The following is a 115,343-nucleotide window of genomic DNA, read 5'->3' on the forward strand; positions in this document are numbered from 1 at the left end:
AATAAGTTTTTCTGATTTTTCCCATAAAAAAACCCCTCCATAGTAAACAGTATCAGCCTTTGCTTTTTCCTGTCTACTATAAGGGGATAATATCACTTTAGGTCAGCCTCTTTTTTATTAATAGCTTTCGCCTAAACGTTTAAAAATTGGTTTTTGGTACGTTTTTTTCTTGCGTGCTGCTGCTCCTTCGCTAATGCTTGTATATGCTTGCAATAAAGATTTAGCTTGGGAAAGTGGCATTTTTGTTACAGGGTTTCGATATTCCCCGTTTAACGTGCCGAGATGCGGAAGCTGTGCGAAGTCTTCTTTGGTAGGAGGAATATGGAAATAGTAGTTGCCAACAGAGACGAGCACATCGGACTGTTGTTTGCTATATTTTGGGTTTGGCGAGAAATGGAGGCCCACTTTTTTAGCCTTTCCTTCACTGATTAATTTTTCGATTGCCTTTTTCTTTAAAAGATAGAGAAAGGAAGGATTTAATGCCGTTTTTGCATGGCGGTTTACGGTAAAAATAGCCTTGGCGAGATTTTCGACTGAAGGTTCCAAATGATCCATATACAATCTCCTTTTCAAATAGCTTGTCTTATGACATATTATACACTTTAAAAATATTTGTTTGCAAAATTTCTTAATGTTATGGACGGATGAAAACTTCTGTTCCGTTTGGAACTATCGAAGCTAATTGTAGTACGTCTTTGTTGTACATTCGGATGCATCCTTTTGATACAGCTTTTCCTATGGAAGATGGATTATTTGTGCCATGAATACCATAATGAAGCTTTGATAAACTTAACCACATAGCACCAAACGGTCCTCCGGGATTCGGTTGGCGATTGACAATGATAAAATCGCCAACAGGTGTTGCAGTCACTATTTTTCCAATAGCAATCGGATACGTATGAATGATGCTTCCCTTCTTTTTTAATGTTAACTTTCGACGACCGACAGAAATATGGATTGTATATGGAATAGAGCCTTTTGCAGGAAGATGAGGAATAACGATGACCTGACCGGGAACGAGAGTGGAAGATATGGCTAAATGATTGGCATTTAACAAAGCTTGCGCGGAGGTACGATAATCCATCGCAATGGAAGAGATGGTTTCTCCTTGTTTTACAATATGTTTGTACATAGGGTCCCTCCTGTTTCCATATTTAGGAAGAATGAACAGTAGTTTAGTAAAGAGTATGATATAATAAAACAAAATTGACAATATTTTTTAAAAAAGCAAAGGATGAATAAAATGAAGGAGAAGTACGGTATTATCGACATCGGATCAAATACGATGAGATTAGTTATATATGAACGCAATAAAAGCGGGCGCTTGAAAGAAGTCGAAAACGTGAAGGCTGTAGCACGTCTTCGCAATTATTTAACAGAAGATGATGTCTTAACAGAAGAAGGCATTCGCATGCTGTTGGAGACGTTGTTAAGTTTTCAAGATATTACTCGCCATCACCAAGTTCAACATGTGAAATGTATTGCAACAGCAACGATTCGCCAGGCAAAAAACCGAAAAGATATCATAAAATTAGTAGAAGAAACAACGGATTTTCAGATTCGTGTTTTATCGGGCTATGAGGAGGCTTATTACGGCTTTCTTGCGGTAGTTAATTCAACTCCCATTACAGAAGGAATTACAATCGATATCGGTGGAGGAAGCACAGAGCTAACATATTATAAAGACCGTCAGCTTATTGAATATTACAGCTTTCCATTTGGAGCGTTATCGTTAAAACAAAAGTTCATCGCCGGCAATATTCCTACCCGAGAAGAATTAAGTCGACTTTCTTCCTATATAGCAGAACAATTTCAATCGTTGCCATGGCTGTACAATAAGAAAGTACCGATTATAGCTATTGGCGGGAGCGCACGAAATTTAGTGCAAATTCATCAATTATTAAAAAAATATCCTCTTGCTGGTCTCCATCAGTATGAAATGAGTTTCAATGATATTGTTGAAGTACGGAGATTGCTGACATCGTTGACGTTTGAACAAATTCAAAAGCTCGAAGGTTTGTCGAAAGACCGGGCTGATATCATTATTCCGGCCGTTGAAGTGTTTAAAATATTGTATCAAACAGTTAACGCTACCTCTTTTGTATTAAGCCGCAAAGGATTGCGCGACGGTATATTTTATGAAGAGTTTTTTGGCACCCCCATTTTCCCTAACGTTCTTGAAGAAAGTTTTTTTGAGCTAGCGGAAGACTATGATATTAATTTAGACAATGTACGTCATGTCAACAAATTGCTCATTCAGCTTGTAGAACAAATTCGCTACCTGGATTTATATTCGCTTACAAATGAAGATATACGTGATTTAAAGCGAGCAGCCTACGTGTTTTATTTAGGGCAATATATCGATGAAGAATCGAGCAGCCAACACACATTTTATATTTTAGCGAATCGTACGATTGACGGTTTGATGCATAAAGAACGGTTAAAACTTGCACTTATTGCTTCTTATAAAAATAAAACCGTTTTCAAACAATATATAGAGCCGTTTCAAAACTGGTTTACGCGCGATGAACAAAAAAAATTGCGGTTTCTTGGAGCGTTATTAAAATTTGCATACAGTTTGAATGAAACAAAACGGAATATTGTTCGTGCTGTTCATTTGGAAAAGAAAAATAACGCAGTCATTATGCATATTTTTTGTCATGGTAATTGGAAAGCTGAGGAATATCAGACAGAAAAGAATAAAAAGCATTTAGAGAAAGTATTAAAACGGACGATTGACTTGCGCTTTTATTCCACTGATTAAATGTTTGTTTACAAAATTTTTATTTAATCGACCGAAAAGAAGTATGGTAAATTTGTCCCTATTGCATTTTAGATAAAAAAGAGGGGGAAATGATGTCAATAATGGCAGAACAACAAGTTGAATTAAACAATCCACGCTATTATAACAACCGTGAATTAAGTTGGTTAGCGTTTAATGAACGTGTGCTTCAAGAAGCGTTTGACGAACGTAATCCATTGCTTGAACGATTGAAATTTCTAGCTATTTTCAGCTCTAATTTAGACGAATTTTTTATGGTTCGTGTTGCAGGTTTGAAAGATCAAGTAAAGGCGGGATTTAATAAGCCAGAAAATAAGGCGGGATTGACACCGAAACAACAGTTGTCGAAGATTTCGCTGAAGGTACACGAACTTGTCGAGTTACAATATCAAATTTATAATGACGTGTTAGTGCCAATGCTAAACAAGGAAAATATATATATGCTGTCAATGAATGAACTAACAGACGAGCAAAAACAATATTTGCGGAACTACTTCGTTGGCCAAGTGTTTCCAGTGCTGACTCCGATGGCGGTTGATGCATATCGTCCGTTTCCAATGCTGTCAAATAAAAGCTTAAACTTGGCCATTTTGCTTGAAGATCATCAACAAGATAACGAAATTCAAAAGAAACTAGCCATTGTCCAAGTTCCTTCTGTTTTGAACCGTTTTATTCCATTGCCTTCTGATGATGGACGCTTATGTTATGTTTTACTTGAGGATGTTATTACTACTCATATAGATGTGTTGTTCCAAGGGTACAAAGTTGTTTCAGTTACACAATTTCGCATTACAAGGAACGCAGATTTGACAATCCATGAAGAAGGTGCCCGTGATTTATTGAAAGAAATTGAAAAAGAATTAAAGAAACGAAAATGGGGAGCCGCTGTTCGCTTAGAAATGAGTAAAAATGACTATGATCAGTTTATTCTAAAATATTTGCTAGACGAGTTAGAAATCCATGAAAAAGACATTTATGAAATTGATGGGCCGCTTGATTTAACATTTTTATTCGATTTTTACGATGAATTATCTAAATTTAAAGAAAATTTAATATATGAAGCATTGATTCCTCAGCCGCCGAAAGATTTAGGTTCAGATGAGGATATTTTTGAAAAAGCGTCGGAGCAAGATATCCTCCTTCATCACCCATATGAATCGTTTGAACCGGTGATTGATTTTGTTTCTGATGCCGCAGATGATCCTGATGTATTAGCGATTAAACAAACTCTTTATCGTGTCAGCGGCGACTCACCGATTATTGAAGCGCTAAAGCGGGCAGCGGAAAATGGGAAGCAAGTCACAGTACTTGTGGAACTAAAGGCGCGTTTTGATGAAGAAAATAACGTCCAGTGGGCAAAAGAGCTAGAAAAATCGGGCTGCCACGTTATTTACGGCATTACCCATTTAAAAACTCATAGCAAAATTACACTTGTCGTAAGGAAGAAAAATGAAAAAATTGAAAGGTTTGTTCATTTAAGTACGGGTAATTATAATGATGCGACAGCGAAAGTGTATACAGACCTAGGACTTATTACGGCTAATAAAAAAATAGGTGAAGATGCGACAAACTTTTTTAATTATTTAAGCGGGTATATGGAAAAGCCGGATTTTCATCATTTATCTGTAGCCCCATTTGACATTCGACGTGATTTTATTAAGTTAATTGAAGATGAAATTCGCTTCCATAAACAACACGGAAATGGCAGAATTATCGCGAAAATGAACTCGCTAACAGATAAAGAGCTCATTATGAAGTTGTATGAAGCATCACAAGCGGGTGTAAAAATTGATTTAATCGTTCGCGGAATTTGTTGTCTGCGCCCGCGCATTCCGGGGGTAAGCGAAAATATACGAGTGCGCAGCATTGTCGGCCGATTTCTTGAGCATAGCCGGATTTATTATTTCCATCACAACGGAGAAGATAAAGTATTTTTATCATCAGCAGACATGATGACGCGGAATATGGAAAAGCGCGTGGAAATTTTATTCCCCATTTTGGCAGAACATTTGAAGAAGCGAATCATGAAAATATTATCGATTATGCTTTCAGACAACGTAAAAGCGCGGGAACAAGACGAGCATGGCAATTATCATTATGTGGAGCGTCGTGAGGGAGAAGAAGAAATCGACAGTCAATTAGTGTTATTCAGCATGGCCTATACGGTAAGTGAAGATGAGGAATAAGGAAGCCCAGAGTAAGTATGGGCTTTTTTCTCTTTAGAAAAAAGGGAGAGCATGATGAAATCAGCTTTGGAAAACCAGCCTTGCTGTTTTCTTTGGTGGAGCAGCAGGCTCGTTATGTTGTTATATTTTAGGAATATACTTTCCTTTATCTACTTTACTGGCAAATATAGCAGACTCATTTCTTCCTGGAATCGTTACAGCATACTCAACCCGAAACAAAATAAAAGATTGGATAAAAAAGGTGTCGGTACCGGTTTTTGCGGTGGGTTTACAACGATGTCAACGTTCAGCAAGGAAGCGTTTGAACTGTTGGCAGGAGGGAATTTGCTGAAAGGGATCTTTTATATAATACTATCATTAGTTGGTGGTATTCTTTTTTGCTCGTTTGGATTCTTAATCGGAACAAAGAGAAATAAAGGGTGAAACATAATGGAAATAATCGCTGTTTCTGGGGTATACTGTCGCTGTTTATGTGGTAGGTGGTGAGAGAAAATCCGTTTTAAATCATTGCCGTTAGCCACCTTACTGATTAACCGGTCAGGTTCATTGGCATTTGGAATGGTAGCAGGGGTATCTGCAAAATATGAAGTAGCAGTTTCTAAAGCATTAACGGTTAGTTTTTAGGAGCTTTCACCACTTTTTCAACGTTTAGTGTAGAAGTTGTTCAGCTATTAATAAGAAAACAGTACAGAACAGCCATCGCTTATATCATTCTTTCAATGTTTGGAAGTATTGTTTTGGCTTGCTTACTTGGTCATAAGAGGCTGACCCATAAGTGTCTGACCTCACGTACATTTCACAATATATCGTTATATTGTGTTGTGGGATCTGACACTTTGGTTTGGGTCAGCCTCTTTGATGTTTTAACGTAAAGACGGTTAATTCAGGGAGAGAGAAGAAGCGAAACGGCATTCTTGTTGTTCCTAGACCACGGTTTACATATAACGTTAAATCATTAATTTTATAGAAACCTTCGTAGTATTTTACTGCCAGCGGCGGAGTAACAAGCGGGCCTAGGAACGGAATTTGTATTTGCCCTCCATGGCTATGTCCTGAAAGCTGCAAATGAACTGGGAAAGAAGCAGTTATATTGGCACCATCTGGTTCGTGTAGCAAAGCAATCGTATATGTGTTTGGAGGGATATCTCTTGTCATGGCAGAGAAGTTCGGTTTTCCAAGCATCATATCATCAAGTCCGGCAATTGCAATTTTACTTTTATCTAAAAGCTCAATGATGACGTGTTCATTGATGAGCGTTTTAAAATTTGCCCTGTTCATAATGTCTAAATAAATCTCAGTGCCATATCCGCCATGGTCGTGATTTCCGTAAATGCTAAATTTTCCAAGACGTGCTTCAATTTTTTTGAGAATAGGAATAATTTGCTTCGTGTCCGGATATTTATTCGGTTCATCAATTAAATCTCCAGTGAAGACAACTAGATCAGGATTGAGTTCGTTGATTTTGTGAACAATGCGCTCCAATTGTTTTAAATCATAGAAGTGACCGAGATGAGTGTCGCTAAATTGGACAATTTTTACACCGTCAAAACTTTTTGGGATTAGCGGATGGGAAATGACATGGTTGGTTGTGACAAGCTGTTTCGGTTCGATAAATCGTGCATATAAATAGCCGATTGTTGTAGATACAAAGCCGCTAATCATAAACGAAAGACTTTTTTTTAAAAATTGTCTTCGTGTATATAGTTGTTTCATTTTTCTATCCCAATCAGGTACCATTTTATTATTCATGCATTCCACTCCGTACGACCTTTCGCAATAACTTTATTAATTATATATGGAAACAGACAAAGTGAAAAGCGGCAAAGGTATGAAAGAAATATTAGAAAATTTAGTTTATTTATAGTAAGATGAAAATGAATGAATAATCAGTCATTTTCAGGGGGAGAGCGATATGAACGAAAAGGTGATTATTATTACAGGTGGTTCAAGTGGAATGGGCAAATATATGGCGAAGCGATTTGTACAAGAAGGGGCTAATGTCGTTATTACCGGAAGAAGATTAGAGGCTTTAGAAGAAACAAAAAAAGAAATTGAATCACAGGCAGGGAAAGTGCTGCCGATTCAGATGGATGTACGTGACCCTGAACTTGTTGCAGAAATGGTTAGACGCACGGATGAAGAATTCGGACGAATTGATGCGCTTATTAACAATGCGGCAGGAAATTTTATTTGTCCAGCCGAAAAACTTTCGATTAACGGCTGGAATAGCGTCATTAATATTGTTTTAAATGGAACTTTTTATTGCAGCAGAGAAGTAGGAAACTACTGGATTAATAAGGGCCAGAAAGGATCGATTATCAATATGGTTGCGACATATGCATGGAACGCTGGAGCGGGTGTGATCCATTCGGCATGTGCCAAAGCTGGAGTATTGGCAATGACGAGAACGCTGGCTGTCGAGTGGGGAAGAAAGTACGGTTTCCGCGTTAACGCCATTGCACCAGGACCTATTGAACGGACAGGGGGAGCAGAACGGCTTTGGGAATCAGAAGAGGCTGCACAGCGAACGTTGAATAGCGTCCCGCTTGGCCGTTTAGGCACGCCGGAGGAAATTGCCGCACTTGCTTCATTTTTACTTTCCGAAGAAGCAGCATACATTAACGGTGAGTGTATTACCATAGACGGTGGACAGTGGTTGAATCAATATCCATTTTAAAAAAGAAGGCTGACCAAAAAGTGTCTGACCTTACGCGAAATCCATCATATATAGTGTTCTTATCCAATGTGATGTCCTATATATGGTGGTTGTAAGGTATGATACTTTGCTTTAGGGTCAGCCTCATTTTTTAGGTGATTCATGAATGAACCTTTATGAAGAGCGACAGTTAAAAATCATATTGCCGTTCTTGTTAGCTTGATATAGCTAAGAAAAGCAGCTCATCAAGTATGGAATGTGGTATAATAATATGAAAAACAGCGAGAGTGACAAAAGGAGGGAAGTGCATTGGATCCACTTGATATTATGACCCACTTGCACGATGTCATTCCGTATTACCAGGCGATATTTAGCGCGGATGAGCACTGTGTTATCGGTTATGAAGTGTTAGGGCGATTTCGAATCGGTAAAGATGTTGTCAGCCTTGGTCCGTTTTTTCAAGATGAGACGATTCCGGAAGAATTTCGAACGGAAGTGGATTATGTTGTCACATCAAAAGCGCTTGATTGCTTTTTAGCTTCGTCTGATCCGTCCACACTTATTTTTATTAACCGTGATGCGAATCTGCTAATGCTGGACCGTGGAGAATCTTTTTTACAAATGTTGCTACATTATCAAGCGAAAGGATTGTCGCTTGAACGAATTGTGCTAGAAATTACAGAACATCATTTTAAAGGAGACATCCATCAATTAAGTCATTTATTAACATATATGCGTACATATGGAGTGAAAATAGCGGTCGATAATATCGGAAAAGAGAGCAGCAATTTGGATCGTATCGGTTTGTTGTCACCCGATATTTTAAAAATTGACTTAGGGGAATTGCTCAAAACATCAGTCAATCATTCTTATCATGATGTGTTGTATTCGATTTCTTTATTAGCAAGAAAAATCGGCGCAACTTTATTGTATGAAGACATTGAAGCAGCTTTTCAGCTACAATATGCTTGGCGCAATGGAGGCCGTTATTATCAAGGGTATTATTTAGCTAGACCAGCTGCCCATTTATTGGAACGAGATTATTTAAAAGAACGATTGCGTGAGGAGTTTCATCAGTTTATTCTGTATGAGAAGAAAAAGCTGCAAACGCTATATAACATTTCCAAGCAATTTCAGCAACGGTTGACTGTTTTATTAAACAAATATAAAAAAGTAACTAATTTTAATGAATTAATCTGCTTTCTTGCTGAAGAGTTAAGTGACAGCTGCTTTCGAATTTACATTTGTGATGAAGATGGGTTTCAACAATCAGCGAACCTTTTTAAAAATAAGGAAAAATGGGAATTACAACCCCAATATTATATGAAAAATTGGAGTTGGCGTCCATATTTTTTAGAAAATATTTTCCGAATGCGTTCACGAAAAAGCGGTATCCTTTCTGACTTATACAGCGATATTGAAACAGGAGAAACGATTCGGACATTCTCCTATCCAATCGATGAAAAACATTATTTGTTTATTGACCTTACTTATGATTATTTATTTGAAAATGATGGCCACCTATGAATGAATAAATTCGCCTCTATGTGGGAAAGTAAGCGTGAGGTGAATTGATGATGATACAGTTTGCACTAGTCATGTCAGTTGTTGCTTTCTTAGTTGCTACGGTAGGATTCATTTACACGTACTCGATTGGAAGAAATCAAAAATTTCAAGGAGAGTATGATACAGAGATAAGCGAAAAAGTACAGGAGCATCCGTATTTGCGTAATCCTGTATTTTTGGCATGTATCATTGCCACCGGAGTAGCGATTGCTTCCATTATTTATTTTGCTCTGAATTATACATGGTAACGAGACTAAAATGTAGGGGCTGACCCATAAGCGTTTGACCTCACGTGCGTTCCACAATATTCATTTATCTATATATTGTGCTGTGAGCTGACACTTTGCTTTGGGTCAGCCTTTTTATTTGTGGCTACAGGCCTAAAATTTTTTCTAATGCCGGCAAATCGAATCCGGTCACAACTTCATCACCCACAACGATTGTAGGGGTGGAATATGAACGGTAAACATTGATTAAACGATTGCGTGCTGCTTTATCCTTCGAAACGTCGAACTCCTCGAAATCAATTTGATGATGCCGCAAAAATTCTTTCACCACTTTACATGGCGGACAGTCTGGTTGTGTATATACGGTAACTTTTTTTTCGTTCATTCGATTTCCTCCATCAATCAATGTAAATTTTATGATAAAAGTTTTTTAATCATCTCAAATTGTAAGTAAAATCGTATATAATGTCACGTGAAAAAAAGTGAAGGTGGGAAAATCATGAATGGGTGGCTTATTTTTATTACTGCGTTAAAACTTGGCTTGACCTCTTTTGGCGGGCCCGTTGCCCACTTAGGCTATTTTCATGAAGAATACGTGAAACGTCGAAAATGGCTGGATGAAAAAACATATGCTGATTTAGTGGCTCTTTGTCAGTTTTTGCCCGGTCCTGCTAGCAGCCAGGTTGGAATTGCTATCGGTACAATGCGCGGCGGGCTGGCTGGTGGAATATTAGCGTGGCTTGGTTTTACATTGCCGTCCGTCATGATATTAATCGCTTTTGCTTATTTTGTCGAAACATTTCATGTTCAGCGTGCAGGTTGGTTGACAGGTCTTAAATTAGTAGCGGTTCCCATTGTTGCCCAAGCAGTGTTTGAAATGGGGAGAAAGTTGACTCCGGATCGGTTAAGAATCACGATTGCTGCAGCAGTCGCTTCAATCAGTTTGCTATTTCCATCGCCGCAAATTCAGCTTGTGCTGTTAGTGTTAAGCGGTCTTATTGGTTTTTTCCTTTTGCAGCATAATGAAAGTAATTCGAGTTTTATTTTTCAAAGTCAAGTATCAAAACGAGTTGGTATTGCTTCAATAAGTCTTTTCTTTTTATTTTTGTTTTGCCTTCCGCTGCTAAGGCAATTTACAGAAATGAAGTGGATCGCCTTATTTGACAGTTTTTATCGCGGAGGTTCTCTTGTATTTGGCGGGGGCCATGTCGTTTTGCCGCTTCTTGAAAAGGAATTTGTGCCTATTTGGCTGACGCATGAGCAATTTTTAGCTGGATACGGAGCAGCACAAGCCGTGCCGGGGCCGTTGTTTACCTTTGCCAGTTATCTCGGAACGGTCATCGATGGTTGGCAAGGTGCGCTTTTGGCGACTGTAGCTATTTTCTTGCCGTCTTTTTTCCTTGTATTGGGCGTGCTTCCTTTTTGGAATATGTTGCGACAAAACAAGCAAATTCAATCCATCTTTAGCGGAGTTAATGCTGGAGTAGTCGGCATTCTTCTCGCTGCGCTATATGATCCGATTTGGACCACTTCTATCGTTTCGCCGCTTCATTTTACTATCGCTTTTGTTTGTTTTGTGCTGCTGATTTTTTGGAAGTGGCCGTCATGGTTTGTGGTTATCGTTTCTGCGTTGCTCGGCGGCATCTTTTTGTAAAAAATGAAATGGGAAGAATCCTTTTTTGAGAAGGGTGTATTCTAAATAAAAGAAGGTCCCTTTGCTAAAGAAAGGAGAGGTTCAATGTCGCAGTTGTTAGGAATTATTAAGCGATTAATGAGTATGCAGGAGCAACAAGTAAGCGGAAACGAACCACCGCAGCGACACTTCGAAGTAAATGGCGAAAAAAAGTGCAGTGTTACGTATCAGGGGAAGACTGACACATTTGTTCTCGAAGTGTATGAAAAAGGTGGTAAAACGAAATATTATCAATTTGATAATATTGATATGATTGCGATTGAAATTTTTGAACTATTACAAATGTGAGGCGAAATGAAGTGAATAAACCGGTAGTTATTTGTCCAAATTGTCATAAGCAAGCGGATCTAGAAAAGGTTTTGACCGCTCAGTCGAATCAAAATGTTATTTATACATGTCCAGCTTGTCAGTTTATGCTACGAAATATTCATACGAGCAAAGGATAAAGAGGTTGTCTTAACAAGAGTCGGTCCTCTCAATAGCAATATTTCGGAAAAAGAATCCCGAATATTGTCAGTGGTTGAGGGGACAGACCTTGATGAGACAACCTTCTATTTTTTATATATATCTTTGATTTTTTTGCATATGTATATAAGTAAGACACTCACGAACAATGAAGGAGTGGCAAAATGGATTTTAATACGTTTTTTAATACTATAGAAAGTAAAATGTCATTTGAAATCGTGATGGAGCGGTTAAAACAATTTATCGGAATAGCCCCAAAACATCATTACGTTTTATCCATTGGCACAGACTCACAGGTGCACAAAAATGAAACTCGTTTCGTCACTGCGATTCATTTGCATCGAGTCGGAAAAGGAGCATGGGGGTGCGTACACTCATACATCATTCCGCGTGCCATTCACAATGTTCGTGAAAAAATTTCATATGAGACGATGTTGAGTCAAGAAGTAGCTTACTTGTTTGTTTCTAAGCGACTAGGAGAGCTGATAGAATTATTAGTTCCTTATAAGCGCGATGGAGCCGATCTTACTTTTCAAATTCATCTTGATATTGGACAAAAAGGAACAACGAAGGAATTCATTCAGGAAATGACAGCAAAAATAGCTGCAATGGGAATTGAACCAATCATTAAACCAGAAGCGTATGCAGCATTTAGCTATGCCAATAGATACACAAAATAAATATGGATAGTATTTATTGTAAAATACATTTTAAAAAAAGGAAGGGAGAAATGGTGATGGGGAAAGCGTTGTTTGAACAGCTGTCGGTAGAAGAACAAGAATTACTGCTTCATCTTTTGTTCAATCAAGACTATGCTCTTGAGTTAGTTAGCTGCGAACTTTATGACATTGAAAATGGCCATAAGCAAGTGGAGGAAACACATTATAAAAAGCTGATAAAGTTATATGATCGGCTGAGAGAGACATCGATGTAAAAGGATGTCCGTAAAGTAAAATGTCAGACCCTACCATGGGATACACATGAGACTTATGGGCAGTCTTTTTAAATTTTATTAAAACGCTTTCTTCCTGATTGTAATACAATAATTATTAAGGAATGTTGTAAATGTGGTAAACTATAAAAGAGAAAAAGTTTTATAGAAAGATGTTCGGGAGAAAGGCGGAAGCAACATGATTAGTTTTGACAGCAAAGAATTTTTAGATAAAAAAGTTGCACAATTTCTCATCCCTTCTGACAAGGTAGCACATGTACAAATTGGTAATTACCTAGACCATGCTTTATTAGTGTTAACGAAGACAGGCTATTCAGCGATTCCGGTATTAGACTCATCGTACAAATTACATGGGCTCATCAGTATGACGATGATTATGGATGCTATTTTAGGCTTGGAAAGAATTGAATTTGAACGGTTAGAAAAAATGAGAGTGGAAGAAGTGATGAACAAGGATATTCCGAGGCTTTTGTTACATGACCATGTAACGAAAGGATTGGAACTCGTTGTCAATCACCCGTTTGTCTGCGTCGAAAATGAAGATGGTTACTTTGAAGGGATTTTTACAAGAAGAGAAGTATTGAAACGGCTGCATAAACAAGTAAGGCGTTTAAACCATTACGTTTAATGATAAGGGAGGCTGTCTTGAAGGCAACAGACTACTCAACGACAATATGGCGATAAATATTGTATAGTTTGAAGCAGTCTAGCCTATATGACAGCTTCTTTTAATTTGCAACCTTTATAACTAGTTGAATAATCAAAAGCATTGTTACAGCATTTAAAATCATTTGTAAGTGGCGCTTTTTTAATTTATTAGCTATACGAATAGAAGTTTGTGCCCCAATCAGCGATCCTGTTGCTAAAAAAACGGCAACTTTCCAATTAAAATGACCAGCAGATAAATAGGTGCAAAAGGCACCGCAGCAACTAAGAAATGTTTGAAATCTCGTAAAGGCAATAGCAGATAAATATTCAAATCCATTGCGCAAGTACGTATACATTAACAGTGCAGCCTGTCCTGGTCCAAACATTCCGTCATAGATCCCAATTCCATACAGTACAGGATATAGTTTTTTAGGAATCGTGACAGCGGTTTGACGGGTATTTTTCTGTTTTTTAAGTAGCTGCAAAGTTAACGCAAAACTTAATAAGCCGATCGCGATGAATGTCATAGTTTTTTCTGACAAAACTGAAGCGATGATTCCCCCGGTTATCCCACCGCCGAGGCTAATTGGAATCAGCCAGACCGCTTTTCGCCATTGAATTTTCTCTTGACGGAGCAAAACAAAAAAACTTGAAAAGGAGCTGAGCATATTTGAAAACTTCGCTGCTGCAATCGCTTGATGGATCGGAATTCCCGTTATGAGCATTGCGGGCATTCCAATTAATCCTCCCCCTCCTGCAAGCGTTCCGATGAAAGACGTAGCAAATCCGATAAAAATAAGCACTAAAAATTCCACTATTTTCTCCTCCTTTCTTCATTCGTTTTTAAAATCATTGTATGTGAGTTTATTTGATAATGAAATTTTAAAAAATTTAGCATATACTATAAGAAAAACTTATTAAAAGGTGAGATTGTGAACTTTTCTGAATATGAGATTCTCGTTGTTTTAGCAGAAGAGCTCAATATGCGAAAAGCCGCCGAACGTCTGTTTATATCGCAGCCAGCCTTATCACAGCGTTTACAAACGATTGAGCGAAATTGGAATGTAAAAATTTTTTTACGTTCTCAGCGTGGATTAATATTAACGCCGGCTGGTGAAAAAATTGTCTCTTTGTCAAAAGAAGTAGTAGCATCTACCAATCGAGTGAAAGATGAGCTGCAGCAGTCTGAAGGTAAGATAAACGGGACATTAAAGCTTGCGGCTGCTTCGATTATCGCTCAACATTGGCTTCCCAATGTGCTGAAAGATTTTACGGCAACGTATCCGAGCGTAAAAATTTCGCTTATTACTGGTTGGACAAGCGAAATGATGACGGCGATGTACGAAAGCGATGTACACGTTGCTATTGTTCGCGGCCGGCCGGAATGGAACGGAATGATCCGCCGCTTATTTACGGAACAATTGTTTTTAGTCGATAAGGAAATTCAACGATTAGATGATGTTTTTACAACGGAGCGACCGTTTATTCAATTTAAAAGCGATTCAACATATCATCAACAAATTCAACATTGGTGGTATGAACGATATCGTACTTTTCCACAGCGAACGATTGTTGTAGATCAAATTGAGACTTGTAAGCAGCTCGCATATGCTGGAATTGGTTATGCGATTTTGCCGGAGATTGCGATTAAAGAAATTGGCGATGATATGATAAAAATTCCGCTGACTGATCAAAAAGGACAACCGGTGACAAGGGATACATGGCTCATCGGTTCTGACTTGTCGTTTCAACTGCCACAAGTGCAAGCGTTTGTCGGTATCATTGATAAGCACATTGCCTGATTTTTTAGCTTGTCAACTTTATTGCAGTTTGCTAAAGTGAAAAAGAAGAAAGCAGAGGGAGGAAGTATATATGAAAATGATGGATGCAAATGAGATTATTTCATTTATTCAAAATAGTAAAAAAGCGACGCCGGTTAAAGTATACATAAAAGGAAATCTAGAAGGAATCGATTTTGGAGCAAGTGCAAAAACATTCATTACTGGCAATACCGGGGTTGTGTTTGGCGAATGGCAAGAAATTCAAGCTGCTCTTGAGGCAAATAAAGATAAAATTGAAGATTATGTTGTTGAAAATGACCGCCGTAATTCTGCTATTCCGTTGTTAGACTTGAAAGGAATTAAAGCTCGCATTGAGCCGGGCGCAATCATTCGTGATCAAGTCGAAATCGGCGACAATGCCGTTATCATGATGGGAGCTGTTATTAACATCGGAGCTGTTGTTGGAGAAGGTACAATGATTGATATGAATGCGGTGCTTGGCGGTCGTGCAACAGTTGGTAAAAACTGCCATATAGGAGCGGGAGCTGTATTAGCAGGTGTCATCGAACCACCTTCTGCAAAGCCTGTTATTGTAGAAGATGATGTTGTAATTGGTGCTAATGCTGTTATTTTAGAGGGAGTAACCGTTGGAAAAGGAGCGGTTGTTGCGGCAGGAGCCGTTGTTATTGAAGATGTTCCGCCATATACGGTAGTTGCCGGTGTGCCAGCGCGCGTCATTAAACAAATCGATGAAAAAACAAAGGCAAAAACAGAGATTAAGCAGGAACTTCGTCAATTATAAGAAAAGCGGAAGCGAGCGTGGATTTACTCCACGCTTTTTTACAAGGAGGAAAAGAATGTGGAGCAACTAAATCGTTTTGTGGAGATTCGCCGTGATTTACATAAAATTCCCGAGTTAGGTTTTCAAGAATTTAAAACACAGCAATATTTGCTGAATTATATTGGAACATTGCCACAGGAACGATTGGAAGTAAAAACATGGAAAACAGGAGTCTTTGTTAAAGTACGTGGGACAGAGCCGTCGAAGATGATTGGTTATCGAGCGGATATCGACGGGTTGCCTATTAGCGAAGAAACAGGTCTGCCTTTTGCTTCAGAGCATGAAGGAAAAATGCATGCCTGCGGCCATGACTTTCATATGAGCATTGCTCTTGGAGTGTTGACCCATTTTGCCCATCACCCAGTGAAAGATGACTTATTGTTCGTATTCCAGCCTGCAGAAGAAGGGCCGGGCGGGGCTTTGCCAATGTTAGAAAGCGAGATTATGCAACAATGGAAGCCGGATATGATCATCGCGCTTCATATCGCTCCCGAATATCCTGTTGGTACCATTGCCACAAAGGAAGGATTATTGTTCGCCAATACTTCCGAGTTATTTATCGACTTAAAGGGTAAAGGGGGGCATGCCGCATTTCCGCATTTAGCAAACGATATGGTTGTTGCTGCTTGTTCTCTTGTGACGCAGCTACAGTCAATCGTATCACGCAATGTCGATCCGCTTGACAGTGCTGTTATTACAATTGGAAAAATTTCTGGGGGTACAGTGCAAAATGTAATCGCTGAGCATGCTCGGCTTGAAGGAACCATTCGCACTTTATCTGCTGAGTCGATGAAAAAGGTAAAAGAACGAATTGAAGCGATTGTCAAAGGAATTGAAATCGGCTACCAATGTGAAGCGACAATTGATTACGGCTCTATGTATTACCAAGTGTATAATGCTGAACAGCTAACAAATGAATTTATGAGCTTTGTTAAGGAGCATACAAATGTCGAAGTTGTTCGTTGCAAAGAGGCGATGACGGGTGAAGACTTTGGATATATGCTTGCACAAATTCCAGGATTTATGTTTTGGTTAGGAGTTAATTCACCATACGGACTTCATCATTCTAAACTTTCCCCTGATGAAGGTGCGATTGAAACGGCGATTCGTTTGTTAGTTTCTTATCTTATTTGGAAAGCGAATGAATAATTTGCATATTTTCTCCTTACTTGAGACACATTACTTAAGTGAGGAGGTGGATGGACGATGGCGAAAATCGGTGTTGAACAATCATTAACAAACGTACAGGAAGCATTGAGAGAAAGAGGACACGAGGTCGTTCCGCTTCGTCAAGAAAGCGATGCAAAAGGATGCGATTGTTGCGTAGTCACGGGTCAAGACTCCAATGTAATGGGCATTCAAAATGCAGTGACTTCTAGTTCAGTCATTGAAGCGAGCGGTTTAACAGCTGAGGAAGTTTGTCAAAAAGTTGAGGAAAAACTGCGCTAAAACAACACAAATCAAAGAACGAGGCTGCCTCATTCTTGGCGGGAAGGCCTCGTTTTTTTAATAGAGCGATTATTAACTTTTGTTCAGCTGGTCCAATGCTTCTTTTAAGGATTTGCGCAGTTTGCGTTCTATTTCCCACTGAGCCATGTTTTCCGTTTTAGCAATAACGCGAATAACCACTTCTGATGTCCCCAAGTTTTGTACTCCTAAAACATTTGGTCCTTCAATAATTTTCGGTTCCTGTTGTGCAAGAAGATTACATTTATTTTGAAGTGTTTTAATGGCTTCATCAATATTTTGCTCATAAGGAATACTTATGTCGACAAGGGCGCGCATGTTTCCGCGCGAATGATTGCTTAATGTTGTAATCATGCGATTCGGAATATAGTGTAAAGTACCGTCAAAGCTGCGAATTTGTGTTGTCCGAAGACCGATTGCTTCAACGATGCCAGAAAAATTACCTGTGGTTACATAATCCCCAACATCAAGCTGTTTCTCAAGCAATAAAAAGAATCCTGTAACAACATCGCTGACAAGTCCTTGAGCACCAAATCCGACAGCTAAGCCAACAACACCGGCTCCTGCTAAAATCGCAGTTGCTTTAATGTTGAAAGTTTGTAATATCATTACCGCAAAAATAAACGCAAGTGTATAGGAGAAAATATTTGATATTAGAGACTGTAATGTTCGGCTTCTCCCATTAGATATATTCTGATGCTCTTTAATACGCTGGAATACACGATTAATCAATTTTATTCCAAGTTTTTTAATCGTTATGTAGGCAATGTAGATAGCGAGCAACTTTAGGATAATAGTGCCGAAATTTGTGAAAAGGGAAGACCAATCAAAATTCCACTCATTCTGATTCATATTTTTACGCCTCCTTTCTTTTGTTAGAACACGTATTAGTTTTTTACAAAATAACAAAAACATATGCACAAACCATTTGATCTACAGTAAAAATGCTAATTGTTTTGTGTTGGAACTAAAAAATGTTACACTGATTTTAGAGAATGGGTTTAAAGACAAGATGTCTAGGGAATATCTAAATTGAAGCAGTCAGGAAATAAAAAATTAATATTTATTTAAATTAATTATCATTTAATATTGACTAAAAATACTTTTGTCTATTATAATTCTAAATGAAATGATGTTATTTAATTGAGAAAATCATTGGTAGTTTTCTCAATTAAAAATATTTTATGGAGGGATTACATATGGCAGAACGTATGGTAGGTAAACAAGCTCCACGTTTTGAAATGAAAGCTGTTTTACCAAACGGTGAATTTGGTACAGTAAGCCTTGAAGAAAACATGAAGAAAGGCAAATGGACAGTACTTTTCTTCTATCCATTAGACTTCACATTCGTATGCCCAACAGAAATTACAGCGATTTCTGATCGTTACGACGAATTTGAAGATTTAGATGCAGAAGTAATCGGTGTATCAACTGACTCTGTATATTCTCATCAAGCATGGATTAAAACTCCACGCTCAGAAAATGGCCTTGGTGAAATCAAATACCCATTAGCAGCTGATACAAATCATGCTGTTTCTCGTGACTACGGCGTATTAATTGAAGAAGAAGGTATCGCTCTTCGTGGCTTGTTCATCATCGACCCAGAAGGTGAATTAAAATACGCAGTAGTTCACCATAACAACATCGGTCGTGACGTTGATGAAGTATTACGTGTTCTTCAAGCGTTACAAACTGGCGGTCTTTGCCCAGCAAACTGGAAACCAGGTCAAGCAACTCTTTAATGGATAAAAAACAAAAGGTCTAACGTAACGTTAGACCTTTTATCGTACATAATAACAAGGGAAGTTGCCTGCTTTTTTCAAGGATGAAGGAAGCGGGACGACGAGCTTGAACAATATGGAGGGAACGAAAGATGAAATTACGCGAGCCAATGCCGGAGTTAACAGGAGCGACTGTTTGGTTAAATGGAGAAGTGAAGAAAGAACAATTAATAGGGGACAAACCGACGCTTATTCATTTCTGGTCGGTTAGCTGCCATCTTTGTAAAGAAGCGATGCCTCAAGTAAATGAATTCCGTGACCGGTATAAGGATCAATTGAATGTTATCGCGATTCATATGCCGCGTTCAGAAAATGATTTAGATATCGAACAGGTAAAGAAAGTGGCAGAAGAGCATGGAATTACACAGCCAATTGCCGTTGATAATGAACATAAAATAACAGATGCATTTGAAAATCAATATGTTCCTGCTTACTATGTGTTTGATGCTGAAGGAAAACTTCGTCATTTCCAAGCGGGCGGAAGCGGCATGAAAATGTTAGAAAAACGCGTCAACCGCGTTCTTGAGGAAAATAAGAAAACAGAATAGAAATCATGAAAGAAAGCTGACTCATGGGTGTCTAACTTCATACGCAACCCATCATACATTGAGATCTTATATATTTTGGTTGCGAGATTGGACACTTTATTTGGGTCAGCTTTTTTTATGTTGTTTGTAACCATTGTTTATCTAAAAACGTCAATTATGGTAAAAATGTAAAATTAGGAGGAGGCACATGAAATGGGGGAAAATCCTGCTTGTCGGTCTGATTGTTTTCATGAGCATAGCTGGCTGTTCATCAAGCAAGAAGGAAGAATTCAGTCAGAAGGCAAAGTCTACGAAAGATACAGTCATCACAGAACCGCAAGAAATGGAGAGAGAAATAGATGAGCAAAATCCGGAACAAAAAGTGATCCAATCCGAAAATCGGATGGTTATTTATCATGCAGAAATTCGTATGGAAGTAAAGGAGTTTCAAAAAGTTCAGCAAACGATTGAGCAGCTTGTGCAAAATCAAGGAGGATACATCGTTCAAGAGAATGTTTATGAAAGTGAAGATAATCGTTTAGAGGGCACAGTGACGACACGTATACCTCAAGCGAAGTTCCAAACGTTTTTAAGGCAATTGGAAAAACTCGCGATGAAAGTTCATTCTCGTCATGTTACAGGTGAGGATGTAACAGAAGAATTTGTTGACTTAGAATCAAGGTTAAAATCGAAACAAGCGGTTGAAGAAAGACTTTATCAATTTTTGAAAGAGGCAAAAGATACAAAGGACTTGCTCGCCATTTCGAACGATTTAGCAAGAGTGCAGGAAGAAATTGAACAAATTAAGGGAAGAATGAAATATTTGCAAAATCAATCGGCTTTATCGACAGTTACGATTCACCTTTTTGAAAATAAAGTAATTGTTCCAGATTTAGAGAATAAGGATTTAAATACATGGGAAAGGACGAAAAAACAATTTATATCGAGCATAAATCTTTTGCTTTCATTGTTTTCAGGTCTTATTGTATTCATCATTGGTAATTTACCTATTTTCGTTGTATTCATGATTTTAATTGGTTTATTGATTTTCTTTGGAAAAAACATCGTAAAACAGAAAAAATAATATAAGTAAAAAAGCTGGAGATTGAAAAATCTCCAGCTTTTTTACATAAACATCTTTGTGATGTTTGTCACAAAAAATTCATGTTCCCCTTCTTCCAAAAGCTTATTATAGATTTACAATATTAATACAATTGATATAGTGAGAACTCGAGAGGAGTGATGATCGATGGAACTGGATAACGTTATGTTAGCGAGATTATTAACAACGACAACACTTGCTTTTCATATCATTTTTGCGACGATTGGTGTTGGTGTACCAGTAATGATTTCAATTGCTGAATATATTGGCATTAAGCGTAAAGATCCGCATTATTTATTGCTGGCACGGCGCTGGACACGAGGATTTGTCGTGACGGTTGCTGTCGGTGTCGTAACGGGAACGTGCATTGGTTTGCAGTTATCTCTTCTTTGGCCGAGTTTTATGAAGATTGCCGGACAAATTATTAGTTTGCCGCTCTTTTTGGAAACGTTCGCTTTCTTCTTTGAGGCCATTTTTTTAGGAATTTATTTATATACATGGGATCGATTTAAAAAGCCGCTTTATCATTGGTTATTGTCAATTCCTGTTATTATTGGTTCCAGCGCTTCCGCGTTTTTTATTACAACGGTAAACGCGTTTATGAATACACCGCAAGGGTTTCAATTAGAAAACGGAGTAATTACAGCGATTGATCCGATTCAGGCGATGTTTAATCCAGCAACTCCGTCAAAAGTGCTGCATGTGTTAACGTCAGCCTATCTTGCTTCCGCTTTGATTTTAGGAATGATTGCTGCATTCCAGCTGCTGCTGGGAAGAACAGGTGAATATTATAAAAAATCGCTTAAGCTGACAATGGTTTGTGGCTTTGTATTTGCATTTTTAACAGCAGTTGCTGGGGATATCTCTGCTAAATTTTTAGCGAAACATCAGCCGGAGAAATTAGCAGCGGGTGAATGGCATTTTGAAACGGAAAAAGGTGCTGATTTGTTACTATATGGAATTTTAGATGAAAATAATGAAGTAAAATACGCGATTCGTCTTCCAAACATGCTCAGTTTCTTATCGTTTAGTGATTTCAATGCTGAAGTAAAAGGTTTAAATGAATTTCCAGAAGATGAGCGGCCACCTGTTTGGATCCATTATATGTTTGATATTATGGTGACAATTGGAATTTATACTGTCGTTGTTCCTTTCTTATATCTGATTTTTGACAAGCTTAAAGCCTTTAACCCACATAGCAAATGGCTGCTGTGGTCGATTGTGCTTGGTGGACCACTTTCACTTATTGCCATCGAGGTAGGCTGGATTTTTGCGGAAGTAGGACGACAGCCTTGGATTTTGCGCGGATACATGAAGGTAGCGGAAGGTGCAACAACAGCAGATAACGTTGGGCTCATGTTCTTACTGTTCATCGCGCTTTATATTGTATTGGGAGTTGTATGTTCGATTGTACTTGTTAAAATGTTTAAAAATAAACCAGCAGAAGTAGAACTTGAGTATCGTTTCAATAAATGATAAGACAAAGGAAGGGGAATGAGAGGTGGAAATCCAATTAGTCGGTATTACGGTATTATGGCTATTCCTTTACGGATATTTAATTGTTGCCTCGATTGATTTCGGGGCAGGTTTTTTTGCTTATTATGGGAAATTGACTAAGCAAGATCATTTAATTAACCATTTGATTAGCCGCTATTTATCACCGGTTTGGGAAGTAACAAACGTCTTTTTCGTTTTCTTTTTTGTCGGTTTAGTCGGTTTTTTTCCTGATACGGCTTATTATTATGGAACGGCTTTGTTGATTCCTGGCAGCGTTGCACTTGTTTTATTGACGATTCGCGGCTCGTTTTATGCGTTTAGCAACTACGGTTCCAGAGAAAACAAATTGTATTTGTTTTTATATGGGGCGTCTGGTTTGTTAATTCCAGCTTCGTTATCAACGGTCTTGACCATTTCCGAAGGTGGGTTTATCGAAAAGCGTGGTGACGAAATTGTCTTTTTAGCCGATCGCTTACTTACAAGTCCGTACTCTTGGAGTGTTGTGTTTCTAGCCATTGTTAGTGTATTGTTTATTAGTGCGTCGTTTCTCACCTATTATGCGGATCGTGCAGATGATAAACCAGCGTTAGAAATTGTACGGAAATTCGCTTTGTTTTGGAGTTCGCCAACGATTATCGCTAGCTTACTTGTATTTATTGCCTTGCATGAGCATAATGTTGCTCATTTTGAAAAAATGCTTAATTACTGGTGGATGTTTGGTTTTTCGCTCATCTGCTTTTTAGTAGCATCTGGGTTGATATATTTTAGAAAGCGTTATGGAACTGCGTTTATCTTTGTAATGTTGCAATTTTTCTTTGCCTTTTTCGGTTATGGTGTTTCACATTTGCCTTATATTTTAGACCCCTATGTAACGATTTACTCAGCTTATACAAACGAAACGATGGGGATTACGTTAGTTGTCGCGTTCATTGCTGGCTTATGTTTGCTTATACCGTCACTTATTTTGTTGATGAAGCTGTTTTTATTTGATGCGGATTATGTAAAAGGTAAAAAATAAAGCTGCTTGGTTTTTCGGTTATGATAAAATGAACAGGATATAAAAAGATTTCTTAAAATGTTCAATGAGGGGATTAAGAATTTGCCGTCATTGGTCTTGGTCGCTTTGGTGGAAGTATTTGCTATACATTAAGTGAGCAAAGGATGGAAGTTCTGGCGATTGATATGGATGAGGAGCGCGTAAGTATTACATCACATGCGGTAGTAGGCGATTCGACAGATGAATCCGTATTAAAAAGTTTAGAAATTCGCAACTTTGACCATGTCATTGTTGCGATTGGTGATAACATTCAAGCAAGCATTTTGACGACGATTATTTTAAAAGAGCTCAGGGTCAAACATGTTAATGTAAAAGCAGATTATCACGAGAAAGATAAGATTAAAAAATTGGCGCTGACCAAGTCGTTCACCTAGAGAGGGATATGGGAGAACGTATTGCCCACAACATAGACTATTCAGAGTTGTCCGATGAGTACAGCATTGTCGAAATTGCGGCGAGCGTTTAGATGGGCATTCACTGCTTGAATTGGATATTCGCGCACGGTTATGGAATAAATATTGTTGCTAATGATATTATTTGTCTCACCACTAGCATCAGAAATGATCCGCAAAATTGTTATTGGGGCGGATAAAGATATTGACCGCTTTGAAGCAAAAGTAGTGAGCAACGAATAGATAACCATTTAACATAACACCCCCCATGGAATTCCATGGAGGGTGTTATTGTAATAAAAATTATCCAGCTCAGCGCCTTTTCATTCCTTATATCTCCATAATAATTGGCAAAATCATCGGTCTCCGTTTTGTTTTTTCATAGAGGAACGGTGCTAATGTATCAGTAATTTCGTTTTTAATTTCTGACCATTGATTTGTTTTACGTTCTAATACTTTCTCAAGATGTTTGGTAATGAGCGCTTGGGCGTCATTAATTAAATCCCCGGATTCGCGCATGTAAACAAATCCGCGCGAAATAATATCAGGACCTGCAGCAATTTTAAATTCTTTCATATTGATGCTGACGACAACAATGACAAGCCCTTCTTCAGAAAGGATACGACGATCGCGTAAGACAATGTTGCCGATGTCGCCAATGCCGCTTCCATCAATGTAAACGGAGCCTGACGGAATCTTACCGACGATGCCAGCCTCATCTTCACTCAAGCCTAGCACTTCGCCATTATCCATAATAAAGCAATTTTCTTCAGGTACACCGCAATCAACAGCAAGTTTCGCATGCATCCTCTGCATTCGGTATTCACCGTGAATTGGCATAAAATATTTCGGCTTCATCAAGCGAATCATAAGCTTTTGCTCTTCTTGTCCGCCGTGCCCGGAAGTATGAATATCGTTCAACGGACCATGAATAACGTCAGCTCCGGCGCGATAAAGCATATTGATTGTACGGTTGACACTTACGGTATTGCCTGGAATTGGTGAGGAGGAGAAAACGACTGTATCGCCAGGCATAATTTGAATTTGCCGGTGTGTGCCGCTAGCAATTCGCGACAGTGCGGCCATCGGTTCTCCTTGGCTTCCTGTGCATAAAATGGTTACACGGTTTGCCGGCAAGCGATTAATTTGTGCTGCATCAACAAACGTATCTTTTGGACATTTAATATAGCCGAGTTGTTGGCCAATTTCGATAGCTGCTTCCATGCTACGACCAAAGACAGCAATTTTCCGATTGTTTAAAACAGCAGCCTCTGTCACTTGCTGGAGGCGGTGGATGTTGGAAGCAAATGTCGCAAAAATAATCCTTCCTTGCACTTTGCGGAAAATATCATGAATGCTTTCACCGACGCGGCGTTCCGACATTGTAAAATGAGGAATTTCGCTGTTTGTGCTGTCAGATAGCAAGCAAAGCACGCCTTCTTTTCCTATTTCCGCCATTTTTGTTAAGTTTGCTGGTTCACCGACAGGAGTAAAGTCGAATTTAAAATCTCCCGTATGCACGATTTGTCCAGCTGGTGTTTTCACGACAATGCCATAGCTGTCAGGAATACTGTGGGTTGTTCGAAAAAACGTAACCGCTGTTTTTTGAAAACGGATCACATCGTCCTCTTTAATCTCAATCAGTTTTGTTTGGCTTAATAATCCGTGCTCTTCTAGTTTATTTCTAATAAGGCCTAAAGCAAGCTTTCCACCGTAAATTGGAACATTGACTTGGCGAAGCAAGTACGGAATGCCACCGATATGATCTTCGTGCCCATGAGTAATAAACAACCCTTTTATTTTTTCGGCGTTTTTTACTAAATAACTGTAGTCAGGGATGACATAATCAATTCCGAGCAATTCATCCTCTGGAAATTTAATGCCGGCATCGATAATGATGATTTCATCTTGGAATTGCACACCGTATGTATTTTTGCCGATTTCGCCCAAGCCGCCAAGGGCGAAGACGCCTACTTGATTTTCTTTAAGAAACTTCATATTCAAATCTCCAATACTTTAAAATCAGGATTTTGTTTTTCGTATTCTAAATGAGCACCTTCAAGCGGCTGAATATACTCGATATTAATTGTGCGGTCTTGCAGTTTTCGGCGTACTTCGCGCTCTGATTCTGCCTCAATATACAATGTTTTTGTTTTTTCTCTCACAGGCACTTCATCTGGATTTTCTTGATAGAACACTTTGAAAATCATAGTTATCTCTCTCCTTACTAACCGATTATTGCTTATAACTTTTTTTATTATATATAAAAAGTTAATGATTTTCATGTTTTTTCTATAAAAATAAAGCATAGAAAAGGTCTGTATCATCTTTGACGGAATTTGTTCTTTTCATTCATTGATGAACAATTGGACAAAGAAGAGGCTGTCTCAAAAGTAAAGGGTCAGCCCCCACAACCACAATATATCGCACATCATGTTTGGCCATTACACGATATATGGTGAATTTTGCGTGAGGTCAGACCCTTATGGGACAGCCTCTAAGCAATTGATTTTTTCCGAAGTAAATCTTTCCATTGTCGGAGCAGTTTCTTCTTGAGCTTTTTAAGCATCATCCATCACTCCTTACTTTATATTTTATCCATTTCTTAATGAAAGTAAATGTGTTCGTATTCTTGTCATTAGTATATGTGTTAGAAGTTTTGTTTTTCATGGATAAATGTGGAGTAAATAGAATGGTAAATTGTTTGACATTTCCATGTTCTTCCGTTAGCTTAATGTTATTAAACAGTGAATGGAAGGGGATTGGCGAAGTGGGGAAACTTTATGGAGCGCTTGTCGGCTTAAGCATCATTTGGGGAATGTCCTTTTTCTTTATTAAAATTCTTGTCGATGAGCTCGGAAATTGGGGAGTTAGTTTCTGGCGTTGTTTTTTTGGTGCTTTAATGCTTTTACTTGTAATGCTTGTAAAAAAGGAAGTTGTTCGGTGGCGTGAAGTACCATTTTGGCCTGTTTTCTTTGTTGGTTTGTTCAATAATGCGCTGCCTTGGGGATTGATTGCGTTAAGTGAAACACTTATTTCCAGCAGCATGGCCTCATTCATTAACGCTGCAACGCCGCTTTGGACAATGGTAATAGGATCGATTTGGTTTTCCGTAACATTAACTAAAAGGCAATGGGGTGGAGTATTTCTAGGTTTTGCGGGAATTTTTGTACTGGCAGATATAAAAATAGAAAATATTTTATCAGAAAATATTTTTGGTGTTATGATGATGATGGCAGCAACGATTTGTTATGGATTAGGCGCCCATTTATCTAAAAAATATTTACAACATTTAAGTGTCACTCATATCTCCTTTACTACATTAACAGTGGCTTCGGTCATTAGCTTTGTTTGTATGCAAATATTTAATCGTACTCCTATTCATATCATCCAATCAAGTGAGATCATTTTAGCGTTAATCGGACTGGGCGCATTTGGATCTGGAATTGCGTATTTATTGTATTATTATTTGGTGAAAGAAGGAAGTGCAGAATTTGCTTCGCTTGTTACGTATATCGTTCCTGTAAGTGCCACGTTTTGGGGAGCGTTACTGCTAAATGAAACGATTTCTACACATATGATTTTAGGCGTGCTTTTCATATTCGGGGGAGTTTATTTATCTTCATACAATCAAAGAGAGAAACAACATATAGGAGAGGTTAGAGAATTATGAAAAAGAAAATTGTATTTTTTGATATTGATGGAACGTTGTTAGATGAAAATAAAGAATTGCCTGATTCGACCGTTCAAGCGGTACAAGCTTTAAAAGATACCGGTGTTTATGTTGCTATCGCTACAGGGAGAGCGCCGTTTATGTTTGCTGATTTACGAAAGCGTTTAGGAATAGATTCTTACGTCAGTTTTAACGGTCAATATGTCGTATTTGAGGGAGAAGTTATTTATCAAAAACCGTTGAATCGGGAAAGACTTCACACTTTAAAAGAACATGCTCACGAAAATGGGCATCCGCTCATCTTTATGGATGCGGAGACAATGAGGGCAAGCATGGATAATCATCCATATATTCATGTAAGCATGGGGAGTTTGAAGTTTACTCATCCGGAGCTGGATCCGTTTTATTATGAGAACCGCGATATTTACCAGGCGCTTTTATTTTGTAAACCGGAAGAGGAACATTTATATATTCATGAATATAGTGAATTTCGTTTTGTGCGTTGGCATGCTGTATCAACGGACATTCTTCCATTTGGCGGTTCAAAAGCGGAAGGGATTAAGCGGATGATCGAAAGGCTTGGAATTAAAAAAGAGGATGTATACGCATTTGGGGACGGTCTCAATGATATTGAGATGCTTCGCTTTGTTGGGACAGGTGTAGCTATGGGGAATGCAAAAGAGGAAGTAAAAGAAGTGGCTGATTTTGTGACAAAGGATGTCGCTGAGGAAGGAATATTATACGGATTAAAGCAGCTACAATTAATTAAATAAGAGAAAAAGGAGCTGACCCATAAGTCTCTGACCTCACATGCATGTCACAATATATAGTCTATTTGTTATATTGCGTTGTGTGGTCTGACACTTTTCTCTAGGGTCAGCTTTTTTTTCGTTCATCGCTCGATAGGTATCGCATTATCAGGAACTTTAAATGGGTTTTCTTTATTAATATGATCATAAAACATAATTCCGTTTAGATGGTCGATTTCATGCTGGAATACGATAGCTGGTAAGCCCTTCAGACGAATTTTTATTTCTTCTCCTTCAAGAGTGGTACCTGTTACAGTAATTCTAGCGTAGCGGGGTACATACCCTGGCACATCGCGATCAACTGAAAGGCAACCTTCTCCGCTTGTTAAATAACATTGTTCGACGGAGTGACTGATAATTTTTGGATTGAAAAGAGCGTAACTGTATAACGTTCCCTTTTCATCTGTTACATGAACAGCGATCATTCGTTTTGACACATTAATTTGTGGAGCAGCTAAGCCAATGGCGGGACGCAGCCCATATTTTTCTGCTAATTCAGGGTTTTGGCTCATTTTTACATATTCAATTAGGCTGCGCAAAATTTCTTTATCTTCTTCTGAAGCAGGAAGAGGAACTTCTTCTGCCACTTTACGCAACGTCGGATGTCCTTCTTTAATAATATCTTTCATTGTAATCATTTCTTTCACTCCTTTTGCCCATAATGTATGATTTTAGTCTAACAAATTTTCGTTTTTGTCGTAAACTTGAACGACGGGATTTATTTTTGTATACTACTCAACAATCGACTTAAAGGTTTTTGAAATTAAAATATGAGCGAAATCTGCGGAAAAGAGATGAAAGGGGAGAGAATGGACGGTGCTACAACGAAAAGTTCGTTTATGGTTTATGTTTGTCATTGTGCTGTTTATCGCTGGTTGTAACATTCTTCCCTCAGAACATTCTTTATTATCAGCATTGGAAAAGCTGGCCAAATACGAGGAAGAATTTCATGAGCAACAAAAGCCTCTTGTCGAGTTAGAAAAGAAAGAAAAAGAAATTTATGATCGTATTATGTCGCTTGGCATGAAACAGTTCCGAGAAATTTTAAAGTTATCCGAACAAGCATTAGAGATTATTGAAAAAAGGGAAAAACGAATAAAAAAAGAATATGAGAGCATCCAGCTGGCACAAAAACAATTAGAAGAAGTAAAAAAAGAAATATCTTCGCTTTCTGATCAGCCAATTAAAGAAGATGCTTCTCATTTAGCTCAGCTGCTAGAGAAGCGATATATGACGTATGATGAATTGTACAACTATTATCAGCAAGCGTTGCAATTAGAAACCGATTTATATCGAATGTTTCAAAACAAGCAGTTAACTTTAGAACAATTAGAACAGCAAGTAGTAAAAATTAATTCCGCTTATGATGAGATTAAAAAAGCGAATGAACAGTTTAATCTCTATACGGTTCAGTATAATGAAGCAAAAAAAGCATTAATTAACAAATTAAAATAAGAGGCTGTCACATCATGACAGTCTTTTTTGTTTTATAAAAAAATTGGATGAGACAGTATTAGTACAGATTTATTTGTATAATATAACAGATTGTCGAGGATAAGTTATTTTTTTGAATTAAATGGGAATACATTAACCTAGATATATAGTAGTTTAAAGTAATTGACGATAAAAGGAATAAGGTGTAAACTTGAAATGGCGAGCAAGGGTTGTATTAATTTTTTTCTCCAAAAAATTAATACAGAATAAATCATTTCCGCTTCTTGCCAATGATCGTGTTGGCCATCAAGTCATTTAGGGCGACTATTGCAAATTTTGTCTGTGTATACACAATTTTGGGTAAATTAATGCTGTATGTGTTGTCTGCGATTTTATTTTTCATAAACAAAAGAAAGGTAGAGGTGAACGTGATGGGTGCAAAAACATCCCAATTCAATGTAAAGAAGCAGCTTGAAAAAATTGCTGAACAATTTCCAACGTTCCAAATCTTAAATGAGGAAGGCGAAGTTGTAAACGAAGCGGCAATGCCGAATTTAAGCGACGAGCAGCTAAAAGAGCTTATGCGTCGTATGGTGTACACTCGCGTACTAGACCAACGTTGTATTTCATTAAACCGTCAAGGTCGTCTCGGTTTCTATGCGCCAACAGCTGGACAAGAAGCAAGCCAAATCGGAAGCCAGTTTGCTCTTGAAAAAGAAGATTTTATTTTACCTGCTTACCGTGATATTCCACAAATGATTTGGCATGGACTTCCGCTTTATCAAGCGTTTTTATTCTCACGCGGTCATTTCCATGGCAACCAAATTCCTGAGGGTGTCAATTTGTTGCCGCCACAAATTATTATCGGCGCGCAAATCATTCAAGCAGCAGGTGTTGCGCTTGGTATTAAAAAACGTGGCGAAAAAGCGGTTGCGATTACATATACAGGTGACGGCGGAGCTTCTCAAGGGGATTTCTATGAAGGTATTAACTTTGCGGGAGCTTTCAATGTACCAGCGATTTTCGTTGTGCAAAACAACCGCTTTGCGATTTCTACACCGGTAGAAAAGCAATCTGCGGCAAAAACAATCGCGCAAAAAGCAGTAGCTGCTGGTATTCCAGGTATCCAAGTGGACGGTATGGACCCATTAGCAGTGTATGTGGCTGTGCGTGAAGCTCGTGAACGCGCTATTAATGGTGAAGGTCCGACATTAATCGAAACATTAACGTTCCGTTATGGTCCACACACAATGGCTGGTGACGACCCAACACGTTATCGTTCAAAAGAATTAGAAGACGAGTGGGAAAAGAAAGATCCGATTGTTCGTTTCCGCAAGTTCTTAGAAAAGAAAGGTTTATGGAGCGAAGAAGAAGAAACTCAAGTAATCGAACAAGCGAAAGAAGACATTAAACAGGCGATTAAGAAAGCAGACGAAACGCCAAAACAAAAAGTAACTGACTTAATGGACATCATGTACGAAAATATGCCGTTCAACTTAAAAGAGCAATATGAAATTTATAAAGAGAAGGAGTCGAAGTAAGCCATGGCGCAAATGACAATGATTCAAGCAATCACTGATGCATTGCGCATCGAGTTGAAAAATGATCCAAACGTTTTAGTGTTCGGAGAAGACGTTGGTCTTAATGGGGGAGTATTCCGTGCAACAGAAGGATTGCAAGCGGAATTTGGCGAAGATCGCGTATTTGATACTCCGCTAGCTGAATCAGGAATCGGTGGTCTTGCTGTTGGTTTAGCGGTAAAAGGTTTTCGTCCGGTCCCTGAAATTCAATTCTTTGGATTCGTATACGAAGTAATGGACTCTATTAACGGTCAAATGGCTCGTATGCGCTATCGTTCAGGCGGGCGCTTCAGCATGCCGATTACTGTTCGTTCTCCGTTCGGTGGCGGCGTTCATACGCCAGAGCTGCACGCAGATAGCTTAGAAGGATTAGTTGCACAACAACCGGGATTGAAAGTTGTCATTCCTTCTACACCTTATGATGCAAAAGGTTTATTAATTTCTGCGATTCGTGATAATGACCCTGTCATTTTCTTAGAGCATATGAAGCTTTACCGTTCTTTCCGCCAAGAAGTACCGGAAGGAGAATATACGATTCCAATCGGTAAGGCGGACATTAAGCGCGAAGGAAAAGATTTAACGATTATCGCGTATGGTGCAATGGTGCATGAATCATTAAAAGCGGCTACAGAACTTGAAAAAGAAGGAATTTCTGCAGAAGTCATTGACTTGCGTACAGTTCAGCCATTAGACATTGAAACAATCATTGCATCTGTTGAAAAAACAGGACGTGCAATCGTTGTTCAAGAAGCGCAAAAACAAGCTGGTATTGCTGCAAATGTTGTTGCAGAAATTAATGACCGTGCAATTTTAAGCCTTGAGGCTCCAGTGTTGCGTGTAGCTGCACCTGATACTGTATATCCATTCTCTCAAGCTGAGCCAGTTTGGTTACCAAACTTTAAAGATGTAATCGAAACTGCAAAGAAAGTAATGAGTTTCTAATTTTAGAGAAAACATAATAGCACTGATTAAGCATAAGGCTGACCTAAATGCGAAGTGTCAGACCTCACAACGCAATATATAGGATTATATGCACGCGAGGTCAGACACTTATGGGTCAGCCCCGAATTGAAAAAGACAATAGGAGGTCGACGAAAAGTGGCATTTGAGTTTAAATTGCCAGATATCGGTGAAGGTATTCATGAAGGTGAAATTGTTAAATGGTTCGTAAAACCTGGCGATGAAGTAAATGAAGATGATGTGCTTTGCGAAGTTCAAAACGATAAAGCAGTTGTAGAAATTCCATCTCCTGTAAAAGGAAAAGTGCTTGAAATTTTAGTGGATGAAGGAACAGTGGCAACAGTTGGCCAAACGTTAATTAAATTTGATGCTCCTGGATATGAAAATCTTAAATTTAAAGGTCAAGATCATGATGATGAACCAAAAGCAGAGGAAGTAAAAGAAGAAGCTCCAGCAGCGGCAGAAAAAGCGGCAGCTCAAACAGCTGAAGTAGATCCAAACCGCCGCGTCATTGCGATGCCTTCTGTTCGCAAATATGCGCGTGAAAAAGGCGTAGACATTCGTCTTGTACAAGGAACAGGAAAAAATGGCCGTGTGTTAAAGAGTGATATTGATGCATTCTTAGCCGGTGGTGCGACAGCTGCTGCACCAGTTCAAGAAGCTCCAGCTGCAGAGGAAAAAGCAGCTCCGAAAGCAGAAGCTAAGCCTGCTGCTCAACCAGTTGTACTTGAAGGGGAATTCCCAGAAACTCGCGAGAAAATGAGCGGCATCCGTCGCGCAATTGCAAAAGCGATGGTAAATTCCAAACATACGGCTCCACACGTTACATTAATGGACGAAGTCGACGTGACAAAGCTTGTTGCTCATCGCAAGAAATTCAAAGAAATCGCTGCGCAAAAAGGCATCAAGTTAACGTTCTTGCCTTACGTTGTAAAAGCTTTAACATCTGCGCTGCGTGAATTCCCAACATTGAATACATCTATCGATGATGCAACAGATGAAGTGATTTATAAACATTATTACAATATTGGTATTGCAGCTGATACAGACAAAGGTCTTCTTGTACCAGTTGTGAAACACGCAGATCGTAAGTCAATTTTTGCGCTTGCGAAAGAAATTAACGAGCTAGCTACAAAAGCTCGCGAAGGAAAACTCCTTCCAAATGAAATGAAAGGAGCATCTTGCACAATTACGAATATCGGTTCTGCTGGCGGCCAATGGTTCACTCCAGTAATTAACCATCCAGAAGTAGCAATTCTTGGTATTGGTCGCATTAGTGAGAAGCCAATCGTTCGCGATGGTGAAATTGTGATTGCTCCGGTATTAGCGTTGTCATTAAGCTTCGACCATCGTATGATTGATGGTGCAACAGCACAAAATGCATTAAATCATATTAAACGTTTACTAAACGACCCAGAATTATTATTAATGGAGGCGTAAAACAATGGTAGTCGGCGATTTCGCAATTGAAACTGAAACTCTTGTCGTTGGTGCAGGTCCTGGTGGTTATGTAGCAGCGATCCGCGCTGCACAATTAGGACAAAAAGTAACGATTGTCGAGAAAGCAAATCTCGGCGGTGTGTGCTTAAATGTTGGTTGTATCCCATCAAAAGCATTAATTTCTGCAGGCCATCGCTTTGAAGTTGCAAAACACTCAGAGGACATGGGAATTAAAGCAGAAAATGTGGCAGTTGATTTTTCAAAAGTACAAGAATGGAAAAACAGCGTTGTTAAAAAGTTGACAAGCGGCGTTGAAGGATTATTAAAAGGAAATAAGGTAGAAATTGTACGTGGTGAAGCATATTTTGTAGATGCGAATACAGTGCGTGTCATGACAGAAAATAGCGCACAAACATATAAGTTCCAAAATGCAATTATCGCAACAGGTTCACGTCCAATTGAACTTCCAGGATTTAAATTCTCTAAACGTGTGCTTGACTCTACTGGAGCATTGAGCTTGCAAGAAATTCCAAAATCAATGGTAGTCATCGGTGGTGGCTACATCGGTACAGAGCTTGGTACTGCATATGCAAACTTTGGTACAAAAGTAACGATTCTTGAAGGTGCTGACGAAATCCTTTCCGGCTTTGAAAAGCAAATGACCGCAGTTGTGAAGCGCCGCTTAAAGAAAAAAGGTGTTGAAGTATTTACAAATGCGCTCGCTAAAGGTGTTGAAGAACGTGAAGATGGCGTAACTGTTACATTTGAAGTGAAAGGCGAGACAAAAACGGTTGATGCTGACTATGTGCTTGTGACAGTCGGCCGTCGTCCAAATACAGAAGAGCTTGGTCTTGAACAATTAGGCATTAAAATGACTGAGCGCGGTCTTATTGAAATTGATAAACAGTGCAGAACAAGTGTACCTAACATTTACGCGATTGGTGATATTGTTGCTGGACCACCTTTAGCACATAAAGCGTCTTACGAAGGAAAAATTGCTGCAGAAGCGATTGCTGGCCATCCGTCAGAAATCGATTATCTAGCGATTCCTGCTGTTGTATTCTCTGACCCAGAATGTGCTTCTGTCGGCTATTTTGAAAAACAAGCAAAAGACGAAGGTATTGAAGTGACGACAGCAAAATTCCCATTTGCTGCAAACGGTCGTGCACTTGCGCTTAACGATGCAGATGGCTTTATGAAGCTTGTTGTGCGCAAAGATGATGGTGTTATCATTGGTGCGCAAATCGTAGGGCCAAATGCGTCTGATATGATTGCTGAGCTCGGGCTTGCGATTGAAGCAGGCATGACAGCTGAAGATATCGCTATGACGATTCATGCGCACCCAACATTAGGTGAAATTGCGATGGAAGCAGCGGAAGTGGCTCTTGGAAGTCCGATTCATATCATAAAATAATTTGAAAAAAGGGACTGACCTATCAGTGTCTGACCTCATGTGTATTCGCAATATATAGTTATGTTCTATATATTGTTTTGTGGGGGCTGACTTGAGGTCAGTCTCTTTTTTTATTGGATTTTAGAACGGATTATAAAATAATTGTCCAAGCACGTACATAATTTTATGATAAGAGAAAATATGGAGGTTTTTTGAATGAAGGAATATGTTGTATGTTTAACGCAATCGCTTATTTGGAGCGCTTTTTCACTTGTAGAATGGCTTTCGGCACGAGATCGCCCTTTTTTTAAAGGAATGCTTCTTTGTATATTTTTGTACATTGCCTTTCTATTCGCGCAAAAAATGGGATTACGCACAAAAAAAGCGTTATTTACCACGATTATGACACTTATCGTTTATTTTAGCTTCCAACAATTGTTTTGGAGTTTTATCCATTAAATGAAAAAACGATAGCGCTTGAGCAGCTATCGTTTATAATAATACATTACGCGTCCATTAAATAAATGCAGCTCTCCTTCTAGTTTTTTAGCGAGGAATTTGCAAAATTCATTCGCTTTTCCTTTGTCACCATGTGTTGCTCCTTGCGGCAAGGTGACTTGAATAAACGTTTGTTCTTCCGCTTCACCGGTATCTTCATTCAGAATTTGTTCTTGCCCGACACCGACAATAATTGTTCGATAACGGTCGCTTTTTCCTTTTAAGTAAAACCATTGTTCTTTTCCTTCATCTGTCTCCACAATCGTATAAGGAAATGCCGCCTCTGCGTAACTCCACCCTAATTGTTCCCCAGTTTTCTTGGTGATGTCTTGATAATATTGAAATAATTCTTTTACTTCTGATAATGTAATCGTTTTCTTTTTTGATGCAGAAACTAATTTGATATATGCATGTGTTGCCATCGTCAAACCACCTCTACTATTTCGACATCCCCTTTCATTCTACCATTTTATAGAAAGGAATCACAACTTGAAAAATTAAAAATATTTGTTATTGATGAAATAGAATCATTAAGTTATAATAAAATTCCAAATATTTAAAAAGGAGGGGTTCTATGAATTTATTTGAAAAATTGTATGACGAGCACGAAAAAGTAAAGGTTCGTTTTGTCGGCTTCACGACCAAAGATGTCCGTTATGACTTTGGTATCGTCTACACGAACATGTTCTTCGGTAAACCTCTTGTGATTTGCATGCAAACAGGCCGCTCTGCCCTCCTCGATCCAAAAGATATAGAAGACCACGAATCTCTGCAACGAATTTTCCGTATTGACACAATCGAACAAGCTGCCGATTTAGCGGAATTTTTCAAAGATACATTACCGTCATTTGCTCCATTAGAAGCAGCGCAATATGAATAAACGATAAGCGAAGCAGACTTTTCATGCTGCTTCGCTTATTTTATTTCCTTTTTTACATACACATATAAATAAAATGGCTATATAAAAAGTTAATGTGTTATACAATTTTACCATTGACATTCTAAATGTGATATATTATTATTTAATTAGTAAAACATTAAGCGTTTTCAAGACGTTTTAAGAAAAGGGGTATGAAGATGGGAACAATTGTGTGCCAAACATGTAATTCAACCATCGGTCATTTCGAAGATGAAAAAGTGACAACACTTTACGGTCAATGTAACGAATGTGACACTGACGAAACAGAAGAATAATAGAGTTACGGTCAAACAAATGGGGGAAAGGTTTTGTATATATAAACGCATGCGAACGGGATAGCATGCGTTTTTTCTTTAATTTAAAGTTTAATAGTAAAAGGTGCAGCACTGTCTAGCTGCACCTTAAGTGGTTAGCGAATGGGTTTATGCTCTTTTATCACTCGTAATGTTTTTAACGTATCATCTTCTGGCCCTTGAACAGGCAAACCGACTTCGAGGTTCTTTTTAATATAGTTTAAGTTTTCTTGCGTGATGATTTCTCCTGGAATAAAAATTGGAATTCCAGGTGGGTACACCATAATAAACTCCGCAATAATTCGTCCTGCCGATTCCTCAAATGGGACGACTTCCGTTTCCGAATAAAAAGCATCGCGCGGTGTTAACGCAAGAACAGGGATATCAGGAAGCAGCACTTTTGGTTTGACGCCTTCAGCAGCTTGATGGCTAAATTGTTCAGATAAATGGCGAAGCGCATTCACTAAAGCGTTCGTTTCTTTCTCTGTATCCCCAGGTGTAATGATACATAAAATGTTATAAAGGTCAGATAGTTCGACTTCGATATTGTAGTTTTCTCGCAACCATTTTTCAACATCATATCCGGTTAAACCAAGCTCTTTGACGGAAATGATTAATTTTGTTGGATCGTAATCGTACGTTGCTTTTGTTCCGAGAATTTCCTCGCCGACACAGTATAAATATTTGATTTCATTAATTTCTTTGCGGGTTTTTTCCGCTAATTGAATTGCTTTTTCTGCAAGCTCATGTCCTTCTGTCGCAAGGCGTTTGCGGGCAACATCTAATGAAGCAAGTAATAAATACGATGTTGAAGTTGTTGTTAGCATGCTTAAAATGGCTTGAACGCGTTTGGCTGATACTAAGCCTTCACGAACATTTAAAATAGAGCTTTGTGTCATGGAACCGCCTAATTTATGAACGCTTGTTGCTGCCATATCAGCGCCAGCCTGCATCGCAGAAAGCGGCAATTTTTCATGAAAATGAATGTGCACGCCATGTGCCTCATCGACTAACACAGGGACATTGTACGAATGAGCGATTTCTACTATTTTCTTTAAATCTCCGGCAATGCCAAAGTACGTTGGATTAATGACAAGAACACCTTTCGCATCAGGATGTTGTTTTAACGCTTTTTCAACGGTCTCTGGAGTAATGCCGTGGGAAATTCCAAGTTCTTTGTCAATTTCCGGATGGATAAAAATTGGTGTTGCTCCTGAAAACACAATAGCGGACATTACAGATTTATGAACGTTGCGCGGCACGATAATTTTATCACCAGGCCCCGCAACAGACATCACCATTGTCATAATCGCTCCGCTTGTTCCTTGCACAGAAAAGAATGTATAGTCAGCTCCAAATGCTTCAGCAGCTAAATCTTGGGCGCGTTTAATTATGCCTTTTGGTTGATGTAAGTCATCGAGTGGAGCAATATTAATTAAGTCAATGGCTAATGCATTTTCACCAATAAAATCTCGGAAATGTGGATCCATTCCTGCACCTTTTTTGTGCCCTGGGATATGAAACTGAATTGGATTTTTCTTTATGTGTTCTAATAACCCGGTAAACAATGGCGTTTCAAACTGTGACAATGTTTCCCCACACCTCTTTATAATCTTATAATCAACAATGGATATCTTTTTATATAAAACAAATGCTTTTATATAAAACAAATGCATTATAGCACTTATTTTTATGTTTGCAAAGAAATTTTTAAGGCGAATTTGTTAAAGGATATTGCATGAATAAGACGAAATATACAATTATATAAAGGAGGATGACAAATGAATTGGGAAACAAGAGTAACAAAATTGTTAGGAATTAAATATCCAATCATTCAAGGTGGACTTGCCTATTTAGCTTATGCTGATTTAGCGGCTGCGGTTTCCAATGCGGGGGGATTAGGACAAATTACAGCGATGTCATTGGAAACACCAGAACAATTGCGTGAAGAGATTAAGAAAGTGAGAGACAAAACGGATAAACCCTTTGGCGTGAACTTTGCCATTGGCCAGCATGGCAGACCGTTTGCCCATATGCTTGAAGTAGCCATCGAAGAAAACGTTCCCGTTATTTCGATGACAGGTGGAAATCCTGCTCCGATATTTGAGCAATTAAAAGGGGTAGAAGTAAAAAAATTGGTGCTTGTTGCTGCTGTCCGCCAGGCAGTAAAAGCAGAAGAGCTCGGTGCTGATGCTGTCATGGTTGTTGGACAGGAAGGCGGCGGGCATTTGGGAAAACATGATATCGGAACATTCGTGCTAATTCCTAAAGTTGTGGATTCTGTTTCTATTCCGGTTATTGCTTCAGGGGGAATTGGCGATGGACGAGGCTTAATGGCAGCATTTGCGCTTGGTGCGGAAGGGATTGAGATGGGGACTCGTTTTATCGCAACAAAGGAATGCGTACATGCGAACGAGGTGTACAAGGAAATGCTTGTAAAAGGTTCGGAAAGCGATACAGTTGTCATAAAAAGAAGTTTAGGAGCTCCAGCACGTGCTATGGCTAACGAATGGACAGAAAAAATATTAGAAATTGAAAAGAATGGAGGCTCTTATGAAGATTTAAAAGAGTATATAAGCGGAGAAGCAAATCGTCGCTTTATTTATGACGGGAAAACGAGCGAGGGCTTCGCATGGGCTGGTCAAGTAATGGGACTTATTCAGGATGTGCCAACGATTGCAGAACTTTTTGCGCGCATGATTCAGCAAGCGGAACAAATTCGCAAGCAATGGGCAATCTAAAAATAGCGTTTCACATAAATGAGGTGTTATCTTTGAACTATGCATACCCAATTTCATACGATTGGACGGCACAAGAAATTATTGATGTCGTGAAATTTTTCGAAACGATTGAAAAGGCTTATGAAAAAGGAATTGAGCGCGATCAACTCATCAATGCATACCGCCGCTTTAAAGAAATTGTACCGAGCAAGAGCGAGGAAAAGAAGCTGTGTGATGAATTTGAAAAAGTCAGCGGCTATTCCTCATATCTGACAGTCAAAAAAGCGAAAGAAGCAAAAAGCGGTGACTTTATTAAAATGTAAACACTCCTTTTGCATGTAAAAACAAGTGCGTTCTCCCCGTGCTTCAGGCGTTTGCTAAGCGGGGAGTTAATATTTAGTAAAGATAGACAATTGCACAATTTTGTTGCATAGCCCCCTTTCCTAACATAATATATATAAAAATGAAATATCAGAAAATTCTATCTTCTAGAAACGTGCTTTCGTGATTATGTAGAAAGGGGTGCTCCTTGTTATGAAAAAAGTAATCAACGGTCTTAAACGTATGGACGGTGAAAAACGGATTGCGGTACTGCGCTTGGAGTTAGATTATGAATTAGCTACTCTTTATGAGGCGATGATGGAAAATGATGAAGAAAAGAAAAAAGAATGCAAGCGTAAATTAGAAAAATTACGTCAAGAGATGATTCGTCTTGGAATTTAATGTGAAAAATTACAACGAACCTAGACGGGTTCGTTTTTTCTTCGTTCAACATCTGAAAGTTTTGAAAAAGTGATTTTTTCTTGATAAGAAAGAGAAATTGCACTAATCTAATTTATATTCCTACATATTATTTTTGTGATGAGTAGACGTTATTGAATGAGAAGGTTGCGATATGATGGTGGGAGGAAATTTATGATGAATGAAAAGTGGAAAAAAATCGACCAGTATGCGCAACAGTGGATAAAAGAAGCAGGGATACGAATTAAAGATACATTCCAGCAACAGTTAACGATTCAAACAAAGTCGAGTCGCACCGATTTAGTCACAAATGTTGACCGTGAGATTGAGCAGTTTTTTATTGAAAATATACGAAAGACATTTCCTCAACATCGTGTCCTCGGAGAAGAGGGATTTGGCGATTGCTTAACCGCGTTAGAAGGCGTTGTTTGGATTATTGATCCTATTGATGGTACGATGAATTTTATTCATCAACAACGAAATTTTGCGATTTCCGTTGGTATTTATGAAGATGGTGTCGGAATGCTTGGATATATTTATGATGTCGTCCATGATGAACTATATTATGCTCATAAAGGAACAGGAGCGTTTTTAAATGGTATTCCGCTTTCTCCGTTGGCAGCAACATCGATTTCCGAATCGATTGTTTCGCTCAACGCTACATGGGTCACCAAAAATAAGCGAATTGATGCGAATGTATTGGCCCCGTTAGTGAAAGATGTACGCGGGACACGTTCATACGGCTCAGCTGCTCTTGAAATGGCATATGTTGCTTCAGGACGTTTAGATGCATATATTACGATGAGATTATCGCCATGGGATTTTGCTGCGGGATTAGTGCTTGTTCATGAAGTAGGAGGCATTGTCACCAATTTGTATGGCGAGCCGTTAAATTTACTCGGAGAAAATTCTGTTCTTGTAGCAAAACCTGGGTTGCATGAAGAAATTTTAAATAAGTATGTTCGTAAGTAAATAGGCTGACCCATAAGTGTCTCACCTCACGTACATTGCACAACATATCATTCGTTGATCCAATGTGATGTTCTATATATGTTGTTGTGGGGTCTGACACTTTACTTTTGGGTCAGCTTCTACTATATTTCCCCTTTTTCACGCATCCGTTTTTTTGTCATAAAACCAGTCCCCATTGTTACTAGTAGGCCAATGGTAGAAAAAATGATGCCCAGAGGACTTCTTTCGGCAATAAAAATTCCAATTCCCATTATACAAGCAGTAGCCAGCACGGCAAAAAAGAGGAAAACTGGTTGAAATGAGTTCATGCTTATTAACTCCCTTCGCTTGTTCACAGTATCTTGCTTTATAGTGTACACGAAAACATTCCGCTTTTCTACTGTGTTTATGGTATAATAGGTAAGCTATTATAAACATGGGAGTGGACAAGTTTGAAAATACGGAATGACATTCGGAATATTGCGATTATCGCCCATGTTGACCATGGGAAAACAACGCTAGTCGATCAATTGCTGCGTCAAGCAGGGACATTTCGCGCCAATGAGCATGTAGAAGAGCGAGCAATGGACCGGAATGACTTAGAGCGTGAGCGCGGCATCACCATTTTAGCAAAAAATACGGCGATCAATTATAAAGGAACAAGAATTAATATTTTAGATACTCCGGGACATGCGGATTTTGGCGGTGAAGTCGAGCGTATTATGAGCATGGTTGACGGGGTACTGCTTGTTGTGGATGCATATGAAGGCTGTATGCCACAGACGCGCTTTGTATTAAAAAAAGCGCTTGAGCAAAACTTAACGCCAATTGTCGTTGTTAATAAAATTGACCGTGAGTTTGCCCGACCTGCAGAAGTCGTCGATGAAGTCATCGATCTGTTTATTGAATTAGATGCTTCAGAGGAACAGCTGGAATTCCCTGTTGTTTATGCTTCTGCGATTAATGGTACAGCGAGCTTAGACCCGGACAAGCAAGATGAAGATATGACTGCTTTATTTGAAGCCATTATTACACATATTCCTGCTCCTGTAGACAACAGTGAAGAGCCACTGCAATTCCAAGTGTCGCTTCTTGATTATAACGATTATGTCGGACGGATCGGGATTGGCCGTATATTCCGCGGCACGATGAAAGTCGGCCAGCAAGTTGCGCTAATGAAATTAGACGGCTCGGTAAAACAATTTCGCGTGACAAAAATGTTTGGCTTTTTCGGACTCAAGCGAATTGAGATTGAGGAAGCGAAAGCGGGAGATTTAGTGGCGGTCTCCGGCATGGAAGATATCAACGTCGGGGAAACCGTTTGTCCGATTGACCATCAGGAAGCGCTACCGGTATTGCGCATTGATGAACCAACGTTAAAAATGACGTTCCTCGTCAATAACAGCCCATTTGCCGGAAGGGAAGGAAAATATGTCACGGCTCGGAAAATTGAAGAGCGTTTACGCGCACAGTTAGAAACAGATGTTAGCTTACGAGTCGAAAACACGGATTCCCCTGATGCATGGATTGTTTCCGGGCGCGGGGAGCTACATTTATCGATTTTAATTGAAAATATGCGCCGGGAAGGCTTTGAATTGCAAGTATCGAAACCGGAAGTGATTTTAAAAGAAATCGATGGTGTCATTTGTGAGCCGATTGAACGCGTACAAATTGATGTTCCGGAAGAATATACTGGAGCGGTCATGGAATCAATTGGTGCCCGTAAAGGTGAGATGGTTGATATGATTAATAATGGAAACGGTCAAGTGCGTCTCATCTTTATGGTGCCGTCCCGTGGGCTTATTGGTTATCGGACAGAATTTATGTCGTTAACACGTGGTTATGGGATTTTGAACCATTCATTTGACAGCTATCAGCCACTGCAGTCTGGACAAATCGGCGGCCGCCGTCAAGGTGTGCTCATTTCTATGGAAACAGGTAAAGCGACTGCTTATGGGATTATGCAGGTAGAAGACCGAGGCACTATCTTTGTTGAGCCGGGAACGGAAGTATACGAAGGAATGATAGTTGGTGAACATACGCGAGAAAATGATTTGGTTGTGAATATTTGTAAAACAAAGCATATGACAAATATTCGTTCTTCAACAAAAGAACAAACTATCACAATGAAAAAGCCGCGCATTATGACGCTTGAGGAAGCGCTTGAATACTTAAATGACGATGAATATTGTGAAGTGACGCCGCAGTCAATTCGCCTGCGCAAAAAGATTTTAGATAAAAATGAACGTGAGAAAATAGCTAAGAAAAAGAAACTCGCCGAGCAAGCCAAGTAAAGGAGAGGAGAAGAATGGACATTGTTGAGCGACTCTCGTTTTTTGCTTCACTCTATCAAGTGAATACACATCCAGAACGGGGGATGTGGCTTCTCTATTTTACCGTACTCGTTCTCTCAATCATCGTTTATTGGCTCGGATTTGCGAAAAAATTACCGCTGTTGAAAAATGTCATCATATACACTTTACTTGCATTAGGGTGTACGATTTTAACGTTTTTTGCCGTTTTTTTGCCCGTTGCCGAAGGTCTTGTCATTGCGGCACTTGTGCTTATCATTTATAAAGTGCGTCTCCATCAGGCGAAGAAATAAGGCGGTGAGTCAATGAAATCGCTCCAAGATGCGTTATATAATTGGCTGACGATTAAAGTGGTAGCTGATGCGCGACCAGACGATCAAGCGGCGAGGGAAACAGAAAGTTTTTTTGCGGAAATTTTAAAAAATGATTTTCAAATAACCAACCTTCATATCACAAAAGATAAAGCAATGTATCTCATTACGTTTGAAAAGGACGATCAACAAAAAACAGCGCGATTCCCTGTGGAATTAATTGAGGTCATGTTAGAACAAATCAACAGTGAACCAGAAAAGTATGCCAACTATCCGACATAAAAAACCGAGTTTTATCAACTCGGTTTTTTTTTGAACAAAGTAAGAACTCCAGCATATAGAATATGGCCAAAAATCAACCAAAAAACGGTATATCCATCAGTAATAGAAGAGATTTCTTTAACAGGTTTTCTGAGAAGTCCCTCTCCTCTCAACCAAGGGGAGGAGGGAGAAGTTCATTGTCGATAAATGGTCCAATTCACTTAAAAAGTAACCCTTAGGCAATGCCGCAAGTAGGACTGATAGTATTACCACTCATCCTCAGAAGTTGTTGAACGGTAAAATCGGAATTTCCCTGTGGCCAGGCGTGCTTTTGTTTTTTCAGCTATCCGCTCATGGCATTCTGAGCACATATATGTATGAATAGGGCGGTTACGCAAGCGTTTTGCCAACAGTGATTCATCGTCAATAACGTCGATTTTATCGCAAAGAACACATTTTACTTTCATGATGCACCTCTTTTTATAGAGAAAGATTAACGTTTATGAACATAGTATACCATGATTTTTATACTTTTCTGAAGAAATGTCAGTTTTTAGTTTTAAGTTCATGGAAAAATAAGTATGATAAAAATAAATATATTATTTTGGAGGGATTTATATGGCAAATCAAGTAGAGCCAAAATTAATCGAACCATTATTCCATGCTCTGCAAAAAGAGCGTTTTGTGACAATTGCTACCATCGACCATGAAACAGGTGGACCAAATGTGAGTGCGATTTCATGGATTTATGCTCCTGATGAAGGACGAATTTATTTTGCGGTAGACAATCGCTCACGCATTGTGCAAAATATCAAAAATAATCCGCTTGTTGTCGTTAATTTAATTGCGAATGAATCTACATATTCTATTAGTGGAAAAGCACATGTGAAGGTTGAAAAAATGGAAGAAGTTCCTTTAAAATTAGCGCTTGTAGAAATTGAAATTAATGAAGTGCGCGATGTCATGTTTTACGGCTCCAAAATTTCTGTAGAACCAAAATACGAGAAAACGTATGATGCACAGGCGGCAGCGAAGTTGGACAATCAAGTGATGACAGCTCTTCGCAATGCGTAACACAATACATAAAAGGGGCTGACCCATAAGTGTCAGATCACATACACAATCCTGCGATCTGATACTTTGTTTTAGGGTCAGCCTCTCTTTTATTTATTTAAGTAGTCATTTGATTGCTTTTCCTGACGATTATTTAATCGTTCTTTTTCATTTGAATTTAATTGTGAATTGTTTTGTTCTGTTGGTTCGGGATTTGTTGTTTTTAATAAGTCGCTAGGTACTTCAGGCATTACTCGCCCGACAATAGCAGCTAATTCATCCATAAATCCTTGTACTGGTCGTCCGTTGTTAACCTCGCGGGCGATTTCTCTTAGTCTGACATTTAAATCAGGATCAGCAATAATAATGGCATTGGCACCGTAAGGATCTTTTTGTAAGCTTTCTGCGACAGAGTATTTAATTGTGCCTACCCGGGATTGATCAACTTTTGAATTGACGTCGATCCCGACGATGGCATATTTGCCGACAACAACGGCGGTTGCATCATTTACATTAGGTACGCTGCTAGCAATTTTTACAAGACGTTTAGCAATGTCCTGACCGGATTTATTGACAACTTTTTCATCTGTTGTGTTTTTTACATGAACAACAGAGTTATTGTTTGAGCTATTGTTTTTTTCATTTAAATTACAACCTGCAAAAGTAATGAAGATAGCCGCGACGATTATTAGGTTAGAAAATACTCTCATCATTTACACCTCTAGACAGCGATATTTTTAACTTTATTTTGTGAACATTCTTCTATCTTTATGCATCCACTCATATATATAAGCAACAGTCCCGGCTGTTAAACATGTATATCAAAACTTTAAGGGACAGGGGGAACGAAAATTTGGGTAAAAAAATATATGTGTTAGACACAAATGTGTTGCTGCAAGACCCTTATGCGATTTTCTCATTTGAAGACAATGAGGTGGTCATTCCAGCGGTTGTGTTAGAGGAGGTAGATTCAAAAAAGCGTTATATGGACGAAATCGGACGAAATGCTCGACAAGTATCGAAATTAATTGACCAATTGCGTGAGAACGGGAAATTACATGAAAAAATTCCGTTAGATAATGGAGGGGTATTACGGATTGAACTCAATCATCGCTCGTTTCAACAACTTCAAGAAATTTTTGTGGAAAAAACGAACGATAACCGCATTTTAGCTGTGGCAAAAAATTTATCGCTTGAAGAACAAACAAAAGAAAACGGAAGAGCGGTTATTTTAGTGAGCAAAGATGCTCTTGTACGCGTAAAAGCAGATGCGATAGGCTTGCAGGCTGAAGATTTTTTAAGCGACCGTGTTGTTGAAGTTGATCATATTTATACTGGCTTTTTGGATTTGTACATAAACATTGAAAATCTTAATCGATTTTATGAAAAAGGGGAGCTTGTTCTTGCCGAAATAACGAATCACCCTTTTTATCCGAATCAATTTATTATTATGAAAGATGCGCTTGGCGGCTCCGCATCAGCAATCGGTATCGTTGATCACACTGGCAAAAAGGTCAAACGTTTATCGTTCAACTATGAGCATGTATGGGGAATTCATCCGCGAAATGCCCAACAGACGATGGCTTTTGAGCTGTTAATGCGGGAGGATATCTCACTTGTTACGTTAATTGGAAAAGCGGGTACGGGAAAAACTCTCCTAGCTTTAGCAGCAGGCCTGATGCAAACGGAAGATTTACAAAGGTATAAAAAGTTGCTTGTTGCAAGACCGATTGTTCCTGTAGGCAAAGACATTGGATTTTTGCCTGGAGAAAAGCAAGAAAAATTGCGGCCTTGGATGCAGCCGATATTCGATAATTTAGAGTATTTGTTTAATACGAAAAAACCGGGGGAATTAGATGCGATTTTAGCAGGAATGGGTTCCATTGAAGTGGAGGCGCTTACATATATTCGCGGACGAAGTTTACCGGAACAATTTATTATTATTGATGAAGCGCAAAATTTAACCAAACATGAAGTAAAAACGATATTAACGCGTGTCGGTGAAAAAAGTAAAATTGTATTAATGGGAGACCCTGAACAAATTGACCATCCGTACTTAGATGAATATAATAACGGTTTGACTTATGTAGTAGAGAAATTCAAAGAACAAAAGGTGGCAGGACATATTCGATTAATAAAAGGGGAGCGATCGGGGTTAGCACAGCTTGCAGCCGATTTGTTATAATACTAAAATAAAGTGGCAGCTCCCTTTTGGTCGTATTTCACTTTAAAGGGAGTCTGCCTTCTTTTTTTTAGACGATTATTTTAAGAAACAATAAACTTACGAATATGGGTAATAGGTTCATGCTGATTGGAACCATCCCCAAAATAAAAATGGACAGGCCCATCTTCTTTCAATGGTTTTCCGTTTTTCGAAAATCCTAATACTGCTTCATAAGCTAGTTCTAACGGAATTTGAATTTCTTTATGCTCCGTCACAATGGTTAATGTTGTTGCATCAGCAAGTGGTTCTGCATTTCGTAAAAAAGGTTCTAAGCGCATTCCGAATGTCCCGTTAATCACTTTTTCTTTTTCATATGTTTTTTCGGTTTTTAAAGTCGGTGGAAAAACCGCTCCCTCTTGAATTTCGCGATCCCAATATGCAGAAATTTTTTTTATTTCCTCTTCTTCGTTTTGCTTTTCTTGTTTTGCCTCTGAAAAATATGTTAGCAAGTCCACTTTGCGATCATCAAAAATCCATACACCAGGATCAAGGGTAATTGAGAATCTCACTTTTCCTGTGATTGGAATAATGTTTTCCACATTAATAACCTCCCCCATTCCACACTATCTTTAGTATAGTGGTAAATTATTCATTTGTCATGTGATACATCTATGAGCCACAACTCTTTCAACTTGAAATTTTGCTTGTTTCACGTTAACATTTAAAGAAGGATTGTGTGTGTAATCGCACGGGGAACGGAGGGATAGATGTGACGTCAAATACGGCGATTAATTATCGTGAAAGAGCGTACGCACTTCTAAAAGCAGATGCTGATAAAATTGTAAAACTCATTCAAGTACAAATGGATAATTTAACAATGCCCCAATGTCCTCTTTATGAAGAAGTGCTGGATACCCAAATGTTTGGATTATCGCGCGAAATTGATTTTGCTATTCGTCTAGGTCTTGTAGATGAAAAAGATGGCAAAGCGATTCTTGACCAGTTAGAGCGAGAATTGTCAAATCTTCATGAAGCGACTGTAAAAAAGCGGGGATAATAATATAAACAGCAACTCAAATGGTTGTTAGTCAGCCGTTTGAGTTTTTGTGTTTTTGCAGGAAAACTAAAGTATTATTCGAATTATTATAGTAAAATTAAATAAGAATTATTACTAACTAAGGAAGAGGGAAGATGGATAAGCAGTTATTAAAAAAAATCGCAAAGTCCTATGACTACCCTTTAATAATCGCTATATTTATGCTTTGTATTTTCGGGCTTATTATGATATATAGCTCCAGCATGATTTCGGCGGTTGTTCGATTTGGATTGGAGAGCGATTATTTTTATCAAAAACAAAAATTATGGCTTATAATTGGAACTTTTGTTTTTTTCTGTATGATGGTTATACCTTATAAAGTGTTTGCGCAAAAAAAATGGGTATTGGCCATTTTTTTTGGAATGCCTGTCATTTTATTTGCCGTTTTTATTGCCGGGCATACGGCGAATAACGCAACAAGTTGGTTTAAGTTTGGTTCCTTTAATGTGCAGCCAGCTGAATTTGTTAAATTAGGATTAATTAATTATTTAGCAGCTGTGTTTGCGAACAAACAAAAATCGCTTTCCAAACCTGATAAGAGGCATATATTTCCGATTTATTACACTTTATTTATATGTGCGCTCATTGCTATTCAGCCAGACTTTGGAACCGCCATGATTATTTTACTCATTTGTTTCAGTATGATTGTTTCATCGGGAATCCGCTTGAAGCTTTTATTTAAGCAAATTTTATTTTTAAGTATGATTGTCGCTATATTTTCACCGTTTTGGCTTCCTGTTTTAGGAGATGAAATTTTTTCAAAAGAGAGAATGTCGCGTATTGATGGATTTCTTGATCCGTTTAAATATGCTGATGATGCAGGATTTCATTTAGTTAACTCTTATTTAGCCATTGGCTCAGGCGGCTTAAAAGGGCGTGGATTAGGAGAAAGTATTCAAAAATATGGTTACTTGCCAGAAGCACATACTGATTTTATTATGTCGATTATTGCTGAAGAATTAGGGATATTTGGTGTGGCCTTTGTCATTATATTGCTCGCCTTTATCGTTTTGCGTGGTTTAACGATTGCTAGAAAGTGCCAAGATGCGTTTGGGAGTTTGCTTGCAATTGGTGTTTCTGCGATGATTGGCATTCAAACGTGCATTAATCTTGGCGGAATTATAGGGCTTATCCCAATTACAGGGGTACCACTACCTTTAGTCAGTTACGGCGGCTCTTCACTTCTTCTTCTCTTGGCATCTCTTGGGATGCTTGTCAATATATCAATGTTTGTCAAATATGAAGCGAATTATAAGGGGAAAGCCGAGACAACGAATATTGTGAAAAATTCACAAAAAAGAGGTCTGACTTTTTAACAATGTATTTACAAAATCGTTAAATCATTATAGTTTTTTATTATGATAAAGGGGGAGAGGAATAGGATGAGAAAAAATCGTCGAATTAACAAAGTACTTGTAGCAAACCGTGGAGAAATTGCCATTCGTGTGTTTCGTGCCTGCGTTGAGCTTGGCATTCGTACAGTAGCGATTTATTCAAAGGAAGATGCAGGTTCCTATCATCGTTATAAAGCAGACGAAGCATACTTAGTTGGCGAAGGGAAAAAACCGATTGATGCTTACTTAGATATTGAAGGAATTATTGAAATCGCCAAAAGCCATGATGTTGATGCCATTCATCCAGGGTACGGATTCCTTTCTGAAAATATTCAATTCGCTAAACGATGCGAAGAAGAAGGAATCATTTTTATCGGCCCAAAACAAGAGCATCTGGATATGTTTGGTGACAAAGTAAAGGCTCGTCATCAAGCGCAATTGGCAGGGATTCCAGTTATTCCTGGAAGCGATGGTCCTGTAAATAGCTTGGAAGAAGTAGTCCGCTTTGGCGAAACGTATGGTTATCCATTTATTATTAAAGCAGCATTAGGCGGCGGTGGAAGAGGCATGCGCATCGTTCGTTCAAAAGCGGAAGTAAAAGAAGCATATGAGCGAGCGAAATCGGAAGCAAAAGCAGCGTTCGGCAGCGATGAAGTATATGTAGAAAAACTAATTGAAAATCCTAAACATATTGAAGTACAAATTCTCGGTGACTATGAAGGAAACATTGTTCATTTATATGAACGCGATTGTTCTGTACAACGCCGCCATCAAAAAGTAGTCGAAATCGCGCCGAGCGTGTCATTATCTGATAAGCTTCGTCATGAAATTTGCGAAGCGGCTGTTAAACTAATGAAAAATGTAAATTATGTTAATGCGGGTACGGTTGAGTTTTTAGTATCTGGCGATGAGTTTTACTTTATTGAAGTGAATCCTCGCGTTCAAGTAGAACACACCATTACCGAAATGGTTACGGGGATTGATATTGTTCAGTCACAAATTTTAATTGCGGAAGGTCATTCGCTTCACAGCGATGTTGTGGGCATTCCAAAACAGGAAGATATTCATGTTCACGGATATGCGATTCAATCACGTGTAACAACAGAGGATCCGTTAAACAACTTTATGCCGGATACAGGGAAAATTATGGCATATCGCTCTGGAGGCGGATTTGGCGTCCGTTTAGATGCGGGAAATGGGTTCCAAGGAGCGGTTATTACACCATATTATGACTCATTGCTTGTGAAATTATCCACATGGGCATTGACATTTGAGCAAGCGGCAAGAAAAATGTTGCGCAATTTGCGGGAATTTCGAATTCGTGGAATTAAAACAAACATTCCATTTTTAGAGAACGTTGTGCAACATCCAAAATTTTTAACAGGAGAGTACGACACTTCGTTTATTGATTCAACGCCTGAACTATTTATTTTCCCGAAAATAAAAGACCGCGGTACAAAGATGTTAACGTACATCGGTACGGTAACAGTCAATGGTTTTCCGGGAATCGGAAAGAAAAAGAAGCCGGTATTTGAAAAGCCGCGCATTCCAAAAGTAAAGCATTCTGAGCCAATTCCAAACGGAACGAAACAAATTCTTAAAGAACGTGGAGCAGAAGGTCTTGTTCAATGGGTAAAAGAACAGAAGAAAGTATTATTAACGGACACAACGTTCCGCGATGGACATCAATCACTTTTAGCAACGCGCGTACGTACGACCGATTTAGTACACATTGCTGAACCGACAGCAAGGTTATTGCCGGACTTGTTCTCGCTTGAAATGTGGGGCGGAGCGACATTTGATGTTGCCTATCGTTTTTTAAAAGAAGATCCGTGGGATCGCTTACTTAAGCTTCGTGAACGAATTCCAAACTTGCTATTTCAAATGTTATTGAGAGCGTCTAATGCAGTTGGATACAAGAACTATCCGGACAATGTCATTCGCGAGTTTGTCGAGAAGTCAGCACATGCCGGCATCGATGTATTTCGTATTTTTGATAGCTTAAACTGGGTAAAAGGCATGACTGTTGCCATTGATGCGGTACGACAGACAGGAAAAATTGCCGAAGCGGCAATTTGTTATACAGGTGATATTTTAGATCCGACGCGCACGAAGTATAATTTAGATTATTATAAAAGCCTTGCGAAAGAATTAGAGCAAGCAGGTGCACATATTTTAGGAATCAAAGATATGGCTGGTCTTTTAAAACCACAGGCAGCGTATGTATTAATTTCTGCGTTGAAAGAGACGATTGATATTCCGATTCATCTTCATACGCATGATACAAGTGGTAACGGTATCTACACTTATGCAAAAGCGATTGAAGCCGGAGTCGATATTGTCGATGTTGCCGTAAGCTCGATGGCCGGACTAACGTCACAACCAAGTGCCAATACGCTCTATTATGCGCTTGAAGGAACAGAGCGGATGCCAAATGTTGATATCAATGCATTGGAACAGCTTTCTCGTTATTGGGAAGATGTTCGCAAATACTATCAAGAGTTTGAAAGCGGTATGAATGCACCGCATACGGAAGTATATATGCATGAAATGCCAGGCGGACAATACAGCAATCTTCAGCAGCAAGCAAAGGCGGTTGGCTTGGGCGATCGTTGGGATGAAGTAAAAGAGATGTATCGCCGTGTCAATGACATGTTCGGTGATATTGTAAAAGTCACTCCTTCATCGAAAGTTGTTGGCGATATGGCGTTATATATGGTGCAAAATAACTTGACTGAGCAAGATATTTATGAACGCGGTGAAACACTTGACTTCCCAGATTCGGTTGTCGAGTTGTTCGAAGGTTATTTAGGACAGCCGCATGGTGGTTTCCCGAAAGAATTACAGCGCATTATTTTAAAAGGACGCGAACCAATTACAGTGCGACCAGGCGAACTATTAGAACCAGTCGATTTTGAGAAAATTAAGCAAGAATTGTTCCATATGCTCGATCGACAAGTGACGGACTTTGATGCGCTTGCGTATGCTTTGTATCCAAAAGTGTTCATTGACTATACAAAAACAGTCGAACAATTTGGTGACATATCTGTGCTAGATACACCGACATTTTTGTATGGAATGCGTCTTGGTGAAGAAATTGAAATAGAGATTGAAAAAGGAAAGACGCTAATCGTAAAGCTTGTTTCAATTGGGCAACCACAAGCCGATGGAACGCGTGTCGTCTACTTTGAATTGAACGGACAACCGCGCGAAGTGATGATTAAAGATGAGAGCATTAAAACAACAGTTGCTTCGCGTATCAAAGCCGATAAGAACAATCCGAATCATATTGCGGCAACAATGCCGGGAACCGTTGTAAAAGTGTTAGTTGAAAAGGGGGAAAAAGTGAGCAAGGGAGACCATCTCATGATTACGGAAGCGATGAAAATGGAAACAACGGTGCAAGCACCATTCAGCGGCATTGTAAAAGATATTTATGTGAAAAATGGAGATGCCATCCAAACGGGCGATTTACTCATAGAATTAACAAAATAATAAGGAGGCTGACCCAAAAGCAAAGTGTACGACCTTATAATATATAGGGCCTAACATTGAATAAATGAACGATATATTGTGAGATGCACATGAGGTCAGACACTTATGGGTCAGCTCTTCTTCTTTTTGTGGAACAAATGGTATGAGTACATGAAAGTTTTTCTTCATTTTTTAACATTTTTTGTTTTTACTTGCATTCTTTTTTGAAGGAATAGACTTTGATTGTATAAATATATAGAAATGAATTTTTAGCGGGAGCCTGTGGAATCAGGCTGAGAGTACGACTAATCCGTCGTTGACCGTTTGAACCTGTTGGGTAATGCCAGCGTAGGGAAAGTGATAAGGGATTAATAGGCACTTTGCTTACGCGCAAAGTGCTTTTTTCATTATTTTTAAGAAAAAAGATACAGAGAAAATGGAGCTTGTTTCGTTCTTTGTCGATGGTGGCCTGATTATGTGTTAAATTCTCCAAAAATTCCAATGAGGGAAAGGACGAAATTTTATTATGAAGATGCGAGAGATTGTAAAAACGTTAGAAAAAGTGCGCCAAGTTAATCCACTCGTCCATAATATTACAAATGTCGTTGTGACAAATTTTACTGCTAACGGTCTTTTAGCGTTAGGCGCTTCCCCAGTAATGGCGTATGCAAAAGAAGAAGTTGCTGATATGGCAAGAATAGCAGGAGCGCTTGTGCTGAATATTGGCACGCTAAATGAAACAGAAATCGAAGCGATGCTCATTGCAGGAAAATCGGCAAATGAGAACAGAGTACCGGTGATTTTTGATCCGGTTGGTGCAGGTGCCACCGCTTATCGAACGGAAACAGCGAGAAAAATTGTTAAAGAAGTGAAAATTTCAATTGTAAGAGGAAATGCCGCTGAACTCGCCAATGTAATAGGAGAAAGCTGGGACATTAAAGGCGTCGATGCAGGAGAAGGAAGCGGAGATGTTGTTGCCTTAGCGAAAAAAGTGGCACAACAATTAGGAACGATTGTTGCGATTACTGGTAAAGAGGACGTCGTTACCGATGGTGACACGACATACGTTATCCATAACGGTCATCCGATTTTAACAAAAGTAACGGGGACAGGCTGCTTACTAACTTCGGTTATTGGAGCGTTTGCAGCGGTTGAGAAAGACTTGCTTTTAGCGGCCGTCTCTGCGCTTGTCAGTTACGGAGTGGCAGCTGAAGTAGCAGCAAGTAAAAAAGGTGAAGAAGGACCAGGAAGTTTTCAAATCGAGTTTTTAAACGAGCTCGCCAAAGTAGGCGCTGTAGAAATTAGCCAATATGGCTCCATTGAAAAAAGATGAGTTTGCAAGGGGGGAATCACAATGAAGAAAGTGTACAAAGCGTTAACAATTGCAGGTTCTGATAGTGGTGGCGGTGCCGGCATTCAAGCTGATTTAAAAACGTTTCAAGAGTTAAAAGTTTTTGGTATGTCCGCATTAACTGCGGTTACTGCGCAAAATACACTTGGGGTACAAGGTGTATATCCATTATCGGTAGAGGCTGTTAAACAGCAAATTGAATCGATTGGAACTGATTTAGGAACCGATGCTGTTAAAACTGGGATGCTCTTTAGCAGTGAAATCATTCAAGCGGTGGCTGAAAAGATTAAACAATTTGGGTGGAAAAATATTGTTGTCGATCCTGTCATGATTGCCAAAGGTGGGGCTCCACTTTTACAAGATGAAGCAGTAAGTGCTTTAAAAAACGATTTGCTTCCGCTAGCAACCGTCATTACGCCTAATATTCCCGAGGCGGAAGTGTTAACGGAAATATCAATTCGCACATTAAAAGACCGCCAAAAAGCAGCCAAACGTTTACATGAACTAGGTGTAAAATATGTCGTTATTAAAGGCGGTCATGATGAAGGAGAAAGTGAAGCTGTTGATCTATTATATGATGGAGAGGAATTTTCTTATTTTAAAAGCAAAAGACTGGAGACGAAAAATACACACGGAACAGGTTGTACATTTGCTGCAGCGATTACAGCTGAACTGGCAAAGGGAAGCAATGTAAAAGAAGCTGTACAAACAGCGAAAGATTTTATTCAAGCAGCGATTGAAAACGAATTAGGAATAGGACACGGTCATGGCCCGACCAATCATTGGGCTTATCGCGAGAAAAAACGATAAGATGCTCAAAAGTGTTTACGAAAATGGAGGATGAATCGTTGGTGAGAATTTCGAATGAGAAAATGAGAGAATTATTAAGGGTTTATTTTATTATGGGAAGTAATAACTGTAAAAAGGACCCCTTGGAAGTCATAAGAGAAGCACTTGAGGGCGGAATTACGTTGTTTCAATTTCGCGAAAAAGGTAAAGGCGCTTTAACCGGAGAGAAAAAGCATGTGTTTGCGAAAGAAATTCAAAGTATCTGTAAAAAATATAACGTTCCTTTTATCGTAAACGATGATGTTGACTTAGCTATTGCGCTCGATGCCGATGGTGTGCATATCGGACAAGAAGACGAGTCAGCCGATCGTGTTCGTGAAAAAATTGGCGACAAAATCCTTGGAGTTTCTGTTCATAATCTTGAGGAAGCGCGTAAAGCAATTGCGCAAGGGGCGGATTATATCGGAGTAGGTCCCGTTTTTCCTACAAAAACAAAAGAAGACGCAAAAGAAGTGCAAGGAACTTCCCTTATCTTGTCTCTTAGACAGAACGGAATTCAAATCCCGATGGTTGGTATTGGTGGCATTAACGCAGAAAATGCAAGCGAGGTAGTAAAAGCGGGAGCCGATGGTGTTTCTGTTATAACGGCGATTAGTTTGGCAGAATCTCCTTTTGAAAGCACTAAGCAATTAGTAATGACTGTTAATGAATGTTTGTAATTCATTGTGAAGGGATTGTATGTATTTAAATAGTTGTTAGGATAAGGGGAAAGGCAGGAAATTGATTTGTTATAAAAATAAAAAACGAGGGTTCATCCCTCGTTTTTTATTTTACTATGATGGAGGTCATTCGTTTCGCCTGATTAGGTAAATGTGATAACCTTTGTTCATTATGTTTGCTTCGAGCAGCTAATAAAACTAAATAACTGAGTATGCCGAATAAACAAGAAATGAAAAAGGCATGAGCTAAGGCAATATATAAATTTAGTTTCGTGAATACAATAAGTGCTCCGGTGATGACTTGTGCAGATACAAGGAAAAGAGCAATAAGCCAGCCCCAATAGATAACACGCTGATTTCGATAAGATTTTAGTGCTTGAATTGCAGCAAGTAAAATCCAAACAAAGATTAATCCAGCTGCAAAGCGATGTCCCATTTGTATCCACTCATGAAGTTGGATAGGAAAAGGACGATTTTCTGAACAAAGCGGCCAACTTGGGCAAGCTAAACTTGCTAGTTTATGGCGGACAAGTGCCCCAGTGTATACAACGATATAACTATATATGATAACCCCATAAATATGAAATTTCATTTTCTTGTCGATTACTACTGAATCTGCGTCGAATTTTTTATCTACTTCAAAAATAAGTAGCGTAAGTAGAAAAACGGAAGCAAATGAAATCAGAGATATGCCAAAATGTAAGGCAAGAACAAAGTCAGATTGTCCCCAAACGACGGCAGCCGCTCCGATCAAACCTTGCAAAATAAGAAATATAAACGAAATAAGCGCAAGAAATTTTGTTTCGCGAACATGTCCAATTGCACGCCATGCCCAAATGGATAATCCTAATACCATTAAGCCAGCAAGTCCAGAAACGACACGGTGACTTAGTTCAATTAGCAACTCAGGAGTGATATTTGAAGGAATTAGTTCACCGTGGCATAATGGCCAGGAGCGACCACATCCCATCCCCGAACCTGTTTTTGTTACTAAAGCTCCACCAATGAGGACAAACAACATTGCGATCGTCGTTAAAACAGCAAACCATTTTAATGCACGTTGCAAAATCTTCACCTTCTCAATTAAGAAATATCTATGTGACAATAATGTTTTAAAAAGATAAAATAGGCGTAACAATCCATTTATTATCTTAACGTAAACAAAGAAAGAGAGCAAAATAAAATCGGCAAACATCATCATTTTACAATATAGAAAGTGTAAAAAACAAACAAATATTATAGCGAAAAAGGTTGAATATTGTTATTGAGTTTGCTAGAAATATAAATGAATACTATAAAAATCCAGTTTTTTAGCTAACATTGTATGTAGAAGTGCAGCCATTCACAATTTTGACACAAATAATCCAAAAAAAATTCACAATTCGTCAATGAAATGTGATTTAATATAATAGAGATGGAGCGTTTATCTTTTTATTATCCCAGCAATATTTTCCAATTAAAATTTTTAATATAGCGAAGTGATGGAAACGCCTTCAATGGAATGGTTAGAGGGTCTTTTTGATTTGGGACTAAGGAGGAATTAATGATGGCAGATACGAGGGCATTAAATGAAGGCGATGCAAATGCTATGCAAGGTCCTCAAGAGTATACACATTCAACAGTTTGGCAAGACTTGTTAGCTGTTGTGAAAATTGGTATTGTGAATTCGAATTTAATTACTACATTTACTGGTTTATGGTTGGCATTACATTTTATGGGAGAAGGGTTCCTTGACAACCTTCATATCGTCTTTTTTACTCTTTTTGGTTCAGCATTCATTATTGCGGGTTCATGTAGCCTAAATAATTACATTGACCGCGATATAGATCATCTGATGGAGCGGACAAAATCAAGACCTACTGTCACAGGCAGAATGGAACCTAAACGGGTGCTTTGGTTAGGAATTTTCTTGGTGATCATTGGTACCTTAAGTTTATTAATGACAACCGTAACCGCGGCGATCATTGGGCTTATTGGAGTATTTACCTACGTATTTTTGTATACAATGTGGTCAAAGCGGAATAATACATTGAATACGGTCATTGGCAGCATCTCTGGTGCTGTGCCTCCAGTCATTGGCTGGACAGCGGTCGATTCAAGTTTTCATATCGTGCCGCTTGTATTATTTTTATTAATGTTTATATGGCAGCCACCGCACTTTTTGGCGCTTGCGATGAAGCGTACAGAAGAATATCGTGCGGCGGGTATTCCGATGTTACCGGTTGTTCATGGTTTTGGCATTACAAAACGCCAAATGGTTGTTTGGGTAGCATGCTTACTTCCACTTCCGTTTTATCTTTTTTCATTAGGCATTCCGTTCCTTGTCATCGCGACGTTGTTAAACATCGGCTGGTTGGCATTGGGACTTGCTGGATTTAAAATGAAAGATGATTTAAAATGGGCGAAGTGGATGTTTGTATATTCATTGAATTATTTAACCATTTTATTCGTAGCAATGGTGATCGTTACGATTGATTAAAGGGTTGTTTACAATTCTTTCTCATTAATATAGAAAGAATTTATATATTTATCTAAAATTGAAAGAGGGGTTTGATTAGGCTATGAAGAAATGGCTACTCAATTGGCGCTTGTTTTCTCTTTTTAGTGTGATGGCGCTTGTATTAGCTGGTTGTGGCGAGCCGTTTTTATCAACGCTTCAACCGGCCGGCGAAGTAGCAGATATGCAGTATTCACTTATGCTGCTTAGCACAGCCATTATGATTCTTGTTATTATTGTTGTAACAATTATCTTCGTATACGTTGTCGTTCGTTTCCGCCAACGTAAAGGCGAAGAAAACAAAATTCCAAAGCAAGTGGAAGGAAACCACAAGCTTGAAATTATTTGGACTGTCATTCCAATTATTCTTTTAATTATTTTGGCGGTTCCAACTGTTAAGGCAACATTTGATCTTGCTGATGTAAAACCGATGAACAAAGAAAATCGCGACAAAGAGAAGACACTTGTCGTTAATGTTCGCGCTAACCTTTATTGGTGGGAATTTGAATATCCTGATTATGGTGTAATTACAAGCCAAGATTTAGTTGTTCCAACTGATGAGCGTGTGTATTTTAACTTAAAAGCATCAGATGTAAAACACTCATTCTGGATTCCTGCAGTCGGCGGGAAAATGGATACAAACATAGAAGATAGCAAAAACCAATTTTGGTTAGAATTTGACCAAAAAGACGCTGAAAAAGCCGGCGGCATTTTCTATGGTAAATGTGCAGAGCTTTGCGGTCCTTCTCATGCATTGATGGACTTCAAAGTTAAAGCCGTTCCTAGAGACGAATTCAACCAATGGATTGAAAAAATGAAAAACGCGAAACCAGTTGTAACTGATCCAGTTGCAAAAGAAGGAGAAGCAATCTTCAATAAGAGCTGTATCGGTTGCCACGCGGTTACTCCAGTTGACAAACGACCAGAGCAAGCACGTACAGCACCAAACTTAGGAAACTTTGGCGATCGTGAGCGCATCGCAGGAATTTTAGAACATAACGAAGAAAACTTGAAAAAATGGCTAAAAGACCCAGAAAGTGTGAAACCTGGAAATAAAATGACAGGTACATATGGTCAATTAACAGATGAGCAAATTGATGCTTTAGCAAAATATTTAATGAGTCTAAAGGTTGAGTAATAAGGGGATTCATGTAAAAAGGGAGGTTACATTGTGAGTACAGTAGCTCGTAAAAAGAGCCTAATATGGGACTACCTTACAACGGTTGACCATAAGAAAATCGCCATCCTTTACTTAATTGCTGGTGGCCTTTTCTTCCTGATGGGCGGCGTTGAGGCGCTATTTATTCGTATTCAGCTTGCCGTACCAAACAACGACTTTGTTAGTGCAGGTCTTTACAACGAAATTTTAACGATGCATGGTACAACAATGATTTTCCTAGCAGCGATGCCGCTTCTATTTGCATTGATGAACGCTGTTGTGCCAATCCAAATCGGCGCACGTGACGTAGCGTTTCCGTTCTTAAACGCTTTAGGTTTCTGGCTATTCTTTTTCGGGGGACTTTTCCTAAACTGTTCATGGTTCTTAGGCGGGGCTCCTGATGCAGGTTGGACATCTTATGCGTCTTTATCATTAGAGTCACCAGGACATGGTATTGATTTCTATGTGTTAGGATTGCAGATTTCCGGTTTAGGTACATTAATCGGTGGTATTAACTTCCTAGTAACAATCGTTAATATGCGCGCTCCAGGTATGACATACATGCGCATGCCATTGTTTACTTGGACAACATTTGTTGCTTCAGCATTAATCTTATTTGCGTTTCCGCCGTTAACGGTTGGATTAATCTTCATGATGATGGACCGCTTATTTGGTGGTAACTTCTTCGATCCAGCATTAGGCGGTAACACAATTATTTGGGAGCATTTATTCTGGATTTTCGGTCATCCTGAAGTATATATTCTTGTATTGCCGGCATTCGGTATTTTCTCTGAAATTATCTCGACTTTCTCTAAAAAACGCTTATTCGGATACTCTTCAATGGTATTCGCAGTTGTATTAATCGGCTTTTTAGGATTCATGGTGTGGGCTCACCACATGTTTACAGTTGGTATGGGACCAATTGCGAACGCAATTTTTGCGGTTGCGACAATGGCGATTGCTGTTCCGACAGGTATTAAAATCTTTAACTGGTTATTTACATTGTGGGGCGGAAACATCCGCTTTACAACACCAATGTTATATGCGATTGGGTTTATTCCATCTTTCGTTATGGGTGGAGTAACAGGGGTTATGAACGCTACAGCAGCAGCAGACTATCAATATCATGACAGCTATTTCGTCGTTGCTCACTTCCACTACGTTATCGTTGGTGGGGTAGTACTTGCTTTATTAGCAGGCACACATTATTGGTGGCCAAAAATGTTTGGTAAGATGTTAAGCGAAAAACTTGGAAAAGTTACATTCTGGTTATTCTTTATCGGTTTCCATTTAACATTCTTTATCCAACACTTCCTTGGCCTAATGGGCATGCCGCGTCGCGTATTTACATTCTTACCAGGTCAAGGTTGGGAAACTGGAAACTTAATCAGTTCTATCGGTGCGTTCTTTATGGCTGCCGGTACGATTGTTCTTTTAGTTAATATTGTTATTACAACGTTTAAAGGCAAGAAAGCTGAAGCAGATGCTTGGGGAGACGGACGTACACTTGAATGGGCGGTTTCTTCTCCAGCACCTGAGTATAACTTTGCGCAAACTCCGCTTGTTCGTGGTTTAGATGCGCTTTGGGTTGAGAAAATGGAAGGTAAAAAAGGCTTGACTCCAGCAGAACCGCTTGGAGATATCCATATGCCAAATCCTTCATTCTTACCGTTTGTAATTTCGCTCGGATTATTCATTTCAGCTTTCGGATTCATGTACCATAAAGATTATTCTTGGGGGTTAATGGTTGGGATCGTTGGTCTATTAATTACGTTTGGAGCCATGTTCTTGCGCTCTGTGATCGATGACCATGGTTACCACATTCATAAAGAGGAAATTATGGAAGCGGAGAAAAAGGGGGCTAAGGCATAATGCATGTTGAAGAAAAATTAACGGCGGAAACATTCCCAGCATCACCTGAAAAAGCCACCCTTGAAGGGAAAAATAAATTTTTAGGATTTTGGTTTTTCTTAGGGGGAGAGACTGTTCTTTTCGCCTCCCTCTTTGCCACATTTTTATCTTTAAGGGATAGAACAGCTGGCGGTCCAAGTTCTGACGAATTATTTAAAATGTCTATTGTATTCATCGCTACGATGCTGTTATTAACGAGCAGCTTAACGAGCGTGTATGCAATGTACCATATGAAAAATTTCGACTTTAAGAAAATGCAGCTTTGGTTAGGTATTACTGTTTTATTAGGTGCAGCATTTTTAGGCTTAGAAATTTATGAGTTTAATGAGTATGTACATGAAGGTCTTAAATACTCAACAAGTGCATTTGCTTCATCCTTTTATACGTTAGTTGGCACACACGGTGCACACGTGGCATTTGGCTTGTTATGGATTTTAACGCTAATGATTCGCAACGCTAAGAGAGGTCTTGATTTATACAACGCACCAAAGTTTTATGTAGCTAGTCTTTACTGGCACTTTATCGACGTTGTATGGGTATTCATTTTCACAGTTGTATACTTAATGGGAATGGTGGGGTGATTGTATGGAAAATCATACAAATTCAGGCAACCCAAATGTTGATTTAGCATATCGCCGTAAGAAAAACGCGGAAGATATGAAACATCAAGTCATTTCATTCGCGTTAATGATTTTCTTAACGCTTATTGCGTTTTTCGCAGTCGGCTATGACAAATTTTCACCTTGGTTTTCTGTTCCATTTATTGTACTTCTTGCTATTGTGCAAGTGGGATTCCAATTATATTATTTCATGCATATGAGCCATAGAGGTCATGAATTACCAGCGTTGTTCCTTTATAGCGGCGTATTTGTTGCTTTTCTAACCATTTGGGCGTTTATGACTGTTATTTGGTGGTAATAAATAAAGGAAGGAAATCAGTTTTAGCTGATTTCCTTTTCTTTTTCACAAAAGTTTAACAATGTACAAACGTTACAATTGTAGTATAATGAACATGGAAAGAATCGAGGTGAAAATGATGGCATCATTAAATATGTTTGGTTTTGTTGCGCTATGGAGTCCATTTTTCTTCCTGTCATTATTAGTCATTACATGGCTGTATTTTATGATGGTTGGTCCGTGGAGATCTCGCTTTACAAACGAAGGACCGCCAACAAGAAAACAAAAATCATTATTTGTAACAGGTATGATATTGCTTTATATTTGTAAAGGTTCACCAATCGACTTGCTTGGTCATCTTGTATTTACTGCTCATATGGTACAAATGGCAATTCTTAACTTGGTTATTCCGCAGTTACTCATTTTAGGGATTCCTAATTGGATGTTTGAACGTATGCTTCGTATAAAAGTAGTAAAGAGAACAGTCACGTTTTTTACAAAACCGCTTGTCTCACTTATTTTATTTAACGGACTTTTCTCTTTTTATCACGTTCCGTTCATTTTCGATATTGTTAAAACAAATGTATTTTTACACGCTGCTGTTACAACAATTATTTTTGTTGCGGCGCTCATGATGTGGTGGCCTTTAGTGAATAAATTATCTGATTGGCAGACGCTTACGGGAATTAAAAAGGTTGGATATATTTTCGCAGATGGGATCTTGATCACACCAGCTTGTGCGTTAATTATTTTTGCGGGTACTCCATTGTACGCAACATATTATGACCCGCAAGCATGGATGAAATCACTTGAACTTTGTGTACCTGCTGGAACATTAGCTTCTCTTGATTTAGCAGGTCCACAGATGTTTATGTCAATGTCCATTCTCCATGACCAGCAATTGGGTGGAGTGCTTATGAAAATTATCCAGGAAATTGTATATGGTACAATGCTTTTCTTCATTTTTATCGAATGGTATAAAAAAGAACGAGAAAAAGAAAACATGGACACAACTATATCTCCACAACCTTCTGAATAGTAATAAAGAATTTGCTATCTTGCAGCGGGATAAGCATTTGCTTGTCTCGCTTTCGTGTTTTAAAGGGGATTTAAAACCGCTTGTTTATTGAAAAATCAGTATAACTCTACTAAAATAAAACTTGAAAAAAGAGAATTTAGATATAGGTGAAGAGAGGACACGAGAAATGGAGCATTCATTACCGATTTTACCTACTATTAGCACTAGTTTCATTGTTTTGAGTGCAATATTTGTGGCAATTGGATGGTATTTGATTCGTCAGCGAAATATTGAAGCTCATAAAAAAGTGATGATTTGGGCGGCTGTATTTGCGTTGTTGTTCTTCCTAATTTATTTATCGAGAACGGTCTTTATCGGTAATACTAGCTTTGGTGGACCGGATAACATGAAGATTTATTATACCATCTTTTTAGTTTTCCATATTGTTTTGGCAACCGTCGGTGCTATTTTTGGAATCGTTACTCTTTTATCGGGTTTTAAAAATAATCTTGTTAAACATAAAAAGCTAGGTCCGATGACAAGTGTAATATGGTTTTTTACCGCAACGACTGGGGTTGCTGTTTATTTGCTTCTTTATGTATTTTACCGTGGTGGAGAAACAACGTCTGTTATTAAAGCTATTTTAGGCTTTTAGCAAAAACAGTCAGGCCTTCCCCTTAGGTGAGGTCTGGCTTTTTTGTTGCGAGAATAAATGTTAAAGTCATATGCTGTGACATTGGCAGCGAAATATTTTGACATATTTTTCATCGAGCTCATATGATAATGTATAATAAATATTATAGGAATGTGACAGTGGATGAATGTTCTTATTTTTATTGTGAAGGGGAGCGATGAAAGTGGCAGTGCGCTTAAAAAAACGTTCGGATGTGGCTTCCTTGACATTAATTACGATTACAATGATGTGTTTACACGAACATGAGGAAATCGTTCTTCCTGATACATCGATTGATATTCTTTTTGAAAGAAACGAGTGTTGCACTATTTTTTTAAAAATGACGATGAAATATGGTGCAGATATTCTTAATGTTTGTGAGAGGTTGCAAAAACACATTAAAGAAGAAATTGAAACGATGACGAATTTTACAGTTGATCACGTAAATATAACTGTTCAAAATGTGGTGTATAGAAAAAACGCATAGGGAGCGCCTATGCGTTTTTTATTTCAAACATTTTGGCTTCGAGAGCTGACCGAGGCGCTTTCATTTTTCTATATTACCCTTGGAGTTTCGCTAAGCCTTCTTTTACTTGTGATAAAATGGTTTGACATTGGTTTACTAATGAAGATGGGAAGTTTTCCCCTTCCCCGTATTCAACTCCATGTGGATAATAATGTTTGCCAAGTAAAGGAGTAATCAGTTTAATTAATGCATAACGAGCACCAACATCTCCTTCGATGGCATATCCTTGAACGCGTAAATAATATACATCATTTTTAATTTCGAATTTGCGGTCATATGTTACTCGATCATAATCCCATTGGCTTGCGCGCACAAATCCTAGACTTTCCATCAAATCGTCTAGATGGGACAATTCTACTGTTAGATTTTCGATTCCCGTATTTTCAAATCTCATTATGTAATTTCCCTCCTAATAAGAACTTCAAAGCAACTAACCATGCTCCAGATAAATAGAAAGTAAAAAGAAATATCCCTTCATTAATAATAGTATGAAAGCGGTCAACTTTCAATCTATAGTTACGGAAATGAGAGGAAACAAAAAATTTTATTTGTTCGTGAGTTTTTTTATGAATTTGGTCAAACTAAAGTGCGAAAGGAGGAAAGCAATATGAAAAAGATTGTTATTTCGATTTTGCTTAGTGTGGTTGTTCTTGTCTCAGGAATGCCGCATATGGCGCACGGTCAAGGGACAACTACGTATACGGTTCAGCCTGGGGATACACTATGGAAAATTGCTGTTCGCTATCAAGTAGGATTATCGGAAATTATTGAGGCAAACCCTCAGTTTCCTAACCCTCATTTAATTTATCCGGGGCAAAAGGTTAATATCCCTATCCTCGATAATGTGAAGAGTATTGAAAATGAAGTGGTGCGCTTAACGAACCAACAGCGCGCGAAATATGGCTTGCCAGCATTACAAATTGATTGGCAATTAGCACGAGTAGCGCGCTATAAATCAGTTGATATGAGGGATAAGAACTACTTTTCACACAATTCCCCGACATACGGCTCACCATTTACGATGATGAAAAACTTTGGAATAAGTTACCGGACAGCAGCGGAGAATATAGCAGCTGGACAGCGGACGCCACAGGAAGTAGTAAACGCATGGATGAATAGCCCAGGACATCGCGCCAATATTTTAAAGAGAGACGTAACGCATATTGGTGTTGGGTACGCGAGAGGCGGTTCTTATGGGCATTATTGGACACAAATGTTTATTGGCAAATAAACAGTAGGGAGGATTTATTGTGCAAACAGTACGCGATGTGATGACAACGAATGTTGAATACTGTACACCGCTTGACAATGTTTATGAAGTCGCTGTAAAAATGCGTGACTTAGATGTAGGAGCGATTCCAATTGTGGAAAATGGTCGATTAATCGGATTAATTACCGACCGAGATTTGGTTGTGCGTGGAATTGCAGAGAAACGTTCAGGATCCAATCAAGTAACGAATGTGATGAGTGAAAATTTAGTAACTGTTTCTCCAGATACTTCCGTTCAAGAAGCGGTACAGCTGATGGCGAAACATCAAATTCGCCGGCTACCTGTTGTGGAAAATGGAAAGTTGATAGGTATGGTTTCATTAGGAGATTTAGCGACAAATCAATATTCCGATCAAAATGCCGGACATGCTTTGAGCGAAATATCTGAACAACATCATACTTATTAGAGGTTGGTCACATAAGGGTCTGACTCCATCGAACCACATTGTTAATAAATATGGTGGTTGAGGAAGTTGGCCCTTTGCTTTTGAGCCGACTTCTTTTTTTACTCCTGAATCGATTGGGTTTAAGCTTTGAAATTGACGAGTTTTCTTTCGTTTGAAGTATTTTTGTTCGATAGATAAGGATATAATGACAGTAGCAACGATTATGAAAGAGGGTGGTTTTCACACGATGAAATGGTTTCTCATCGTATTATTGCTATCGGTCGGCTTTTTTTATTTTTTTCCTGAAGATTCATCACACCCTGAACAAAAACAGGAACATGTAAAAGATGATCATTTGTTAAAAGAAGTATCAGCATCACAAGGAATTGTATCACTGATCGGAAAAAGTGCAGAAGAAATAAAAAAACAATTTGGTGAGCCGATGCGTATTGATTATTCTGCCTATGATTATAAGTGGTGGGTTTATAATTACCAGCCACAAACGTATTTTCAAATAGGAATATTGAAAAATCGTGTTGTTACAGCATATGTTTGTGGGGAGAAGGTAAATGTAAGACCATTTCAAATTAATCAGCCAGTCAAAGATGTTTTTGAAAAATTCCCTATTTATTCAAGTATTCCTGTTTCTCTTGAGAGCGGTACATATCGTTTTGAATTGTCGGAAGAAGATTTAACATTTCAGCCGCTTGTCAAATTAGGGGATGTATACGCACAAATTTATGTTGATCAGTTTACCGGGAGGGTATCAAGCGTTCGTTTTATGGATGCGGAAACATTAATAAAAATGCACCCTTATGAATTAGTTTATCGCGGTGAACTGTTAGCGCCAAAGCCTTTATCAGTTGAAGAACAAAAAAAAGTAGAACTAGCAAATGCCAAACAAATATTAGATATCACAAATGTGATTAGACAGCGTCATGATGTTGGAATGGTACGCTGGGATGAAAAAACGTCCAAGGTTGCTTATAAGCATAGTAAAGATATGAAAGAGAACCGATTTTTTTCTCATGAATCTCCGATGCATGGAGATTTAAAGGAAAGATTAGTATCATCAAGGGTGAACTTTCAAATCGCTGGCGAAAATATCGCTGCGCAATATGTCGACGGTATTGCTGCGGTTGAAGGATGGTTAAATAGTCAAAGCCATCGGGAAACATTATTAAACAAACAATTTACACATCTTGGTGTAGGGGTGTTTGACAAATATTATACACAAAATTTTATTAAACCTCAGTAGAATGGTTCGTTAAAAACTTCTCGAAAAAAAATATTCCATTTCTCCACTGGCCATAACAAATGATCGTGTCCCTTTTCAGAAAAATTGGTTTTTCCACCATAGTTGTCGCCGGAAGTTGAGTTCTGGCGATGATTTTTTTATCACTGACATGTAGTATAACATCAATCACATGAATGAAGTAATGATGATAATATCGCTCTTTTCTTTCTTGAACGTCAATAATGATGCCTTTTACCCATGCTTCTTCTTTGACGTTTCTAATTCTTGTCCACTTTTCATAGTATTTTCTTCGTTCTTTTTTGGTTAAATAGTAAAAGTATGCAAATAGTATAGGAATGACAATCGCTGTAATCACGTACATCCCTCCTCTATATACATTTTATCAAAAATATTCATGAAAATGGGTGCACATTTCCATGAAGCAAAGGATAGTATATGATAGGTATTTGTATTAATGAAATAGAAATAGAGGGGGTAGGTACGATGGGAAAAAATCTACATCCTTCAGTTGAACAGTTTAAACAATTTGTTAAAAGACATCCAAAAATGATTAAAGAAGTGCGCAACGGAAATAAAACGTGGAAGGAATTTTATGAGGATTGGTATTTATTTGGAGAAGAAGACGAGATTTGGGAAAAGTACAAAGGAGCGAAAGAGGAGGAAACAAGTACAAGTAATGGTTTTATGTCTAAAATTGTGTCATCGCTAAAAAATATGGATGTCAATAATCTAGAGAAGCATATCGCCAGTTTTCAGGAAGCTATTTCTGCCATTCAAAGTGTTATTGGACAGTTTCAAGGTGGAAACCAAAATCATTCGCATACAAGCGCACAAAATCATCACCCTTTTTCGTTTCGAAAAGATTAGGAGCATAAGCAATGAGGAAAGAAGTACGACAGTATGTTCAAGCGAAACCGCTCTTGCAAAGATTCATTCGTGAACAGCCGCGCTGGTATCGTCAGTTAGCGCGTCAACCGGGTGATCTGCAATCATTTGAACTCGCTGCTCTTCATTATTATCAACAAACCATTCCACACAAAGTAGAGAAAATTACAAGCTCATTAGAAATGGCTTCATTGATGCTTCATATGTTTCAATCAATGCGGCAAAGCGATTAAGTTTGTATTATTTTTTTGCAAAATAGCAAAGACTAATTCGTAAAGGAGTGATGTCTTTGCTAATTCGCTTGATAATGACGTTTATCATTTTGATTGTATTTACTGGATGTAATAATGACAAACCAGAGCCTGAAACAAAGGTTCACATAGAGCCTGTAATGAGCAGGGATGAAGCAATGCCCGTTCTTTTACAAACGGATGAAAGAACGATGAATGTAAAACATCAAGTAAGAGGAACGGATGTATTTATCGAATGTATTGTTACAAATTTTAGTTTTAAAAGCGGCAAGCGAAAAAAAGTCGATGGTGAAGGACATGTTAATTTATATGTGAACGGGCAAAAAGTAGATGAAGTGTCCACAGCAGCGTTCATTCTTAAAGGTCTTCCGAAGGGGAAACATGTCATTCGTCTTGAACTTGTTCATAACGATTCAAGTAAATATGGATTGCACCATGAATTTGAAGTAAACATTTCCTAAAGTATAGAGGTTGTCTAATAAGTGTCTGACCTTACGTCAGTCGTACTTACAAAACGTAATGTACGATAGATGATGGTTGCGAGGTCTGACATTTTGATTTTGAGACAACCTCTTTCTTTGTTTCCATTTTTCATGATATGATTAAAATATGGAGGTGTTATACACTCGTGATGATTGCAACATTGGAACGTCTTGAATTAATTCATCAAGCTGAGGAATTGGCAAGAATGATTTTACAATCAGAATTAGCGGAAGAATATCGCCGTTGTTATTATAGATTAAAACAGGATAAGGAAGCTCAAGAAATGATTCAGCGCTTTATAAGACTAAAAGAAAAATACGAAGAAGTGCAACGGTTTGGTAAATACCATCCTGACTATCATGAGGTTATGAAAGAAGTTCGCGAAGTCAAAAGAAAACTTGATTTACATGAAAACGTCGCTTCTTTTAAAAAAGCGGAAAATGCTCTTCAATCATTGCTAGATGAAATTAGTGTATTAATCGGAAAAGCTGTTTCCGAACAAATTAAAGTGCCGACAGGCAATCCTTATTTTGATTCGATTGCAGGTTGCTCAGGCGGTTGTGGTACAGGGGGAAGATGCGGCTGCCGTGTATAACGCGAAAGCTTCCCCTTTTATTGTAATCACATTAACGAACACTTTTTTAAGCAATAGCAATCATCGCGTAAAAATAGATGGAATTCTGCTTTTTGGAAAACAATAGTGGTTTAAATGTCATGAGCGTTGATGCTCCATTATTAATAACTATTTTCTCGGTGATTCACGCTTTTCTGCCGTGATACCCGAATGAGAACGCCGGCGGACAAATTCATTTGTCCGCAAAGCGTTCTCAGTTTGGGTTAGGCATGCGTCCGCATGCCCAGTCAGCTAAGCGTTTTGCTTAGCTGACTTCGGCAGAAAAGCTACTTAAATAAAACTTGTTTTATCTGGATTTTATTGGTAAATAAACACGCCTGGTTTAAATGTTGAAAAGGGGATTTTGTTATGTTTCCGAAGCGTCAGGGAATCATCGTTTGGTTATATTCATTAAAATATAGTAAACATTTACGGAAATTCGGGAATATTCATTACGTTTCAAAACGACTTAAATATGTTGTCTTATATTGTAATATGGAAGAAGTTGAGTATGTCATGAAAAAAATCGCTGCTTTACCATTTGTGAAGCAAGTCGAGCCTTCATATCGACCGTACTTAAAAGTCGAGTTTGAATCAAAGGCTGATAAGGAGAAAGAAAAAGAATATAATTAAACGTATTCTACATAGAAAATGGCTGACTCGGGAGCATGAGCCCCTTTCAAAGAAGGGTCTCTTCTTGAGTCAGCCATTTCTTTTTTAAGAAGAGGTTATTGAAGTGGTGGAATAAAGCGATTCATGCGCATAATGCCAATTAAATGTTGATAATATAAATCCAATTCGGCAAAAAATGTGGAAGGTTTTACTTCCAAATGAATGATTTCTTGATTTAACTCTTTTGCAAGCTCTGCAAATAATTCAAAGCGTTTGTTCGGTTTATAGTGAGGATGTGGAATGCCTTCACGGCAAATATATAATGGTTGGAAGTCTCCTGGGTCTGTAGGGTGTAAAACAACAACTAAAGATGTCACAGGCTGACCCTTCTTTATTGTATGAAAAGCAAATAGTCCAGACAGACGATGGCGGTTTGCTTTTGCTAATTCAATCAATTCATAAATATCAGAATAACCTTCCCCCAGCTCGATAAAACGTTGAATCATATTTATCTTCCTTTCTCTGCAATGATAATTGTTTTTCTATTTCAATACTTTAACATTCTCTTGATAAAATGAAAATCTCGACAAAAAATGTTCGACAATTGATACAAGCGATATGCAACGTATGTCTGAATCTTAATAGTAAAAGTCTCATTAATGGGTACATCATGTTGAGGGTGGAGTTTTTAACTAACGGATTCACTTACGAAAGAGAAAAATTAAAAAATCATTATCATTTTAAGAACAATTCGCATATGAATTGTTTTTTGATTTTTATTGATATAGTAACATTCTTATTGTTTTGGTGGAAAAATCGCAACTAAATTAGCATGTGAATTAGAAGAATGACAATCATAATTGTCACTGAAAAGATTAATATGCTAAAATTGCTGCTAATTTATACGCTAAGTTGGTATTTTAATGAGACTTATTCAAACATAGAAGGGGAAATGTATGATGGAATTTGATGAAAAAACAGTAAGCATATATTTTGATACAGAAAATAATAATCTGTATTTTATACCATTTGGACCACATGAAAAATTTGGTGTCATGCAGATAGACATTGTGAATGAACTCACTTATCCTTATTCCGATGAGGAGATTGAAGAGGTAGCCTTCAAAACATTAAACCAATGTCACACCCTCCTTCCAAGCGAGGATAAGCGTACACCATTAGAGAAACATTTAAAAATCAGAGGATTAGTAAAAGCAACGAAGAATAAAAAATCTGTTTCATTAGATTGGGAAAAAGAAAAAGGTTATATAGTTACTCCATTCAAAAAAGTCGGGAGGGGTGGATATTTAGCATTAAAATCTGAAAACTGGATTTATCTTGGTCACGAATCACAGACTGGTCAATTAGCAAAAGCGATTAAGAAGGCAATCGAGTTATCGCAACTTTGATAGTTGATTCAGATAAGAAAATTAAAGAACGCTTGAGTTGCCCAAGCGTTTTATTGTGCTAATTATGTTGAATTTTTGGTGTTAATTCAAGGGAGAAAGTAAGTGCTATTTTAATTGCTTTTTCTTATTTTCCCTCCTTGAAGTGAACCGAACCCATTAGTTTTTAACCGTTCTATTACTTTTAGGAGTGAGCGGTGGTAATCGATAATAAGCTCTATATTAGCAGAAAAATGATACAAGAATGGTTTTATATTGAAGTGCGAGAAGGAGATGATGTCATTTTAATGAATGAGCAATGACACTAGGCCTTGTAACATAAAAAAGCCCTGCAGTTTTGCTGCAGGGTCCTTCTATACTTCTAGGTTCTCGCGCATCGATAGAACCTAAAGGCAGAAGGAAAAAGGGAGAGGAGAAACCGGAGGAAGAACTTATGGGGAAACGTAAGTCTTCTCCGTGGTTGGCAACAACATCTTAACCGATGTTGCCATTACTCATTATGACCAATGAAAAAATTTGTATACATTTTACATTTGAATTTTTCTAATGAAGTTGCTTCTTGACTGAAAGAGTGGAGTCCTGATTAAGTTTATGATAGGATAGAATGGGCAAAAGTCTATTGATGTGGTGAGTAGTGTATGAGAGTAATATCAGGAAAATGTAAAGGTCGTCAGCTGCAAGCCGTTCCTGGCATGACGACAAGACCGACGACAGATAAAGTGAAAGAAGCTATGTTTAATATGGTTGGTCCTTATTTTCATGGTGGGATTGGTTTAGATTTGTTTGCGGGCAGCGGTGGTCTTGGAATTGAAGCATTAAGCCGAGGATTGGACAAAGTCATCTTTGTTGATCGAGATGGAAAAGCAATTCAAACGATTCGTCAAAACATACAGTCATGCGGTTTATCTAATCAGGCGGAAATATATCGTAACGATGCGAATCGAGCACTGAAAGCAATTATAAAACGTGGTATAAGTTTTACACTTATTTTTCTCGATCCCCCATATAAGAACAAAGAGTTGGAAGCGCTTATTTCAATGATTGATGAGCATGGGCTGTTAGAAAAAGAAGGGTATATCGTAGCGGAACATGCTGAAACAGTGGAGCTGCCGCAACATATTGGAAGTTTAGTGAAATTAAAGCATGAAACCTACGGCATTACAGGCGTATCGATTTACGGCTATATTGTGGAAGAGAAAGGAGACTAAATGAATGGCGAGCATTGCAGTATGTCCGGGAAGCTTTGATCCAGTTACATATGGGCATTTAGATATTATAAGGCGCGGCGCGAGAGTGTTTGACAAAGTGTATGTTTGTGTGTTGAATAACTCGTCAAAAAAGCCACTGTTTTCAGTAGAGGAAAGGATACAGCTCCTTCATGAAGTAACAAAATCGCTCCCGAACGTTGTTGTCGATTCTTTTCAAGGCCTTCTTGTTGATTATGCCCGCAGTAAAAATGCTAATGCGATTTTACGCGGTTTGCGTGCTGTATCTGATTTTGAATATGAAATGCAAATTACATCTATGAATAGAGTGTTAGACGAAAATATTGAAACATTTTTTATGATGACCAACAATCAATATGCGTTTCTAAGTTCAAGTATTGTTAAGGAAGTAGCCAAATATAATGGCAATATTTCCGAACTTGTTCCACCTGTTGTTGAAGAAGCGTTACGCAAGAAATTTGCCAACCAATAAATAGAAAAGGGCTGACCCATAAGTGTCTGGCCCCACGTATATTTCACAATATATCGTTCATTGATCCAATGCGATGTCCTATATATTGTGTTGTGGGGTCTGACACTTTTCTTTTTGGGCGGCCTTTTATCATATATGTAAGAAAACCTTATGGCGTCATTTCTTTTCGCAAATCTAATGCAAGCAACAGCACATAGAAAGCGAGTGAAAGCAGCGTAATCATTGGTCCATATTCAATGAGAAACTGCCAATAATTTGAGAGCCACTCAGGGGAATGTTTTGTTAAAAAGACCGGAATGATATTTGAATGTTCTTGGTGTGATTGAAAGTCTTCATAAAACGGTTTCCAAAATACATATGTAAAAACGGCTGCGAAAATACCGTGAAAAATTCGTGCGATGAAAAATGGCTGAAACCGAATATCTGTTTCGGCGAGAATACTTGCGACTTGCGCTTGAACGGAAAAGCCGCTGAATGCGAGAATAAAGCTTGTGATGATTGTTTTTTGTAACAGGTTTGCACTATCGGTCTGACTTGTCATCTGGCTGCCTAGAGTAATTTCAAACAATCCGGAAATAAAAGGGATGCTAAGCTCTTTCGGCAAAGCGAATATGCTTAATATATATTGAAAAATATTAGAGATTTGATCTGTTATGTGAATCATGTAAAGAAGTTTATTTAACACAGAGAAAAGAATGATGAAGCCACCAATCATTAACAGTGTCTGAATGGAGGAGCGTACTGCGTCACCTAGCATTTTTCCGATAGCTTGTTCATTTCTTAGTCTTGTTTGATGCAGGACACGGAACGCTTTTCGTATAGACACTTTTTGCTTATAATCATAATGTGTAGATGATGGATTTGTTTTGCCATGAAAACGCATGAGCAGACCAACACAAATATTTCCGATATAGTGCGATAATGCAAGCACAACGCCTATTTGCGGATTGTGAAAAAAGCCGACAGAAACCGCTCCGAAAATAAATAGCGGGTTAGAAGAATTTGTAAATGAGACGAGCCGTTCCGCCTCAATGGCGGAAATTTGTTTTTCTTGGCGGAGCCTGGCGGTTAATTTCGCTCCAGCAGGATACCCTGAGGCCATTCCCATTGCCCAGACAAAGCCGCCTACTCCCGGAACTTTAAATAATGGGCGCATAAGTGGTTCAAGTAATACACCAATTAAATTGACGACACCGAAATGAATGAGCAGTTCAGAAACAATAAAAAAGGGTAATAGAGAAGGGAAAACTACTTTCCACCACATATTTAACCCGCTGATGGACGCTTCAAAAGATTGTTTCGGATAGCAAATAAGCGAGACAGCAAATAATGTAACAGATAAAGCTAGAAAAATCGTTTTTATTTTTTCTTTCATAAAAGGATTGCCTCCCGTAAAGAATCGTTTATTAATGATTGCTTTTTAATGCAGGCAAAAATGACGTTGTCCCACTTCATATAGTTTAATATACGAGTATAGACAGTTATTTTAGACCATAAGATTAAAAAGGATTTTTTCGAGACGAATCTCCCTAAATAGTGAGAAAATAGTTAAGGAGGAAAACAATGCGGCCGAAAATTGGGTTGGCGTTAGGATCTGGGGGAGCGAGAGGCTTTGCGCATTTAGGAGTCATTAAAGTGCTCGAAGAAGAAAATATTCCGATTGACTTAATCGCAGGAAGCAGCATGGGAGCGTTAGTGGCTTCGCTGTATGCAAGCGGCTTGGGAATTGAGCGTTTATATAAACTTGCGAAAGCGTTTAAGAGAAATGATTATATTGACTTAACAGTGCCGAAAATGGGGCTTATTTCAGGAAGACGTATAAAAGAGTTTGTTCGCTTATTGACAAAAGGAAAGCGAATTGAAGATTTACATATTCCGATTGGTATCGTTGCAACAGACTTGCAAAAGTGTGAAAAAGTCGTGTTTCGAACAGGATTGATTGCGGATGCTGTAAGGGCTAGCATTTCTATTCCGGGAATTTTTGTACCAGAACAGATTGATGGCCGTTTACTTGTAGATGGTGGGGTTATTGACCGTATTCCTGTTTCTGTTGCAAGGGAGATGGGAGCGGATATTGTGATTGCTGTCGATGTTTCTCATGTAAAAGTGAATGAAGAAATTTCTTCGATTTTCGATGTTATTTTACAAAGTATTGATATTTTACAAGATGAGCTCGTACGTCATCGAGAGGTTGCTTCGGATGTGATGATTCGACCTCGTGTCGAGCAGTTTAGTTCACGAGCATTTACGCATATAGAAGAAATTATCACTATCGGGGAGGAAGAGACACGAAAACAATTAACAAAAATTCATGAAGCGATCGAGAAATGGAAGGAGTCATAACATAAATGAAAAAAAGAATATACTTAGTCGCATTTTCTATAGGTGCCATTATGGCCGTGTTACTTACATTTATAAAATTGCCTTATTATGTCACTATGCCGGGAACGGCGCAAAAACTAGATCCACTTGTTCATGTGAAAGGTGGAGATCAAGATGATGGAGATTTTATGTTAACAACGATAAGAATGGGAAGGGCGAATGTCATCTCTTATGCTTTAGCAAAAGTTCGTAAATATTATGATCTTTATCCAGTAGAGGCGATTAAACAACAAGGAGAAAGTGACGAAGAATACACGTTGCGGCAGCTGCACATGATGGAAAATTCGAAACAAACAGCGATTGCCGTTGCTTACGAAAAGGCCGGAAAACCAATTACATATAAATTTCTTGGTGTTTATGTAATCCGAGTTCTTCCTGATATGCCGGCAAGTCAATATTTACGACCAGGAGATCGAATTGTTGCAGTCGATGAGAAAAAGCTTCAATCTGCGGAGCAATTTATTGAGTATGTCGGTCAAAAAGCGAAAGGAGAAACGGTGAAGATTACATTTGAGAGAAAAGGGAAAAAGAAAACCGTTCAACTTGCTCTTAAACCATTTCCTGAAAATCCGAAGCGGGTCGGTATCGGTATTTCCCTTGTTACCGACAGCGAAATTGTGACTAACCCTTCTGTTGAAATCAAATCGGAAGAAATTGGTGGACCTTCAGCAGGGCTTATGTTTTCTTTAGAAATTTATGATCAGCTCGTTGAAGAAGATATTACAAAAGGATATACCATTGCAGGAACAGGGACAATTAATGAAAAAGGGGAAGTCGGACCAATCGGTGGCATTTCACAAAAAATTATTGCTGCAGACAAAGCGGGAGCCGATATCTTTTTTGCTCCGAATGAAAAAGGAGCTGAAGATTCAAATTACCAAGAGGCTTTAAAAACGGCAAAAGATATCGGCACAAAGATGAAAATCGTTCCGATCGATACATTTGATGATGCTCTTCGCTATTTGCAAACATTAAAATAAGGGGTGACCAAAAAGCGAAGTGTCAGATTCCGCAACACCATATATCGGACACATCAGTGGATAAATGAACGATATATATTGTGAAATGTACGTGAGGGCAGACACGGATGGGTCAGCCCCACGTTCCGATTGGAGGAGTGGTGTATTCTTCTTTACATGCCTTTGTACGTAAAGGCTCTGGGAGTACGGATATATAGGCAAAAGCCGCTTTCTTTTCTTGTTTGTAAATGGGATAGTCTTCAAGAAGCGAAACTTTTGAAATGATCGGAAGTGATAGTTGCTTTTTTACTGCCTTCAAATAGGATCGACCTGTTTCGCTCATGCCAAGCAGCCTAATATAGGTTGCTTTTTTATTAGATTCTTTTTGCTGTTTCGTAAAATTAGTTAAAATGTGTGTACATGTACGCTGTAATCTTGTCCAAGTGTAGCGTTTCGTTTTCACCATATCGATTAGTTCCACAAAGTTTTTTGCTTCTATGGCAGCATTTTTAAAACGATACTCCAATCCTTCGTCCATATCAGCGATTTCTCTCATTTCGTTTATATCCATTGTAAGAATGCGATATTTTAATAGCGAAAAATAGTCGTTCCATTGATGAAATAAACGATAAGTAGAATAGTACTCATATAACATATTTTTCGTCGATTCTGGAATGTAAGGAGCGATTTTTTCAAGATGTTCAATGGAATAATTAAGTGCGTTTCGCAAGCTTGTTGCACTGGCAATGGACTGATCGGAAATGGTCTGATCATGATAGCCGGCGGCAATTCGTTTAATCGTATGCGGGGTTATTTGCTTATGCTCTTCCATAATGGATTTTACATAATAAAAACCGAGAATATTGTTTGGTTTCGTTAAATCGAGATTTTCAATTTGCAGTTGTTGGAAAGCAAGAGCACTAGCTTTTGGATAGCTGACTCCTGTCTGTAACGCTTTTTTCAAATATGTATTATATTTGTCTTCTTGTTTTGCTAAAGCTTTTACCGCTTCAGTGAAATGATGAATGTCACCGCTTTCACTGCCGAAGCAAATACAATCACAATGCAAAGCAGCAAGCAAGGAAACTGCTCCGGCTGCAAATTCTTTGGCAGCTTGCACGGCGAACATATAAGGTAATTCAACGATAATATCTACTCCAGCAGCTAGAGCCATGCGGGTTCGTGCCCATTTTGAGACGATGGCTGGCTCGCCGCGCTGTAAAAAGTTTCCGCTCATCACAGCGATAACGCAATCTGCACCAGTTTGCCGTTTCGTTTCATGTAAATGATATAAATGACCGTTGTGAAACGGATTATATTCAACGACAATCCCAACCGCTTTCATGCCATTTCCGTCCTTCCTCATATTAAATTTGGAGTTTTGTCAAAAACGTGATAAATTGTATATAAGCTGACTACAATTATAGTGTAAAGAAAAAATATTGACAAACGAGAAAACGAAACGTATAATTTTCTTTGTTGCCTTGAGGTGATTTTAGTGAAATGGACCATTCATAAGCTTCATCAGTTACAAAATAAAGGATTAACAATTGATGAAACCATTGATGTTTCTGATTTAAAACAAGTTGACAAGTCAATTCGCGATATTTCCCCTGTACATATTCAAGGGCGCGCTGACTTGAGTTCAACAAAGTTTACGTTTCACTTGACCATTAAAGGGACAATGGTATTGCCTTGTTCCCGAACGTTAGTTGACGTCTCTTATCCATTTGAAATTGATACAATCGAGACGTTTTTATTAAATGATTATGATTATACAACTGATGAAGATATGCATGTTGTTCAAGGAGAGACGGTTGATTTATTGCCGATTGTGAAAGAATTGATACTCCTTGAAATTCCGCTGCAAATTTTTTCAGAAGAAGAAAATGTTGAAGAAGCTGCGCCGCAGTCGGGAAAAGATTGGGAAGTGATTACTGAAGAACAGTTGAAAAATAAAATTGATCCTCGGCTAGCAGGCTTAGCGAAGTTTTTTGAAAAGAAAGAGGAAGAGTGAGCGAAGAACCGGCATTATCCGGCCTTCACATATTTGTAAATCCTTTTAAGGAGGTGGGAATAATGGCTGTACCTTTTAGAAGAACATCTAAAACAAAGAAAAGAATGCGTCGTACGCATTTCAAATTACAAGTACCTGGTATGGTAGAATGCCCAAATTGCGGTGAAATGAAACTTGCTCACCGTGTATGCAAAGCTTGCGGAACTTACAAAGGAAAAGAAGTTGTTAACAAATAATTGTTAACAGATGAAGTTACAAGGGGCTGACCTCAAAGTGTCTGATCTCACGAGGAATCCATCATATATAGTGTTCTCATCTAATGCTATGTACTATATATGATGGTTGTGGGTCTGATACTTTGTTTTAGGGTCAGCCTCTTGTTTTTTGAGAAAATACGGTTTTGCTTTCGATGAAAAGTGGCAGGAAAATAGGAGATTCTCGTTAAATTATTAAAAAGTGAAAGAGAGGAGGGGAAGATGTGGCGGATGTTTTGTTAGAACAAGATAAGGACGGCATCGTTTGGTTTACGATTAATCGACAAGAGAAGAGAAATGCCATTAACTATGAAGTGATGGATTATTTACAAGAAACGATTCAAATGGTTGAACAGAACGATGATGTGAAAGTGTTGGTTATTACCGGAGCGGGAGAGAAAGCATTTTGTTCGGGCGGAGATTTAAGTAGCTTTCATCGTTTGCAGACGAAAGAAGAAGCGTATTCGATGCTTGGAAAAATGGGGAATATTCTCTATTCGCTTTTAACCGTTTCAAAGCCGACGGTTGCGTTGATTAATGGAACGGTAATTGGCGGCGGATGCGAGTTGGCAACCGCTTGTGATTTCCGCTATGCAAAAAGAAGCAGCAAAGTTGGATTTATTCAAGGAAAGTTGGCGATTACAACAGGCTGGGGCGGAAGTACGATGTTATTTGAAAAAATTTCTTATGATCATGCGCTTCGTATGTTGTTGGAGGCAGAACCGACTAGTGCGGAGAAAATGTATGAATACGGTTGGATTCATTCTCTTTTGCCAGAAGAAGGGTTGAGAGAAGAATGTAAAAAGCTTCTTTCGCCATATTTATCTAAATCTGTACAAGTTTTGCGGGCATATAAAACAGCAGCGGTTGCGAAATGGAAGAATGAAGCATTTCGCGCGAGATTTTTTGCTGAAATTGAACGGTGTTCCATATTATGGGAATCCCCTGAGCATGATGAAGCAGTGCGTGCATTTTTAAATAAATAGTCTATCTTTCCTATTAGTCGCATACATATAGTGAAAAAAGCGACTAGGAGGATGAAAGATGACAAGTTTACGCCAAGATGCATGGACACAAGATGAAGATTTATTGTTAGCCGAAGTAGTATTACGTTATATTCGTGAAGGTGGGACACAGCTTCAAGCGTTTGAAGACGTCGGGAGGCGTCTCTCTCGAACGGCAGCAGCTTGTGGTTTTCGGTGGAATTCGTATGTAAGAAAGCAGTATAAAGATGCCATTGAACTAGCGAAAAAACAGCGGAAAGAAAAGAAAAAAGAAGCAGCTGTTCATATGGAGCGAAAGGACACAGCAACAGCGGAGATAGCAGCAGCGAAAGAGCTTACTTTGGACGAAGTGATTGTTTTCTTGCAACGATATCGCCAATCGGTAAATGATTTTCAACATGCGATTGATGAAAATCGTGCTTTAAAAAAAGATATGGAACAATTGCAACAAACAATAACAAGATTGCAAGTAGAAAAAGAGTGGCTGGAAAAAGAGTTAAAGATGGTTCAAGAAGATTATAAAGCATTGATTGGTATTATGGAACGCGCGAGAAAAATGGTAGTTTTTGAAGAAGATGAGCAAGCGAAAAAGGTAAAATTTCAAATGGAACGAAACGGGAATCTTGAGAAAATTGAAAAATAAGAAGCTTCATAGGCTGTCTCAAAAAGCCCCCTCTACTACAATCTCTATGGCAAAGGAATGAAAATGCCGATAGTTTGAGGGAATCACGGTTTTATGGGACAGCCTCATTTTTGTTAGGTTTGTTAGTTAACGTAAACCGTTTTGATTTGTTACAATAATTATAAAAAGTTGATGGATAGAAAGAGAGGAAAAAGTAGACGTGAAAGTGGGGATTGTTGGCGGCGGGGCAGTTGGTTTGTTAATGGCTGCCTATTTACATCGTATGTATGATATAACGCTATATACGAGAAGACAATCGCAAGCGGCTTTACTAAATAAAAATGGTTTGCGATTAATGAAGGATCGTAAGGAAGAAACGTTTTTCATTAAGGCGAAACATATCGAACAAAGTGAGATGAATGACGATGTCGTGTTCGTTACTGTCAAGCAATATGATTTGCCTAAATTAGCTTCATCGGTGAATAGGCTGCAAAACGTTCCGACTATAATATTTTTGCAAAACGGAATGGGGCATTTGCAGCTTTTAAGCCAATTCAATAATCGAAATATTGTGCTTGGGGTTGTAGAGCATGGAGCGTTAAAACATGACGACCGCACAGTCGAACATACAGGGGAAGGAAAAATCAGTCTTGCTGTCTGGAAAGGAGAAATGGGGGGAGCTCAGCGCTTTATTGAGCAATCCTCGTCCCATTTCCCATTTTTGTTTAAGAAAGATTGGTATGAAATGTTGGCGATGAAGCTGGCTATCAATGCAGTCGTAAATCCTTTGACAGCGTTATTGCGTGTAAAAAATGGACAATTACTCGAAGTAAACGAGTATCGAATCATGATGCAATTGCTGTTCAGTGAACTAAAAGATGTATTATCGCTTTCCGATGAGCAGCAAGCATGGGAAAACATTGTTCATGTATGTGAGAAAACAGCGAACAATCGTTCTTCGATGTTAAAGGATATAGAACAAGGTCGTCAAACGGAAATTGATGCTATTTTAGGATACATAATCCAGAGAGGAAAGAGCATGAATATCCAGACCCCTTTATGTGAGTTTTTGTTGTATGCGATTAAGGGAATGGAACGAAGGGGGATTTCACATGAGTGATTTCGTTTCTGTACTTTTTGCGACATTTGTTACGGTGCCGATTGCGGCTTTTATACTTGTCTATATGCTTGGAAGAAAAGTTTTGAAACGAAAAAAGAAATCATTTCACTTAGCTGTGAACGTTTCAACCATCTTTTTTATTTTGAGTGTGCATTTTTTGATTATGACGATTTGGGGTACCTCATATTTATGGATGATTATAATCTTTTTGCTTTTGCTAAAAGTATTATTTATGATAGGTTATTGGTGGAAAAAACAAGATGTGCATATCACTCCTGTGTTTCGTTTGTTTTGGCGTTTTAATTTCTTATTATTTTCTTTTGCCTACTTTAGCTTGCTTATTTACGGGTTCGTTATGCGTACGATCGAAAATTTGTAATGCCATATTTTTTTATATTGCGAGAAGAAATGGTATACTCTTGGCAGAAAAAATAAATGAAAGAGAGAAAGGAAGTTTTTATCAATGGAGATGATGGAAATCTCTTTACCGTCCGTAACACCGTTAGCAACGGATTATATAGAAGGTTTATTTCCTATAAAAGAGGGATTTGATTACGATATTTATGCTGATCATGTGTTCAAAATGCGTCTAAATGACTTGAAAGAAAGAATATACCCACGGCAAAAGCTTGTTGAACATTTGCTGCACTACCATCAAAGATTTACAGTAAGTAAGAAGACGTTAGACAATATACATAAACTTCTTAACCCAGCAAGTGTAGTAGTCATTGGTGGACAGCAGGCAGGACTTTTGACTGGTCCGCTTTATACGATTCATAAAATTATCTCGATTTTGACGCTTGCTAAACAGCAGGAAAAAGCATTAAAAGTGCCAGTTGTGCCAGTATTTTGGATTGCTGGTGAAGATCATGATGTTGCCGAAGTGAACCACGTATATGTAGTAGAAAATGAAAAAATAAAGAAGAAAACATACCCCTATACATTTTCGGAAAAACAAATGGTAGCTGATTTACCGATTGATCGACAACGATGTTTTGAATGGGTAAAAGAAATTGTTCAAACATATGGAGAAACTGACGTAACCAATCAACTGCTTTCGTTTATTGAAGAAAGTTTAGAAGAAGCGGAAACATTTGTTGATTTTTTTGCGTCGCTCATTTTGCGTTTGTTTGCCGCGGAAGGATTGGTAGTGATTAATGCGGCAGATTCAGAATTAAGAGCAATTGAGCGTGATTTTTTTGTGCAATTATTGAATCGTCATCGTGAAATTACGAAGCATGTATTAGCGCAACAAGAAGAGTTAAATAAAATGGGATACAAAAAAATGCTTGATGTTCAGGAGCAGTCTGTTCATTTGTTTTATCATCATGATGGGGAGCGGCTTTTATTAGAGTATGATGATCAAGTTCAGCGGTTTCACAGCAAAAAAAGAGAAGTTTCTTTCACATATGAAGAGCTCGTTTCGCTTGTTGGAACAAAACCGCAATTCTTTAGTAATAATGTTGTGACAAGGCCGTTAATGCAAGAATATTTGTTCCCGACATTAGCTTTTATTGCCGGACCTGGAGAAATTGCTTATTGGGCTGAATTAAAGCAAGCGTTTTCTTTGTTTGAATTTAAAATGCCGCCAGTTGTACCTCGTCTTAACATAACGATTGTTGAACGTTCCATTCATACGGATATCGAAGAAGTAGGGTTAACCGTCTCTGCTGTTTTACAAGGAGCAACTGAACAAGCAAAGGAAATTTGGCTTCGTAATCAGTTCAAATATCCGCTTGAGGAACTTTTTGCAAATGCAAAAGCAAACATAGAAGAAATTCATCGGCCATTAAGAGAAATCGGTATGGAGATTGATCGCGGATTAGCAGATTTGTTGACGAAAAATGCCAATTTCATTCAAGCACAAATAGATTTTCTTCACCAAACATTGCATCGCCGCTTAGAGCAAAAATATGAAACGGAACTTCGAAAGTTTGCGCGTATTGAGATGGCTTTAATGCCGAATGGTGCACCGCAGGAGCGGATTTGGAATATCTTTTATTACATGAACAAGTATGGATTGGATTTTGTAGACCGCTTATTGCTCCTTGATTATAAGTGGAATGGTATGCATAAAATTGTTTATATTTAACCATTTTTCAAAGAAAACGTCGAAGAAAAAAGTCCTGCTTAACGCAGGATTTTTTTTTATCGTTAAGAATTAGTACATAAGTAATTAGCATGGTAATAAAAGGTATGGTAAGTTAATATAGAAGGACAAAATTTTACATGCCGCGACAATTTCGAACAGACAAAGACGATTTTTTACAAGAAACACCTAAAAATATGAGTAGTTTTGCGATATAATGTAAGAGTTATCATCATTTTTAATGATGATTTATTACAATAAGAAAAATAAAGGTGGTGAGACTGTGTTTGAGCATACAACAGTCTTATTGAAGGAAACGGTCGATGGTTTGCAAGTAAAGCCGAATGGTATATATGTAGACTGTACGCTCGGTGGCGCAGGTCATAGTGAATATTTATTGTCAAAGCTATCAGGAGAAGGGAAATTGTTTGCTTTTGACCAAGATGAAACGGCCATTAAACATGCGAAAGAAAAGCTTAGAAAATACGAGAAACAAGTAACGATTATTAAAAGTAACTTTCGCTTTTTAACAGATAAACTAGCGGAACATGGGATTCGCCAAGTCGATGGTATTTTATTTGATTTAGGTGTCTCGTCTCCGCAGCTGGATACACCGGAGCGTGGGTTTAGTTATCATCATGATGCGCCACTTGATATGCGCATGGACCGTGAACAAACATTAACAGCGTATGATGTCGTAAATCATTGGTCTTATGAAGAATTGGTGAAAATTTTCTTTCATTATGGGGAAGAAAAATTCTCGAAACAAGTGGCACGAAAAATTGAAGCGGTGCGTCAGCAAAAGCCGATCGAAACGACTGGCGAGTTAGTGGAACTGATTAAATCGGCAATACCAGCGCCTGCACGAAGAAGCGGCGGGCATCCGGCAAAAAGAATTTTCCAAGCGATTCGCATTGCTGTTAACGATGAGTTAAAGGTGTTTGAAGAAGCGATTCAACAGGCGATTGATTTATTAAAGCCGGGCGGAAGAATTAGTGTGATCACATTCCACTCTTTAGAAGACCGTATTTGCAAAGTAGCGTTTAAAGAAGCGAGTGAAGGACCGAAACTTCCACCGGGGCTGCCTATCATTCCAGAGCAATATAGGCCGAAATTAAAAATTATTACAAAAAAACCAATTGTTCCATCAGAAGAGGAACTTGCTATGAACAATCGGGCTCGTTCAGCAAAACTTCGTATCGCTGAAAAATTGTAATTAGAGGAGGGAAAGAGTTTGAATCATGCAGCTGTTAAAATAAAAACTCAAGAAGTACAAAAACGAGAGCGTCACGCTCGTCCAAACGCGCGGCCGAAACGCAAGCGTCAATTTCGCACTACATTAGGGGAAAAAGTACTTTTGTTCGTGTTTGCTCTGTTTGTCGTTTACTGTGGCATTCGAATGATTTCCAATCACGTTGCGATTTATGAAGTAAACAAACAAATTCAACAGCTAGAGGCAACGATACAAGAACAGAAAAAATATAATAATGATTTATCTGTTCAAGTACAAGAGCTAAGTACATATGAACGTATATTAGAAAAAGCAAAAGAGCTCGGCCTTTCATTAAACGAAAATAATGTAAAAGTAGTACAGGACTGATGGGCAATGACACAGAATAAAAAACATATGAATATAAATAAAGGAGCAGCTGGTTTATTTATTTTGTTTAGTCTGCTCTTTTTTATATTGTTGGCCCGGTTTGTCTATTTGCAGGCAACGGGAGTAGCGGACGGCCAAGTGCTGGCTGTTGAGGCGGAAAAGCGGTATAAACAGCAGCGAGTCCTTGAGGCAAAACGCGGTACGATTTTTGATCGAAATGGTGAAGTCATTGCTGAAGATACACCATCGTATACCGTTGTGGCTGTTCTTGATAAAACGTTAACAATCGATCCTAAAAAACCACGGCATGTCGTTGATCCTGAAATGACGGCCAAAAAACTCGCTCCGTTATTGAAAATGAAAGTGAGCGAGGTGGAGAGGATCTTAAAAAAAGATGCGAAACAAGTAGAGTTTGGTCCAAAGGGACGAAATATTAGTCAACAATTAAAAATGAAAATTGAAGCGTTGCATCTTCCGGGTATCGGATTCATTCGTGATACAAAGCGGTTTTATCCGAATGGGACATTTGCTTCTCATGTGATTGGTTATGCCCAAAAAAGCGATGAGGAAGACGGACACACTGTTGGAGCCATGGGACTCGAAAAAAGCTTAAATGATTACTTGAAAGAAAAAGATGGGTACGTGACCTTTAAGGGTGATCCTCAAGGCTTAAAGCTTCCGGACACAAAAGAATCAGTCGTTCCGCCTGATAACGGAAACAATGTGTATTTAACGATTGATCAAAAAATCCAAACGTTTCTTGAGGATGCTATGAACCAAGTGGAAAAACAATACAAGCCGAAAAAAATCATCGCTATTGTGGCTAATCCAAAGACGGGAGAAATTTTGGCGATGGGTTCAAGACCAAGCTTTGACCCAAACAAGCGAAACATTCACTATTATGTGAATGATGCGATTTCCTATCCATACGAACCAGGGTCAACGATGAAAATTTTTACGCTAGCTGCGGCTATTAATGAAGGGGTTTATAATGGCAATGAGCTATATAAGTCAGGAGCTTATAAAATCGGTCCAAATATTATTCGCGATCATAATAAAGTCGGATGGGGTATCATTTCTTTTAATGAAGGGGTCCAGCGCTCTTCTAACGTTGCTTTTTCGATTTTAGTAAGAGAAAAATTAGGAGAAGATCGCCTTCTGCAATATTTACATCGTTTCCATTTTAATCAGCCGACAGGAATTGATCTTCCGGATGAAACAATTGGTAATATTGTTTACCGATATCCGATTGAAAAATTAACGACTGGATTTGGACAAGGAACATCGGTTACTCCGATTCAGCAAATCCAGGCGGCTACCGCCATTGCAAATGGCGGCAAAATGATGAAGCCTTATATCGTTGATCGTATTGTCGATCCTGACACGGGAAAAGTGGTTAAGCGGAACGAGCCTAAAGTTGTCGGACAGCCAATTACAAAAGAAACAGCGGAAAAAGTACTGGATATTCTAGAAACGGTTGTTACTTCGGAAAACGGAACAGGGCGACCATACCAAATTGAAGGGTATCGTGTTGCCGGAAAAACGGGGACGGCGCAAATTCCTTCACCAAATGGTGGATATTTAACTGGCTACAATAATTATATTTTCTCTTTTCTAGGTATGGCACCTAGAGAAAATCCGCGTCTGCTTATGTATGTTGCAGTGCAACAACCAGAGATTTCCTATACAGAAACGGGAGCAGCGCCTGTCTCAATGATTTTTAACAGTGTCATGAAAAGCAGTTTACAATATTTAAATATTCAACCTTCTCTTGAAACGAAAAAAAAGCTAAAAAGTAACAAAGGAATCGTTCTTGATCAATATGTAGGTTTGACGGTTGACGAAGCAACTAAGCGGTTGAAAGAAAAAGGATTGACACCTGTTTTTATAGGCAAAGGACAACGAATTGAAGCGCAAATGCCATTCGTTGGCGAAGAAGTGATTGCACGCGAGAGGATTATTTTACAAACAGATGAACAAGCAACCATGCCTGATGTTACTGGATGGTCACTGCGCGATATTATGAAATTAGCGCAACTATTACAGCTTCAGCCGAGCCTGAAAGGACATGGTTATGCAGTCACACAAAATATCCCGCCAGGTGCAAACGTAAAACCAGGAGATTATTTGATTGTTGAACTAGCCAATCCACAACAGGTTGAGAAAAGGATCGCTGAAATCGCGCAACAAAAAGAGGAAAATAAAAAGCAAACAGATGAGAACAAGCCGCTTGATTAGCAATTGACGTTCTATCATAATCGGTACAAGCATATAGTGGAACGAGCCTATTCTATAAAGGAGGTTCTGCTATATGCGCGTTTCACACGTCACCGTTCGAAAACGCCTAATGATTGTGTTATTGATTGGATTTCTTATTTTTACCATTATTGATATTCGACTTGGATATGTACAATTTGTACTTGGAAAGATGCTAACGGAAGAAGCGAAAAACTCGTGGAGCCGAAATATTCCGTTTGAACCAGAGCGAGGAGAAATTTTGGATCGAAATAATATTCCGCTTGCTACGAATATGAGCGCTCCGACCGTGTATGTTGTACCGCGGCAAATTGAAAATCCTACGGAAGTAGCAGAGAAGCTGGCAAAAGTATTGAATATGCCGGTCGAAAAAGCATACAAGCATGTAACCAAACGAACTTTAATAGAACGGATTCATCCTGAAGGGCGAAAAATTTCCCATGAAAAAGCAACAGAAATTCGCGCGCTTGGTCTAAAAGGAGTTTATATTGCCGAAGATTCTAAGAGATATTACCCATTTGGCAGTTATTTATCTCACGTATTAGGTTTTACTGGCATTGATAATCAAGGATTGACAGGGCTGGAACTTTATTATGATAAAGAACTGAGTGGGAAAAAAGGTTCCGTGCAATTTTATTCTGATGCTAAAGGTAAGAGAATGCCGAATATGGCTGATAATTATACACCGCCGACGGACGGCTTGAACTTACGATTAACGATTGATACGCGCGTACAAACCATCGTCGAGCGGGAGTTGGACATTGCTGTAGCGAAATATAACCCTGATGGCATTATAGCTATCGCTATGAATCCAAACAATGGCGAAATATTAGCGATGGCAAGCCGCCCGGATTTTGACCCGGCAAACTATCGCAATGTCCCACCGGAGATTTTTAACCGTAATTTACCCGTTTGGAGCACATATGAGCCTGGTTCTACCTTTAAGATTATTACTCTGGCTGCTGCGTTAGAGGAGAAAAAAGTAGATTTATTAAGAGACCATTTTTATGACCCTGGATATGCCAAAGTAGCAGGAGCTACTCTTCGCTGCTGGAAAAGAGGAGGGCATGGTCATCAAAGCTTTCTTGAAGTTGTTCAAAATTCATGCAACCCAGGCTTTGTCGAATTAGGCGAGCGATTAGGAAAAGAAACGCTGTTTAAATATATTAGAGATTTCGGTTTTGGGGAGAAAACGGGCATTGATTTACAAGGGGAAGGAAAAGGAATTTTGTTTGATATGAATCGTGTTGGCCCTGTGGAACAGGCAACGACTGCATTTGGTCAAGGAGTTTCTGTTACGCCGATTCAGCAAGTTGCTGCCGTTTCTGCAGCGATTAACGGCGGAATTTTGTATACGCCATATATTGCAAAAGAGTGGGTCGATCCTGTTACAGGTGAGGTCGTAAGCCGCAACACGCCAAAAGTGAAGCGCCGTGTTATTTCCGAGGAAACGTCCAAGCAAGTAAGATATGCGCTTGAGAGTGTGGTTGCCCAAGGAACAGGAAAAGGGGCATTTGTTGAAGGATACCGTGTTGGAGGAAAGACAGGAACAGCGCAAAAAGCACAAAATGGACGGTATTTAGAAAATAATCATATTGTATCATTCATCGGCTTTGCACCGGCGGATAATCCACAACTTGTTGTTTATGTTGCGGTCGATAATCCAAAAGGAACAGTGCAATTTGGTGGAGTAGTTTCTGCTCCAATAGTAGGAAAAATTATGGGGGATAGTCTTCACGCTTTAGGAGTGGAACCACGTAAAAAGCAACTTGAGAAAGAAAGAGCGTGGAATGATCCGAAAGTTGTAACAGTTCCGAATTTAATTGGCCTAACAAAAAAAGACTTGCAACAGCAGCTTTTTAACTTAAAATTAGATGTTAGTGGAGAAGGAGAAACGGTTATTGAACAAGCTCCGCAAGCAGGTGTAAAGGTAAAAGAAGGAGCGACGATTCGCGTCTATTTAGGAGCGAAGAATGCTGATTTATCGGAAAGATAAGCCTAGAGGAAAATAACCCTCATGGCTTCTTTTTCTGTTATGATATAATGGTTAAACCGTTAAATTAAAGAAGCAAAGCGAGAGGAATGAGTGCGATGAAATTACAATCGTTGCTTTCTTATTTACATGATTTTACAACATATGTTGGCGAGAATCCGACAATTACATCGATCGAGATGGATTCGCGTGAAGTAAAACGAGGCTCTTTATTTATTTGTATTAAAGGGTTTACAGTTGATGGGCACGATTTTGCACAACAAGCTGTCGAAAATGGGGCGGTAGCAATTATTGCTGAACGAGAAATTGAGGTAGATGTGCCAGTCATCATCGTCAAAGATAGCAAAAGAGCAATGGCTGTTCTTGCAGATATTTTTTACGGTCAGCCGACACATAAATTACATTTAATTGGTGTGACGGGCACAAATGGAAAAACAACAACGACTCATATGATTGAGCATATTTTTCGCCGCGCTAACAAGAAGACGGGACTGATCGGGACTATCAATATTAAAATTGGCGATCAAACGTATGATGTGAAAAATACGACACCGGAATCTCTTGTCCTGCAAAAAACATTTAAGCAAATGGTAGATGAAAATGTCGATGTTGCGGTAATGGAAGTATCATCGCATGCATTGCATATGGGAAGAGTGCGTGGGTGTGATTATGATGTTGCTGTTTTCACTAATTTGACGCAGGACCATTTAGATTATCACGGAACAATGGATGAATATCGCTGGGCTAAAGGGCTGTTATTTGCACAATTAGGCAACCGTTTCGACCATCACAAACCAAAGTTTGCTGTTCTTAATCAAGATGACCCAGCTTCGAACGAATATAAAAGAAGTACAGCTGCGACAGTAATTACATATGGAATTGATCAAGAAAGCGATATTATGGCGAAAAATATCGAAATTACAACAAGTGGTACAACGTTTGATCTTGTGACACCACTAGATACGGTTCGCGTAAAGACGAAACTAATTGGCAAATTTAGCATCTATAATATCCTTGCAGCAACGGCAGCTTGTTTAGTGTCAAATGTTCCACTCGCTACTATCGTTGAGGCAATTGAAGAAATGAAGGGCGTAGCAGGACGGTTTGAAGTAGTTGATAATGGTCAAGATTTTACCGTCATTGTTGACTATGCTCACACTCCTGATAGTTTAGAAAATGTGTTAAAAACGATTAAGCAATTTGCTAAACGAAAAGTGTATGTTGTTGTTGGCTGTGGTGGTGATCGCGATCGTACAAAGCGGCCAATTATGGCACGCATCGCTGCTGACTATGCAGATGTACCGATTTTTACTTCTGATAATCCGCGTTCTGAAGATCCGGTCGCTATCTTGAAAGATATGGAGGAAGGCGTGAAAGGAAAGCAATATATTTCCATCGTTGACAGAAAAGAAGCGATTCGTTATGCCGTTTTCCACGCACAAGAAGGGGATGTCATTTTAATTGCCGGAAAAGGACACGAAACGTATCAAATTATTGGAAACGAAGTGTTGGAATTTGATGACCGGCTTGTGGCGCGTCAAGCCATTAAGGAGCGAAATGAATCATGTTGACGTATCGCTTCTTAAAAAAGTTGTTTCCAGTAACGCGTGGAATTGAGGATGACACTATTCAATTCCACCATCTATTCGTTCACCCGTTGCAAGCAGCAGCCAAAGGGTTGTTTGTGCCGCTGCGATATGAACAGAAAGAGCTGCAGCAGGCGATTGAAAATGGAGCAATTGCTGCACTTTGGAAAAAGGACGTGCCGCTACCGGCTTATGTTCCAAATCATTTTCCTATTTTTTTCGTTTCTTCCCCGCTTCAAGCATTAATAGAAATTGTCGAAACATATTTGCAATCTAACGAAATGGAGAATGAAAAGATGACCCGATTTTATTTAAATATGGAAGGGGCTCATATTGAAGAAAATCGTTCATATGATATAGCTGTAATAGACGTATTGAAACAGCTTGAACAACGGTTACAAGAAGAAGGGAGGGGACAGTCGTGCTAGAGCAAGTAATTGTTTTCACCATTGCAATGGCTTTCTTAATTACTGTATTGTTATCACCGATATTTATTCCCTTCTTAAGAAGATTAAAGTTTGGGCAAAGCATTCGTGAAGAAGGTCCAAAGTCACATCAAAAGAAATCAGGCACCCCAACAATGGGCGGGATTGTGATTTTGTTGTCGATTATTGCTACAACAATCATAATGATAAATAAATTTGCTGAGCCTACGGTGCAAACTTATTTATTGCTGTTTGTAACGATTGGATACGGTCTGCTCGGATTTTTAGACGATTTTATTAAAGTTGTCATGAAACGAAATCTTGGCTTAACTAGTAAGCAAAAATTATTTGGCCAATTAATCATTGCCTTTATTTTTTATTTTGTTTATCAGCAAAATGATTTTTCGACTGAACTCCGCATACCAGGAGTTGACTTTACTTTTGATTTAGGATGGTGCTATATATTATTAATGATTTTTATGCTTGTTGGTGGTTCGAATGCTGTCAATTTAACTGACGGTCTCGATGGGCTGCTAGCAGGTACGGCAGCGATTGCATTCGGAGCATATGCTGTCTTGGCTTGGAATCAATCTCAGTATGACGTTGCCATTTTTAGTGTTGCTGTAGTTGGTGCTGTCCTTGGATTTCTAGTATTTAATGCACATCCGGCTAAGGTGTTTATGGGGGATACTGGATCACTTGCTTTAGGCGGAGCCATCGCAACGGTTGCTATTTTGACGAAATTAGAAATTTTGCTTGTGATTATTGGCGGTGTGTTTGTCATTGAAACATTATCTGTGATTATCCAAGTAATTTCATTTAAAACGACTGGAAAACGAGTGTTCAAAATGAGTCCATTGCACCATCATTACGAACTAGTTGGATGGTCTGAGTGGCGCGTTGTCGTTACATTTTGGGCAGTCGGCTTACTATTTGCAATGCTTGGAATTTATATCGAGGTGTGGATTTAATTGAAAAAGGTGACTATGTATCAAAATAAAAATGTCTTAATACTTGGTTTAGCAAAGAGCGGGTTTGCTGCTGCGAAGTTGTTGCATGAGTTAGGAGCAAAAGTAACGGTCAATGATCAGAAGCCGTTTGAGGAAAATGAGGCAGCACAAAGTTTAGAAAGAATGGGGATACGCGTCATTTGCGGCAGCCATCCGCTTGAACTTTTGGACGAACCGTTCGACTTAATAGTGAAAAATCCAGGAATTCCATATTATAATCCGCTTGTTGCAAAAGCGATGGAGAAAGGTATACCGATCATAACGGAAGTGGAGTTAGCGTATCAAATTTCTGAAGCTCCGCTTATCGGCATTACAGGTTCAAACGGAAAAACAACGACGACAACATTAATTTATGAGATGTTAAAGGAAGGCGGCAAACAGCCGTTAATTGCCGGAAATATCGGCACGGTAGCCTGTGAGGTCGCAAAGGAAGCTTCAAGCGAAAATTGGATTGTGACAGAGCTATCTTCCTTTCAATTGATGGGAATTATTGATTTTCAACCAAAAATTTCTGTATTGCTAAATATATTTAATGCGCATTTAGACTATCATGGAACAAAAGAAGAGTACGCTAAAGCCAAAGGAAATCTCTTTAAAAATCAAACCAATGATGATTTCGCTGTAGTGAATGCGGATGATGAAACGGTCATGAAGCTTGTCCAATCATCGGATGCACAAAAGGTATTTTTTTCAACCACGCAACGTTTACAAAGCGGTGCTTGGATTGAAAATGGCATAATCTATTTCAACGGCGAAAAAATCATTGAAACGAAAGATATTGCATTGCCGGGCAAGCACAATTTAGAAAACATTTTAGCAGCGATTTCTGCTGCCAAATTAACAGGCGTAGACAATGAAGCAATTGTTCGAGTATTAAAAACATTTACAGGCGTAAAACATCGACTGCAATTCGTCATAGAAGTAAACGGACGTAAATTTTACAATGATTCTAAAGCAACTAATATACTTGCAACACAAAAAGCTTTATCGGCGTTTGAAAATGACTCCATTATTCTACTCGCTGGCGGTCTAGACCGTGGAAATGAGTTTGACGAGCTAATTCCATATTTAAAAAATGTAAAAGCAATGATTCTATTTGGACAAACAGCCCGCAAACTGGAACGTGTAGCAAAAGAGGCTGGAATAGAAATCATCGAACATGTCGATAATGTGGAAAAAGCCGTGCCAATTGCCTATGAATTGTCACAGCCAGGGGATATCATTCTTTTATCACCGGCTTGTGCAAGCTGGGATCAATATAAAACTTTTGAGCAAAGAGGAGACATTTTTATCGGTGCGGTGCATAAGTTGAAGTAAGGGGACATCCCTCCATCAGGTGTGTTGATTAACCAATAAAATCCAGATGAAACGGGTTTATTTAAGTAGCTTTTCTGCCGAAGTCAGCTAAGCGAAACGCTAGCTGACCGGGCATGCGTCCGCATACCTAGCCCGAACGGAGAACGCTTTGCGGACAAATGGATTTGTCCGCCGGCGTTCTCGTTCGGGTATCATGGCCGAAAAGCGTGACTCACCGAGAAAGTAGTTACAATAATGGATAATCAACACTCATGATCCCTCCCCTGTTACAGTTTAATAAAGATGAGGTGTTCCGCATTGCCTGGAAAAAAGTCTACGCCTGACATTCTGCTTATTATCATTACGTTTTTCTTGCTTGCGATTGGCCTAATCATGGTGTACAGCGCAAGTGCGGTTTGGGCTGAATATAAGTTCCATGACTCTTTCTTTTTTGCGAAAAGACAGCTTTTGTTTGCTCTAGTCGGTATTATCGCGATGTTTTTTATTATGAATGTTGATTATTGGACATGGCGAACATGGGCGAAAGTGCTTTTAATCGTTTGCTTCGTATTGCTCGTTCTTGTTCTTATTCCAGGAGTTGGAATGGTGCGTAATGGATCGCGTAGCTGGATTGGCGTTGGAGCGTTTTCGATTCAGCCATCAGAGTTTATGAAATTAGCGATGATTGCCTTTTTGGCAAAGTTTCTATCTGAGCATCAAAAGAAAATTACCTCTTTTAAACAAGGATTACTGCCGGCTTTGATGCTCGTATTTGCTGCCTTTGGTATGATTATGCTGCAGCCGGATTTAGGAACGGGAACAGTTATGGTTGGCACGTGTATTGCGATGATTTTTGTGGCAGGTGCCCGCATTAGCCATTTTGTCGGTTTAGGCTTGTTAGGTTTGATGGGGTTTGCCGCCCTTGTTCTTTCCGCGCCTTATCGGATTAAGAGGATTACATCGTTTTTAAATCCATGGGAAGATCCGTTAGGAAGCGGATTTCAAATGATTCAATCACTGTATGCCATCGGACCGGGGGGGCTGTTTGGCTTAGGGCTTGGCCAAAGCAGACAAAAATTTTTCTATTTGCCCGAGCCGCAAACGGACTTTATTTTTGCTATTTTAGCAGAAGAGTTAGGTTTTATCGGCGGTTCACTCGTATTGCTTCTGTTTAGTCTTCTTCTTTGGCGTGGGGTACGAATCGCTCTCGGTGCCCCTGATTTATACGGCAGCTTTCTTGCTATTGGTATTATTTCGATGATTGCGATTCAAGTTATGATTAATATTGGAGTTGTTACTGGTTTGATGCCTGTAACAGGTATTACGTTGCCATTTCTTAGTTATGGCGGCTCATCGTTAACATTGATGTTAATGGCGATTGGGGTGCTATTAAACATTAGCCGCCATTCAAGATATTAATAGCCCAATAAAAAGTAGTGTACGAAGGGGCTGACTCACAAGTGTCTGACCTTACGCATATTACACAATCATATAGTTTATTTATCCGACACTGTATCCTATATATTGTGTTGTGGGGTCTGACACTTTTCTTTAGGGTCAGACCCTTATCGTGTTGTTTTATAAATGATATTTGATATGATTCAATGACATACGATTTATATAAAAAGTCGAATTAAAGAGTTCCTTAATAGTATTCAAAGAGGAAAGGGGAAGTTGTTATGGATGCGATTGTAAGAGAATTAATGGATGCAAATGTAGGAAAAGTTAAAAGAAATGAACCGTTAGCGAATTATACAACGATAAAAATTGGCGGTCCGGCTGATGTACTGGTTGAACCAAATGATGTGGAAAGCTTAAAAAAAACAATGGAGATTATTCGGAAACATGGAGTAAAGTGGCGTGCAATTGGTCGAGGTTCTAATTTGCTTGTTTCCGATCTAGGAATTGAGGGAGTTGTCATTAAGCTTGGTGATGGATTTGCCAATCTCTCGATTAATGGAACAGAGGTTACAGTTGGCGGTGGATATTCTCTTATCAAACTCGCAACAGTCATCAGTAAACAAGGATTATCAGGTTTAGAATTTGCCGGAGGGATTCCAGGATCAGTCGGCGGTGCAGTTTATATGAATGCAGGAGCGCATGGATCCGATATGTCCAAAATCGTGAAAAAAGCACAAATTTTATTTGAAGATGGTTCGATTGAATGGCTCTCAAACGAAGAAATGGAGTTTTCATATCGGACATCCGTTTTACAGCGTAAACGTCCGGGAATTTGCATCGCAGCTGTATTGCAATTAAAAGAGGGAAAACGTGAGGAAATTGTTGCTGAAATGCAAAAAAATAAAGATTATCGCCGTGAGACACAACCATGGAATTACCCGTGTGCTGGCAGTATCTTTCGTAATCCGCTTCCAAATTACGCAGGAAAGTTAATTGAAACAGCTGGGTTAAAAGGCTATTCAATCGGTGGAGCAAAAATTTCTGAACAACACGCTAATTTTATCGTTAATACAGGAAATGCAAAAGCAGAAGATGTTCTTAACTTAATCCAACATGTAAAAAACATTATTCATGAATCGTATGGCATTCATTTAGAAACGGAAGTAGAAATAATCGGTCGAACGTAATATAAATGTAATCTTATTTTTTCAAATATTGTGGTATAATATAAGTTGTGGGTTGTTCACACTAGGTGAACAAGTTTTACTAACGGCATTCATTCATGCCGTTTGTTTTTATTGTTTAATAGATGAAAAGGTATGTAGAGGTGAGCGGTTACGTATCCCTCTAAATGGGGTGAACGGAATTTGAAAAAAAACAAAGTCGTCGTTCTTGAAGAGCGGGTACCGCAATTAAAACAACAGCGCAGACAAAAAGCAAATCGTAGATTAGTTGGATATATTGTGCTCTTTTTTATGCTTATTTTATGTATCATTTATTTTCAATCACCATTAAGCAATATTCAATCTATTGAAGTAAAAGGAAATAAGCATATTTCTGACAAAGAAATCATTGAATTAAGCGGTCTTACGAATCGGACGAGCTTTTGGAAAGTAAAGGATGAAATTATTGAAAAAAAAATGAGTTCACACCCTGAAATTGCAAGTGCTCAATTACAAAAACATTTTCCTAACAAGATAATATTGTTAATCAAAGAGCGAAAAAGAGTAGCCTATATTTCTGATAAACAAAAATTTCTCCCCGTTTTAGAAAATGGTGTAGTTTTAACTGATGTACAAGGTGTTGTGCCCAACGATGCTCCGATATTAGTCAACTGGAAAGAGGGAGAAGACATTCAAGAAATGGTGGCGCAATTAACGGAGCTCCCTTCACATGTGTTGAATGCTATTTCCGAAATTCATCATACGCCAACGAAACATGACCATTATCATCTTACTGTATTTATGAACGATGGATATGAAGTAAGCGCAACTGTGCGAAATTTTGCGAAAAAAATGTCTTTATACCCATCGATTGTAAGTCAGTTAGATCGTAATGTGAAGGGAGTTATTCATCTGGAAGTAAGCAACTACTTTAAAGCTTATCCGGCTGATAACGAGAAGAAAGAAGGGGATGACAATGAAGAAGATACAAGGTAATCATGTCATCCTTTCCCTTGTATGTTTAGTGTTGGGTTTTATGATTTCTTTTTCTTATCAATATGCGAAGGAAGAAACGAAGGAAAGAAAGCTAACCGACCGGCAATGGCAGAAAGAGTATGAGTATCGCAATAAGATTATTGAGCAGCAGGAAAAAAATCGAAAATTACATAAAGAACTTGTCAAAAAACAGCAGAAAGTGCAGGAAATAGAAAAAGAGCTGGCAAATGAGGAGCAAATTTATTATAACTTAGTCGAAGATGCAGAAAAATTACGCATGTATCTTGGGAAAGTCCAAGTTCAAGGGCAAGGAGTGGAAGTCACGTTATCGGACGCCTCTTATATTCCTTCTGAAGCCAATGCTACGGACTATATTGTACATGAAGAGCATGTTTTCAGTGTCATTAATGAACTATTAATTTCCGGAGCATCAGCCGTTGCTGTGAATGGTCAGCGCCTATCGCATCGTTCGTACATTGTTTGCAACGGTCCAACTATTGAAATTGATGGAAATCAACATCCGGCTCCTTTTGTTATTTCAGCGATTGGCGATCCGGATGTTCTCATTCCAGCATTAAATATTGCAGGCGGGGTAAAGGATCAGCTTGTTAACGATAATATCATTGTGAAAATTGCTAGGAAAGATGAAATGATATTAGAACCAATTATTAATGTAAACAATGGCTGATAATGGCAACGGCTTTGATGAAAGTTTGGTGATGTTTATTGGAACGTAAGAAAAAGATACATTTTACTGTCATTACAACGATTATTGGATTTATGCTTGCAGTGCAGTTTCAAACAACGAACCATCCTGTTGTCCGGGATACGAGAGATATGTGGGAGCTTCGGGAAGATTTAAAAAAAGAGCAAGAATTGCAACGCCAGCTTCTAGAAGAAATTCGCACTTATGAGACAACTCTTGAAAGCTATCAGCAAAAGCGTGCTGAAAGCAAGGAAAACGCGTTGCGGGAAACAGTAGAGGAGTTAAGAAAGGAAGCAGGGCTTACAGAAGTTCGCGGACAGGGGGTCATCATCACTCTTCAGCCGTTTTATGCTGAAAACTATGTAGGTCCTGTTATACAGACGGTTTCGCCATACTTGCTTAAAAGATTAATGAATGAACTAAATATGTACGGTGCTGAAGAAGTTGCGATTGCTGACCAACGCATCATTAATACGACAGTGATACGCGATGTAAACGGGATAACAAAAGTTGATAACTATAAAATCAATTCTTTTCCAATACAAATAAAGGTGATTGCAGAAGATGCAGAAAAGTTGTATAACCGTTTGAAAGGATCGACTGTGCTTGAGGATTTTGGGATCGAAGGTTTACAGCTAGAAATATCGCAACCAATGAGCAACGTAGTTATACCGCCTTATAATGATTCATTGCACATTCGCTACATGAAAACCGTAAAAGCCGAAAAGGAGGAATAATAACATGTGGCTTCCACTCATCGGCTTAATTGTAGGATTAATTTGGGGTTTATTAACAGATATACGAGTGCCTGACGAATATACCAACTATTTGTCCATTGCCGTATTAGCTGCGTTAGATACACTAATTGGTGGAATTCGGGCACATTTACAAAATGTTTACGATCAACATGTGTTTGTATCTGGCTTTTTCTTTAATATTATTTTAGCAGCAAGTTTAGCTTTTCTCGGTGTCCATCTTGGTGTAGACTTGTACTTAGCAGCGGTGTTTGCTTTTGGAGTTCGATTGTTCCAAAATATTGCTGTCATTCGCCGTATTTTGCTTACAAAATGGATGGAAAAACGCCAGAGATTTGAAAAAAATTGATTTTTTTAAAGGGAATGCTGTCCATATGTTGAATATAACAGTAAAATACGATACATACGATTGTTGTTCTATGATAGATGTTTTTGCTTATTTGGTTAAAGGAGGTGCCAAAGATGAACAGTAATGAAATATTTGTTAGCCTCGACATTGGTACATCCAGTGTTAAGGTAATTATCGGCGAAATGATGAACGAATCATTGAATATTATTGGAGTAGGAAATGTTAAATCGGAAGGATTAAAAAAAGGTTCTATTGTTGATATAGATGAAACGGTTCAATCGATTAAAAGAGCGATTGAACAGGCTGAAAGAATGGTCGGGCTTGATATTCGCCGCGTTGTTGTCGGGGTGTCAGGCAACCATATTCAATTGCAAAATTGCCATGGAATAGTTGCTGTTTCTAGTGAGAACCGGGAAATTAGCGATGAGGATGTAGCGCGAGTGATTGAAGCCGCTCAAGTGATTTCGATTCCACCAGAGCGAGAGATCATTGATGTCATACCGAAGCAGTTTATTGTTGATGGTCTCGATGGGATTAATGACCCACGCGGAATGCTCGGTGTTCGTTTAGAGATGGAAGGCACTATTATTACCGCTTCTAAAACGATATTACATAACTTGTTACGCTGTGTAGAGAGAGCTGGATTGGAAATTACCGATATTTGCCTTCAACCACTGGCGGCTGGTTCTCTTGCATTGTCAAAAGATGAAAAAAACCTAGGTGTAGCTTTAGTCGACATTGGAGGCGGCTCAACAACGATTGCGGTGTTTGAACAAGGCTTTCTTCAGGCGACAACAGTTTTGCCGATTGGTGGTGATCATATCACAAAAGATTTATCAATCGGCTTACGAACTTCAACAGAAGATGCAGAAAAGATTAAAATTAAGTATGGACATGCTTTTTATGATCTTGCTTCAGATGAGGAATTGTTTAGTGTCCCAATTATTGGTACTGATCAGCATCAACAGTTTAGCCAGCTTGAAGTTGCTGATATTATTGAGGCAAGACTTGAAGAAATTTTTCAAATGGTTCAACATGAAATTCGTAAGCTTGGTTATCGCGACTTACCTGGAGGTTATGTGCTGACAGGTGGGGTTGCGAACATGCCAGGAATATTAGAGCTAGCCCAAGTTGTGTTAGCTAATAGTGTGCGCATTGCTCTCCCAGATTATATTGGGGTACGCGATCCACAATATACGACAGGAGTCGGCTTAATTAAATTTGCATATAAAAATGCAAAGCTGCAGGGGCGTGCAATTCCTGCTTCTGCTTCTGTAGCAGAATCGGCGGAAAAGCGAGTGCAAAAACAACCTCAAGTGAAAACAAAACAAAAAGTGAAAGAAGAAAACTTAGGACAAAAAGTAAAAAAATTCTTAGGTTATTTCTTTGAATAGAGATTGAATTATTGGGAGGATTTCGTCATGTTGGAGTTTGACACTACTGTTGATCAGATGGCAACGATTAAAGTTATAGGTGTTGGCGGCGGTGGTAATAACGCTGTTAACCGAATGATTGAACACGGTGTACAAGGCGTTGAATTTATTGCGGTAAATACAGATGCGCAGGCACTCAATTTATCAAAAGCACCTACTAAACTTCAAATTGGTGCGAAATTAACGCGCGGTTTAGGTGCAGGGGCCAATCCAGAAGTGGGCAAAAAGGCGGCTGAAGAAAGCAAAGAACAAATTGAAGAAGCATTGAAAGGTGCAGATATGGTCTTTGTAACAGCTGGAATGGGAGGCGGAACAGGAACAGGTGCCGCTCCAGTCATTGCCCAAATAGCCCGCGATTTAGGGGCATTAACGGTAGGGGTCGTTACGCGGCCATTTACATTTGAAGGACGTAAACGTGCGACACAAGCAGCAGGTGGAATTGCTGCAATGAAAGAAGCGGTTGATACGTTAATTGTGATCCCAAATGACCGCTTGTTAGAAATTGTTGATAAAAACACACCGATGCTTGAAGCATTCCGTGAAGCAGATAATGTCCTTCGTCAAGGTGTGCAAGGTATTTCTGATTTAATTGCTGTGCCTGGTTTAATTAACCTTGACTTTGCTGATGTCAAGACGATTATGTCCAATAAAGGTTCAGCATTAATGGGAATCGGTATTGCTAGTGGAGAAAACCGTGCAGCAGAGGCGGCAAAAAAAGCCATTTCAAGCCCATTATTAGAAACATCGATTGATGGCGCGCAAGGCGTGTTAATGAACATTACTGGTGGTACAAACTTGAGCTTATATGAAGTGCAAGAAGCTGCTGACATTGTTGCCTCTGCTTCTGACCCAGAAGTGAACATGATTTTCGGATCTGTTATCAATGAAAATTTAAAAGATGAAATTGTTGTTACGGTCATTGCAACTGGATTCAAAGAAGAAAGTGAAGCCCCTCAATCAAAGCCGTTGCGGACAGGTTTTGGTGTAGCAAATGTGAAAACAACGACAACAACGGCAGGGATTAAGCGGGAAAAACGTGAAGAACCAATTCAAGATTATTCATCGCTGCGAACACAACAAGTAGAAGATCCGCTAGATATCCCAGCTTTCTTGCGCAACCGCAACCGTCGCCGTTAATAAGAAAAACGGAAGCGAGCGCCTAACGTTAAAGTTAGCGAACAAACTTCTGTACAAAAAGCATGAATCATTATGATTCATGCTTTTTTGTTTTTCTGCCTATTGTCCCCTCAAATTATTGACAAAATTTCTAAAAAAATTCCTTTTTTTATCAGCATGAACTGACAGACTTTCCAATAAGATGTACTATATACTATTTTTAGACATTATCTATTGGCGTCCATTTTTAAAGGAGGCAAGAAGTTGTCTATATATTTAGATGTTATTTGGTTTCTTAACGTATGTTTTGATAGTTTGCTGCTTTGGCTAACTGCGATTATGTTGAAAAGACAAATTGTTTTATGGCGTATTGTTTTAGGTGCACTCATCGGCTCTTTACTTGTCCTGTTTATGTTTACCCCCTTTTCATTGTATGTATCTCATCCGTTTATAAAACTATTGTTTTCATTTTTTATCGTCATTGCTTCTTTTGGATTTAAGAGATTTCGCTATTTTATAGAAAACTTGCTTACCTTTTATTTTGCGACTTTTATGATTGGAGGGGGAATGATTGCGCTTCACAACTTGCTGCAGAATGATCTTAGCGCAACAGCAGGAGCAATAATCACTTCTTCTACAGGAGTAGGGGATCCTGTCAGTTGGTTATTTGTCTTGCTGGGATTTCCAACATTATGGTTTTTTTCACACAAACGTATTGACGGGATTCAGGAAAAAAAGCTTCGTTTTGATAACATCATAGATGTAGTAATCACTTTAGATGAGGTTAAGATCGCTCTGAAAGGGCTAATTGACAGCGGAAATCAATTATACGATCCAATTACAAAAACACCGGTAATGATTGTCGACATGAATGAATTGAAACAAATACTTCCACAGTCCATTATTGAAAACTTTACGTTGGCTCATGTGTTTAATTTTACAGAGGAAAAAGATATGGAAAAATGGCATCATCGTTTGCGTATTATTCCTTATCGTGTTGTTGGCAAAGAGCAGCAATTCTTATTAGCCCTCAAACCAGATAAGATTATGATTCACTATGAAAATCAATGGCTTGAAGTAACAAGAGGTTTGATCGGATTGAATGAGTCTAACTTATCAACAGACGGGGAATATCAATGCATCGTCCATCCGAAAATGGTACAAACCGCAAAAGTTCTAACAGCTTCGTGATACTATATCATACTCATTTATTCTCAAACTTAGAAGGGGGATTTCAATGAAAACATTAAAGTTACGCATTACTTATTTATGGTATAAATTGTTAATGAAATTAGGATTAAAGACGGATGAAATATACTATATTGGTGGAAGTGAAGCATTGCCACCACCGCTGACAAAAGAGGAAGAAGAGTTGTTGCTGCAGAAACTTCCGTCTGGTGACGAGACGGCGCGTTCTATGTTAATTGAACGAAATTTGCGCTTAGTAGTGTATATTGCACGGAAGTTTGAAAATACGGGAATTAATATTGAAGACCTCATTAGTATTGGAACCATCGGCTTAATTAAAGCAGTTAATACATTTAATCCTGAGAAAAAAATTAAACTTGCTACATATGCATCACGTTGCATTGAAAATGAAATATTAATGTATTTGCGACGCAACAACAAAGTAAGAGCTGAAGTATCATTTGATGAACCACTGAATATTGATTGGGATGGAAATGAATTACTTTTATCCGATGTATTAGGAACAGAAGAGGATATCATAACAAAAGACCTTGAAGCAAATGTTGATCGCAATTTGTTAATGAATGCTCTTCATCAGTTAAGTGATCGTGAAAAGCAAATCATGGAACTTCGTTTCGGCCTTTCTGGTGGAGAGGAAAAAACACAAAAAGATGTCGCGGATTTGTTAGGGATTTCACAATCCTATATATCCCGGCTTGAAAAACGAATTATTAAAAGGTTGAGAAAAGAATTTAATAAGATGATGTAAACAGGCTAGGGGCTTATCCATAAGTGTCTGATCTCACGCGCAATCCACAATATACCGTTTTTTATTCGGGGGTATGTCTTATAAATGATGATTGTGGGGAGATGACACTTTGCTTGGATCAGCCTCTTTTTTCAATTTTTGACTTGTGCATATTTTTTCCGCCTAAGGAGATACTGAAAATTGACAGCATCTCCTGATGGGAGGGAAAGACTTGACAAGAAACAAAGTTGAAATTTGCGGCGTTGATACTTCGAAACTTCCAGTATTGAAAAATGAAGAAATGCGTGAACTGTTTAAACGAATGCAAGCAGGGGATTTAGAAGCAAGGGAGAAGCTAGTAAATGGGAATTTGCGGCTTGTCTTAAGTGTCATTCAACGATTTAACAACCGCGGAGAATTTGTAGACGATTTGTTTCAAGTCGGCTGTATCGGCTTAATGAAATCAATTGATAATTTTGATTTAAGTCAAAATGTAAAATTTTCCACTTATGCGGTACCGATGATTATTGGCGAAATTCGCCGTTATTTACGTGATAACAATCCGATTCGCGTTTCACGATCATTGAGGGATATTGCGTATAAAGCGCTTCAAGTACGAGAAAAACTAATAGCTGATACATCAAAAGAGCCGACAGCAGAAGAAATTGCCAAAGTTCTGGGGATATCACATGAAGAAGTCGTTTTTGCATTAGATGCCATTCAAGACCCGGTTTCCCTTTTTGAACCAATTTATAATGATGGCGGCGATCCAATTTATGTTATGGACCAATTGAGCGATGAACGTAATCGCGATACTCAATGGATTGAGGAAATCGCTTTGAAAGAAGGATTGCGACGTTTAAATGAAAGAGAAAAAATGATCATAAGAAAGCGTTTTTTCCAAGGAAAGACGCAAATGGAAGTGGCTGAAGAAATTGGGATTTCCCAAGCGCAAGTGTCGCGTTTAGAAAAAGCAGCGATCAGACAAATGAATAAAAATATTCAAATGTGATGAGGTTGATCCGAAATCCAAGTGTCAGACCCCGCAACACCATATATAGGACATATATATTGGAATGTGCGTGAGGTCGGACACTTATTTTATGGGTCAGCCTCTTGTTGTTTTTGTGCAAATATATAATCATGAATGGTGGAAAGACAATCATATAGTAAAGATAAGAGATGATGAAAGCGAGGGATTCGGATGGTAAAAATTTCAGAATTCCAATCAAAGGATGTAGTAAATGTAGCGAACGGTAAGAAATTAGGAAACATTGGCGATATTGATATTAATTTACAAACTGGGCATATTGAAGCAATTATTATTTTGAGAACAGGAAAAATTCTTGGCCTATTCGGCAGGGAAGAAGAAACAGTCATTCCTTGGAGCAATATTGTTAAAGTTGGCACAGATGTCATTTTAGTCCGTTTCAATGAAGAAACATATTAAAAATTTTTTAGTAAACCGCTTTCCAATTGAGAAATAGTTCAATAATCATTATCACATTTAAGCAAACTGTGATAAAATATGAAAAAAAGCGATAAAAATCTACAAAATACGGTTAAAGGGATGTAGAACATGCCTGAGATTTTTCAACAAAAAAGTAATGAAGAAGTTCTCTTTCTTGATGCTTGGCATTTCATGATGCCGCAGCTGGTCGTCGGTTTTACGACAAAGAAGGGTGGCTACAGTAAAAGAGAATTTACTGGTTTAAATCTTGGGCTACACGTTCATGATGATGCAGATGATGTTCGGTTAAACCGCCAAAAACTTGCTGAAGTATTAGAGTTTCCGATGGAAAAATGGGTGTGTAGCGAGCAAATACATGATAATCGAATTGAGAAAGTAAATAACAATGATTGTGGCAAAGGAGTTTTTCATTATGATACAGCAATAGCTGGTGCTGATGGACTATATACAAATGAAGCAAACATTTTATTGGCACTTTGCTTTGCTGATTGTGTACCTCTCTATTTTTTTGCACCGAAGTATGAACTTATTGGTATTGCTCATGCAGGATGGAAAGGGAGCGTAAAAAACATCGCAGGCGAAATGGTTCGTCTTTGGGTAGAGAAGGAAAAAGTTCATCATGCCGACATTTACGCAGCGATTGGCCCATCCATTGGCAAGTGCTGTTATATCGTTGACGATCGTGTTATCGATTTAGTGAAAAAAGTTGTAGAAGATTCAGCATATCATCTTTATCAAGAAACGAGCAAGGGGCAATATGCGCTCGATTTAAAAGAGTTAAATAGGCGATTGCTATTAAAAGCGGGCATTCCGAAACAAAATATTATTGTAAGCGAATATTGCACAAGTTGTGCTGGAGAGTTATTTTTCTCTCATCGACGCGATAAAGGAAAAACAGGTCGGATGATGAGTTTTATCGGCAGGAAGGAGGAAGAGTGAATGTCTGTTAGCGCCAATTTAGCAGCAATTAAAAAAAATATCGTTGAAGCGTGTGAACGTGTTGGGCGCAATCCAGCGGACATTCGCATTATTGCTGTAACGAAATATGTGAGCATTGAGCGTGCTAAAGAAGCGTATATGGCCGGTATTACGGATTTTGGAGAAAATCGAGATGAAGGATTTTTGCAAAAATACGAAGCATTAGGAAACGAACCAACATGGCATTTTATTGGCACGCTCCAGTCTCGCAAAGTGAAAAATGTGATTGATAAAATCGATTATCTTCATTCCCTTGATCGATTATCGCTTGCTGAGGAGATTCAAAAGCGGGCGACCAAGCCAGTGAAATGTTTCGTGCAAGTGAATGTATCAGGGGAAGAATCAAAACACGGCTTGCCGCCACAAGAAGTGATTCCATTTATTGAAAAGCTCAAAGAGTTTCCAAATATTATCGTAGTTGGACTAATGACAATGGCACCATTTACAGATAATGAGCAAGACATTCGCCGCTGTTTTCGCGGATTAAAGAAATTACAGGAAGAAATACAGGCATTACATATTCCTTATGCTCCATGTACAGAGCTTTCAATGGGAATGTCAAATGACTATATCATTGCTATTGAAGAAGGTGCGACATTTATTCGATTAGGTACGTCATTAGTGGGAAAAGAATGATTTGGAGGTGAACGAAATATGGGCATTATTAAAAAATTTAAAAACTATTTTTTAGACGAGGAAGAATATGATGACTATGAGGAAGAGTATTTTGAGGAGGAAGAGGAGGAGGAAATTTCGAAGCCTTTGCAAAAAGGGCAGGGCAAACAAAATGTAGTTAGTTTGCAAAGTGTGCAAAAATCATCGAAGGTTGTATTATATGAACCTAGAGCATATGCCGAGGCTCAAGAAATTGCTGATCATTTAAAAAGTAGACGAGCTGTTGTTGTCAATCTTCAGCGCATTCCTCACGATCAGGCTAAGCGCATTGTTGATTTTTTAAGTGGAACGGTATACGCCATTGGCGGCGATATCCAGCAAGTGGGTACGAAAATCTTTTTATGCACACCTGATAATGTCGATGTGACAGGCTCTATTTCTATCGTTTCTGACGATGAATCATCAATCAAGAGGTGGTAACTTTACATGGACAGTTTGCTTTCGTTTTTAGTGTTGCTTATTGAAGTTTACTCCTATGCATTAATCGTGTACATTCTCATGTCATGGTTTCCGAATGCACGGGACACGAAGTTTGGGCAAATATTAGCCAATATTTGTGAGCCGTATTTAGAGCCATTTCGCCGCATTATTCCACCTATCGGGATGTTGGATATATCGCCGATTGTAGCGATTTTAGTTCTTAATTTTGCCACAAGGGGTTTATATGCGCTTTTTGATATGTTGAATTTAGGATAGCGGGGAATCCGACAATAGGGTTCCTTTCTTTATGATCGGATAAACATTAAATTATTGGGTGTTGAATAAAATGAATCTTTACCAGCATTTTCGTAAAGAAGAGCATCACTTTCTTGATCAAGTGCTTCAGTGGCGGGAATCTGTGAAAACATGGTATGCACCGAAACTGACAGACTTTTTGGATCCGCGTGAACAAGAAATTGTACGGTTAGTCGTCGGAAATGATTCTGAAGTCAAGCTTTCTTTTTTCGGCGGAGCATCTTTTGTCGAGCGAAAAAGGGCATTATTGTATCCTGAGTATTTTGAGCCGAAACAGGAAGAGTTTGAACTCACTCTTTTTGAAATTAAATATCCTCATAAATTCGTGTCTCTTGAACATCGACAAGTACTTGGATCCCTGATGTCTCTTGGACTTAAAAGAGCAAAATTTGGCGATATTCTTATAAAAGGAGAAAGGATACAATTTATTGTCGCCAAAGATGTTGCCTCTTATATTCAGCTAAATTTTGATACAGTTGGAAGAACGAAAATTTCTCTTGAGCAGCTAACTCTTGACAATATTGTACAACTTGAAGAACAATGGTTCGAGGAAACGATTACCGTTTCTTCATTGCGACTAGACGCCGTGTTGGCGCAAATTTTTCACGTTTCCCGCCAAAAAGTACAGCTATTAATTGAAAACGGATTAGTCAAAGTGAATTGGAAAATTACTGAAGAGCCTCATTTTGAATGTAAAGAAGGAGATACATTATCGGCACGAGGCTTTGGACGCTGCAAAATTTTTTCCATTGACGGTAAAACGAAAAAAGAGAAATGGCGGGTGCGGGTAGGAAAACAAAAATAATCGAAAAATAGCAGGAATTGCGTGAAAGATGTCGAATGATATCATATAAAATGAAGCAGATCATTTCAATGGAGGTGGCACTTGTGCCTTTAACACCATTAGATATTCATAATAAAGAGTTTAGTAAAGGCTTTCGTGGCTATGATGAAGATGAAGTCAATGAGTTCCTCGATCAAGTGATTAAAGATTATGAAATGGTTATTCGTGAAAAAAAACAGCTTGAGGAAAAAGTAGCAGAGTTAACCGAGAAGCTAAACTATTTTACAAATATCGAGGAAACTTTAAATAAATCGATTTTAATTGCCCAAGAGGCAGCAGAAGAAGTAAAACGAAATGCCCAAAAGGAAGCAAAACTTATTATTAAGGAAGCGGAAAAAAATGCAGATCGCATCATTAGCGAGGCGCTGGCCAAATCTCGAAAAATTGCTCTTGAAATCGAGGGATTAAAACGACAATCTAAAGTGTTCCGCACTCGCTTTCGTATGCTTATTGAAGCTCAGCTTGAAATGTTAAATAACGATGATTGGAATCATTTATTGGAATATGAAGTAAAAGAGATCAATGAAGAAGAGTTTGAAGAATCGAGCCAATCTTGACGAAAATTCCTTTTTTCACATATAATAACGAGTACAAAAAGGATATAACCTAGACGATGAAAGGGACAGTAGTTCTTTCAAAAGCTTATTTCAGCGAGCCAAGGATGGTGGGAGCTTGGCATAGGCGAAAGAACGAAAATCACCCTGGAGTTCCATGCTGAAATGACAGTAAGCAATGGCGCGTCATTCCCGTTACGAATGAAGAGTGGGCTATTCATGCACATTTGCATACATAGTCAATAAGGGTGGTACCGCGAGACCTTTCTCGTCCCTTTTGGGATGGAAAGGTCTTATTTTTTATAAATTAGTAAACAAATGTTGGAGGAATGATAGGGATGGACTACAAAAACACGTTGTTGATGCCGAAAACGGACTTCCCAATGCGTGGCAATCTTCCGCAGCGAGAGCCGCAAATTCAAGCAAAATGGGAAGAAATGGACATTTATCGAAAAGTGCAAGAACGCACAAAGGACCGTCCACTGTTTGTTTTACACGATGGACCTCCGTATGCAAATGGCGATATTCATATGGGACATGCGTTAAACAAAATTTTAAAAGACTTTATCGTCCGCTATAAATCAATGAGTGGTTACTGCGCTCCATATGTTCCGGGATGGGATACACATGGTTTGCCGATTGAAACAGCTTTAACGAAAAATAAAGGTGTTAACCGCAAAGAGATGAGTGTAGCGGAATTCCGTAAGCTTTGTGAAGAATATGCTTATGAACAAATCGCTCGTCAGCGTGAGCAATTTAAACGTCTTGGCGTGCGCGGCGATTGGGAAAATCCTTATATTACGTTAAAGCCGGAATATGAAGCACAACAAATTAAAGTGTTCGGCGAAATGGCGAAAAAAGGTCTCATTTATAAAGGACTGAAGCCAGTATATTGGTCCCCTTCAAGCGAATCAGCACTTGCTGAAGCGGAAATTGAATATAAAGATAAACGTTCTCCATCTATCTATGTCGCTTTTTCTATTAAAGATGGCAAAGGTGTACTTGAAGGTGACGAGAAAATCGTTATCTGGACAACGACTCCTTGGACAATTCCAGCAAACTTAGGTATTGCTGTTCATCCTGAGCTTGAATACAGTGTTGTTCAAGCGAATGGTGAGAAATATATTGTCGCATCAGCACTACTTGAGTCTGTGAAAAAAGAAATTGGCTGGGAAGAAGCGACGGTAGTTAAAACATTAAAAGGAAGCGACCTTGAATACGTTGTTGCGAAACATCCATTGTATGACCGTGATTCACTTGTGATATTAGGAGAACATGTAACGACGGATGCAGGGACAGGTTGCGTTCATACCGCTCCAGGTCATGGTGAAGATGACTTCATCGTCGGACAAAAATATGGTTTAGATGTATTATGTCCAGTGGATGAGAGAGGATATATGACGGCTGATGCACCAGGCTTTGAAGGTTTATTCTATGATGATGCGAATAAGCCAATCACTGAAAAGCTAAAAGAAGTTGGAGCTTTATTAAAACTTGGTTTCATTACACACTCTTATCCGCATGACTGGCGTACAAAACAGCCAACGATTTTCCGAGCAACAGCGCAATGGTTTGCTTCGATTGATAAAATTCGTGAAGAGTTACTAAAAGCAGTTCAAGATACAAAATGGGTGCCTGCTTGGGGAGAAACGCGCTTGTATAATATGGTGCGCGATCGTGGTGACTGGTGTATTTCCCGTCAACGTGCATGGGGCGTGCCAATTCCAGTATTCTATGCAGAAAATGGTGATCCAATCATTACAGACGAAACGATTGAACATGTTTCAAACTTATTTAGAAAGTACGGCTCCAATGTATGGTTTGAACGCGAAGCGAAAGACTTGTTACCAGAAGGATTTACGCATCCATCAAGTCCAAACGGTAAGTTTACAAAAGAAACAGATATTATGGACGTTTGGTTTGATTCCGGTTCATCCCATCAAGCTGTTCTTGAAGAGCGTGATGATTTGCAGCGTCCAGCTGATCTTTACTTGGAAGGTTCTGACCAATATCGCGGTTGGTTTAACTCTTCTTTATCAACAGCTGTCGCGGTAACAGGCAAAGCGCCATATAAAGCGGTATTGAGCCATGGTTTCGTGCTTGATGGAGAAGGTCGTAAAATGAGTAAGTCGCTTGGTAACGTTGTTGTTCCAGCGAAAGTAATGGACCAATTAGGAGCTGATATTTTACGTTTATGGGTAGCTTCTGTTGACTATCAAGCAGATGTAAGAATTTCTGATAGCATTTTAAAACAAGTCGCTGAAGTGTATCGTAAAATTCGCAATACGTTCCGTTTCTTATTAGGGAACTTGTTTGATTTCAACCCTGAGACAGATGCTGTTCCATTACAAGAGTTACGAGAAGTTGACCGCTACATGCTTGTAAAGCTCAACCATCTCATTAAAAAAGTGAAACATTCTTATGAAACATATGAATTTGCAGCTATTTATCACGATGTGAACAACTTCTGCACAATTGATTTAAGTGCATTCTATCTTGATTTTGCAAAGGATGTTCTTTATATTGAAGCACCAAACAATAAAGAGCGCCGTTCCATTCAAACGGTTTTATATGAGACATTAGTAGCGTTAACGAAATTAATTGCGCCAATCTTACCGCATACAGCTGATGAAGTATGGGGATACATTCCAAATGTAAAAGAGGAAAGTGTCCAGCTTGTCGATATGCCTGAGCCGATGCAAATGGATGGAGCGGATGAACTAGTAGCGAAATGGGATGCATTTATGGCTTTGCGTGATGACGTGTTAAAGGCGTTAGAAGTTGCACGTAATGAAAAAGTGATCGGCAAATCGTTAACAGCCAATCTTGTTCTTTATCCAAATGCTGAAACAAAGCAATTGCTTGATTCTATTAACGAAAACTTAAAACAAATCTTTATCGTTTCTGGCTTTGAAATTGCCGGCACATACGAAGAAGCACCTGCAGAAGCACAGAAGTTTGAAAAAGTGGCGATTGTCGTTAAACAAGCGGAAGGCGAAACATGTGAAAGATGCTGGGTTGTTACACCGACGGTAGGCGAAGACAAAGACCATCCGACATTATGCCCACGTTGTGCGAAAGTGGTAAAAGAACATTATAGTGCTTAATATAACAATAAGGCTGTCCATACTGGGCAGCCTTTTTTGCTTATAAGAGTACATATTGTCATCACGTAATGACCGAATGAATCTGAAAGCCCATTCTTTAGGAAAAAGTTGCTCTCACTAAATAAAATGGTTTCGGAAACAATAACAGTACATATTTCAAATTCAATATACCAAGGGGATGATTCGCCTTGTATTATAAGAAGCTGAAAAAAGAACTTCTGCAAATGAGGCAAGAACTCCAGACAAGATTAGATCAAATTAACAACAATGAATTTGCTTCGGAAATGGGCTTTTTCGTGGATAAAGATTGGTTAAAGAGCCTTATATATGATGAATTGCAAGATGTTGAACATGCTCTTAGAAAATTAGAAGAAGGAGATTATGGGCGCTGTGAAAAAACAGGACGACCATTTACCGAAAATCAAATTTATGTGTTGCCAACCGCGAGAACAATTGACGATTTTGACATCCAAGGGTATTATGCGAAAACAGGTTATTTTTCATACGATTAGTTCTTTGTTTCTGTACATTCCACTGAGCATGAATCTTAAGGTCAGATATACATTTAGAGTTTTGCGTTGTATATGATCAAATGAATGTGCTACAATTCTTAAGGTACATCTGCTCAGTTGGGGGTAATTTTGTGATTTATTATATCGTTGCGCTCACCGTTATTCTTATTGATCAGTTTACAAAATGGCTCGTTGTTAAATATATGGAACTAGGGGAAAGCATTCCGATTATTACCGATGTGCTTTATATTACTTCGCACCGCAACCGTGGTGCAGCGTGGGGGATTTTGCAAGGAAAGCTTTGGTTTTTTTACATCATAACGGTTATTGCTGTTATTGGGTTAGTCGTGTACATTCAACGTTTGCCGCGCGAGGAAAAGTTGTTTGGCACGGCTCTTGGATTTATGCTTGGCGGAGCGATTGGCAATTTTATCGACCGTCTTTTTCGTCAAGAAGTTGTCGATTTTATTCATACATACATTTTTACATACAGCTTCCCGATTTTTAACATTGCAGATTCAGCGCTATGTATTGGTGTTGCGCTTATTTTACTGCAAACAATGATCGATGGGAGAAAAGAAAAGGAGAATGAGTAATGGAAGTGATCCGATTTACCATTGAGGAGGAACAGGATAAAGAGAGAATTGACAAAGTAATTTCCTCACTTAACGAAGAGTGGTCACGCTCACAAGTTCAGCAATGGATTAAAGATGGGTTAGTAACGGTTAATGGAAGAGACATAAAAGCGAATTATAAATGTTCAGCGGGGGATGCGGTTGTCATTGAACTTCCTGAACCGGAGCCGCTTGATGTTGAACCGGAAGAAATGGATTTAGATATATATTATGAAGATGCTGATGTAATCGTCGTGAATAAACCGCGCGGAATGGTCGTTCATCCAGCACCCGGCCATATGCGTGGTACGCTTGTAAACGGATTGTTAGCCCATTGTAAGGATTTGTCAGGTATTAATGGCGTGCTGCGCCCCGGAATTGTGCATCGCATTGATAAAGATACTTCAGGACTTCTAATGGTAGCAAAAAATGATCTCGCACATGAATCCCTTGTCAATCAGCTTGTTAATAAAACAGTTACTCGAAAATATAAAGCAATTGTTCACGGTGTTATTCCACATGATTACGGAACAATTGATGCGCCGATCGGCAGGGATAAACATGACCGTCAGAGCATGACTGTGACAGAGGAAAATGGTAAAGAGGCGGTAACACATTTCCGCGTTCTTGAACGATTCGACAAATTTACCTTTATCGAATGTCAGTTGGAAACGGGTCGCACCCATCAAATTCGCGTTCATATGAAATATATCGGCTATCCGCTTGCTGGCGATCCGAAATACGGTCCGAAAAAAACACTGCCGATCGATGGACAAGCATTGCATGCAGGGATATTAGGATTTACTCACCCGCGTACTGGAGAGTATTTAGAATTTGAAGCACCATTACCTGAGGAGTTTCAACACATTTTAGATATGTTGCGAAATAATCGTTGACAAAATCCATTCATCAAAGTAAAATGAAGAACAAGTGAATAGAACCTTTAAATTCAGTCCTGTGAGGCTGAGAAGGAATCGGATGATATAGGAATAAGTAGGATATATGTGCGTAAAATCAGTCATTCCTCTCGCTTCGTGGGCGGGAGGAATTTTTTTGTGAGGTGAAAGACGATGCAAAAAGCAGTTGTTCTTGATGAACAAGCGATTCGCCGCGCATTGACGAGAATTGCTCATGAAATTATTGAGCGCAACAAAGGAATTGAAAACTGTGTTCTTGTTGGTATTAAGACGCGCGGTATTTATTTAGCGAGACGGCTTGCCGAACGAATTGAACAAATCGAAGGAACAGCCATTCCAGTTGGTGAGTTGGATATTACGCTTTATCGTGATGATTTAACAACGAAAACGAGCGATAAAGAACCGCTCGTGAAGGGAACGGATGTCCCGGTCGATATAACGAACAAAAAAGTGATTTTAGTCGATGATGTTCTTTTTACGGGACGTACTGTAAGAGCAGCAATGGATGCGCTGATAGACCTTGGACGTCCGGCACAAATTCAACTGGCTGTTCTAGTTGACCGTGGTCATCGCGAATTACCGATACGGGCTGACTTCGTCGGTAAAAATATTCCAACATCAAGCTCGGAAATGATTGTTGTAGAATTAACAGAAGTCGATAAAATGGATCAAGTAAGCATTCATGAAAACAAATAAGTCCCTTTTAAATGCAGTCCCGTGAGGCTGTCAAAGGGGAACAGGAAATTAGTCTAACTCTATTTTCAATAGGCTAAATCTGTACCTCTTTGCACCCTTAGCGGGCAAAGAGGTTTTTTTATGGAAGACGGAAAGGAGAAAATGATATGAGCAAACCAATATTAGACATTAAGGATAAGCCGTCACCAATCCAATGGTTAACGTTAAGTTTGCAACATTTATTTGCTATGTTTGGCGCAACGATTCTAGTGCCTTACCTTGTCGGTTTAAGTCCAGCTATCGCTTTAATCTCTAGCGGCTTAGGAACGATCGCCTTTTTAATCATCACGAAATGG

At 38.7% G+C, this 115,343-nt stretch carries 126 protein-coding genes, 2 pseudogenes, 1 riboswitch and 1 other annotated feature (1 of these 130 running past the window's edge); of the genes and pseudogenes, 107 read left to right on the forward strand and 21 right to left on the reverse strand.

The genetic code is table 11. The annotated features are described in order from the left end of the window. Positions 1-117: 117 nt before the first annotated feature. Together HNQ85_RS04220 and HNQ85_RS04225 are read right to left on the reverse strand one after the other, a co-directional pair. The gene (locus tag HNQ85_RS04220) at positions 118-555 is read right to left on the reverse strand and encodes a YkyB family protein (RefSeq protein ID WP_181536521.1); all 438 of its coding nucleotides are present in this window, start codon (positions 553-555) and stop codon (positions 118-120) included. A gap of 79 nt (positions 556-634) precedes the next feature. Beyond that, entirely contained in the window at positions 635-1,132 is a 498-nt protein-coding gene (locus HNQ85_RS04225; RefSeq protein WP_181536522.1) for a L,D-transpeptidase family protein, read from the reverse strand. A gap of 111 nt (positions 1,133-1,243) precedes the next feature. Here HNQ85_RS04225 and ppx point away from each other — a divergent pair, with 111 nt between their 5' ends. The 4 genes and pseudogenes from ppx to HNQ85_RS04245 all read left to right on the forward strand — a co-directional run. Continuing rightward, positions 1,244-2,764 (forward strand): exopolyphosphatase, encoded by a 1,521-nt coding sequence (gene ppx, locus HNQ85_RS04230; protein ID WP_181536523.1) that lies wholly within the window; start codon positions 1,244-1,246, stop codon positions 2,762-2,764. Between the two features lie 92 nt (positions 2,765-2,856). Beyond that, complete coding sequence (locus tag HNQ85_RS04235; RefSeq protein ID WP_181536524.1) at positions 2,857-4,968, forward strand: RNA degradosome polyphosphate kinase; 2,112 nt, start codon at positions 2,857-2,859, stop codon at positions 4,966-4,968. A 54-nt stretch (positions 4,969-5,022) separates the two neighbouring features. Then, positions 5,023-5,391 (forward strand): fluoride efflux transporter FluC, encoded by a 369-nt coding sequence (locus HNQ85_RS04240; RefSeq protein WP_181536525.1) that lies wholly within the window; start codon positions 5,023-5,025, stop codon positions 5,389-5,391. Positions 5,392-5,597: 206 nt separating this feature from the next. Continuing rightward, positions 5,598-5,840, forward strand: a pseudogene (locus HNQ85_RS04245) (fluoride efflux transporter FluC); the annotation flags it as partial. Here the strand turns inward: HNQ85_RS04245 and HNQ85_RS04250 are convergent. After that, positions 5,815-6,717, reverse strand: coding sequence for a metallophosphoesterase (locus HNQ85_RS04250; RefSeq protein ID WP_409994117.1), 903 nt, complete (start codon positions 6,715-6,717; stop codon positions 5,815-5,817). The pseudogene HNQ85_RS04245 and the gene HNQ85_RS04250 sit on opposite strands and share 26 nt — an antisense overlap. A gap of 163 nt (positions 6,718-6,880) precedes the next feature. On the opposite strand from HNQ85_RS04250, the gene fadH reads away from it, so the two are divergent. The 3 genes from fadH to HNQ85_RS04265 all read left to right on the forward strand — a co-directional run bounded on the left by fadH (position 6,881) and on the right by HNQ85_RS04265 (position 9,438). Further along, the gene (gene fadH, locus HNQ85_RS04255; RefSeq protein ID WP_181536526.1) at positions 6,881-7,645 is read left to right on the forward strand and encodes a 2,4-dienoyl-CoA reductase; all 765 of its coding nucleotides are present in this window, start codon (positions 6,881-6,883) and stop codon (positions 7,643-7,645) included. A gap of 288 nt (positions 7,646-7,933) precedes the next feature. Next, positions 7,934-9,151, forward strand: coding sequence for an EAL domain-containing protein (locus HNQ85_RS04260; RefSeq protein WP_181536527.1), 1,218 nt, complete (start codon positions 7,934-7,936; stop codon positions 9,149-9,151). Between the two features lie 50 nt (positions 9,152-9,201). Next, entirely contained in the window at positions 9,202-9,438 is a 237-nt protein-coding gene (locus tag HNQ85_RS04265; protein ID WP_181536993.1) for a hypothetical protein, read from the forward strand. A gap of 124 nt (positions 9,439-9,562) precedes the next feature. On the opposite strand, the gene HNQ85_RS04270 is transcribed toward HNQ85_RS04265, so the two are convergent. After that, on the reverse strand, positions 9,563-9,802 hold the full coding sequence (locus HNQ85_RS04270; RefSeq protein ID WP_181536528.1) for a glutaredoxin domain-containing protein: 240 nt from the start codon (positions 9,800-9,802) through the stop codon (positions 9,563-9,565). A 114-nt stretch (positions 9,803-9,916) separates the two neighbouring features. On the opposite strand from HNQ85_RS04270, the gene HNQ85_RS04275 reads away from it, so the two are divergent. From HNQ85_RS04275 to cbpB, 5 genes are all read left to right on the forward strand, one after another. Continuing rightward, positions 9,917-11,071, forward strand: a complete 1,155-nt coding sequence (locus tag HNQ85_RS04275) for a chromate transporter (RefSeq protein WP_181536529.1) — start codon at positions 9,917-9,919, stop codon at positions 11,069-11,071. Between the two features lie 84 nt (positions 11,072-11,155). Next, on the forward strand, positions 11,156-11,398 hold the full coding sequence (locus tag HNQ85_RS04280; RefSeq protein WP_181536530.1) for a YkuJ family protein: 243 nt from the start codon (positions 11,156-11,158) through the stop codon (positions 11,396-11,398). 341 nt (positions 11,399-11,739) lie between these two features. Next, positions 11,740-12,255, forward strand: coding sequence for a ribonuclease H-like YkuK family protein (locus HNQ85_RS04285; RefSeq protein WP_181536531.1), 516 nt, complete (start codon positions 11,740-11,742; stop codon positions 12,253-12,255). A gap of 56 nt (positions 12,256-12,311) precedes the next feature. Continuing rightward, complete coding sequence (gene abbA, locus HNQ85_RS04290; RefSeq protein ID WP_181536532.1) at positions 12,312-12,509, forward strand: antirepressor AbbA; 198 nt, start codon at positions 12,312-12,314, stop codon at positions 12,507-12,509. A gap of 196 nt (positions 12,510-12,705) precedes the next feature. Then, positions 12,706-13,155, forward strand: coding sequence for a cyclic-di-AMP-binding protein CbpB (gene cbpB / locus HNQ85_RS04295; RefSeq protein ID WP_181536533.1), 450 nt, complete (start codon positions 12,706-12,708; stop codon positions 13,153-13,155). Between the two features lie 100 nt (positions 13,156-13,255). On the opposite strand, the gene HNQ85_RS04300 is transcribed toward cbpB, so the two are convergent. Then, positions 13,256-13,990, reverse strand: coding sequence for a TSUP family transporter (locus tag HNQ85_RS04300; RefSeq protein ID WP_181536534.1), 735 nt, complete (start codon positions 13,988-13,990; stop codon positions 13,256-13,258). Between the two features lie 117 nt (positions 13,991-14,107). On the opposite strand from HNQ85_RS04300, the gene HNQ85_RS04305 reads away from it, so the two are divergent. From HNQ85_RS04305 to HNQ85_RS04320, 4 genes are all read left to right on the forward strand, one after another. Further along, positions 14,108-14,977, forward strand: a complete 870-nt coding sequence (locus HNQ85_RS04305) for a LysR substrate-binding domain-containing protein (RefSeq protein WP_181536535.1) — start codon at positions 14,108-14,110, stop codon at positions 14,975-14,977. 70 nt (positions 14,978-15,047) lie between these two features. Further along, entirely contained in the window at positions 15,048-15,758 is a 711-nt protein-coding gene (gene dapD, locus HNQ85_RS04310) for a 2,3,4,5-tetrahydropyridine-2,6-dicarboxylate N-acetyltransferase (RefSeq protein WP_181536536.1), read from the forward strand. Between the two features lie 57 nt (positions 15,759-15,815). Further along, positions 15,816-16,946, forward strand: a complete 1,131-nt coding sequence (locus tag HNQ85_RS04315; RefSeq protein ID WP_181536537.1) for an amidohydrolase — start codon at positions 15,816-15,818, stop codon at positions 16,944-16,946. Between the two features lie 57 nt (positions 16,947-17,003). Further along, positions 17,004-17,246, forward strand: a complete 243-nt coding sequence (locus tag HNQ85_RS04320; protein WP_181536538.1) for a YkuS family protein — start codon at positions 17,004-17,006, stop codon at positions 17,244-17,246. Between the two features lie 72 nt (positions 17,247-17,318). On the opposite strand, the gene HNQ85_RS04325 is transcribed toward HNQ85_RS04320, so the two are convergent. Beyond that, positions 17,319-18,116 (reverse strand): mechanosensitive ion channel family protein, encoded by a 798-nt coding sequence (locus HNQ85_RS04325; protein ID WP_181536539.1) that lies wholly within the window; start codon positions 18,114-18,116, stop codon positions 17,319-17,321. 347 nt (positions 18,117-18,463) lie between these two features. Here HNQ85_RS04325 and HNQ85_RS04330 point away from each other — a divergent pair, with 347 nt between their 5' ends. The 6 genes and pseudogenes from HNQ85_RS04330 (at position 18,464) to HNQ85_RS04355 (ending at position 23,863) form a co-directional block, all read left to right on the forward strand. Next, positions 18,464-19,006 carry a peroxiredoxin gene (locus HNQ85_RS04330; protein ID WP_181536540.1) on the forward strand — a complete coding sequence of 181 codons (543 nt, stop codon included), beginning with the start codon at positions 18,464-18,466 and terminating at the stop codon, positions 19,004-19,006. Positions 19,007-19,137: 131 nt separating this feature from the next. Then, positions 19,138-19,593, forward strand: coding sequence for a redoxin domain-containing protein (locus HNQ85_RS04335; RefSeq protein ID WP_181536541.1), 456 nt, complete (start codon positions 19,138-19,140; stop codon positions 19,591-19,593). A 187-nt stretch (positions 19,594-19,780) separates the two neighbouring features. After that, positions 19,781-20,656 carry a DUF4349 domain-containing protein gene (locus HNQ85_RS04340; RefSeq protein ID WP_181536542.1) on the forward strand — a complete coding sequence of 292 codons (876 nt, stop codon included), beginning with the start codon at positions 19,781-19,783 and terminating at the stop codon, positions 20,654-20,656. 165 nt (positions 20,657-20,821) lie between these two features. Further along, a complete protein-coding gene (locus tag HNQ85_RS04345; RefSeq protein WP_181536543.1) occupies positions 20,822-22,150 on the forward strand; it encodes a cytochrome ubiquinol oxidase subunit I in 1,329 nt (442 codons plus the stop codon). Positions 22,151-22,175: 25 nt separating this feature from the next. Next, entirely contained in the window at positions 22,176-23,189 is a 1,014-nt protein-coding gene (locus HNQ85_RS04350) for a cytochrome d ubiquinol oxidase subunit II (RefSeq protein ID WP_181536544.1), read from the forward strand. 89 nt (positions 23,190-23,278) lie between these two features. Further along, positions 23,279-23,863, forward strand: a pseudogene (locus HNQ85_RS04355) (potassium channel family protein). An 87-nt stretch (positions 23,864-23,950) separates the two neighbouring features. Here HNQ85_RS04355 and rnjA read toward each other — a convergent pair. Continuing rightward, a complete protein-coding gene (rnjA, locus tag HNQ85_RS04360; protein ID WP_181536545.1) occupies positions 23,951-25,618 on the reverse strand; it encodes a ribonuclease J1 in 1,668 nt (555 codons plus the stop codon). Positions 25,619-25,620: 2 nt separating this feature from the next. Then, positions 25,621-25,830 carry a DNA-dependent RNA polymerase subunit epsilon gene (locus HNQ85_RS04365; protein WP_181536546.1) on the reverse strand — a complete coding sequence of 70 codons (210 nt, stop codon included), beginning with the start codon at positions 25,828-25,830 and terminating at the stop codon, positions 25,621-25,623. A 482-nt stretch (positions 25,831-26,312) separates the two neighbouring features. On the opposite strand from HNQ85_RS04365, the gene HNQ85_RS04370 reads away from it, so the two are divergent. Further along, positions 26,313-27,293 (forward strand): DMT family transporter, encoded by a 981-nt coding sequence (locus HNQ85_RS04370; protein WP_181536547.1) that lies wholly within the window; start codon positions 26,313-26,315, stop codon positions 27,291-27,293. Next, positions 27,290-28,066 (forward strand): Cof-type HAD-IIB family hydrolase, encoded by a 777-nt coding sequence (locus tag HNQ85_RS04375; protein WP_181536548.1) that lies wholly within the window; start codon positions 27,290-27,292, stop codon positions 28,064-28,066. Before HNQ85_RS04370 ends, HNQ85_RS04375 begins: the two co-directional genes overlap by 4 nt. 119 nt (positions 28,067-28,185) lie before the next feature. On the opposite strand, the gene def is transcribed toward HNQ85_RS04375, so the two are convergent. After that, complete coding sequence (gene def, locus HNQ85_RS04380; RefSeq protein WP_181536549.1) at positions 28,186-28,740, reverse strand: peptide deformylase; 555 nt, start codon at positions 28,738-28,740, stop codon at positions 28,186-28,188. A gap of 178 nt (positions 28,741-28,918) precedes the next feature. Between def and HNQ85_RS04385 the strand changes: the two genes are divergently transcribed. From HNQ85_RS04385 to HNQ85_RS04410, 6 genes are all read left to right on the forward strand, one after another. Further along, complete coding sequence (locus tag HNQ85_RS04385; protein WP_181536550.1) at positions 28,919-29,557, forward strand: YkyA family protein; 639 nt, start codon at positions 28,919-28,921, stop codon at positions 29,555-29,557. A gap of 410 nt (positions 29,558-29,967) precedes the next feature. Continuing rightward, positions 29,968-31,077 carry a pyruvate dehydrogenase (acetyl-transferring) E1 component subunit alpha gene (gene pdhA, locus HNQ85_RS04390; protein WP_181536551.1) on the forward strand — a complete coding sequence of 370 codons (1,110 nt, stop codon included), beginning with the start codon at positions 29,968-29,970 and terminating at the stop codon, positions 31,075-31,077. A gap of 3 nt (positions 31,078-31,080) precedes the next feature. Next, the gene (locus HNQ85_RS04395; protein WP_181536552.1) at positions 31,081-32,058 is read left to right on the forward strand and encodes an alpha-ketoacid dehydrogenase subunit beta; all 978 of its coding nucleotides are present in this window, start codon (positions 31,081-31,083) and stop codon (positions 32,056-32,058) included. A 156-nt stretch (positions 32,059-32,214) separates the two neighbouring features. Next, the gene (locus HNQ85_RS04400; protein ID WP_181536553.1) at positions 32,215-33,516 is read left to right on the forward strand and encodes a 2-oxo acid dehydrogenase subunit E2; all 1,302 of its coding nucleotides are present in this window, start codon (positions 32,215-32,217) and stop codon (positions 33,514-33,516) included. A gap of 4 nt (positions 33,517-33,520) precedes the next feature. Further along, the gene (gene lpdA, locus HNQ85_RS04405; RefSeq protein WP_181536554.1) at positions 33,521-34,930 is read left to right on the forward strand and encodes a dihydrolipoyl dehydrogenase; all 1,410 of its coding nucleotides are present in this window, start codon (positions 33,521-33,523) and stop codon (positions 34,928-34,930) included. A gap of 195 nt (positions 34,931-35,125) precedes the next feature. Next, complete coding sequence (locus tag HNQ85_RS04410) at positions 35,126-35,368, forward strand: hypothetical protein (RefSeq protein ID WP_181536555.1); 243 nt, start codon at positions 35,126-35,128, stop codon at positions 35,366-35,368. Positions 35,369-35,394: 26 nt separating this feature from the next. Here HNQ85_RS04410 and HNQ85_RS04415 read toward each other — a convergent pair whose 3' ends face one another. Then, positions 35,395-35,829 carry a DUF1885 family protein gene (locus HNQ85_RS04415; protein WP_181536556.1) on the reverse strand — a complete coding sequence of 145 codons (435 nt, stop codon included), beginning with the start codon at positions 35,827-35,829 and terminating at the stop codon, positions 35,395-35,397. 152 nt (positions 35,830-35,981) lie between these two features. Here HNQ85_RS04415 and HNQ85_RS04420 point away from each other — a divergent pair, with 152 nt between their 5' ends. After that, on the forward strand, positions 35,982-36,287 hold the full coding sequence (locus HNQ85_RS04420) for a DUF3055 domain-containing protein (RefSeq protein ID WP_181536557.1): 306 nt from the start codon (positions 35,982-35,984) through the stop codon (positions 36,285-36,287). A 197-nt stretch (positions 36,288-36,484) separates the two neighbouring features. After that, the gene (locus HNQ85_RS04425) at positions 36,485-36,601 is read left to right on the forward strand and encodes a GapA-binding peptide SR1P (RefSeq protein ID WP_181536558.1); all 117 of its coding nucleotides are present in this window, start codon (positions 36,485-36,487) and stop codon (positions 36,599-36,601) included. A gap of 134 nt (positions 36,602-36,735) precedes the next feature. On the opposite strand, the gene HNQ85_RS04430 is transcribed toward HNQ85_RS04425, so the two are convergent. Next, complete coding sequence (locus HNQ85_RS04430; RefSeq protein WP_181536559.1) at positions 36,736-38,208, reverse strand: aminotransferase class I/II-fold pyridoxal phosphate-dependent enzyme; 1,473 nt, start codon at positions 38,206-38,208, stop codon at positions 36,736-36,738. A 192-nt stretch (positions 38,209-38,400) separates the two neighbouring features. Here HNQ85_RS04430 and HNQ85_RS04435 point away from each other — a divergent pair, with 192 nt between their 5' ends. The 4 genes from HNQ85_RS04435 to HNQ85_RS04450 all read left to right on the forward strand — a co-directional run bounded on the left by HNQ85_RS04435 (position 38,401) and on the right by HNQ85_RS04450 (position 41,052). Continuing rightward, entirely contained in the window at positions 38,401-39,360 is a 960-nt protein-coding gene (locus HNQ85_RS04435) for an NAD(P)H-dependent flavin oxidoreductase (protein WP_181536560.1), read from the forward strand. 32 nt (positions 39,361-39,392) lie between these two features. After that, a complete protein-coding gene (locus HNQ85_RS04440) occupies positions 39,393-39,662 on the forward strand; it encodes a UPF0223 family protein (protein WP_181536561.1) in 270 nt (89 codons plus the stop codon). A gap of 211 nt (positions 39,663-39,873) precedes the next feature. Next, positions 39,874-40,062 (forward strand): hypothetical protein, encoded by a 189-nt coding sequence (locus tag HNQ85_RS04445; protein WP_181536562.1) that lies wholly within the window; start codon positions 39,874-39,876, stop codon positions 40,060-40,062. Between the two features lie 195 nt (positions 40,063-40,257). Further along, on the forward strand, positions 40,258-41,052 hold the full coding sequence (locus tag HNQ85_RS04450) for an inositol monophosphatase family protein (RefSeq protein ID WP_181536994.1): 795 nt from the start codon (positions 40,258-40,260) through the stop codon (positions 41,050-41,052). 122 nt (positions 41,053-41,174) lie between these two features. On the opposite strand, the gene HNQ85_RS04455 is transcribed toward HNQ85_RS04450, so the two are convergent. Next, entirely contained in the window at positions 41,175-41,360 is a 186-nt protein-coding gene (locus HNQ85_RS04455) for a YlaF family protein (RefSeq protein ID WP_181536563.1), read from the reverse strand. Positions 41,361-41,483: 123 nt separating this feature from the next. On the opposite strand from HNQ85_RS04455, the gene typA reads away from it, so the two are divergent. Genes typA through HNQ85_RS04470 form a run of 3 tightly spaced genes read left to right on the forward strand, consistent with a single transcriptional unit; the run spans position 41,484 to position 43,936 of the window. Beyond that, on the forward strand, positions 41,484-43,325 hold the full coding sequence (gene typA / locus HNQ85_RS04460) for a translational GTPase TypA (RefSeq protein WP_181536564.1): 1,842 nt from the start codon (positions 41,484-41,486) through the stop codon (positions 43,323-43,325). Positions 43,326-43,339: 14 nt separating this feature from the next. Next, positions 43,340-43,636: a YlaH-like family protein gene (locus HNQ85_RS04465; protein ID WP_181536565.1), complete on the forward strand. Its 297-nt coding sequence runs from the start codon at positions 43,340-43,342 to the stop codon at positions 43,634-43,636. A 12-nt stretch (positions 43,637-43,648) separates the two neighbouring features. Next, on the forward strand, positions 43,649-43,936 hold the full coding sequence (locus HNQ85_RS04470; protein WP_181536566.1) for a hypothetical protein: 288 nt from the start codon (positions 43,649-43,651) through the stop codon (positions 43,934-43,936). 245 nt (positions 43,937-44,181) lie between these two features. On the opposite strand, the gene HNQ85_RS04475 is transcribed toward HNQ85_RS04470, so the two are convergent. After that, positions 44,182-44,382, reverse strand: a complete 201-nt coding sequence (locus HNQ85_RS04475) for a YlaI family protein (RefSeq protein WP_181536567.1) — start codon at positions 44,380-44,382, stop codon at positions 44,182-44,184. A 151-nt stretch (positions 44,383-44,533) separates the two neighbouring features. On the opposite strand from HNQ85_RS04475, the gene HNQ85_RS04480 reads away from it, so the two are divergent. Next, positions 44,534-44,989, forward strand: coding sequence for a pyridoxamine 5'-phosphate oxidase family protein (locus tag HNQ85_RS04480; RefSeq protein WP_181536568.1), 456 nt, complete (start codon positions 44,534-44,536; stop codon positions 44,987-44,989). An 89-nt stretch (positions 44,990-45,078) separates the two neighbouring features. Here HNQ85_RS04480 and HNQ85_RS04485 read toward each other — a convergent pair whose 3' ends face one another. Next, positions 45,079-45,678, reverse strand: a complete 600-nt coding sequence (locus HNQ85_RS04485; RefSeq protein ID WP_181536995.1) for a YhcN/YlaJ family sporulation lipoprotein — start codon at positions 45,676-45,678, stop codon at positions 45,079-45,081. A gap of 143 nt (positions 45,679-45,821) precedes the next feature. Here HNQ85_RS04485 and HNQ85_RS04490 point away from each other — a divergent pair, with 143 nt between their 5' ends. After that, positions 45,822-47,153, forward strand: a complete 1,332-nt coding sequence (locus tag HNQ85_RS04490) for a PhoH family protein (protein WP_181536569.1) — start codon at positions 45,822-45,824, stop codon at positions 47,151-47,153. A gap of 80 nt (positions 47,154-47,233) precedes the next feature. On the opposite strand, the gene HNQ85_RS04495 is transcribed toward HNQ85_RS04490, so the two are convergent. Continuing rightward, positions 47,234-47,731, reverse strand: a complete 498-nt coding sequence (locus HNQ85_RS04495; RefSeq protein ID WP_181536570.1) for a peptidyl-prolyl cis-trans isomerase — start codon at positions 47,729-47,731, stop codon at positions 47,234-47,236. A gap of 170 nt (positions 47,732-47,901) precedes the next feature. Between HNQ85_RS04495 and HNQ85_RS04500 the strand changes: the two genes are divergently transcribed. The 6 genes from HNQ85_RS04500 to thiE all read left to right on the forward strand — a co-directional run bounded on the left by HNQ85_RS04500 (position 47,902) and on the right by thiE (position 55,895). Continuing rightward, a complete protein-coding gene (locus HNQ85_RS04500) occupies positions 47,902-48,189 on the forward strand; it encodes a DUF1507 family protein (RefSeq protein ID WP_181536571.1) in 288 nt (95 codons plus the stop codon). A gap of 134 nt (positions 48,190-48,323) precedes the next feature. Beyond that, positions 48,324-49,544, forward strand: a complete 1,221-nt coding sequence (locus HNQ85_RS04505) for an FtsW/RodA/SpoVE family cell cycle protein (protein WP_181536572.1) — start codon at positions 48,324-48,326, stop codon at positions 49,542-49,544. Positions 49,545-49,610: 66 nt separating this feature from the next. Further along, on the forward strand, positions 49,611-53,057 hold the full coding sequence (pyc, locus tag HNQ85_RS04510) for a pyruvate carboxylase (protein ID WP_181536573.1): 3,447 nt from the start codon (positions 49,611-49,613) through the stop codon (positions 53,055-53,057). A 241-nt stretch (positions 53,058-53,298) separates the two neighbouring features. Next, positions 53,299-53,408: riboswitch (TPP riboswitch) on the forward strand. Positions 53,409-53,562: 154 nt separating this feature from the next. Further along, positions 53,563-54,369, forward strand: coding sequence for a hydroxyethylthiazole kinase (gene thiM, locus HNQ85_RS04515; RefSeq protein ID WP_181536574.1), 807 nt, complete (start codon positions 53,563-53,565; stop codon positions 54,367-54,369). A 21-nt stretch (positions 54,370-54,390) separates the two neighbouring features. Beyond that, a complete protein-coding gene (gene thiD / locus HNQ85_RS04520) occupies positions 54,391-55,197 on the forward strand; it encodes a bifunctional hydroxymethylpyrimidine kinase/phosphomethylpyrimidine kinase (protein WP_181536575.1) in 807 nt (268 codons plus the stop codon). 38 nt (positions 55,198-55,235) lie between these two features. After that, a complete protein-coding gene (thiE, locus tag HNQ85_RS04525; protein ID WP_181536576.1) occupies positions 55,236-55,895 on the forward strand; it encodes a thiamine phosphate synthase in 660 nt (219 codons plus the stop codon). A 106-nt stretch (positions 55,896-56,001) separates the two neighbouring features. Here the strand turns inward: thiE and HNQ85_RS04530 are convergent, their stop codons facing one another. Next, on the reverse strand, positions 56,002-56,961 hold the full coding sequence (locus HNQ85_RS04530) for a COX15/CtaA family protein (RefSeq protein ID WP_181536577.1): 960 nt from the start codon (positions 56,959-56,961) through the stop codon (positions 56,002-56,004). Positions 56,962-57,441: 480 nt separating this feature from the next. On the opposite strand from HNQ85_RS04530, the gene cyoE reads away from it, so the two are divergent. From cyoE to HNQ85_RS17780, 8 genes are all read left to right on the forward strand, one after another. Then, positions 57,442-58,374, forward strand: a complete 933-nt coding sequence (cyoE, locus tag HNQ85_RS04535) for a heme o synthase (RefSeq protein ID WP_181536578.1) — start codon at positions 57,442-57,444, stop codon at positions 58,372-58,374. Between the two features lie 82 nt (positions 58,375-58,456). Then, positions 58,457-59,530 (forward strand): cytochrome c oxidase subunit II, encoded by a 1,074-nt coding sequence (coxB, locus tag HNQ85_RS04540; RefSeq protein WP_181536579.1) that lies wholly within the window; start codon positions 58,457-58,459, stop codon positions 59,528-59,530. Positions 59,531-59,563: 33 nt separating this feature from the next. Further along, the gene (gene ctaD, locus HNQ85_RS04545; RefSeq protein ID WP_181536580.1) at positions 59,564-61,423 is read left to right on the forward strand and encodes a cytochrome c oxidase subunit I; all 1,860 of its coding nucleotides are present in this window, start codon (positions 59,564-59,566) and stop codon (positions 61,421-61,423) included. Beyond that, complete coding sequence (ctaE, locus tag HNQ85_RS04550) at positions 61,423-62,043, forward strand: cytochrome c oxidase subunit III (RefSeq protein ID WP_181536581.1); 621 nt, start codon at positions 61,423-61,425, stop codon at positions 62,041-62,043. The genes ctaD and ctaE overlap by 1 nt, the downstream gene beginning before the upstream one ends. A gap of 4 nt (positions 62,044-62,047) precedes the next feature. Continuing rightward, positions 62,048-62,380, forward strand: a complete 333-nt coding sequence (gene ctaF / locus HNQ85_RS04555) for a cytochrome c oxidase subunit IVB (RefSeq protein WP_181536582.1) — start codon at positions 62,048-62,050, stop codon at positions 62,378-62,380. Between the two features lie 115 nt (positions 62,381-62,495). Then, positions 62,496-63,398 (forward strand): cytochrome c oxidase assembly factor CtaG, encoded by a 903-nt coding sequence (gene ctaG, locus HNQ85_RS04560; protein ID WP_181536996.1) that lies wholly within the window; start codon positions 62,496-62,498, stop codon positions 63,396-63,398. Positions 63,399-63,564: 166 nt separating this feature from the next. Then, on the forward strand, positions 63,565-64,032 hold the full coding sequence (locus tag HNQ85_RS04565) for a DUF420 domain-containing protein (protein WP_181536583.1): 468 nt from the start codon (positions 63,565-63,567) through the stop codon (positions 64,030-64,032). A 202-nt stretch (positions 64,033-64,234) separates the two neighbouring features. Then, the gene (locus HNQ85_RS17780) at positions 64,235-64,537 is read left to right on the forward strand and encodes an Asp23/Gls24 family envelope stress response protein (protein WP_181536584.1); all 303 of its coding nucleotides are present in this window, start codon (positions 64,235-64,237) and stop codon (positions 64,535-64,537) included. 73 nt (positions 64,538-64,610) lie between these two features. On the opposite strand, the gene HNQ85_RS04575 is transcribed toward HNQ85_RS17780, so the two are convergent. Then, entirely contained in the window at positions 64,611-64,970 is a 360-nt protein-coding gene (locus HNQ85_RS04575; protein WP_181536585.1) for a YugN family protein, read from the reverse strand. A gap of 267 nt (positions 64,971-65,237) precedes the next feature. Here HNQ85_RS04575 and safA point away from each other — a divergent pair, with 267 nt between their 5' ends. The 3 genes from safA (at position 65,238) to HNQ85_RS04590 (ending at position 67,489) form a co-directional block, all read left to right on the forward strand. Then, positions 65,238-65,807, forward strand: a complete 570-nt coding sequence (safA, locus tag HNQ85_RS04580) for a SafA/ExsA family spore coat assembly protein (protein WP_409994118.1) — start codon at positions 65,238-65,240, stop codon at positions 65,805-65,807. 19 nt (positions 65,808-65,826) lie between these two features. Next, entirely contained in the window at positions 65,827-66,252 is a 426-nt protein-coding gene (locus tag HNQ85_RS04585; RefSeq protein WP_181536587.1) for a CBS domain-containing protein, read from the forward strand. Between the two features lie 226 nt (positions 66,253-66,478). Continuing rightward, entirely contained in the window at positions 66,479-67,489 is a 1,011-nt protein-coding gene (locus HNQ85_RS04590) for a CAP domain-containing protein (protein WP_181536588.1), read from the forward strand. Here HNQ85_RS04590 and HNQ85_RS04595 read toward each other — a convergent pair. After that, positions 67,476-67,844 carry a hypothetical protein gene (locus HNQ85_RS04595; protein ID WP_181536589.1) on the reverse strand — a complete coding sequence of 123 codons (369 nt, stop codon included), beginning with the start codon at positions 67,842-67,844 and terminating at the stop codon, positions 67,476-67,478. The genes HNQ85_RS04590 and HNQ85_RS04595 overlap by 14 nt on opposite strands. Positions 67,845-67,972: 128 nt before the next feature. Between HNQ85_RS04595 and HNQ85_RS04600 the strand changes: the two genes are divergently transcribed. The 5 genes from HNQ85_RS04600 to HNQ85_RS04620 all read left to right on the forward strand — a co-directional run bounded on the left by HNQ85_RS04600 (position 67,973) and on the right by HNQ85_RS04620 (position 70,354). Beyond that, complete coding sequence (locus HNQ85_RS04600) at positions 67,973-68,356, forward strand: YlbD family protein (RefSeq protein ID WP_181536590.1); 384 nt, start codon at positions 67,973-67,975, stop codon at positions 68,354-68,356. Positions 68,357-68,367: 11 nt separating this feature from the next. Then, positions 68,368-68,607, forward strand: coding sequence for a YlbE-like family protein (locus HNQ85_RS04605; protein ID WP_181536591.1), 240 nt, complete (start codon positions 68,368-68,370; stop codon positions 68,605-68,607). Positions 68,608-68,657: 50 nt separating this feature from the next. Next, on the forward strand, positions 68,658-69,086 hold the full coding sequence (locus tag HNQ85_RS04610) for a hypothetical protein (RefSeq protein ID WP_181536592.1): 429 nt from the start codon (positions 68,658-68,660) through the stop codon (positions 69,084-69,086). A 167-nt stretch (positions 69,087-69,253) separates the two neighbouring features. Then, positions 69,254-69,703, forward strand: a complete 450-nt coding sequence (locus HNQ85_RS04615; protein WP_343046482.1) for a YlbF family regulator — start codon at positions 69,254-69,256, stop codon at positions 69,701-69,703. Between the two features lie 387 nt (positions 69,704-70,090). Continuing rightward, complete coding sequence (locus HNQ85_RS04620; RefSeq protein ID WP_181536593.1) at positions 70,091-70,354, forward strand: YlbG family protein; 264 nt, start codon at positions 70,091-70,093, stop codon at positions 70,352-70,354. A 95-nt stretch (positions 70,355-70,449) separates the two neighbouring features. Here HNQ85_RS04620 and HNQ85_RS04625 read toward each other — a convergent pair whose 3' ends face one another. After that, a complete protein-coding gene (locus HNQ85_RS04625; RefSeq protein WP_181536594.1) occupies positions 70,450-70,839 on the reverse strand; it encodes a DUF7147 family protein in 390 nt (129 codons plus the stop codon). Between the two features lie 453 nt (positions 70,840-71,292). Between HNQ85_RS04625 and HNQ85_RS04630 the strand changes: the two genes are divergently transcribed. The 3 genes from HNQ85_RS04630 to coaD all read left to right on the forward strand — a co-directional run bounded on the left by HNQ85_RS04630 (position 71,293) and on the right by coaD (position 73,437). Continuing rightward, the gene (locus HNQ85_RS04630; RefSeq protein WP_181536595.1) at positions 71,293-71,742 is read left to right on the forward strand and encodes a hypothetical protein; all 450 of its coding nucleotides are present in this window, start codon (positions 71,293-71,295) and stop codon (positions 71,740-71,742) included. A gap of 635 nt (positions 71,743-72,377) precedes the next feature. Beyond that, positions 72,378-72,947: a 16S rRNA (guanine(966)-N(2))-methyltransferase RsmD gene (gene rsmD, locus HNQ85_RS04635; protein WP_181536596.1), complete on the forward strand. Its 570-nt coding sequence runs from the start codon at positions 72,378-72,380 to the stop codon at positions 72,945-72,947. Positions 72,948-72,951: 4 nt separating this feature from the next. Then, positions 72,952-73,437, forward strand: a complete 486-nt coding sequence (gene coaD, locus HNQ85_RS04640) for a pantetheine-phosphate adenylyltransferase (protein ID WP_181536597.1) — start codon at positions 72,952-72,954, stop codon at positions 73,435-73,437. A gap of 148 nt (positions 73,438-73,585) precedes the next feature. Here coaD and ylbJ read toward each other — a convergent pair whose 3' ends face one another. Next, on the reverse strand, positions 73,586-74,812 hold the full coding sequence (gene ylbJ / locus HNQ85_RS04645; RefSeq protein WP_181536598.1) for a sporulation integral membrane protein YlbJ: 1,227 nt from the start codon (positions 74,810-74,812) through the stop codon (positions 73,586-73,588). Positions 74,813-75,000: 188 nt separating this feature from the next. On the opposite strand from ylbJ, the gene HNQ85_RS04650 reads away from it, so the two are divergent. After that, entirely contained in the window at positions 75,001-75,780 is a 780-nt protein-coding gene (locus HNQ85_RS04650; protein ID WP_181536599.1) for a patatin-like phospholipase family protein, read from the forward strand. Positions 75,781-75,785: 5 nt separating this feature from the next. Beyond that, a complete protein-coding gene (locus tag HNQ85_RS04655; protein ID WP_181536600.1) occupies positions 75,786-76,799 on the forward strand; it encodes a SepM family pheromone-processing serine protease in 1,014 nt (337 codons plus the stop codon). A 112-nt stretch (positions 76,800-76,911) separates the two neighbouring features. Here the strand turns inward: HNQ85_RS04655 and HNQ85_RS04660 are convergent, their stop codons facing one another. Next, positions 76,912-78,123 (reverse strand): nucleotidyltransferase, encoded by a 1,212-nt coding sequence (locus tag HNQ85_RS04660; RefSeq protein WP_181536601.1) that lies wholly within the window; start codon positions 78,121-78,123, stop codon positions 76,912-76,914. Between the two features lie 153 nt (positions 78,124-78,276). Between HNQ85_RS04660 and HNQ85_RS04665 the strand changes: the two genes are divergently transcribed. The 39 genes from HNQ85_RS04665 to HNQ85_RS04855 all read left to right on the forward strand — a co-directional run. After that, the gene (locus HNQ85_RS04665; RefSeq protein ID WP_181536602.1) at positions 78,277-78,795 is read left to right on the forward strand and encodes a YceD family protein; all 519 of its coding nucleotides are present in this window, start codon (positions 78,277-78,279) and stop codon (positions 78,793-78,795) included. A gap of 62 nt (positions 78,796-78,857) precedes the next feature. Beyond that, on the forward strand, positions 78,858-79,031 hold the full coding sequence (rpmF, locus tag HNQ85_RS04670; RefSeq protein WP_044893869.1) for a 50S ribosomal protein L32: 174 nt from the start codon (positions 78,858-78,860) through the stop codon (positions 79,029-79,031). A gap of 242 nt (positions 79,032-79,273) precedes the next feature. Continuing rightward, positions 79,274-80,035 (forward strand): enoyl-CoA hydratase-related protein, encoded by a 762-nt coding sequence (locus tag HNQ85_RS04675; protein WP_181536603.1) that lies wholly within the window; start codon positions 79,274-79,276, stop codon positions 80,033-80,035. A gap of 58 nt (positions 80,036-80,093) precedes the next feature. After that, complete coding sequence (locus HNQ85_RS04680) at positions 80,094-80,696, forward strand: RsfA family transcriptional regulator (protein WP_181536604.1); 603 nt, start codon at positions 80,094-80,096, stop codon at positions 80,694-80,696. 199 nt (positions 80,697-80,895) lie between these two features. After that, a complete protein-coding gene (locus HNQ85_RS04685; RefSeq protein WP_181536605.1) occupies positions 80,896-81,795 on the forward strand; it encodes a 2-dehydropantoate 2-reductase in 900 nt (299 codons plus the stop codon). Further along, positions 81,788-82,174: a DUF3397 domain-containing protein gene (locus tag HNQ85_RS04690; RefSeq protein ID WP_181536606.1), complete on the forward strand. Its 387-nt coding sequence runs from the start codon at positions 81,788-81,790 to the stop codon at positions 82,172-82,174. The genes HNQ85_RS04685 and HNQ85_RS04690 overlap by 8 nt, the downstream gene beginning before the upstream one ends. Positions 82,175-82,258: 84 nt before the next feature. Continuing rightward, a complete protein-coding gene (bshC, locus tag HNQ85_RS04695) occupies positions 82,259-83,887 on the forward strand; it encodes a bacillithiol biosynthesis cysteine-adding enzyme BshC (RefSeq protein ID WP_181536607.1) in 1,629 nt (542 codons plus the stop codon). 280 nt (positions 83,888-84,167) lie between these two features. Next, entirely contained in the window at positions 84,168-85,100 is a 933-nt protein-coding gene (gene rsmH, locus HNQ85_RS04700; RefSeq protein WP_181536608.1) for a 16S rRNA (cytosine(1402)-N(4))-methyltransferase RsmH, read from the forward strand. A gap of 18 nt (positions 85,101-85,118) precedes the next feature. After that, entirely contained in the window at positions 85,119-85,484 is a 366-nt protein-coding gene (ftsL, locus tag HNQ85_RS04705; RefSeq protein WP_181536609.1) for a cell division protein FtsL, read from the forward strand. A gap of 6 nt (positions 85,485-85,490) precedes the next feature. After that, positions 85,491-87,722 carry a penicillin-binding protein gene (locus HNQ85_RS04710; RefSeq protein ID WP_181536610.1) on the forward strand — a complete coding sequence of 744 codons (2,232 nt, stop codon included), beginning with the start codon at positions 85,491-85,493 and terminating at the stop codon, positions 87,720-87,722. A 73-nt stretch (positions 87,723-87,795) separates the two neighbouring features. After that, positions 87,796-89,736 (forward strand): stage V sporulation protein D, encoded by a 1,941-nt coding sequence (locus tag HNQ85_RS04715; RefSeq protein WP_181536611.1) that lies wholly within the window; start codon positions 87,796-87,798, stop codon positions 89,734-89,736. Positions 89,737-89,831: 95 nt separating this feature from the next. Further along, positions 89,832-91,304: a UDP-N-acetylmuramoyl-L-alanyl-D-glutamate--2,6-diaminopimelate ligase gene (locus HNQ85_RS04720; RefSeq protein WP_181536612.1), complete on the forward strand. Its 1,473-nt coding sequence runs from the start codon at positions 89,832-89,834 to the stop codon at positions 91,302-91,304. Beyond that, complete coding sequence (locus HNQ85_RS04725) at positions 91,298-91,747, forward strand: hypothetical protein (RefSeq protein WP_181536613.1); 450 nt, start codon at positions 91,298-91,300, stop codon at positions 91,745-91,747. Before HNQ85_RS04720 ends, HNQ85_RS04725 begins: the two co-directional genes overlap by 7 nt. Beyond that, positions 91,741-92,715, forward strand: coding sequence for a phospho-N-acetylmuramoyl-pentapeptide-transferase (gene mraY, locus HNQ85_RS04730; protein WP_181536614.1), 975 nt, complete (start codon positions 91,741-91,743; stop codon positions 92,713-92,715). Before HNQ85_RS04725 ends, mraY begins: the two co-directional genes overlap by 7 nt. 15 nt (positions 92,716-92,730) lie before the next feature. Then, positions 92,731-94,071, forward strand: a complete 1,341-nt coding sequence (gene murD / locus HNQ85_RS04735; protein ID WP_409994119.1) for a UDP-N-acetylmuramoyl-L-alanine--D-glutamate ligase — start codon at positions 92,731-92,733, stop codon at positions 94,069-94,071. 297 nt (positions 94,072-94,368) lie between these two features. After that, positions 94,369-95,469: a stage V sporulation protein E gene (spoVE, locus tag HNQ85_RS04740; protein WP_181536616.1), complete on the forward strand. Its 1,101-nt coding sequence runs from the start codon at positions 94,369-94,371 to the stop codon at positions 95,467-95,469. 260 nt (positions 95,470-95,729) lie between these two features. Next, positions 95,730-96,638 carry a UDP-N-acetylmuramate dehydrogenase gene (murB, locus tag HNQ85_RS04745; protein WP_181536617.1) on the forward strand — a complete coding sequence of 303 codons (909 nt, stop codon included), beginning with the start codon at positions 95,730-95,732 and terminating at the stop codon, positions 96,636-96,638. Positions 96,639-96,818: 180 nt separating this feature from the next. After that, a complete protein-coding gene (locus HNQ85_RS04750) occupies positions 96,819-97,610 on the forward strand; it encodes a cell division protein FtsQ/DivIB (protein WP_181536618.1) in 792 nt (263 codons plus the stop codon). Further along, positions 97,591-98,298, forward strand: a complete 708-nt coding sequence (locus HNQ85_RS04755; RefSeq protein ID WP_181536619.1) for a DUF881 domain-containing protein — start codon at positions 97,591-97,593, stop codon at positions 98,296-98,298. The genes HNQ85_RS04750 and HNQ85_RS04755 overlap by 20 nt, the downstream gene beginning before the upstream one ends. Positions 98,299-98,336: 38 nt before the next feature. Beyond that, a complete protein-coding gene (locus HNQ85_RS04760) occupies positions 98,337-99,053 on the forward strand; it encodes a DUF881 domain-containing protein (RefSeq protein ID WP_246326785.1) in 717 nt (238 codons plus the stop codon). 4 nt (positions 99,054-99,057) lie between these two features. Next, positions 99,058-99,420 carry a small basic family protein gene (locus HNQ85_RS04765; RefSeq protein WP_181536620.1) on the forward strand — a complete coding sequence of 121 codons (363 nt, stop codon included), beginning with the start codon at positions 99,058-99,060 and terminating at the stop codon, positions 99,418-99,420. Between the two features lie 113 nt (positions 99,421-99,533). Next, positions 99,534-100,814, forward strand: coding sequence for a cell division protein FtsA (gene ftsA / locus HNQ85_RS04770; protein ID WP_181536621.1), 1,281 nt, complete (start codon positions 99,534-99,536; stop codon positions 100,812-100,814). A gap of 27 nt (positions 100,815-100,841) precedes the next feature. Beyond that, positions 100,842-101,990 carry a cell division protein FtsZ gene (ftsZ, locus tag HNQ85_RS04775; RefSeq protein WP_181536622.1) on the forward strand — a complete coding sequence of 383 codons (1,149 nt, stop codon included), beginning with the start codon at positions 100,842-100,844 and terminating at the stop codon, positions 101,988-101,990. A gap of 243 nt (positions 101,991-102,233) precedes the next feature. Continuing rightward, positions 102,234-103,160, forward strand: a complete 927-nt coding sequence (spoIIGA, locus tag HNQ85_RS04780) for a sigma-E processing peptidase SpoIIGA (protein ID WP_181536623.1) — start codon at positions 102,234-102,236, stop codon at positions 103,158-103,160. Positions 103,161-103,206: 46 nt separating this feature from the next. Next, a complete protein-coding gene (gene sigE, locus HNQ85_RS04785) occupies positions 103,207-103,926 on the forward strand; it encodes an RNA polymerase sporulation sigma factor SigE (protein ID WP_181536624.1) in 720 nt (239 codons plus the stop codon). Positions 103,927-104,137: 211 nt separating this feature from the next. Continuing rightward, positions 104,138-104,917, forward strand: a complete 780-nt coding sequence (gene sigG, locus HNQ85_RS04790) for an RNA polymerase sporulation sigma factor SigG (protein ID WP_181536625.1) — start codon at positions 104,138-104,140, stop codon at positions 104,915-104,917. A gap of 192 nt (positions 104,918-105,109) precedes the next feature. After that, positions 105,110-105,355, forward strand: a complete 246-nt coding sequence (locus tag HNQ85_RS04795) for a YlmC/YmxH family sporulation protein (protein ID WP_181536626.1) — start codon at positions 105,110-105,112, stop codon at positions 105,353-105,355. Between the two features lie 129 nt (positions 105,356-105,484). Continuing rightward, on the forward strand, positions 105,485-106,315 hold the full coding sequence (gene pgeF / locus HNQ85_RS04800) for a peptidoglycan editing factor PgeF (protein ID WP_181536627.1): 831 nt from the start codon (positions 105,485-105,487) through the stop codon (positions 106,313-106,315). Continuing rightward, positions 106,316-106,990, forward strand: a complete 675-nt coding sequence (locus tag HNQ85_RS04805) for a YggS family pyridoxal phosphate-dependent enzyme (protein ID WP_181536628.1) — start codon at positions 106,316-106,318, stop codon at positions 106,988-106,990. It begins immediately after the preceding gene. 18 nt (positions 106,991-107,008) lie between these two features. Beyond that, complete coding sequence (locus HNQ85_RS04810; protein ID WP_181536629.1) at positions 107,009-107,449, forward strand: cell division protein SepF; 441 nt, start codon at positions 107,009-107,011, stop codon at positions 107,447-107,449. A 6-nt stretch (positions 107,450-107,455) separates the two neighbouring features. Beyond that, complete coding sequence (locus HNQ85_RS04815; RefSeq protein WP_181536630.1) at positions 107,456-107,725, forward strand: YggT family protein; 270 nt, start codon at positions 107,456-107,458, stop codon at positions 107,723-107,725. Positions 107,726-107,795: 70 nt separating this feature from the next. Continuing rightward, on the forward strand, positions 107,796-108,569 hold the full coding sequence (locus HNQ85_RS04820; RefSeq protein WP_181536631.1) for a YlmH family RNA-binding protein: 774 nt from the start codon (positions 107,796-107,798) through the stop codon (positions 108,567-108,569). An 83-nt stretch (positions 108,570-108,652) separates the two neighbouring features. Beyond that, the gene (locus HNQ85_RS04825; protein ID WP_181536632.1) at positions 108,653-109,165 is read left to right on the forward strand and encodes a DivIVA domain-containing protein; all 513 of its coding nucleotides are present in this window, start codon (positions 108,653-108,655) and stop codon (positions 109,163-109,165) included. Between the two features lie 47 nt (positions 109,166-109,212). Then, positions 109,213-109,441, forward strand: a binding site (T-box leader). Between the two features lie 59 nt (positions 109,442-109,500). After that, positions 109,501-112,269 (forward strand): isoleucine--tRNA ligase, encoded by a 2,769-nt coding sequence (gene ileS / locus HNQ85_RS04830; RefSeq protein WP_181536633.1) that lies wholly within the window; start codon positions 109,501-109,503, stop codon positions 112,267-112,269. A gap of 188 nt (positions 112,270-112,457) precedes the next feature. After that, entirely contained in the window at positions 112,458-112,781 is a 324-nt protein-coding gene (locus HNQ85_RS04835; protein ID WP_181536634.1) for a TraR/DksA family transcriptional regulator, read from the forward strand. Between the two features lie 131 nt (positions 112,782-112,912). Then, complete coding sequence (gene lspA, locus HNQ85_RS04840) at positions 112,913-113,377, forward strand: signal peptidase II (RefSeq protein ID WP_181536635.1); 465 nt, start codon at positions 112,913-112,915, stop codon at positions 113,375-113,377. Next, positions 113,377-114,291, forward strand: a complete 915-nt coding sequence (locus HNQ85_RS04845; RefSeq protein ID WP_181536636.1) for an RluA family pseudouridine synthase — start codon at positions 113,377-113,379, stop codon at positions 114,289-114,291. Before lspA ends, HNQ85_RS04845 begins: the two co-directional genes overlap by 1 nt. A gap of 174 nt (positions 114,292-114,465) precedes the next feature. Then, entirely contained in the window at positions 114,466-115,008 is a 543-nt protein-coding gene (pyrR, locus tag HNQ85_RS04850) for a bifunctional pyr operon transcriptional regulator/uracil phosphoribosyltransferase PyrR (RefSeq protein ID WP_181536637.1), read from the forward strand. A 146-nt stretch (positions 115,009-115,154) separates the two neighbouring features. Further along, on the forward strand, positions 115,155-115,343 hold the 5' end (the start) of the coding sequence (locus HNQ85_RS04855; RefSeq protein ID WP_181536638.1) for a solute carrier family 23 protein. Its footprint extends 1,116 nt past the window's final position; 189 of the gene's 1,305 nt are visible here — the first part of the coding sequence; it begins with the start codon at positions 115,155-115,157; its stop codon lies beyond the right edge, outside the window.

Origin of the sequence: [Anoxybacillus] calidus (assembly GCF_013760845.1) — a bacterium.
Classification (GTDB): domain Bacteria; phylum Bacillota; class Bacilli; order Bacillales; family Anoxybacillaceae; genus Paranoxybacillus; species Paranoxybacillus calidus.

What these genes read in the sequence shown, in the direction of transcription:
- ftsA (WP_181536621.1), top strand. Translation starts at nt 99,534, where the DNA reads ATGAACAGTAATGAAATATTTGTTAGCCTCGACATTGGTACATCCAGT.
- dapD (WP_181536536.1), top strand. Translation starts at nt 15,048, where the DNA reads ATGAAAATGATGGATGCAAATGAGATTATTTCATTTATTCAAAATAGT.
- HNQ85_RS04370 (WP_181536547.1), top strand. Translation starts at nt 26,313, where the DNA reads ATGGTAAATTGTTTGACATTTCCATGTTCTTCCGTTAGCTTAATGTTA.
- HNQ85_RS04475 (WP_181536567.1), bottom strand. Translation starts at nt 44,382, where the DNA reads ATGAAAGTAAAATGTGTTCTTTGCGATAAAATCGACGTTATTGACGAT.
- HNQ85_RS04660 (WP_181536601.1), bottom strand. Translation starts at nt 78,123, where the DNA reads ATGAAAGCGGTTGGGATTGTCGTTGAATATAATCCGTTTCACAACGGT.
- rpmF (WP_044893869.1), top strand. Translation starts at nt 78,858, where the DNA reads ATGGCTGTACCTTTTAGAAGAACATCTAAAACAAAGAAAAGAATGCGT.
- HNQ85_RS04280 (WP_181536530.1), top strand. Translation starts at nt 11,156, where the DNA reads ATGTCGCAGTTGTTAGGAATTATTAAGCGATTAATGAGTATGCAGGAG.
- HNQ85_RS04265 (WP_181536993.1), top strand. Translation starts at nt 9,202, where the DNA reads ATGATACAGTTTGCACTAGTCATGTCAGTTGTTGCTTTCTTAGTTGCT.
- HNQ85_RS04445 (WP_181536562.1), top strand. Translation starts at nt 39,874, where the DNA reads ATGAAAAAAGTAATCAACGGTCTTAAACGTATGGACGGTGAAAAACGG.
- safA (WP_409994118.1), top strand. Translation starts at nt 65,238, where the DNA reads ATGCCGCATATGGCGCACGGTCAAGGGACAACTACGTATACGGTTCAG.
- HNQ85_RS04655 (WP_181536600.1), top strand. Translation starts at nt 75,786, where the DNA reads ATGAAAAAAAGAATATACTTAGTCGCATTTTCTATAGGTGCCATTATG.
- HNQ85_RS04575 (WP_181536585.1), bottom strand. Translation starts at nt 64,970, where the DNA reads ATGAGATTTGAAAATACGGGAATCGAAAATCTAACAGTAGAATTGTCC.
- HNQ85_RS04600 (WP_181536590.1), top strand. Translation starts at nt 67,973, where the DNA reads ATGGGAAAAAATCTACATCCTTCAGTTGAACAGTTTAAACAATTTGTT.
- HNQ85_RS04450 (WP_181536994.1), top strand. Translation starts at nt 40,258, where the DNA reads ATGAATGAAAAGTGGAAAAAAATCGACCAGTATGCGCAACAGTGGATA.
- HNQ85_RS04690 (WP_181536606.1), top strand. Translation starts at nt 81,788, where the DNA reads ATGAGTGATTTCGTTTCTGTACTTTTTGCGACATTTGTTACGGTGCCG.
- HNQ85_RS04710 (WP_181536610.1), top strand. Translation starts at nt 85,491, where the DNA reads ATGACACAGAATAAAAAACATATGAATATAAATAAAGGAGCAGCTGGT.
- HNQ85_RS04465 (WP_181536565.1), top strand. Translation starts at nt 43,340, where the DNA reads ATGGACATTGTTGAGCGACTCTCGTTTTTTGCTTCACTCTATCAAGTG.
- murB (WP_181536617.1), top strand. Translation starts at nt 95,730, where the DNA reads ATGGATGCGATTGTAAGAGAATTAATGGATGCAAATGTAGGAAAAGTT.
- HNQ85_RS04325 (WP_181536539.1), bottom strand. Translation starts at nt 18,116, where the DNA reads ATGAATCAGAATGAGTGGAATTTTGATTGGTCTTCCCTTTTCACAAAT.
- HNQ85_RS04375 (WP_181536548.1), top strand. Translation starts at nt 27,290, where the DNA reads ATGAAAAAGAAAATTGTATTTTTTGATATTGATGGAACGTTGTTAGAT.
- HNQ85_RS04285 (WP_181536531.1), top strand. Translation starts at nt 11,740, where the DNA reads ATGGATTTTAATACGTTTTTTAATACTATAGAAAGTAAAATGTCATTT.
- fadH (WP_181536526.1), top strand. Translation starts at nt 6,881, where the DNA reads ATGAACGAAAAGGTGATTATTATTACAGGTGGTTCAAGTGGAATGGGC.
- HNQ85_RS04625 (WP_181536594.1), bottom strand. Translation starts at nt 70,839, where the DNA reads ATGATTCAACGTTTTATCGAGCTGGGGGAAGGTTATTCTGATATTTAT.
- ileS (WP_181536633.1), top strand. Translation starts at nt 109,501, where the DNA reads ATGGACTACAAAAACACGTTGTTGATGCCGAAAACGGACTTCCCAATG.
- HNQ85_RS04335 (WP_181536541.1), top strand. Translation starts at nt 19,138, where the DNA reads ATGAAATTACGCGAGCCAATGCCGGAGTTAACAGGAGCGACTGTTTGG.
- HNQ85_RS04485 (WP_181536995.1), bottom strand. Translation starts at nt 45,678, where the DNA reads ATGAGAGTATTTTCTAACCTAATAATCGTCGCGGCTATCTTCATTACT.
- HNQ85_RS04220 (WP_181536521.1), bottom strand. Translation starts at nt 555, where the DNA reads ATGGATCATTTGGAACCTTCAGTCGAAAATCTCGCCAAGGCTATTTTT.
- HNQ85_RS04275 (WP_181536529.1), top strand. Translation starts at nt 9,917, where the DNA reads ATGAATGGGTGGCTTATTTTTATTACTGCGTTAAAACTTGGCTTGACC.
- ppx (WP_181536523.1), top strand. Translation starts at nt 1,244, where the DNA reads ATGAAGGAGAAGTACGGTATTATCGACATCGGATCAAATACGATGAGA.
- coaD (WP_181536597.1), top strand. Translation starts at nt 72,952, where the DNA reads ATGGCGAGCATTGCAGTATGTCCGGGAAGCTTTGATCCAGTTACATAT.
- HNQ85_RS04395 (WP_181536552.1), top strand. Translation starts at nt 31,081, where the DNA reads ATGGCGCAAATGACAATGATTCAAGCAATCACTGATGCATTGCGCATC.
- abbA (WP_181536532.1), top strand. Translation starts at nt 12,312, where the DNA reads ATGGGGAAAGCGTTGTTTGAACAGCTGTCGGTAGAAGAACAAGAATTA.
- HNQ85_RS04435 (WP_181536560.1), top strand. Translation starts at nt 38,401, where the DNA reads ATGAATTGGGAAACAAGAGTAACAAAATTGTTAGGAATTAAATATCCA.
- HNQ85_RS04345 (WP_181536543.1), top strand. Translation starts at nt 20,822, where the DNA reads ATGGAACTGGATAACGTTATGTTAGCGAGATTATTAACAACGACAACA.
- HNQ85_RS04250 (WP_409994117.1), bottom strand. Translation starts at nt 6,717, where the DNA reads ATGAATAATAAAATGGTACCTGATTGGGATAGAAAAATGAAACAACTA.
- HNQ85_RS04755 (WP_181536619.1), top strand. Translation starts at nt 97,591, where the DNA reads ATGAAGAAGATACAAGGTAATCATGTCATCCTTTCCCTTGTATGTTTA.
- HNQ85_RS04590 (WP_181536588.1), top strand. Translation starts at nt 66,479, where the DNA reads ATGAAATGGTTTCTCATCGTATTATTGCTATCGGTCGGCTTTTTTTAT.
- coxB (WP_181536579.1), top strand. Translation starts at nt 58,457, where the DNA reads ATGAAGAAATGGCTACTCAATTGGCGCTTGTTTTCTCTTTTTAGTGTG.
- HNQ85_RS04240 (WP_181536525.1), top strand. Translation starts at nt 5,023, where the DNA reads ATGAAATCAGCTTTGGAAAACCAGCCTTGCTGTTTTCTTTGGTGGAGC.
- HNQ85_RS04415 (WP_181536556.1), bottom strand. Translation starts at nt 35,829, where the DNA reads ATGGCAACACATGCATATATCAAATTAGTTTCTGCATCAAAAAAGAAA.
- HNQ85_RS04425 (WP_181536558.1), top strand. Translation starts at nt 36,485, where the DNA reads ATGGGAACAATTGTGTGCCAAACATGTAATTCAACCATCGGTCATTTC.
- HNQ85_RS04340 (WP_181536542.1), top strand. Translation starts at nt 19,781, where the DNA reads ATGAAATGGGGGAAAATCCTGCTTGTCGGTCTGATTGTTTTCATGAGC.
- ftsZ (WP_181536622.1), top strand. Translation starts at nt 100,842, where the DNA reads ATGTTGGAGTTTGACACTACTGTTGATCAGATGGCAACGATTAAAGTT.
- sigE (WP_181536624.1), top strand. Translation starts at nt 103,207, where the DNA reads ATGAAAACATTAAAGTTACGCATTACTTATTTATGGTATAAATTGTTA.
- HNQ85_RS04455 (WP_181536563.1), bottom strand. Translation starts at nt 41,360, where the DNA reads ATGAACTCATTTCAACCAGTTTTCCTCTTTTTTGCCGTGCTGGCTACT.
- rsmD (WP_181536596.1), top strand. Translation starts at nt 72,378, where the DNA reads ATGAGAGTAATATCAGGAAAATGTAAAGGTCGTCAGCTGCAAGCCGTT.
- thiM (WP_181536574.1), top strand. Translation starts at nt 53,563, where the DNA reads ATGAAGATGCGAGAGATTGTAAAAACGTTAGAAAAAGTGCGCCAAGTT.
- HNQ85_RS04650 (WP_181536599.1), top strand. Translation starts at nt 75,001, where the DNA reads ATGCGGCCGAAAATTGGGTTGGCGTTAGGATCTGGGGGAGCGAGAGGC.
- HNQ85_RS04420 (WP_181536557.1), top strand. Translation starts at nt 35,982, where the DNA reads ATGAATTTATTTGAAAAATTGTATGACGAGCACGAAAAAGTAAAGGTT.
- HNQ85_RS04810 (WP_181536629.1), top strand. Translation starts at nt 107,009, where the DNA reads ATGGGCATTATTAAAAAATTTAAAAACTATTTTTTAGACGAGGAAGAA.
- ctaF (WP_181536582.1), top strand. Translation starts at nt 62,048, where the DNA reads ATGGAAAATCATACAAATTCAGGCAACCCAAATGTTGATTTAGCATAT.
- HNQ85_RS04845 (WP_181536636.1), top strand. Translation starts at nt 113,377, where the DNA reads ATGGAAGTGATCCGATTTACCATTGAGGAGGAACAGGATAAAGAGAGA.
- rnjA (WP_181536545.1), bottom strand. Translation starts at nt 25,618, where the DNA reads ATGAAGTTTCTTAAAGAAAATCAAGTAGGCGTCTTCGCCCTTGGCGGC.
- ctaE (WP_181536581.1), top strand. Translation starts at nt 61,423, where the DNA reads ATGCATGTTGAAGAAAAATTAACGGCGGAAACATTCCCAGCATCACCT.
- pgeF (WP_181536627.1), top strand. Translation starts at nt 105,485, where the DNA reads ATGCCTGAGATTTTTCAACAAAAAAGTAATGAAGAAGTTCTCTTTCTT.
- HNQ85_RS04610 (WP_181536592.1), top strand. Translation starts at nt 68,658, where the DNA reads ATGTCTTTGCTAATTCGCTTGATAATGACGTTTATCATTTTGATTGTA.
- HNQ85_RS04565 (WP_181536583.1), top strand. Translation starts at nt 63,565, where the DNA reads ATGGAGCATTCATTACCGATTTTACCTACTATTAGCACTAGTTTCATT.
- cyoE (WP_181536578.1), top strand. Translation starts at nt 57,442, where the DNA reads ATGGCAGATACGAGGGCATTAAATGAAGGCGATGCAAATGCTATGCAA.
- HNQ85_RS04505 (WP_181536572.1), top strand. Translation starts at nt 48,324, where the DNA reads ATGGATAAGCAGTTATTAAAAAAAATCGCAAAGTCCTATGACTACCCT.
- HNQ85_RS04680 (WP_181536604.1), top strand. Translation starts at nt 80,094, where the DNA reads ATGACAAGTTTACGCCAAGATGCATGGACACAAGATGAAGATTTATTG.
- HNQ85_RS04320 (WP_181536538.1), top strand. Translation starts at nt 17,004, where the DNA reads ATGGCGAAAATCGGTGTTGAACAATCATTAACAAACGTACAGGAAGCA.
- pyc (WP_181536573.1), top strand. Translation starts at nt 49,611, where the DNA reads ATGAGAAAAAATCGTCGAATTAACAAAGTACTTGTAGCAAACCGTGGA.
- HNQ85_RS04630 (WP_181536595.1), top strand. Translation starts at nt 71,293, where the DNA reads ATGGAATTTGATGAAAAAACAGTAAGCATATATTTTGATACAGAAAAT.
- HNQ85_RS04605 (WP_181536591.1), top strand. Translation starts at nt 68,368, where the DNA reads ATGAGGAAAGAAGTACGACAGTATGTTCAAGCGAAACCGCTCTTGCAA.
- HNQ85_RS04620 (WP_181536593.1), top strand. Translation starts at nt 70,091, where the DNA reads ATGTTTCCGAAGCGTCAGGGAATCATCGTTTGGTTATATTCATTAAAA.
- murD (WP_409994119.1), top strand. Translation starts at nt 92,731, where the DNA reads ATGTATCAAAATAAAAATGTCTTAATACTTGGTTTAGCAAAGAGCGGG.
- HNQ85_RS04235 (WP_181536524.1), top strand. Translation starts at nt 2,857, where the DNA reads ATGTCAATAATGGCAGAACAACAAGTTGAATTAAACAATCCACGCTAT.
- HNQ85_RS04765 (WP_181536620.1), top strand. Translation starts at nt 99,058, where the DNA reads ATGTGGCTTCCACTCATCGGCTTAATTGTAGGATTAATTTGGGGTTTA.
- lpdA (WP_181536554.1), top strand. Translation starts at nt 33,521, where the DNA reads ATGGTAGTCGGCGATTTCGCAATTGAAACTGAAACTCTTGTCGTTGGT.
- ylbJ (WP_181536598.1), bottom strand. Translation starts at nt 74,812, where the DNA reads ATGAAAGAAAAAATAAAAACGATTTTTCTAGCTTTATCTGTTACATTA.
- HNQ85_RS04470 (WP_181536566.1), top strand. Translation starts at nt 43,649, where the DNA reads ATGAAATCGCTCCAAGATGCGTTATATAATTGGCTGACGATTAAAGTG.
- HNQ85_RS04720 (WP_181536612.1), top strand. Translation starts at nt 89,832, where the DNA reads ATGAAATTACAATCGTTGCTTTCTTATTTACATGATTTTACAACATAT.
- pyrR (WP_181536637.1), top strand. Translation starts at nt 114,466, where the DNA reads ATGCAAAAAGCAGTTGTTCTTGATGAACAAGCGATTCGCCGCGCATTG.
- HNQ85_RS04815 (WP_181536630.1), top strand. Translation starts at nt 107,456, where the DNA reads ATGGACAGTTTGCTTTCGTTTTTAGTGTTGCTTATTGAAGTTTACTCC.
- HNQ85_RS04365 (WP_181536546.1), bottom strand. Translation starts at nt 25,830, where the DNA reads ATGATTTTCAAAGTGTTCTATCAAGAAAATCCAGATGAAGTGCCTGTG.
- HNQ85_RS04805 (WP_181536628.1), top strand. Translation starts at nt 106,316, where the DNA reads ATGTCTGTTAGCGCCAATTTAGCAGCAATTAAAAAAAATATCGTTGAA.
- HNQ85_RS04330 (WP_181536540.1), top strand. Translation starts at nt 18,464, where the DNA reads ATGGCAGAACGTATGGTAGGTAAACAAGCTCCACGTTTTGAAATGAAA.
- HNQ85_RS04270 (WP_181536528.1), bottom strand. Translation starts at nt 9,802, where the DNA reads ATGAACGAAAAAAAAGTTACCGTATATACACAACCAGACTGTCCGCCA.
- thiD (WP_181536575.1), top strand. Translation starts at nt 54,391, where the DNA reads ATGAAGAAAGTGTACAAAGCGTTAACAATTGCAGGTTCTGATAGTGGT.
- pdhA (WP_181536551.1), top strand. Translation starts at nt 29,968, where the DNA reads ATGGGTGCAAAAACATCCCAATTCAATGTAAAGAAGCAGCTTGAAAAA.
- def (WP_181536549.1), bottom strand. Translation starts at nt 28,740, where the DNA reads ATGATTACAATGAAAGATATTATTAAAGAAGGACATCCGACGTTGCGT.
- cbpB (WP_181536533.1), top strand. Translation starts at nt 12,706, where the DNA reads ATGATTAGTTTTGACAGCAAAGAATTTTTAGATAAAAAAGTTGCACAA.
- HNQ85_RS04725 (WP_181536613.1), top strand. Translation starts at nt 91,298, where the DNA reads ATGTTGACGTATCGCTTCTTAAAAAAGTTGTTTCCAGTAACGCGTGGA.
- HNQ85_RS04410 (WP_181536555.1), top strand. Translation starts at nt 35,126, where the DNA reads ATGAAGGAATATGTTGTATGTTTAACGCAATCGCTTATTTGGAGCGCT.
- HNQ85_RS04480 (WP_181536568.1), top strand. Translation starts at nt 44,534, where the DNA reads ATGGCAAATCAAGTAGAGCCAAAATTAATCGAACCATTATTCCATGCT.
- HNQ85_RS04715 (WP_181536611.1), top strand. Translation starts at nt 87,796, where the DNA reads ATGCGCGTTTCACACGTCACCGTTCGAAAACGCCTAATGATTGTGTTA.
- HNQ85_RS04820 (WP_181536631.1), top strand. Translation starts at nt 107,796, where the DNA reads ATGAATCTTTACCAGCATTTTCGTAAAGAAGAGCATCACTTTCTTGAT.
- HNQ85_RS04795 (WP_181536626.1), top strand. Translation starts at nt 105,110, where the DNA reads ATGGTAAAAATTTCAGAATTCCAATCAAAGGATGTAGTAAATGTAGCG.
- ctaG (WP_181536996.1), top strand. Translation starts at nt 62,496, where the DNA reads ATGATGGCATCATTAAATATGTTTGGTTTTGTTGCGCTATGGAGTCCA.
- bshC (WP_181536607.1), top strand. Translation starts at nt 82,259, where the DNA reads ATGGAGATGATGGAAATCTCTTTACCGTCCGTAACACCGTTAGCAACG.
- HNQ85_RS04225 (WP_181536522.1), bottom strand. Translation starts at nt 1,132, where the DNA reads ATGTACAAACATATTGTAAAACAAGGAGAAACCATCTCTTCCATTGCG.